Origin of the sequence: Streptomyces sp. NPDC053750, assembly GCF_044544295.1 — a bacterium.
Lineage (GTDB): Bacteria > Actinomycetota > Actinomycetes > Streptomycetales > Streptomycetaceae > Streptomyces.
Map to the genome: position 1 here is coordinate 392,119 of NZ_JBITXB010000006.1, position 112,635 is coordinate 504,753.

Sequence of the window (112,635 nt, forward strand, 5' to 3'; positions counted from 1 at the left end):
GCGGCGAGACCCCGTGGACGGTCGCCCGGCACCTGCTGCTGGCCGACCGGCTGGCGCCGACCATCCTCCAGCACGTCGGCCACGAGGAGAACGTCCGCGCGATCATGCGGCACCGCGTGCACACCGGCGGCTCGGACGGCATTCTCCAGGGCGCCAAGCCGCACCCGCGCGCCTACGGCACCTTCCCGCACTACCTGGGCCGCTACGTCCGCGAGCTGGGCGTGCTGTCGCTTCAGGAGTGCGTCGCGCACCTGACCTCGCGCCCGGCGGCCCGGCTGCGGCTGCCGGACCGGGGGCTGGTCCGCGAGGGGTTCAAGGCGGACCTGGTGCTCTTCGACCCGGCGACGGTGGCGGCGGGCAGCACGTACGAGAACCCGCGCGTGCTGCCGACGGGGATCCCGTACGTGCTGGTCGACGGGCGGTTCGTGATGGACGACGGGCGGCGCACGGACGTGCTGGCGGGGCGGTCGGTACGGCGCACTCCGCGGTGACCCGGCCGGGGGTGATTGACGAAATCAACCCAAACCGCACGTCTCAAGTGGCGGATAACACGACCCATGGGACGTAACCGAGCCGTAAGCTCACGGACATGCAGGTGATCCAGTCGACCAAGCTCGCCAACGTCTGTTACGAGATCCGGGGCCCGGTGCTCGAGGAGGCGATGCGGCTGGAAGCGGCCGGGCACCGCATCCTGAAGCTGAACACCGGCAACCCGGCCGCCTTCGGCTTCGAGTGCCCGCCCGAGATCCTGGAGGACATCCTCCGCAACGTCTCGTCGGCCCACGGCTACGGCGACGCGAAGGGGCTGCTGGCGGCGCGCCGGGCGGTCGTCATGCACAACCAGACCCTCGGCATCGAGACGGACGTCGAGCACGTCTACATCGGCAACGGCGTCTCCGAGCTGATCGTGATGGCGATGCAGGGGCTGCTGGACGACGGGGACGAGGTCCTCGTACCGGCGCCCGACTACCCCCTGTGGACGGCCGCCGTCTCGCTCTCCGGCGGTACGGCGGTGCACTACCGCTGCGACGAGCAGTCCGACTGGATGCCGGACCTCGCAGACGTGGAGCGGAAGATCACCGACCGCACCAAGGCGCTCGTCATCATCAACCCGAACAACCCGACGGGCGCGGTGTACGACGAGGCCGTGCTGCGCGGTCTGACCGACATCGCGCGCCGGCACAACCTGCTGGTCTGCTCCGACGAGATCTACGACAAGATCCTGTACGACGACGCGGTGCACACCCCGACCGCCGCGATCGCCCCGGATCTGCTCACCCTCACGTTCAACGGCATGTCGAAGGCGTACCGGGTGGCCGGCTACCGGGTGGGCTGGATGTCGATCTCGGGGCCGCGCGCGCACGCCGAGTCCTACATCGAGGGCCTGACGATCCTGGCGAACATGCGGCTGTGCGCCAACATGCCGGGCCAGCACGGTGTGGTCGCGGCACTGAGCGGCCGGCAGACGATCAACGAGCTGGTGCTGCCGGGCGGGCGGCTGCGGGAGCAGCGGGACGCCGCGCACGAGGCGCTGACCAGCATTCCGGGCGTGACCTGTGTGAAGCCGAAGGGGGCGCTGTATCTCTTCCCACGGCTCGACCCCAAGGTCTTCAAGATCAAGGACGACCGGCGGATGGTCCTGGACCTGCTCCGCCGGGAGAAGATCATGGTCGTCCAGGGCACCGGCTTCAACTGGCCCGAGCCCGACCACTTCCGGGTGGTGACCCTGCCGACGGCCAGTGACCTGCGCGAGGCGGTGGGCCGGATCGGCAACTTCCTGGACGGCTACGGCCAGCCCTGACCTCACGGTCCGTGTACACGGGGTCCGGATTTGTGAACGACTCAACTTTAGACGAAATCTAAGCTAGGATGGCTTCCTGAAGAACACAGGAGGCCATCCCATGTACGAGCCGATCCGCGACAAGTCGGTCCACAGCACGATGGCCGGCACCACCTCGGACTTCCCCCACCGCTCCCGGGAGGAAGAGCTGGACATCCAGCTCGCGGGCCATCTCGCGGCCCTGCTCGCCGTCACGGACGAGCTGCGCGCGCTGGCCCCCGCCGACTCCGACGACCTGGACACCGCGGCCGACCGGCTCGCCGGGCAGGTGGCCCGGCTGCGCGGAGGTCAGGCGCCGGTCCGTGTGCCGGTGACCGCCGCCCGCCCCGAGCCGCATCTGGCGGCCCTGCACCGGCGGGCGCACACCCTGGCCGGGCGCGCCCTGGTGGTGGCGGCCTCCCGCGCCGACACGGCGGTCGCGATCCTGACCGCCGAGCGCATGGACGCCCACGCCGCGGCCCTGGAGCCGCGCGAACTCGCGTCCCACTGAGCCCTCCGGGCTCCCCCGACGGCCCCGGCCCGCGCGCACCCGCAGCGACGCGCGGGCCGGGCGCCCTTCACCCCACACCGCCGCGGGCGGGGCACTGGGGGCAGCGCGCCCCGAGTGCCCCGCCCGCGTCCGCGTGTGGTCAGCGAGTGACCCGGACCGTCGCCGACGCGGTGGCCCCCGTGTGCAGGTCGTCGCCGGGCCAGCTGACCGTGTAGGTCGTGTCCCGGCGGGTGCGCGGCAGGTCGTCGATGGTGAAGGTGCCGTCGGCGGCGACCGTCACCGACGACAGCGTGCCGGTGCCGAGCCGGTCGGTGCGCTCCACCTTCAGCACGGCCCGCTCGGGCAGCGCCTTCCCCTGCGCGGTGAACGTACCGGTGAGGTGGACGCCGGTGCTCATCGACGCCTCCGCCGGAGCGGTGAGCGCGATCGAGCTGCCCGCCCTGCCGACGGACACCGTGTGGGTGACGTCGGTGGCCGGGCGGTGGGTGAGGTCGCCGAGGAACGACACGGTGTACGTGGCGTCGCCGACCAGGTCCGGCTCGTCGAGCACGGTGAAGGTGCCGTCCGCCTTGACGGTCGTGGTGCCGAGCTCGTGCGTACCGGCCGCGTCGGTGCGGGTCGCCGTGACCTTCAGCGGCTCGGTGGGCGCCGGGCCGTCCAGCTCCAGCCTGCCACGCACCGCCAGTGCCTCGCCCGCGACCGCCTGGGCGGGGCTGTGGGTCAGCCCGCCGGTGAAGCGGGTGTCGTACTGGACGGCCGGCGGCTGGACGATGTGCAGCCAGTACTGGTTGCCGACGGTGTTCGTGGTGACCGCGAACAGCCGTGAGCCGTCGGCGGACCACTCCATCCCGCGCGGCGCCACCCGGTCACCGTCGAGGCTGCCCTCGAAGACGAACTCCAGCGGAGCCGTCGCGTCGCCCGGGTCGGCGGGCGACAGCAGCAGGTCGGGCGTCGCGCCGGTGGCCGAGGCGCCGCGCGCCAGGTACTTCCCGTCACCGCTGAAGGCGACGGCGGAGGCGGACGCGCCGGACGGCAGCGCCGGGTAGCCGGTCGCGGCGTCGGACAGGTCGGCGCTGTCGAGCAGCCGGGTGCCGGCGGCCGCGTCGGCGACGGCGACCTTGCTGCCGTCCGCGGAGAACGCCATGTCCTTCAGGTTCTGGGCGCCCTTGCCGTCGGCGTCGGCGAAGCGGCGGCCGGCGGTGCGCACCAGGGTCTGGCCGCTCGCGTCGTAGACCGCGAGGAAGGGGTTGGGCGCCTTCGAGCCCAGCGGCTGGCCCATCAGCAGCCGGTCCCCGGGGCCGGCCTCCAGCTGCAGCCTGCCGTAGTCCTGCCAGCCGGTGACCTGGGCGGTGTTGTCGGCGTGGTACGAGTTCAGGTAGGTGAGCGACCCTTCGCACTCGGACACGTAGTTCGTGTACGACGAGGTGTAGTACACCGTGCCGCCCGCGAGGGCCACGCTGCGCCCGCAGGTGTCCGTGGACAGGGACAGTCCGCCCTGCGGCTGGTGGGTCGCGGTGTCGTACTTCAGCATGCCCTCGCGTCCGCCGACGTAGAGCGTGGTGGCGTCCGCGTTCAGCGCCAGGCCGGAGACGTGGCGCTGGGTGGTGAGCGTGGTGACGCGCTCGCCGGAGAAGTCGTAGACGGCGACGAGCCCCTTGTTGTCGTAGCTGCCCAGGTTGCTGTCGGCGACGTACACGCGCTGGTGCACGGAGTCGACCGCCAGCGCCGAGAACGAGGAGATCGGCAGCTTGGCCACGACGTCGGACGCCGCCGCGTGCGCGGCGGGTGCGGCCGCGACGGTCAGCCCGCCGGCGGCGAGCGCGGCGGTGAGCAGCGTGGCCGCGAGACGTCCGGTGCGACGACCGGTACGCCCGGCGCCCGTGGCGCGTCTGGTGTCTCGAACTGTATTCAACTGTGCCCCCCACAGGTCTCGTTGGCGACCCTTGCGGAACGGCACCCCCTCCCCGCGGGACGGGGAACAGCCGTTCGGGTCGGACAAGATCGGGAGCGTACACCGCCGCACCCGGCGGAGGGGATCGTTCCCGTTGCATACCGGTATGGCGCGGACACCTTTCGTTCACCCGGAGCGTCGGGGAACGTAGGGTTCCGGAGAGATGCTCCGCGAGTGAGACGAATCGTGGGAATAGTCCTCGCGGTCCTGCTGATCGGCGGAGTGGTGGCAGCCGTCGTCGCGGGCCGGGAATCGGCTGACGCAGAGGACAAGGGCACGGCAACGAAGACCGTGCGCGCGGTGATCGGGTCGGAGAAGGCCGAGTTCTTCGCCGACCCCGACGTGGTGAAGGCCCTCGCCGCCGAGGGCTACACCGTACGGGCCGAGACCTCCGGGTCCTGGGCCATGGAGGAGCTGGACCTCAAGGGGTACGACCTCGCCTTCCCGTCCAGCCAGGCCCCGGCCGACGAACTCGCCGACAAGTACGGCGTCCGCAAGCCGCTGCCCCGGCCCTTCTACTCGCCGCTCGTCGTGGTGGCCCGCCGCGCCACCGCCGAGGTGCTCGCGGCGGGCGGGCTCGCCACGCTCGACCGCAGCCGGGGCGGCACCCTGAAGATGGGCGCCTACCTCGACGCGGCCCGCGCCGACCGCACCTGGCAGCAGCTCAAGGGCGCCGAGAAGCACACCGAGCTGACCGGGACGCTGTACGTCGCGACCACCGACCCGGGGACCTCCAACTCCGGTGCCCTGTACCTGGCCGCCGCCTCCTACGTGGCGAACGGCAACAAGGTGGCCGCGAGCCGCGACGACGTCGACCGGACCGCGCCCCTGCTGCGCAGGCTGGTCCAGGTGCAGGGCGCCCAGAAGTCCAGCTCGGACGCGACGTTCCGGGACTTCACCAGCGGCGTCGGCGAACCGCTGGTGCTGGTGTACGAGTCGCAGGTCGCCGCGCTGCTCGGGGAGGGCGGCGACGCCGTCGGCGACCTGACCGTCCTGTACCCGGACACCACCGCCACCAGCGACCACACCGTCGTACCGCTCACCGAGGAGGGCCGCGCGCTCGGCGAACTCCTCGCCACCGACCCGCGGCTGCGGCAGCTGGCCGTGCGGCACGGGTTCCGCCCGCAGGGCTCCGCCACCGAGTTCACCGCGGCCACCGAGGCCCACACCGCGTATCTCAACCAGCAGCTGACCGGCGTCCGGCAGGCGCCCGTGCCCACCTCCGAGGTGCTGCGCGAGATGTCCCGCCGGGCGCGCGGATGACTGCGGACGACAGGGGGACCGTCCACATGACCGGCACCGACAACGACTTCACGCTCACCCTCACCCCGCCCGAGCCCGTCGCCCCCGTGCCCCGGGAGCGGGCCGGCGGCCTCGTGCCCGTGGACGACGCGGTCCGCGACGACATGGCACGCAGGGCCGCCGCCTACGTCGAGGACCTCGCCGCGCTCGACGCCCGCTCGCCGGAGTTCGCCGGCAAGGTCGGCGAGATCACCGGACTCGGCACCGCCGAGATGCGCACCGCCGCCGCGCAGTCCAACCGCATGCTGGACCGCAGCGTGCGCAGCCTGCCCGACAAGGGCGACGACGCCCAGGCCCGGGTCGCCGGCTCCCTGGTGGAGCTGCGGCGCGTGGTGGAGGACCTCGACCCGCGCGACCTGCCCGCGAACAAGGGCCGCACGTTCCTGTCCCGGCTGCCCGGCGGCAAAAGGCTCCGCGACCACGTCGCCAAGTACGCCTCCTCCCAGTCCACCCTGAACCGGATCGTGGGCTCGCTGCGCGGCGGCCAGGACGAACTGCGCCGCGACAACGCGGCGTTGCAGACCGAGCGGGTGCGGCTGTGGGAGACCATGGGCAAGCTCCAGGAGTACGTCGTGCTCACCGAGGCCCTGGACACGGCCGTCGAACGGCACGTCGCCGGCGTGGAGCCCGCCGATCCGCAGGCCGCCGACGCCCTGCGCGCGGACGTCCTCTTCCCGGTCCGGCAGAAGCACCAGGACCTGCTCACCCAGCTCGCGGTGTGCGCGCAGGGCTACCTCGCCATGGACGTCGTACGCCGCAACAACGAGGAGCTGATCAAGGGCGTCGACCGGGCGGCCACGACCACGGTGTCGGCGCTGCGGATCTCCGTGATGCTGGCCTCCGCGCTGGACCACCAGAAGAAGGTCGTCGAGCAGGTCAACGCGTTGCGCGGGACGACGGAGGACCTGATCCGGGGCAACGCGGAGATGCTCGCCACCCAGAGCGGGGAGATCCAGCGCATCGCCGCCGACCCGGCGGTGGGCGCGGAGACCCTGCGCACCGCCTTCCAGCAGATCTACCGCACCCTCGACGCCATCGACACCTACAAGGTGCAGGCCACGGAGGCGATGGCGGCGACCGTGGAGTCCCTGACGGGGGAACTCCGGCACGCGAGCGCGTACCTGGAGCGCAGCCGTGCGCAGGGGGCGTTGGAAACCCGCGAAGGGGGTCTCGTATGAGACGCGCCCTCGCCGTCTGCGTCGCCGCGCTCGCCCTCCTCACCTCCTGCACGTCGCAGGGCGACGGGGACGGGACGGCCGGACCCCCGCCCTCCGAGGCACCCGGCACCGCCGAGCCCGGCACCCTGCGCGTCCTCGCCTCCAGCGAGCTGAGCGACATGAAGCCCGTCCTGGAACGGGTCCGCGAGGACACCGGCCTCACCGTCCGGCTCACCCCCATCGGCACCCTCGACGCCGTGGAGCTGCTGGCGAAGGGCGGGACGGACGGCACGTACGACGCCGTGTGGCTGTCCTCCAACGACTCGCTGCGGCTGCGCCCCGAGGCGGCGAAGCGGATCGTCTCCGAGACGCCCGTGATGGCCAGCCCCGTCGCCATCGGCGTCAAGGACGCCACCGTCCGCAAGCTGGGCTGGAAGCCCGCACAGGTCACCTGGTCCCAGGTCGAGCAGGCCGTCGCCGACGGAAGGCTCACCTACGGCATGACCGACCCGGCCCGCTCCAACTCCGGCTCCGCCACCCTCGTCTCGGTCGCCTCCGCGCTCTCCGGCGCCCAGTCCGCGCTCACCGACGCGGACGTGGCGAAGGCGGCACCGCGGCTGAAGAAGTTCTTCACCGGGCAGAAGCTGACCTCGGGCTCGTCGGGCTGGCTGGCCGCGGCGTACGAGCGGCGCGGCAACGTCGACGCGCTGCTGAACTACGAGTCCGTCCTCCTGGGCATCCCGGGCCTCACCGTGATCCGCCCCACCGACGGCGTGCTCACCGCCGACTACCCGCTCTCCACGCTCGCGTCCAGCGACGACACGACCCGCGAGGACGTCCGCCGCCTCACCGAGGCGCTGCGCACCCCTCGGATCCAGCGGGAGATCACCCGCGCCACCCACCGCCGCCCGGTCCTCACCTCCGTGCCGCCCGCACCCGGCCTGGACACGAGCCTGCGGCGCGAACTGCCCTCCCCCGGCAGCAGGTCCGTCGCCGACGGTCTGCTCGACGCGTACGAGAACGACCTGCGCCGCCCGTCCCGGACGGTGTACGTCCTCGACACCTCCGGCTCGATGGAGGGCGAGCGGCTGAGCCGCCTGAAGACGGCGCTCACCGCGCTCACCGGCGACTTCCGCGACCGCGAGGAGGTGACGCTGATGCCCTTCGGATCGGAGGTGAAGCGGGTGTCGACCCACGTCGTGGACCCCGCCGACCCGCGGTCCGGCCTGGACGGCATCCGGCGGGACAGCAAGAGCCTGACCGCCCAGGGCGACACCGCGATCTACACCTCGCTGGAGAAGGCGTACGACCATCTCGGCGGCGGGCGGGACGCGTTCACGTCGATCGTGCTGATGACGGACGGCGAGAACACCGCCGGCGCCGAGGCGGCCGACTTCGACCGCTTCTACGGCTCGCTGAGCACGGCACGGCAGGAGATCCCGGTCTTCCCCGTCCTCTTCGGCGACTCCGACCGCGCGGAGCTGACGCACATCGCCGAGCTCACCGGCGGCCGCCTCTTCGACGCCCGGAAGGGCTCGCTGGACGGCGCCTTCGAGGAGATCCGTGGCTACCAATAGGCTCGTCGGCTACCTGGAGTCCCGGAAGAACCTGACCGGCGGCGCGTGCGGGCTGGCCGGGCTGGTGCTGACCTTCACGGGCGTGGCGGGACCGTACTGGCCCGTGGTCGTCGCCGGACTGTACGGCGCCGGCGCGCTGCTCGCCCCTCCGGAGCGGCCCGCGCCGCCCGACTTCCCGGATCCGTCGGCCCAGCTGGAGGAGGTGCGGGGCGACTTCGGCCGGCTGCGCGCCTATCTGGCGGACGTGGAGCTGCCGCCGGCCGTCGGGGAACGGCTGACGGGGCTGACCGGTCTGCTGGCCGCGCTGCTGGAGCCGGGCTGGGTCGCCGAGGTGCTTTCGGCCGATCCCGACGGACTGCACGCGGTGTCGCGGGCGGTGCGGCAGGACGTGCCGGAGGCCGTCGACGCGTATGTGCGCACCCGGTGGTGGACGCGGATGACGCCGGGGCAGGAGCCGCCGGAACGGCATCTGGAACGGCAGTTGGCGCTGCTGCACGAGGAGGCGGAGCGGCTGACGGACCGGCTGCGGGACGCCGAGGTCCGCCGGCAGGAGTCGCACACGCGCTATCTGGAGGACCGCTCGGAGCGGTGAACGGGCATGTTAATGGGCCGGGTCCGTCGCACGCCGTTGTGCGGGGACCCGGCCCGATCGGGGCTTCCCCGCGCTCCGGATATTGAGAGCTACTGGAGCGCGGGGAGACCCCCTCACGGCCGGCCTTCGTGACGACTTCGCGGGTCAGGGCTAGTCGGACCGGCCGCGGAGCTTGCGGTGCGGGTGCTCAGCCCAGGCGCTGCACCAGCGCCCGGTACTGGTCCCACAGCTCGGCGGGCGTGTGGTCGCCGAAGGTGTTCAGGTGCTCGGGGACGAGCGCCGCCTCCTCGCGCCAGACCTCCTTGTCGACGCTGAGCAGGAAGTCCAGGTCGGCGTCGGCGAGGTCGAGGCCGTCGGTGTCGAGGGACTCCTTGGTCGGCAGCACGCCGATCGGGGTCTCGACGCCGTCCGCCCTGCCCTCCAGGCGCTCCACGATCCACTTCAGGACGCGGCCGTTCTCACCGAAGCCGGGCCAGACGAACTTGCCCTCGTCGTCCTTGCGGAACCAGTTGACGTAGTAGATCTTCGGCAGCTTGGACTGGTCCTTGTCCTTGGCCACGTCGACCCAGTGACCCATGTAGTCGCCCATGTTGTAGCCGCAGAACGGCAGCATGGCGAACGGGTCGCGGCGCAGCTCGCCGACCTTGCCCTCGGCGGCGGCGGTCTTCTCGGAGGCCACGTTGGCGCCGAGGAAGACGCCGTGGTTCCAGTCGAAGGACTCGGTGACCAGCGGTACGGCGGTGGCGCGACGGCCGCCGAAGAGGATCGCCGAGATCGGCACGCCCTTGGGGTCCTCCCACTCCGGCGCGATGATCGGGCACTGCGCGGCGGGGGTGGTGAAGCGGGCGTTGGGGTGGGCGGCCGGGGTGCCGGACTCGGGCGTCCAGGCGTTGCCCTTCCAGTCGGTGAGGTGGGCCGGGGTCTCCTCGGTCATGCCCTCCCACCACACGTCACCGTCGTCGGTGAGGGCGACGTTGGTGAAGACGGAGTTGCCCCACAGGGTCTTCATCGCGTTGGCGTTGGTGTGCTCACCGGTGCCGGGCGCGACGCCGAAGAAGCCGGCCTCGGGGTTGATGGCGTACAGGCGGCCGTCCTCGCCGAAGCGCATCCAGGCGATGTCGTCGCCGATGGTCTCCACGGTCCAGCCGGAGATCGTGGGCTCCAGCATGGCGAGGTTGGTCTTGCCGCAGGCCGACGGGAAGGCGGCGGCGACGTACTTGGGCTCACCGGTGGGCGGGGTCAGCTTCAGTACCAGCATGTGCTCGGCGAGCCAGCCCTCGTCGCGGGCCATGACGGAGGCGATGCGCAGGGCGTAGCACTTCTTGCCGAGCAGGGCGTTGCCGCCGTAGCCGGAGCCGTAGGACCAGATCTCGCGGTCCTCGGGGAAGTGCGAGATGTACTTGGTGCTGTTGCAGGGCCACGGGACGTCCTCCTGGCCCTCCTCCAGCGGGGCGCCCAGGGTGTGCACGGCCTTGACGAAGAAGCCCTCGTCGCCCAGCTCCTCCAGGACCGGCTGTCCCATGCGGGTCATGGTGCGCATGGAGACGGCGACGTACGCGGAGTCGGTGATCTCGACGCCCAGCGCGGACAGCGGGGAGCCGAGGGGGCCCATGCAGAAGGGCACGACGTACATGGTCCGGCCGCGCATGGAGCCGCGGAACAGACCGCCCTCGCCGCCCGTGCCACGGAAGATCTCCCGCATCTCGGCGGGGTCCTTCCAGTGGTTGGTCGGGCCGGCGTCCTCCTCCTTCGCGGAGCAGATGAAGGTCCGGTCCTCGACGCGCGCGACGTCGGAGGGGTCGGAGGCCGCGTAGTAGGAGTTGGGGCGCTTGATCGGGTCGAGCTTGCGGAAGGTGCCCTTCTCGACGAGCTCCCCGCACAGGCGCTCGTACTCGGCCTCGGATCCGTCACACCAGACCACTTCGTCCGGCTGGGTCAGTTCGGCGATCTCGTTCACCCACGAGATCAGCTCCTGGTGGTTGGTGGGGACGGGGGGAGCAGCGATGTCGCGCGCCACGATTGCTCCTAAATGAGGGGTTTTTTGTTGGGAGGCCCCGTGGGGGCTGCGACCCGGATGCGTGACGTCGTCCTCGTGGGCGCTCATCCGGTGTCGACCGCACTCATTTGATCATCCGACGAGAGCGCCCATCTGTCCAGAGGGCGTCACACCTGAGCGGCGTGAGGATCGCCACGTCCCCGCATCGGGGCTGCGCCGGCGGGTACCCCGTGAGACGATGGCCACTCGACAGTCGGCGATATCCGTACTGATACGTAACTTACGGTTCCGTAGGTACGATGCGCGCATGACTGCGTCCGCCTCCGACGCGCCCAGGGACACGCCGGCCGCCGGCCGCGGTCCCGTGGCGCTCTCCCTGCCGCATCCGGTCAAGCCCAAGTTGCGCGGGTGGCTGCATCTGGGCATGTTCCCGGCCGTACTCATCGCGGGTCTGGCGCTCACCGCCCTCGCCGAGACGCCCGAGGGGCGCATCGCCTGCGGGATCTACGTCCTCACGGCCTGTCTGCTGTTCGGCGTCAGCGCGCTCTACCACCGGGGCAACTGGAGCCCGCGCATGGACGGCGTCCTGCGCCGTCTCGACCACGCCAACATCTTCCTGATCATCGCGGGCACCTACACCCCGCTCACGATGCTCCTCCTGCCGGGAGCCCAGGGCCAGTGGCTGCTGTGGGGCGTCTGGGCCGCGGCGGCGGCGGGCATCGTCTTCCGCGTCTTCTGGGTCGGCGCCCCACGCTGGCTCTACACCCCCTGCTACCTCGCCATGGGCTGGGCGGCCGTCTTCTACCTCCCCGACTTCATGCGGGAGGGCGGCATCGCCGTCCTCGTCCTGGTGATCGTGGGCGGTGTGCTCTACAGCGCGGGCGGCGTGATCTACGGCATCAAGCGACCGAACCCGTCACCGCGCTGGTTCGGCTTCCACGAGGTCTTCCACTCCTTCACCCTGGCCGCCTTCATCGCCCACTACGTGGGGATCTCGCTGGTCGCCTACTAGGGGCCGGCTCGCCGCACTGGGCGTGCGGGGGCGGGACCCACTGCGCGGCCGGGGTCCCGTGCTGCCGCGAGTCCGCCTCGGGACTTCTCGTCCCTTCCGGTCCTGCGGGCCATGAGCAGCCCGGCCGCCGCCGCGGCCATCTGGATCAGCCCGGTGGCCGCCAGCACGCGGCCCGAGCCCGCCCACCCGATGACCGCGCCGCCGACCAGCAGCCCGAGGGAGGCGCCGCCGGAGTGCAGGACCGTCTCGGCGGCGAACGCCGCCCGCCGCTCACCCCCGGTCGTCTGCTCGCTGATCACGGCGTTCAGGGCGGCGATGCCCCACGGCGTGGCCGCTCCGCCGACGCCGGCCACCAGGGCGATGGCCGCCAGGTTCGGAGCGGCGACGGGCAGGGCGAGGAACGCGGCGCCGAGGACGGCCCAGGAGAGGGCCATGGTGGTGCTGCGGGGGAGCCGGTCGATCAACAGGGGCACCAGCAGCGAGGCACTGACGGAGGCGATTCCGTAGCCGCTGACACCCGCCGCGACCAGCGCCCCGGGGCGGCCGGACTCGACGCCCAGGATGGCCAGTCCGAGAGTGAAGCCGAACCAGCAGACCCCGCCGACACCGGCCATGAGAACACCGGCGGCGATCTGCGGATGGCGTCGCAGGACGGCCATCGCCGACGCGGGTCGCGTCACCGCGGCCGGCTCGTCCCCGCCCTTGGGACGGCCGGCCTGCGCTGCGGGAACGGCCAGGACCGCGAGGGCCGCCACGGCGAAGACGGAGGTCTCGCACCACAGCAGGGGCTGCGCTCCCCAGACCGTCACCAGCCAAGCCCCGAGGGGCGGCGCGAAGACCATCGAGACCCGGTGGGCGAGGTCCTGCCAGGCCAGCCACCGGGCGGCGCCCGCCGCCCCGCCAGGCCGCGCCCGGGCAGCGCCCGGCCGTCCGTCGAAGTCGGCCAGATCGGCGACGAGGGCCCGCTGCGCCGGCCCCGACAGCGCGCCTGCCGTCCCGGTGACCAGGCCGGAGGCACACAGTGCCGCAGCGCCGACCTGCCCGGTCAGGGCCGCCACCGGTACGACGGCGAGTCCGGCGGCGTGGACGGCCGTCACCACGGACAGGGCCCGTCCGGAGGTCAGCCGGTCACGCAGCCCCCGGCCCCACCAGCCCACGGTCAGCAGGGGCAGGCCGGCCATGCCGCCGACCAGCCCGGTGACCCATGCCTGACCGGTCTCGGCCAGGGCGACCAGCGGCAGGGCCACGGCGGTCATACGACTTCCGGTCCAGGTCAGGAAGGTGAGAACGGTCAGCAGAAGCAGTGGTTTGCGCATGGCCCCGATCCTGGGCCGGACATCGCGCGGCAGGTAGGGACCGTGTCGACCACGCCACTCATACGCTGGAGGCATGACCTCACGCCTCACTGTCGAGGACCTGACCCTCACCGAGACCGTCGCCCGGCACGGCTCGGTGGGGGCGGCCGCCAAGGAGCTGCTGACCACCCAGCCTTCGGCGTCGCGCCGCCTGGCCGCCCTCGAACGCCGCCTCGGGGTCCGGCTGTTCGAGCGGGACACCACGGGCGCCCGACCCACCCCCGCCGGACGCGAACTGGCCCGTCAAGCCGCCCGGTTGCTCGCGGACATCGACGCCCTGCCCGACCAGGTCCTCGCCGCCACCAGCGCCGCGTCGCTGAGCGTCGGCACCATCCAGGCCCTCGCCCCGATGGTCTTCACCGCCCTGTCCGTCGAGCTGGACCACGTCACCGTGCATCCCGAGATCGACCACGGGCCGGTACTGCTCCAGCAGGTCCACGACGGCCTGCTGGACGCCGCGATCGTCACGATCGCCGACCAGACCACCGTTCCCCGAGGGCTGCACCGGACCGCCATGGGGGTCTCCCCGCTCGTCCTCGTCCTGCCCGACGGCGCCCCGGCCCTCGGGAAAGGGGCTCGCCCGCTCGCCGGCCGTCCCGTCCTGTACTCGACGTTCGACCGCACCGGGGAGACTGTCCGGCAGCGGCTGTCCGCCCTCGGGGCCCGCCCACTGCCCGCCCCCACGATCGAGGCGGGCCTGCGCATCGCCCGGCACCGGCGCAGCTGCGCCCTGGTCCCCGAGCTGGCCGCCCGCTGGTACCCGGCGCCGGGAGACCGGATCCAGTCCTCGCCGGTGCCCGGACAGGTTGCTCTCTCCCTGGTGACCCGCCCGCCGGGGTCCCCCGTACCGGCCGATGCCCTGGAGCGGATCACGGCCCGTGTCCTGGGCGCCGGTCAGGCCGAGCAGTCCGCCCGGGTGGCGGGGCCGTCCCCACGGAGCGTCAGGTGACCGGAGCCCCCGATCCCGGACACGGCGCAGCAGGAGTGCGGGCAGGAGGGCATCGCCGGGACGCGGTCGCATCGCCCCTGACGCCCTCGTGACCGAGTTCCCGGTCCGTTCCGGGGACGTCGCGCATGCCGTTGGCGCGGCGGAGGTACGGAAACGCCCGAGCCCGCGGCCCGCGCCCCGTGGCATCCTGACCGGGTGAACGGACCCGAGATCCACGTGGAATTCGCCCCCGAACTGCACCTGTTCGTCCCGCGGGCCCGCCCCACCGGCGCCACCCGCGCCGCCACCGACGGCGTCTCCACCCTCGGCCACGTCGTCGAGTCCCTCGGCGTCCCCCTGACCGAGGTCGGCACGCTCCTCGTCGACGGCCGCGAGGTGGCGCCCGGACACGTGCCGGCCGGCGGCGAGTCGGTGAGCGTCCGTGCCGTCGAGCGCCCGCAGCGGGTCCCGGGCGCTCCCCTGCGCTTCCTGCTCGACGTGCATCTCGGCACCCTCGCCCGCCGGCTGCGGCTGCTCGGCGTGGACACGGCGTACGAGTCGACGGACCTCGGCGACCCGGCGCTCGCCGCGCTGTCGGCGGCCGAGAAGCGGGTCATGCTCAGCCGCGACCGCGGCCTCCTGCGCCGCCGCGAACTGTGGGCCGGCGCCTACGTCTACCCCACCCGCCCCGACGACCAACTCCAGGAGGTCCTGGACCGGTTCCGCCCCGAGCTGCACCCCTGGACGAGGTGCACCGCCTGCAACGGACTGCTCAAGGAGGCCACCAAGGACGAGGTGGCGGACCAGCTCAAGGGCGGAACCGAGCGGTCGTACGACGTGTTCGCACAGTGCCGCGCCTGCGGACGCGCGTACTGGAAGGGCGCACACCACGAGCAGTTGGAGGCCATCGTGGACGCGGCGGTGCGCCGGAGCACTCGGGGCGGGTGAGCGCGTTGATCGTCAGCGGCGCCCGATGTCCCCCTTGCCGCAGGCGATGCCGTCCCCGTCCGGGTCCAGGCGCAGCGGGTCGTCCTGGCCGTTGACCTCCAGGCGGCCGTAGTCGTTCCGCTTCAGCCAGTCGCAGCGGGCGGACGTCGTCTTCTTCACCTCGGCCGGGAAGGCGGTCGGCACGCAGACGTTGGCGGATCCGTAGTGCCGGTCGCAGCCGGAGACGGTGGGGCTGACCGGCTGCGAGGCGCGCTTCCTGCCGGGCCCGGTCACCTTGCCGGACGGCGCGTCGGCGAAGGAGTGCACGTGCGCGGAGGCGTCCTTGGCGGCGAGGGCCGCCGGGCCCTGGAGGTGCACCCACTCGGCGACCGAGGGCACGCCGCCCGCGTCGACCGCGAAGAGCATGTACCAGCCGGGCGGGGCCAGGTTGGGGTTGCTGGTGACGTTGAGGTCGACGTTGTTGCCGTCCACGGAGAGCGGCAGGTCCACGAAGCGCTGGTTCGGGTCGGAGGAGTGGGTGACGGCGGCGGGGCGGATCAGCTCGGCCTTCGCGATGGGCCGGTCGACGGTGATCCGCTGGGTGTCGCCGTAGGTCCACTCGGTGTCGATCACCGAGGTGATCGTCGGACGCTCGCCCTTGAGCAGGTAGGGCGGGGTGTAGATCGACACGTCGTGGTTCCAGGAGCCGTTGCCCGGGTTGTCGCCGGTCGTCATCACGCGCCCGTCGGGCAGCAGGAACGCCGAGGAGTGGTAGCCGCGGGCCTCCGGGTCGACGGCGACCGGGTCGAAGGTCTCCGTCTCCGGGTCGAAGATCGACGTCTCGAAGACCGGGTTGGCCCGGTTGTGCAGGGCGCCGCCGGTCTCCAGCACCTTGCCGTCGGGCAGCAGGACGGTGGAGACGTACATCTTGCCCTGGTCGCCGGTCTGCGGCACCGGGCCGTTGCCGAGGTCGACCGTGCCCTGCGGGAGCGGCGGGCCGGCCACGTGAGCCGGGTTGGGCTGCTTGAGGTCGATGATGTCGGTCAGGCGGTTGGCCTCGGGGTTGGAGTCGATGTTGCCGCCGCCGACCGTGAGCACCTTCTGGTCCTGCGCCGGGGGCAGCAGCACGCTGGCGGACTGGTCGCGTACGTCCTTGTCCTGGAGGCCCGGCACCTGCGTGATGGTGTTGGCGTCGTAGTCGTAGATCGCCGAGCCGGTGCCCGGGATGTTGTTGCCGAAGACGTGGCTGCCCGAGTAGAAGAGCCGGCCGTCCTGCATGAGGATCATCGAGGGGTACAGGCCCCAGTAGGACCAGGTCTGGTTGACCTGCCAGGTCGGCAGCCACTTCTGCTGCTCGTCCGACCACCGCTCGGCCGTCACCGACCCGGTGGAGTCCTCGCGCAGCCCGCCGAAGGAGACGACGTCGCCGTTGCCCATGATCGTGGCCGACGGGTACCAGTGGCCGTCGTTCATGTCGTTGGTCTTGGTGTAGGTCTCGGTCTCCGGGTCGAAGATGTACGAGTCCTTGTACCCCTGGTAGCCGATCGTGCCGTCCGCCGACGGGTAGCCGGCGTTGCCGCTCATGACGAGGACGCGGCCGTCCTTGAGCTGCACGTGCCCGGCGCAGAACATGTCCTTGGGCGTCGGGATCGTCCTGTAGTCGCCGGTCTCCGGGTCGTAGACGGCCGAGGTGAAGGTGCCCGCCTCGAACATCTCCGGGTCGTTGCCGGAGCCCGCGATCAGCAGCACCTTGCCGTTGTGGAGGACGACGGAGTGCATGGAGCGGACCGGGTTCTGCGTGGGCAGCACGTCCCAGCGACCGTTCGCGCACTCCTCGGCGGTGCCCGTGCACTCCGGGTCCGGAATCGGGTCGGCGACCTGCTCCATCGTGTAGTCGTCGGTGGTCGCGGAGCCGGTGCCGTAGACGGAGACACCCCAGCTGATGCGGTCGGTGCCGGCCGGGACCTCGGGGGTGCGGACGCTCGCCTGCGTCCAGTCGGCCGCCATGTCCAGCGTCTTGAGGTCGGTCCAGTACTGCCAGCCCGCGGTGGCGTCGTGCCGGAAGAGGGTGAGCGACGCGTCCGGGGTCGTGGTCTTGTACCAGAGGGACAGGTCGTACTGCTTGCCCTCCGTCACCACCGGCGCGCACGCGGCGGACTCGGTGATCAGGGCCTTGCGGTCGCCGTCGACCCGGCGGGTCAGCTCGACCTTCATGGCCTTGGTGCCGGTGTGCGCGTCGGCTGTGGTGGTGAAGGTGAAGTCGTTGTCGCCCCAGCCGGACTTCTCCCAGCAGTACGGCATGTCACCGGTGCCGGCGGTCTCGAAGCCGGGGTTGGTGATCAGGTTGGCGGCCGAGGCGGGCTGGGGTGCGGTGAGGAGGAGGCCGCCGGTGAGGGCGGACACCGCCAGCAGGGCGGAGGTTCTGCGTCCGGGTCTTCTACTCATGCGTGTTCTCATGCGTCGCTCCTTGCGGTGCGGGCGGCCGTACGGCGTCGGCGCGGGAGGTACACGAGCGCCTCCGTCCCGACGAAGCGCAGGACGAAGGTGATGACGAGGGCGAGGGCGGTCGCGGGCAGCACGGTCAGCCCGAACTGCCCGACGAGCAGGGCGATCAGCGGGATGCGCAGCACCAGGTCGGCGTTGGCGATCAGCGCGAACCGCAGGGTCCGGTCGGCCCAGTGCCGGTGCCGGCGCCGGTCGCGGAAGAGCAGCCGCTCCAGGAGCAGGAAGTTCCAGGCCACGCCGAACTGGTTGGCGAGGATCTCGGCGGGCAGGTAGTGCAGCCCGGCCTCGGTCAGCGCCCACAGGGCGGCCAGGTTGGGCACGAAGCCGCTCAGCCCGATCAGCCCGAACGCGATCATGCGGGCCAGCGGCGAGGTGGTGCGCAGCCCGGCCAGGTGGCGCAGGAAGCGCAGCCCCTCCTGCGCGGTCGACTTGGACTCGCCGGCGAACCGCTCCTCGAAGACGAACGGCACCTCGGCGACCGTCTGGGGGCGGCTGCGCACGGCCAGTTCGAGGAGGATCTTGTAGCCGAGGGGCCTGAGCACCTCGGCGGTGACCTCGCTGCGGCGGATGGCGAAGAAGCCGCTCATCGGGTCGCTGATGCCGCGCAGCCGGCGTGGGAAGAGCGCCTTGGTCAGCCAGGTCGCCGCGCGCGAGACGGCCACCCGGTAGCTGCCCGCGAGGCCGGCGCGGCTGCCGCCCTTGAGGTAGCGGGAGGCGACGACGAGTCCGGCGCCCGCCCGCTCACCGGTGGCGACCAGTTCGGGGACCAGGGAGGGCGGGTGCTGGCAGTCGCCGTCCATGACGACGATCCAGTCCGACCCGGCCGCCTTCATGCCCTCGACGACCGCGCCGCCGAGCCCGCCGGCCGGTTCGTCCCGGTGCAGGACGGTGACCGGGAAGGGGCAGTCGAGCGCCGCCGCGCGGATCACGTCCGGGGTGTCGTCCGTGGAGTCGTCCACGAAGACGACCTCGCAGGGCAGCCGGGCCGGGACGGACTCGGTGATCAGGTGCAGCAACCGCCGTACGTTCCCGGACTCGTTGAAGGTCGGTACGACGATGGTGACGGCGCCCGGCTCGGGCACCTCCGAGGCGCCTACGGCCGGGTCGCCCAGCTCGCCGGGGACGGTGGACTCGTGGCTCATCGGGCGGCTCCGGAGGGCTGGATACGGCGGATCTCGATGCGGTCCGCACCGGTGCCGAAGACGGCGACCGGGGTCGAATGGTTCATGGCGGCCTTGACGTTGGGCAGGTCGACCGCGTCGCGCCGCACCGTCGGGGAGGCGACCACGTAGTCGATGTCGCGCCAGCCGCCCGGCATCGTCTCGGTCACCGCCGGGTCCAGATCCGCCTTGTAGAACCAGATGACCCCGAGACCGGGTTCGTACCCGGCGTGCACGAGGTCCAGCCAGAGCGCGTCGTCGACGAGGACCCGGGTGTCCTCGGGGTCCGGCACCTCGCTCGCCAGCCAGTCGGCGGCGGCCTCGTAGGGGGCGTTGGCGTCCGCGGTGACGGCGGTGCGGTCGCCGTCGTACCAGCGGGGTACGACGTAGGCCCCGGCCGCGAGCACCAGGACGCCGGCGAGCGCGTACCGGCCGAGGGTCACCCCTCGTTTCTCGGCCTCCGTGCGCCATCGGCGCAGCACGGCGTGGGCGACGCTCGCCGCGCCGCCGGCCAGCACCAGCGCGAGGAAGGGCAGGGCCTGGATGACGTACATCGCGGGCAGGTAGCCGCTGGGGCGCAGGGCGAGGGCGGCGAGGATCGCCACCGTCAGGGCGGGTCCGGCCAGGGCCCGTGCGGTGACCGACCAGCGCCAGGTGGCCAGCAGGAGCAGCGCCCCGGCGAGGCCGCCGAGCGGCAGGACACGGTCGTAGTACAGCCAGGACCGCAGGACGCCGTGGGAGCCGGAGCCCTCGTCGAGGATGAAGCCGGAGCCGGGGCGGGTCAGCTGGTACTCGATGCCCTCCCACAGCGAGACGTGGCCGCCGCCCGGCAGCAACTCGCCCTTGAGCAGCGCGAACAGCGGATAGGAGAACCCGATGAGCGCGCAGGCCGTGACGGCGCCGGTCAGCGCGAACTTGCGGGTGTCCCTGTGGCTGTGCCGCCACATGGTGACCAGCAGGGCGGGCAGGACGACGAGCATCGTCTCCTTGGTGAGCACCGCCGTGGCGGCGGCGATGCCCGCGCCGAAGTGGTGCCACAGATGGCGGCTCGGCGAGGCGGCCAGCGCGAACGCCAGCAGGGTCCACATCACGGCGAGGTTGTCGAGGAAGATCTCCCGCTGGAGGATCACCGACAGCGGGGAGAGCCCGAAGAGGGCCATGGCGAGCCCGGCCGCCCAGCGGGGCAGGGAGAGCCGGCGGGCGATGACGTAGACGAGGACGGCGGAGACGGCGCTGATGATCAGCATCGCGCCGCGCATGGTGCCGACGGTCATCGACTCGGGGCTGATCAGTGCGGGTATCCAGGTCAGCAGGGCGATCTGGATCCAGCCGAGCGGCGGGTGGTCGTACCAGTAGGTGTAGTGGGCGAGGCCCTCGCCCTGCTGGACGGACCAGGCCTGGGCCAGGTAGGTGCCCTCGTCGTCGCTGAGGGCCGGGTAGGCGGAGATGTTCCAGCCCTGTACGAGCATGATCGCCACGAGGAGCGTGCCGCACAGCAGCAGGTCGGGGCGGGAGGAGCGCAGGCGGCCCGGTGGTGTCGTTCTCCGGGCGGGCGGGTCGGTGTCGTGGGCAGGCCGGCGCTGCGCGGGGACCTCGGTGCCGGTCGCCGCGGGAAGGGTGGAGGTCACGCGGGTACGTCCTCTCGGTCCGCGGGTGCGAGATGGGCGCCCACGTGGCTGGTCAGCTCCCAGTCGTTGCGGCCGCGTTGCTCACGCCATACGGCGCGGACGGCGGCCCCGGCGAGGAGGACCTGGTAGAAGGGGCCGCCGACGATCAGCTTCAGGTAGTGCGGGAAGCGGACCCGCAGGCCGTACTGCTTGCCGAAGTCGTGCAGGCCGACGACCTCGAAGACGAAGGTGACCAGGGCGGTCACGGCCGGCAGGAAGGTGACGAAGGCGATGCCGACGGGCACGTCCAGGAAGAGCGCGATCGCCGCGTTGAGCGGAATGATCACACCGGTGAAGGCCTGGAGGAACGGCGTCATCAGGGTGTAGCGGGCCAGCAGCCGCTGGGTGAAGGTGGGCAGCTGCTTCCAGTCCTTCTTCCGGTACACCTGGAGGAAGCCCTGGTTCCAGCGGGTGCGCTGCTTGAGCAGGGAGACCAGCGTGCCCGGGGTCTCCTCCCGGGTCACCATGTCGGAGTCGTAGGCGACGACGACCTTCTTGCCGGTGCTGGAGAGCCGGACGCCGAGATCGCAGTCCTCGGCCAGGCAGTTCGGGTCCCAGCCGTCGGCCGCCCGCAGCACGTCGGTGCGGACGAAGACCGTGTTGCCGCCGAGCGGGATGAAGCCCTTCTGCGCGTGCAGGTGCAGCCGGGAGCGGAACCAGAAGAAGTACTCCAGGCAGTTGCGCAGGCTGTACCAGCTGGAGTGGAAGTTGATCAGCTGGACCCCGCCCTGCACGACGTCGGCGCCGGTGGTGCGGAAGGCGTGGTCGACGTGGGCGAGCAGCTCCGGGTGGACCTGGTCCTCGGCGTCGAACACCCCGACGACGTCGCCGCGGCAGTGCGGCAGCGCCGTGTTCATGGCCTTCGGCTTGTTCTTCTTCTCGTGGGTGTCGACGACGACCCGCACCCGCGGGTCACGGTCGGCGGCCCGCTCGGCGACCGCGGTGGTCTCCGGATCGTCGTGTCCGACGATCACGATGATCTCGAAGTCGGTGTGGGACGAGGTCAGCAGCCGCTGGATGGTGTGGTCGAGCACGGCCTGCTCGTGCCGTGCGGGCAGGAGCAGCGAGAACGACACGTGCTCGTCCCCGTCCGGACTGCTGAACCGGGTGGAGGCGAGAACCTCCGGCGTACGCCAGGCGTGCATCTGCCACCACAGCGTGAACGCCGCCATCCAGAAGAGCGCCAGGGAAACGGCAGCAATGAAGACGGACGTGAGCAAAGATCCCCCCAGATCTTGAAATCCCCCCGCCGCGGGGCGGCGCACCCGAACCCGGGCGTCCGCTCCGCACGGCAACGGTGAAGAGACTAGGGGTAACCTGTGAAACACATAAGGTGTTTAAGTGAAGAGCGTGTTTCCTCACAATGAGGACCGGGTCTGAACAGTTTGCCCGCCGGTCGCGTTCCGGATGCTTCCGTATATGTCGTTTCAGCTGTTCAGTGCGGCCCGCAGACGCTCCGGATCGGTCGTCGGCGCGTCACAGGTGAAGTTGCGGCAGACGTACGCGGCCGGCGCCCCGCCCACCAGCGGACGGTCGGCGAGCAGCGGGAACTCGTCGCTCCCCTCGACCCCGAAGGCGACGACCGCTCCGGGCGCCGTCCCCAGAAGTGCCGTACGGTGCAGCCCCCTTGCCGCACTGTCCGCCGGCCCCGGTCCGACGACGGCCACTTCACGCGGGCCGTCGAGCAGCGCCTCGGCGGCGGCGAGCCCCCAGCCGACGAAGCGCGGAACCCTCGGACCGAGCGCCTTCACCACACCCAGGGCGTGCTCGGCGGCGGTGCGGTGGGGCTCGGAGCCGGTGTGGGCGGCATACGACAGCAGGGCGCCCGCGGCGGCCGTCCAGCCGGACGGGGTGGCGTTGTCGGTGGGGTCCTGCGGGCGCCGGATCAGCTGCTCGGCGTCGGCCGCGGTGTCGTACAAGGAGCCCGAGTCGTCGGTGAAGCGGGTGAGGACGTGGTCGAGCAGCAGCCCGGCGAAGTCCAGCCAGACCCCCTCCCCGGTGACCGACGCGAGCGCGAGGAAGCCCTCCGCCACATCGGCGTAGTCCTCCAGCACCCCGGCGTTGCCACCCGCACGGCCGTCCTTGCTGGTGCGGGTGAGCCGGACCTGCTCGTCGAGGTGCAGCCGCACCAGCAGGTCGGCGGCGGCGACGGCGGCCTCCACCAGATCCGGACGCTCGAAGTACGCGCCCGTCTCGGCGAGCGCGGCGATCGCGAGGCCGTTCCAGGCGGCGACCACCTTGTCGTCCCGGCCCGGGGCGGGGCGCCCGGCCCGCGCGGCCAGCAGCCGTTCCCTGACCGAGGCGATCCGCTCCGCGTCGAAGACCCCCTCCTGCTGCGGCAGTTGCAGCACGGAGGAACCGTGCTCGAACGTGCCCTCCTGGGTCACCCCGAAGTACCGCGCGGCGAGCTCGGCGTCCTCGGCGCCGAGCACCTCGGTGAGCTGCGCGGGCGTCCACACGTAGTACGCGCCCTCGACGTGCTTCCCCGTGCCGTCGTCACTGTCGGCGTCCAGCGCGGAGGCGAAACCGCCCTCGGCGGTGCGCAGTTCACGCACCATGAAGTCGGCGGTCTCCAGCGCGACGCGGCGGGCGAGGTCCGAGCCGGTGGACCGCCAGAGGTGGGCGTAGACCCGGCACAGCAGGGCGTTGTCGTAGAGCATCTTCTCGAAGTGGGGCACGACCCACTCCCGGTCCACGGAGTACCGCGCGAAACCCCCGCCGAGCTGGTCGTAGATCCCGCCGCGCGCCATCCGCTCGCAGGTGTCGGCCGCCATCTGGAGCGCGCCGTCGGCGCCGGTGCGGGCGTGGTGACGCAGCAGGAACTCGACCACCATCGACGGCGGGAACTTCGGCGCCCCGCCGAACCCGCCCCGCTGCGCGTCGTACTCCCGGGTCAGCCCGAGCAGCGCCTGCCCGAGCTCCGCCTCACCCGGCGGCTGCGCGTCGCCGTAGGAGATCTCCCGCCCGGCGAGGTCCCGCACGATCTTCCCCGCGACCTCGGTGACCTCGTCCCGCCGCTCGGCCCACGCCTGGTGCACGCCCTGCAGCACCTGCCGGAAGGAGGGCATGCCGTGCCGGGGCTCGGGCGGGTAGTACGTGCCGAAGTAGAACGGCTCGGCGTCCGGCGTGAGGAACACGGTCATGGGCCAGCCGCCCTGCCCGGTCGCCGCCTGCACGGCCTCCATGTAGACGGCGTCGACGTCGGGGCGCTCCTCGCGGTCGACCTTGACGCTCACGAAGTGGGAGTTGAGGAACTCGGCCGTCGGCCCGTCCTCGAACGACTCGTGCGCCATCACGTGGCACCAGTGGCAGCTGCTGTAACCGACGCTGAGCAGCACCGGTACGTCCCGCCGCCGCGCCTCCTCGAACGCCTCGTCCGACCAGGGCCACCAGTCGACGGGGTTGTCGGCGTGCTGCAGGAGGTAGGGGGACGTCTCGTGCGCCAGTCGGTTCGACATGGGGTCCATCCTGCCCCAGTACCCGCGCGTCGCCGGACGGCACACCGTTCGGACGGCGGACCTGCCCCTCAGCGCCGTCGATCTGCGTTGCCATGGAAACAGGCCGCACGGGCCCAGGTAAGCCTCACAACTCACCCAACCCGTGCGGCCCTTCTCACGTCACGGGCCGATCACGACCACCACTGCTCCCAAGGCCGCTACCGCAGTGTCGGCTCGTCCGGACCGGTCAGGACTCTGTGCACAGGCAATCCGTCTGGTGGTGTGCTCACGAGGAGAAGAATCTCGGACTCCCCCGTCAACCAGGCCGGCGAGCCGGCCGTGAGGCCGAGTGCGGCGCCGTCCGTCACGCGAAGGCGGCGGCGTTGCGCTTGGCCCAGTCGGCAAAAGTGGTGGCGGGGCGGCCGAGGATCTTCTCGACGTCGCGGCTGACGGCCTGCTCGCGCGGGGTGGGGGTGCCGATGATGTCAAGGGTGGTGTCGGCGACCGGGGCGGGCATGAAGGTGAGCATCTGTGCGCGGGCCTCCTCCCGGCTCTGTTCGATGAAGGTGACCTGCTCGCCGATGGCGGCGGCGAGGGCGGCGACGCGCTGGAGCGGGGTGGTCGACGCGGGGCCGGTGAGTTCGTAGCCGGCCCTGGCGTGGCCGGGCTGTGTCAGGACGGCGGCGGCCACGGCGGCGATGTCGTCGGGGTCGATGGCCGGGAGGCCGACGTCACCGAAGGGCGCGGCGACGGTCCGGCTCGCCTTGACCGATGACGCCCAGGCGTAGGCGTTGGAGGCGAAACCGCCCGGGCGCAGGATGGTCCAGTCGGTGCCGGAGTCCATGACGGCCTGCTCGTAGGCGGCGAAGGCCTGTCCGTGGGACAGGGAGTCCGGGCGAGTGGCCACCCCCTGGGAGGACAGCAGGACGATCCTGCCGTAGTTCGCGAACGGAGCGACAACGGCGGTGGGGTCGCCGGTCATCATGAGGTCTCCCCCGACGAGCAGGAAGACCGCATCCGCCGTGGCGGGCAGGTCGGCGACCGGCTGGGCCAGGTCGGCGGCGACGGCATGCACGCCGGGCGGGACATCGGCCTGGGTGATGCGGCGCGAAACTGCGGTCACCTCGTGTCCCTGTTCGGTCAGCAGACGGACGAGCGTGCGGCCGACGTTTCCGGTGGCACCCGTGACAACGATCATGCGAGGTTCCTCGAATCAGAGCGCGTGAGTTAGTTGGCTGACTGACTCGGAGGCTAGCACGAGTCCTCGCCGTATAGTTAGTCAGGTGACTTACTCAAAGGAGCCTGCCCGTGCCCGGGTCGCCGGCGCGAAGCGGCGGCGACTCATGGAAGCCGCGGCCGACGTCGTCCACCGGCAGGGCGCCGAGCGCACCACCATCGCCGACATCGCGCGCGCGGCCGAGGTACCGGTGGGCAACGTGTACTACTACTTCAAGACCAAGGACGAACTCGTCGCCGCCGCACTGTCCGAGCACGAGCGACACCTGAACCAGCTCGTCAGCCACCTGGGCCGGCTCCCCGATCCCCGTGAGCGCCTCAAAGGCCTGATCGACGGCTGGGTGAGTCAGCGTGACCTCGCCGTCCGCTACGGCTGCCCGACCGGCACTCTCGCCGCGGAGCTGGGAAAACGCGACCAGGGTGGCCTGGACGTCGAAGCGGGCAGGGTCGTCCGGTCCCTGCTGACCTGGGTGGAGGATCAGTTCCGCGAGCTTGGCCAGCTGGATCCCGAGGGCCTGGCCCTTACCTTGGTGGGCGCCTATCAGGGCATGTCCTTGCTGGCCAACGCCCTGCGAGACCCGGGGGTCATGGACCGTGAGGGCGCCCGCCTGATCGCCTGGATCGACTCCCTTGAGGCCGCCTGAGCCCGCCGTGCCGTACCAGGAGGCGAGGGGCCGCCGCCGTGCCGAGCGTCCTGCGCGGGCAGGATGTCCTGGCGGGGCCTTCCCCGAGTCGGCTCAGCAGTCGACGAGCCCGCGAAGGAGTTCCAGGCCCGCCTGCCAGTCACCGAGGCCGCTGGCGGAATTGATGTGGCCGTGGCCTTCGACGAGGTGGCCTTGCGCCCGCCACTCGCGCGCGAAGGATGCGGACGTCTTCGGGTCGCAGTAGGGGTCGTCGTCGCCGGCCACCATCAGGCTCGGGCACGGCAAGGGCCGAGCGGACAGGCCCAGGAACGTCGGTGCGGCCTCACGTGGGAACGCCGGCCCCCGGGGATCGGGAGGCGCGACCAGGAGCGCCGCCACCGCGTCGGGTCGCGCCCGCTCCAGCCAGTGCGCGGCTGCCCAGCAGCCAAGGCTGTGAGCCACCAGTGCCACCTGGTCGTCACGCCGGGAAGCGATCTCGTAGGAAGCCTGGATTGCGGCGACCCAGTCCGGCAGGTCCGGCCTGCTCCACGACGCCGGCGCGATCCGGACCGCCGAGGGCCCCCATCGCTTCTCCCACAAGCTCTGCCAGTGCCGCTCATCCGAACCGTCGATCCCGGGGATGATGACGTACGCGACCATCGTCCACCGCCGTTCCCATCGTGGCCCCCGCACTTCGCCGGGACGCCCTGGGGCGATTCTCGATGGATCAGCGCCCATGACCGGGCTCAGCAAGTGATCTCAAAGAAAGTGGGGGCGACAACGATGGAATCACTCGACGAGATCGACCGAGCCATCCTGGACCTGCTCCAGGCCGACGGCCGGCTCACCGGAGCCGAGGTCGGACGCCGGGTCGGGCTGTCCCAGCCGGCAGCCGGGGCCCGCATCCAACGCCTGGAGAAGAACGGGACCATCATCGGCTACCGCGCCGTCGTCGCCCCGGCCGCAGTCGGGTTGAACATCCATGCCGTCGTCCGGCTACGCACCACCCACGCACAGCTGGCCCAAGCGCTCACCCTTGCCGCCCGGACTCCCGAGGTCGTGTCGACCCTCCGTGTGACCGGCGAGGACTGCCTGGTGCTCGACGTGCACTGTTCCCACGCCGAACGCCTGGAGCAGATCGTGGACTCCCTCGCCCGCTACGGACCGGTCACCACCTCCCTCGTCCTGCGCAGCTACCCACCCAAGTCGCTGCCGACGGCACCGTAGACAACGCCCACCGTCAACGCCTGTTTGACGAGCCGGGCCAGGTGTGGCAGGCGAGAGCGCGGGCGGCGATGGCCTTCGCCGGGTCGGCCTCTTCGGACAGTGACGCCGACAACAGGTCGGCGAACTCCCGGTCGACAGCCCTCGACCCTCTGTCCTGCTCGGCCGGAAGGTGCGTCGCCGAGCTCGGCGAGGCCCGGTGCGGTCGGACCCGTCGCGCTGACGGCGCCCGCGACGCCCCCAAGGTCTCCCCCTCGCTGGACACTTGACCGATGCATAACAGGGGAAGGACCCGGGGATGGGCCGGGAGAGCCCCGGCGAGGTCGGGGGACACCCGGGTGATACCGATGCCGCCGGAGGGGGCGCGACATGCGGGACAGTCATCGGGCGGACGCCGAGCGGTTGCTGACGCGGGCCGTGGAGGAGGAGGTACGGCGCTCCGGCGGGCGTACCGAAGGGAACGTACTGCTGTCCAGGGCACGCGGCGCGCTGGACGCGATGGCGGGGACGGCCGCCGAGGAGTACGACGCCTACACCCGCGCCCTCGACGAGGCGGCGGCCGGTCAGCTCACCTTCCGCCAGCGGTACGCCCGGGAGGGTGCCGGCACTCCCCTGCTGGTGGCCGCGGTGGCGGCGGTCGCCGCGGTGGTGGCCGACCTGGCGCTCGGCACGGGCACGGGCACGGCGGTGGGCGCGGGGGTGGCCGTCGGGGTCGTCGGCGCCGCGGCGACCGTGGTGAAGGTGGTCGGGTCCCATGTGCCGGCCGCCCATCACCGCGCCGGCGCCGTGAGCCAGCCCGGCGGGCCCGAGCAGTTGCGGCTGCAGTGGCTGACGGCGCTGGAGGTGCGCGGCATCCGGCCGTTCCTGGACCAGCAGCGGATGCTCGCCGCGTCCACCGGGCCGAAGACGGCGGGCCCGAAGCTGCGGGGTGCCGACAAGAGCGCGGCGGCCCGGGGGCGCAGCGCGCTGGAGCAGTCGTTCGGGCAGCTGCCGGAGCCGGTGGGCGCGTTCGCGGGCCGCCGGCAGGAGATGGCGCAGCTGCGGCAGTGGGTGCAGGCGGCCCGCGCGAGCACGGAGACGAAGCCGACGGTGGTGGTGCTGCACGGGGTGCCCGGCAGCGGCCGTACGGCACTCGCCGTGCGCGCCACCCACGAGCTGCGGGACTACTTCCGCGGGGCGTGCCTGGTCGATCTGCGCGGCGACAGCGCCTCGTCGACGGGCGAGTCGCCGCTGAGCACCCGGGACGCCCTGCTGCATCTGCTGAACCGGCTCGGGGCCCCGCGCGAGCAGCTGCTGTTCCGCGAGCGCTCCTCGGCGGACCAGCAGGTCAAGCGGCTCAGCGAGCTCTACCACCAGCATCTGACGGGCGTGCCGGTCACGGTGGTCCTGGACGACGCCTCGGACGCCGAGCAGGTACGCACGCTGGTGCCGGAGCGGTCGGACAGCCTGGTGCTGGTCACCGCGCACAAGGCGCTGCAGCTGCCGCCCGACCTGCCCGCGCGGGTGTACCACCTGCCCGTCGAGGCGCTGGACGAGCCGGGCGCGGAGGAGTTGCTGGGGGCCACCGCGCAGGACGCGTCGGGACCGTACGACGCGGAGTCCGCCGACCGGATCCGGCATCTGTGCGGCGGGCTGCCGCTGGCGCTGCGCATCGCGGGCTCGTCTCTGGGTCCGCGTTCGCCACGCGCCCTGGCGACCGACCTGGACGCCTACGGGCCGGTGGAGCCGGTCGAGCGGGCGCTGTGGCTGCGCTACACCGACCAGCCGGAGCCGGCCCGGCGGCTGTTGCGCCGGCTGGCGCTGGCGGGGCGCACCTCGCTGGGTCCGCCCGCCGCCGCCGCGCTGCTGGCCACGGACGAGTCGGAGGCGGTCCGGCAGCTGGCGGCGCTGTCGCGGGCGGGTCTGATCGACCACGTCCGCGGCAGCCGCTACCGGCTGCACGACGTGGTGCGCGCCTTCGCCCGGGCCCGGCTCGCCGACGAGGAGGAGCCGGGCGAGCGTACGGCGGCGCAGGAACGGCTGATCGCGAACTACGCCGAGCTGGCCGACTCGGTGCTGCGCCTGGTCGACGGCAACATGTCGACCCGCTCGGACCGGTTCGGGCAGCACGGCTTCGCCTCGCTGGACGAGGCGCTGCGCTGGCTGGACGACGAGTCGAGCTTCATCACGGCGGCGCTGCGGCACGCGGAGGGCGTCGACCAGGGCGCGGTGCTGAACCTGCTGGGCGCGCTGTGCGACTACTGCCTGCTGCGCGGCGACCTGTACCGGCTGGGGGAGATCAGCGAGCTGGCGCAGTCCGTGGACCAGGGGCTGCTGGTGCGCTCGGTCCAGTGGCGCACCGGTATCGCCGCCCGGCAGCTCGGCGAGCTGGACAAGGCGCGTACGACGCTCACCTCCGTGGTCGACCTGTACATGGAGGCTCACCACGACGCGGGGGCGGCCCGCGCCCTGTGCTCGCTCGGCATCACGCTGCACCACCAGGGCAACCTGACGGAGGCGGCGGCCAAGCTGCGGGAGGCGCTGGACCTCCAGGCCCCGCCCGAGCTGGCCACGGACCGGGCGTGGACGCTGCACGCGCTGGCGGCGGTGCAGCGGGACCGGGCCCGGCTCGCGGAGGCCCTGGACCTGCTCACCGAGTCACTGGTGCTGCACCGCGCGGGCGAGTCGGTGCACGGCCAGGCGTGGGCCCACTTCCAGCTCGGCCAGCTGCGCCTGCGCATGGGGGACGTCCCGCGGGCCGAGGCCGACCTGCGCGAGGCCCTGGAGCTGTACGGCCGTACCCAGGACGCCCGTGGCGAGGCCTGGGCGCTGACCCAGCTGGCCCGGGCCCGGCTGATGGACGGGGACGTGTCCGTGGCGGTGGAGGAGCTGCGGCGGGCGGCGGCCCGGCACCGGGAGAACGGGGACACGCGCGGCAAGGCGTGGAGCATCTACTACCTGGGGCAGGCGCTGGAGGAGACGGGCGCCCTGGACCAGTCGGTGCGTGCGCTGGAACGCTCCCGCACGATGTTCTCCCGGATGCGGGACGTGTACGGCCTGGCCTGCGCCCGGCACCACTCGGCGCGGGTGACGCGTGACCAGCGCGCCGCTCAGACGGGCTCCCTGCGCAACTCGGGCTTCGCCCGGCAGCTCCTGGTGGACGCCCGCGCCGACTTCCAGCGCATCGGCGTCGGCCACGGGGAGGCGTGGACCTGCCTGGAGCTGGCGGTCGTGGACGCGGGCAACGCCCGTACGCCGCAGGCGCTGGCCCTGTGCGACGAGGCGGCGGCGCTCTTCGCGGCCTACGGCGACCTGCGGGGCGAGGACTGGGCCCGCTTCCTGCGCTGCACGCTGCTGCCGTATGCCGCCCCCGGTGGCGTGGAGGTCGGTACGGCGGTGGCGCAGGAGGAGCTGGCCCAGCTGGCCCGGGCCCGCCATCCGGCACGGGACGCGAAGCTGGACGACTACGTGGAGGCCTACCAGCTGCTCCTGGCACGCGGCGTCCAACTGGAGTCCGGCTGGCAGGCCTGGCGCCTGGGCATGACCCCGGACCGCCAGGCCCGGGAGGTGATGGGGGTGACGGTCACCTAGCCGCGGGCAGTCGTGCCCGCTGGGGCGGCACGGGTGGGCGGTGGGGGCCCCGCTCGAGCGAAGCCGAGAGTGGGGGAGGCACCCGGCCGGCGCCGGGCCGCGTCACCTACCCCCGCCCCGGCTCCCCCGCCTCACCGCCGGAGGCCTCCGGCGCTTCCTTGAAGTCGACCTTCCCCATGTGCCGGTTCATGGACTTCATCAGCCCCCACACCGCCAGAGCCATCACCGCGAAGACGATGAACCCGAGGACACCGGGGGTGACCTTGTCCTCGTCGAGTTCGGCGAGAGTGACGAGGTGCGTCATTGCCAGACTTGCGCTTGCACTCATGTCAGGCATTGTCGCGGATGCCCGCGAAGAGGTCGTCCTCGGGGAGGGATGTGTCCACGAGGGACTTGGCGAGCTCGTACTCCTCCGTGGGCCAGACCTCCTTCTGGATCTCCATCGGCACCCGGAACCAGCCCCCGTCGGGGTCGATCTGCGTGGCGTGCGCGATCAGCGCCTTGTCGCGGATCTCGAAGAAGTCTGCGCAGGGCACGTGCGTGGTGAGCGTGCGCTCCTTGCGCTCGAACTCCGACCAGCGCTTGAGCCAGTCCCCGTAGGGCGACTCCAGGCCGCGCTCCAGCAGCGCGTTGTGCAGCGCCTCGGTGCGGGGGCGGTTGAAGCCCTGGTTGTAGTACACCTTCAGCGGCTGGTAGGCCTCCCCGTACTCGGCCTCCGGGTACTTCTCGGTGTCGGCCGCGCCCTCGAAGGCCACCATCGTGATCTTGTGGGTCATGATGTGGTCGGGGTGCGGGTAGCCGCCGTTCTCGTCGTAGGTGGTGATCACCTGGGGACGGAAGGCGCGGATCTTGCGCACCAGCTCGCCGGCCGCCTTGTCGACGTCCTCCAGGGCGAAGCAGCCCTCCGGCAGCGGCGGCAGCGGGTCGCCCTCGGGCAGGCCGGAGTCGACGAATCCGAGCCACTCCTGCCCCACGCCCAGGATCTCCCGGGCCTCGTCCATCTCCTTCTTGCGCACCTCGTGGATGTGCTCCTCGATGTACGCGTCGCCCTGCAGCTTGGGGTTGAGGATGGAGCCGCGTTCCCCGCCCGTGCAGGTCACGACCAGCACGTCCACCCCCTCGGACACGTACTTCGCCATGGTGGCCGCGCCCTTGCTCGACTCGTCGTCGGGGTGGGCGTGGACGGCCATCAGTCGCAGCTGGTCAGTCAAGACTCAATCCTCGGTCAGTCGGCGCCCTGTGTGCATCGGCGCAATTTATAGGGGCCGCCCCGCAGGGGCGTCGTTGAGGGGCGGCGGTCGGGTGGCGGGTGGGAGGCTTCTATAGTGACCGAATCGGGAGCGGAATAATTCCGGAGCCCGGTGGGACCGGCTTCTGCCGAGAGGACGATCATGAGTACGGCGACCACGCGAACGCCCGAGAGCCGGTACGGCCGCTCCTCGGACGAACAGGCGGACCGCACGCTCAAGGTCGTCGGCGCCGTGCTCGGTGCCGTCCTGCTCGTGGTGATCGGCTGGTTCGGCTACCACTACGTGGGCCAGAACAAGATCAGCGGCGAGGTGATCGGCTTCGAGCTCGCCGAGGACTCGGTGCAGGTGCACCTGGAGGTCCGCAAGGACGCCGGGACCTCCGGTTACTGCACGGTGCGCTCCCAGGCGGAGGACGGCGACGAGGTCGGCCGGGCCGACTTCCGCTTCACCGGGGACGACACGCGCGTCGACAAGGTCGTCACCCTGCGGACGAAGGCCCCCGGGACGACCGCCGAGTTGCTCGGCTGTCACGCCGAGTGACGTCGCCGGGGTCGGTGACGGAGGCCGTCGCGGAGGTCCGGCGGTACGAATCCGTCACCTCTGACCTGGGGTGACATGAATCTGGTGGCTTATGTCCTCCCCCTTTGGCCACTCAATTGTTAGGCTCGTGGTTTCGCCCTTCCGTGAAGGAACATCCTTCTGGGTAGGGCGTTGATTTGTATTCCCAGTACCGACGAGGAGCACCCGTGACCCAGACCAGCGAGAACGTCACCTGGCTGACCCAGGAGGCGTACAACAAGCTCAAGGAGGAGCTTGCATACCTTACTGGTCCCGCGCGTACCGAGATCTCTGCCAAGATCGCCGCGGCGCGCGAGGAGGGGGACCTGCGCGAGAACGGCGGGTACCACGCCGCGAAGGAGGAGCAGGGCAAGCAGGAGCTCCGCGTGCGCCAGCTGACCCAGCTGCTCGAGAGCGCCAAGGTGGGTGAGGCTCCGGCCGCGGACGGCGCGGTGGCGCCCGGCATGGTCGTCACGATCGCCTTCGACGGTGACGAGGACGACACGCTGACCTTCCTGCTCGCCTCGCGCGAGTACGCGAGCTCGGACATCGAGACCTACTCGCCGCAGTCCCCGCTGGGCTCGGGCGTCATCGGCCACAAGGTCGGCGAGGACGCGCAGTACGAGCTGCCCAACGGCAAGCCCGCCTCCGTGAAGATCCTCAAGGCCGAGCCGTACAACGGCTGACCAGCAGGTCTCCCGGCCGGTGCACCCGGCCCCCATTCCTTCCCGACCGGCCCCGGCGTCCTGGTGACGCCGGGGCTTCGTCATGCCCGGCCGAGCGGTACTTGCGCACGGCCACGGTCCGGAAGACCACGAACGAGTGACACGAGTGCCGGAAAGCGAGTGCCGAGAACGGCGTCGGCCGGTCAGCCGATGACGGGGTAGCCCGCCTCCCGCAGCGCCCGGCCGACCTCGGCGCAGTGCTCCGGGCCCTTCGTCTCCAGGTGCAGCTCGACCTCCGCCTCCGTCAGGCCGAGCCGCGGATCGGTACGGACGTGGCTCACGTCGAGGACGTTGGCGTCCACCACCGACAGCACCCCGAGCAGGGTGGCGAGGGCCCCGGGCCGGTCCGTCAGACGCAGCCGGACCGCCAGGTAACGGCCCTGCGCGGCCATGCCGTGCCGCAGCACGCCCTGCATCAGCACCGGGTCCACATTGCCGCCGGACAGCACCGCCACCACCGGCCCCTCGAAGGCGCCCGGATCGCTCAGCAGCGCCGCCACCGGACTCGCCCCGGCCGGCTCCACGACCAGCTTGGCCCGCTCCAGGCACAGCAGCAGCGCGGTGGACAACTCGTCCTCGGAGACCGTGCGGACCTCGTCCACCAGCTCGCCGACGATCCCGAACGGCACGTCACCGGGCCGCCCCACCTTGATGCCGTCGGCCATCGTCGCCGGGTTCTCGACGGCCACCGGGCGTCCCGCGGCCAACGACGGCGGATACGCCGCCGCACCCTCCGCCTGTACACCCACGATCCGCACGTCCGGCCGCAGCGCCTTGACCGCGACCGCGATCCCGGCCACCAGCCCTCCCCCGCCGATGCCGACCACGATGGTCCGCACCTCGGGGCACTGCTCCAGGATCTCCAGCCCGACCGTGCCCTGGCCCGCGATGATGTCGGGGTGGTCGAAGGGGTGGATGAACACCGCGCCCGTCCGCTCCGCGTACTCCTGCGCGGCGGCCAGCGTCTCGTCGACCACCTGACCGTGCAGCCGCACCTCCGCGCCGTAGTCCCGGGTCGCGCTGATCTTCGGCAGTGGGGCGCCCTTCGGCATGAACACGGTGGAGCGCACGCCGAGCAGCGACGACGCCAGCGCCACCCCCTGCGCGTGGTTGCCCGCGCTCGCCGCGACCACACCGGCGGCCCGCTGCTCGGGCAGCAGCCCGGCGATCCGGACGTAGGCGCCGCGCAGCTTGAACGAACCCGTCCGCTGGAGGTTCTCGCACTTGAAGTGGACCGGCGCGCCGACCAGCTGGGACAGGTGCCTGCTGCCCTCCATCGCCGTCACCCGTGCCACACCCGAGAGCATCTTCCGGGCCCCGCGCACATCGTCGAGGGTGACGGGTCCGATCAGGGCGGCCGTGCTGTAGCTCATGCCTCCAGCATCGCAGTTCACGGGCGCTCGGGGCTGTTGTGACCAACCTCCGAGACCGGCTTTGCCCAGCCCCGGTACGCCTCGGCGCCCGGCCGCGTACCCTGTCCCCCAATTAGCAGCCCTCCACGAAGTGAGCCCCCGGCCATGCCCACAACACCTGAAATGTCGATGGACATGACGACCGCCGGTGACACCGGTCTTCTCGAGACGCTCCAGCACGAGGTGGCGCTCTTCGCCCGTCGCGCCGAACAGACCCGGCTCGGCGGGGTGGGGCAGGTGCGCAATTCCATGGACCGCGCCGCCTACCTGCTGCTCAACCGCCTCGACAAAGAGGGCCCGATGGGTGTCAAGGCGCTCGCCGCCAGCATGGGAATCGACTCGTCGACGGTGACCCGTCAAGTGGCGCCGCTCGTCGACACCGGACTCGTCAAGCGGACCTCGCACCCCGAGGACGGCCGCGCGGTGGTGCTCCAGCTGTCCCCGCGCGGCGTGTCGCGGCTGGAGGAGGTCCGGTCCTCCCGGCGTCAGCTCATGGCCGAGCTGACCCACGACTGGGCACCGGAGGAGCGCGAGGCGTTCTGCACGCTCCTCGCGCGCTTCAACGGCGCCCTGTCCGCCCGTATGGCCCCCCAGGGCGCGGCGGGTCCGCAGTCGCCGTCGGCCTCCTGAACGACCGTCCGCGCCTTCCCCGGCTTTCCGCGCCGGATCGCACCGGACTCTTGACCGGCGGCCCGCCCCTGGCCTGATATGAGACCTCAAGGGTCGTCGTACGGGACTCAGGGGCCGTCGCCCCTCTGGGCGGGAGGCGCGATGCGAGAACGGCATGCGTCCCGCAGTGCCCGCCGGGCCCGGGAATTCGAGGCGTTCGTCGCGGGCGCGGGAGGGCGGCTGCTGCACGCCGCCACCCTGCTCACCGCCGAGCCGCCGGACGACAACCCGCGCGCGCGGCGTCTGCTGGCCCTGTCCCTCGCCCACACCTACGCGTGCTGGGACCGCCTGCGCGGCGAGGACCCGTACGACCTGGCCCGCCAGTACCTGGCCACCCGTTTCGCCCGCGAGGCCTGGCACCGGTACGGCGGCGGCCTCGGCCGGTCCCGTCGGCCCCCCGTCGGCCCCCTGGGCGGGCTGGTCCCGCAGGAACGCCTGATCCTGGTGCTCAGGCTGTACGAAGGCGTCGCCGAGGAGCAGGCGGCCGCTCTGCTGGGCCTTCCCGTCGAACGCGTCCGGGCGCTCTGCGACCGGGCGACGGTCGCCGTGCTGCGCCCGTCCACCGGGTCGGCCCGGCCGGTGGCGAAGGCGGCGGCGTCATGACGGGCACGCCGGCCGGCACGCGCGCGTGGAGGGCGGGCAGGCGAGGGACGGGGAGGCTGCGAACGGGGAGGCGGCCATGGTGAACCGCCTCCAGCGCGAGGCCGCCGCGCGGCGGCTCATGGAGCAGTCACCGCCGCGGGTGCCGCCCGAGCTCTACGCGGACGCCGTACGCCGGGGCGGCCGCATGCTGCGGCGCCGGATCGCCGCCCGTCGGCTGCTGTGGCTGCTGCTGTGCGCCGCGGCCGTGGCCTTCACCGTCTGGGCGGTCACCGTCCAGCCCTGGGTGGAGCCGCCGTCGGAGACGACCCCACCCGTGACGGGCTGGGAGCGCTGGTGAGGCCCTCCGGCTCCCCCGGTTCAGCCCAGGGCCTGCTGAAGGTCCGCGAGCAGGTCGTCGACGTTCTCGATACCGACCGACAGCCGCACCAGGTCGCCGGGCACCTCCAGGGCCGAGCCCGCCGCGGAGGCGTGCGTCATGCGGCCCGGGTGCTCGATCAGCGACTCGACGCCGCCCAGGGACTCGCCGAGCGTGAACACCTTCGCGCGGTTGCAGACCTCGACGGCCGCCTCCTCGCCGCCCTCGACGCGGAACGACACCATGCCGCCGAACGCCTTCATCTGCTTGGCCGCGACCTCGTGCCCGGGGTGCTCCGGCAGCCCCGGGTACAGCACGCTCGTCACGCGCGCGTGCCGGGTGAGCATCTCGGCGACCTTGGTGGCGTTCTCGCTGTGCCGGTCCATGCGCACCGCGAGCGTCTTGGTGCCGCGCAGCACCAGCCAGGAGTCGAAGGGCCCGGCGACCGCGCCCATCGCGTTCTGGTGGAAGGCCAGCTCCTCCCCCAGCTCCTGGTCGTCCACGATCAGCGCGCCGCCGACGACGTCCGAGTGGCCGCCCATGTACTTGGTCAGCGAGTGCACGACGACGTCCGCGCCGAGCGCCAGCGGCTGCTGCAGATACGGCGTGGCGAAGGTGTTGTCGACGACGAGCCGGGCCCCGGCGTCGCGGGCGACCTGGGCCACGGCGGCGATGTCGGTGATGCCGAGCAGCGGGTTGGACGGCGTCTCCACCCACACGGCCCTGGTCTGCGGGGTCAGGGCGGCCCGCACCGCGGCGGGGTCGCTCGTGTCGGCCACGGACCACTCCACGCCCCACCGGGTGGCGACCTTGGCGAAGAGCCGGAAGGTACCGCCGTACGCGTCGTTGGGGATCACCACGTGATCACCGGGGCGCAGCAGCGTACGCAACAGGCAGTCCTCGGCCGCCAGTCCGGACGCGAACGCGAGGCCGCGACGGCCGCCCTCCAGGGCGGCGAGGTTCTCCTCCAGGGCCGTACGGGTCGGGTTCGCGCTGCGGCTGTACTCGTAGCCGCCGCGCAGTCCGCCGACGCCGTCCTGCTTGTAGGTCGACACCTGGTAGATCGGCGGGACGACCGCGCCCGTCTGCGGGTCGGCGGTGTTGCCCGCGTGAATCGCGAGCGTCTCGAAGTGCTGACTGATGTGCCTGTCGCTCATGGGCACCGAGGGTAGCGGCGCGGGGCGCTTCCCGCGTTTTCCACAGGCTCACGGCACAGGTTGGCCAATTGTCGGCGCCGTCTGGTTCGCTTGAGACATGGAGATTCTCTGGGTGCTGATAGCACTGGTCATGCTGGCCTTCGTGCTGCTCCCCGTTCTGCGGCGCCGGCGGAGCGCGGTCGGTCTGGTTCCCCCCGGCCACCCGGACGCGGCGGACCCCGCCCATTACGGCTTCGCCCGGGAGGAGGAGCTGGACATCCGTATGCCCGGCCCCGACCAGGACCTGCTGGACGTCCTGGACCTGGTGCAGCGTACGCAGGACTACCGGGGCGCACAGCAGCTCCTCGCGGGCACGGAGGCGCAGGGCGAGCGGCGCTGGCAGCGCGTGCAGGCCTTCGCGGGCGCCGCGTCGCTGGAGCTGGCGCAGCGGCCCGGCGGCGTGGGCGACACGCCGGGCGGGCAGTGGCTGCGGGTGTGGCGGGCCGAGGCCCCCAAGGACGCGGGCGGTGCCGCGGTGCACGCCGAGTTCCTGGTGCAGCAGGCGTGGCGGACGGCGACGCGAGGCACGGACGAGTTCCGGATCATCATGGAGGAGGCGAAGGCGGCCTGCGGCGAGGCGGCGCTGCTCGCCCCCGGCGACCCGGTCCCGTACATCACCGAGCTGTCGGTGGCGCGCGGCCTCGGCTATCCGCGCGAGGACTTCGAACAGCTCTGGCTGAAGATCCTCGACCGCGCCCCGAACCACATGGGCGCGCATCTGGCCGCCCTGCACTACTGGTGCGAGAAGTGGCACGGCTCCCGCGAGCTGGCGTACTCCTTCGCGGAGGCCGCCGCCGCCCGCGCCCCGCAGGGCTCGCTCCTCGCGGCGATGCCCCTCTTCGCGGTCTTCGAGCACCTGCCGGAGGTCAATCTGGTCAGCGGCTTCTACCAGAGCGAGGTCGTCACCAAGGCGGTCCACGGCGCGCTGCACGCCGTCCACTCGGCCCGTCCCGACGACCCGATGCAGGCGCACGTGCGCCATCTGCTGGTCTTCTTCCTGGTCCGCGGCGAGCGCTGGGCCGAGGCCATGAACCAGCTGATACTCATCGACGGCCACGTCGGTGCCCTGCCGTGGACCCTGTCCGCCGATCCGGCGGCGGAGTTCGCGGTGTACCGCGCCCTGGCGGTGGCCGGCTACGAGGCGAACGGCGGCAGCCCTGCGACGCTGCCCCACTGAGCGGCCCGACCCGCACGCGGCGGCCGGCGGAATCCCGCCGACCGCCTGCCGGTGGCGCGGTCAGCCCTCGGCGCGGGCGGGCAGCCGCCATCCCGGGCGCGGGAAGTGGCAGGTGTAGCCGTCGGGGTAACGCTGGAGGTAGTCCTGGTGCTCGGGCTCGGCCTCCCAGAAGGGGCCGACCGGCTCCACCTCGGTGACGACCTTGCCGGGCCACAGTCCGGAGGCGTCCACGTCCGCGATCGTGTCCTCGGCGATCCGCTTCTGCTCGTCGTCCACGTAGTAGATCGCCGAGCGGTAGCTGAGGCCGATGTCGTTGCCCTGGCGGTTCTTGGTGCTCGGGTCGTGGATCTGGAAGAAGAACTCCAGGAGTGTGCGGAAGTCGGTCTTCTCCGGGTCGAAGAGGATCTCGATGGCCTCCGCGTGCGTGCCGTGGTTGCGGTACGTCGCGTTCGGCACGTCTCCCCCGGTGTAACCGACCCGGGTCGCCGTGACGCCCGGAAGCCGGCGGATCAGCTCCTCCATCCCCCAGAAGCATCCCCCCGCAAGCACGGCCCTCTGCGTCTGCGCAGCCATCGTTCGCCCTCCAACATCTGTCACCACGGTCACACGGGCCACCCGGCTCACACACCGGCATCTCACGCCCACCCTGGTCAACACGCGAGACTTCCCGCCGATTCCACCTCCGCCCAACGGGTCCTACGCCCCCCGCCCGCCGCCCCCCGCCCGTCGGCCGACGGCCGACGGCCGACGGCTGACGGCTGACGGCTGACGGCTGACGGGGCCGTGATGAAGCGGAGAGGGGCGCGGCCTGCAAGGGAAGAGTCCACCCGCTGACTCGGTGCTCAGTCGGTGCCGTCGCCGCACCCCGGCTCGGCGGACCTGTTCTGTCGAGCCGTGTGGGCCGGCGGGGACGGCTGGAAGTAGTGGTCCAGGGCCCAGGTGGCCACCTGGGTGCCGGTCCGGCAGCCGACGGTGTCCGCCGTGCGGGAGTGGACGCCGCCCCACACACGGGCGTCGACGACGTCCCGGTTGAGGGCGTCGGCGGTTCCGTAGTACCGCGTGGTGCCGGTGACCTGGGAGGGGACGTAGAGGTCGATGCGCGAGGTGCCGAGGACGCCGGTCAGGGCGCGTACCACGGCAGCGGTGACGGTCGTGTGGCCGGCGATGTGGTCCGGGTGAGGCGGAGTGAGGAGAAGCGGCTCCCAGGCCGGGTCCGGCGTCGTCGCGGGGTTGCCGTCGGTGTCGGCCAGGCGGATGGCCGTGATCGGCCGCCAGGAGGCGTAGCGGAGCTTGGCGTCCCATGCCGTGACGACGGCGTCGGTCGCCGACGCGTTCACCGCGGCGAACAGCCGGGCCGTCTCGGCGATGCCGAGCCGGTGCCGGGCGGCGTGGTCCCGTACGGCCGTCTGGACCTGTTCGACGAGGTTGCCGCTGAAGAAGAGGGCGGTCTCGGTCTGCCGCGCGCTCCTGCCCGAGCCGGTCTTCGCGCCCATGACCTTCAGCTCCTGGACATCCCGGGCGTAAGCGGCCGAGGAGAGGGCGTGGGGTCCGGCGGGGCGGAACTGCCGTGGGGAGGAGAGCAGGAGGGGACGGAGCCGGGCGAGCCAGGTGTCGATGAAGGGCTGGAACGCGGGCGGTGTGGGCCGCCACACCCCTGGCGCCGGGGGAGCGGTGAACGGAACGTCCGCGAACCTTCCGTCCCCTTCCCGAAGTTCGACGATGCGGGCGGCGGCGCGCTGCCCGTAGTCGACGCCCCGGTCCCTGGCCCGGCCGGCCGGAAGCGCGGCGAGCGAGTCCGCGTAGGCGGTGTCGAGCCGCTCCTTGAAGGAAGGGAAGTAGGCGAGCAGCACGTCGTGGGCCGCTGTGGCGGCGGCTGCCTCGGAGGATGCCTCGGCCGGACCGCGCTGGCGCCACTTGTACAGGGCGTAGCCGCCTTCGATCCCCACCACGGCGTTGTACACGGCGACGGAGACGAACCCTTGCCAGATCGCCACCTGCCCGGAGGGGCGTGGGCCGAGGCTGGTCGTGATCGTGTCGGTGGCGATGGCGTTCCACTCGCGCACCACGGCCGCCGGGTCCGCCGCGGTCCGGGCGTCCCCGTCGGGAGGACGTGTCGCGGCGGTGAGCGTCACGAGCGCGAGTGCCACTGCGGCGCAGACGAGTCCGCGGACGCGTGAACGCGGAGGGACGGGAAGAGGGGGCTGTCGATCCACGGCGTACTCCCTGGAGTCGGGTGCCCAAGGCTTAGCAACGGCCCACTGCGCGAGCAAGACAACTCGCCGCGAATCGGGCAGAGTCAGGGCGCCCTTGAACACCGCGCGCACGCGACCCGCCCCCAGGGCGCGCCCGACGCGCGGTCACTCGGGCCGACGCAACCCCGCGACCAGGTGCGCGACCACGCGGCGGGCGTCGTAGCGTGGGTCGGTCTCCGCGCCGACGCAGAGGTTGCCCACGCCGCGCATGAGTTCGTAGGCCGACAGGTCGGAGTGGATCTCGCCGGAGGCGCCCGCGGCGGCGAGGAGATCGGTGCACACGGGCACGAGGCGGTCGAGGAAGTACGCGTGGAGCGTCTCGAAGCCGGCGTTGTCGGACTGCAGTACGGCGGCGAGTCCGTGCTTGGTGACCAGGAAGTCGACGAAGAGGTCGATCCATCGGGCGAGTGCGGCGTGCGGGCTCGGACTGCTCGCCAGCAGGGCCGGGCCGGCTTCCGCGCAGGCCTCCACCTGGTGCCGGTAGACGGCGATGATCAGGTCCGCGCGCGTCGGGAAGTGCCGGTAGATCGTGGCCGTACCGACGCCGGCCTGCGCCGCGATGTCGCGCACCGGCGCCTCCACGCCCGAGGCGACGAAGACCTTGGCTGCCGCGTCGAGCAGGGTCTGCTGGTTGCGCCGGGCGTCCGCCCGCCGGGGCCGGGCGGCGCGCCCCGCGCCCTCACCACCACTCCCGCCGCCACCCTCTCCGCTGCCCTCTCCGCTGCTCTTCACCGTGTCGTTCCCTTCGTGCCTCCGTCACCGGCATTGCTAAACGGGACACTGTTCCGTATCGTCAAACGGGACGGCGTTCCGCTTATTCATGATGCCAGAGCGGATGTCCGTCACCAAGCCATGCGTCACCAGGTCAATGGAGGAACACGGTCATGCAGTACCGCACCTTGGGCCGCACCGGAGTGCAGGTCAGCGCTCTCGCACTCGGCGCCATGAACTTCGGCAGCATCGGGCGCACCACCCAGGACGAGGCGACCGCCGTCGTGGACGCCGCCCTGGAGGGCGGGGTCAACGTCATCGACACCGCCGACATGTACGGCAACGGCGAGTCGGAGGAGATGGTCGGCAAGGCCATCGCCGGCCGCCGCGACGACATCGTGCTGGCCACGAAGGCGTGCATGCCGATGAGCGAGGAGCGCAACCACCGGGGCGCCTCCCGCCGTTGGCTGGTCACGGAGCTGGACAACAGCCTGCGCCGGCTCGGCGTCGACCACGTCGACCTCTACCAGATCCACCGGTGGGACCCGGCCACGAGCGACGAGGAGACGCTGTCGGCGCTGACCGACCTCCAGCGCGCGGGGAAGATCCGTTACTTCGGCTCCTCGACCTACCCCGCGTACCGCATCGTGCAGGCCCAGTGGGCCGCGCGCGAGCACCGCCTGGGCCGCTACGTCACCGAGCAGCCCAGCTACTCCGTCCTGCAGCGCGGCATCGAGAGCCACGTCCTGCCGGTGGCCGAGGAGTACGGCCTCGGTGTGCTGGCGTGGAGCCCGCTGGCCTCGGGCTGGCTGTCGGGCGCGGTCCGCGCGGGGCGGGAGATCGCCACCCACCGTTCGGCGGTACTGCCGGACCGGTTCGACATGTCCCTGCCCGTCAACCGGGCCAGGCTCGACGCCGTCGAGCAGCTGGCCCGGGTCGCCGACGAGGCCGGCCTGACCATGATCCAGCTGGCCCTCGGTTTCGTGACCGCGCACCCCGCCGTGACCAGCGCGCTCATCGGCCCCCGCACCCTGGACCACCTGCACGCGCAGCTCGCCGCCGCCGACACCGTGCTGAGCGCCGATGTCCTCGACGCGATCGACGCCATCGTGGCCCCGGGCACCGATCTCGCCGCGCACGAGAAGTTCGACACCCCGCCCGCGCTGCTCGACCCGTCGCTCCGGCGCCGCTGACCGTCGAAGCGGGGCTGGTCACGAGCGGCGCGTGGCAGCCGGTGCCGGCATCCCCCGACCGGCCCGCTCCGTCAGGAACTCCTCCCACGTCCGCCGGCCCACCAGCGCCCCCTCCAGCGTGAGGTTCGCGCCCGCGCGGTAGGCGCGGCCCGCCTTGCCGGGGATGCGGACCGGCAGCGTCGGGCGGCGGCGCCTGGCGTGCAGGGCGAGGTACGGGCGGGCCAGGGCGGCCAGGTCGTGGACCTCGGGGCCGGTCATGTCGGGGACCCGGCCGGACGGGGCCGCGAGGGTCAGTTCGGCCAGGCGGGCGGCGACCTCGCGGGAGTCGACCGGCTGGAGCCGCAGTCCGCCCGGGACGGGGAGGACCGGCAGCCCGGTCATCTTCTCGATCATCGTCAGGGTCAGCTCGTGGAACTGGGCCGCCCGCAGCACCGTCCACCCGATCCCCGAGTCGGCGATCGCCCGCTCCGACTCCAGCTTGGTCCGCAGCCACGCCAGCGGCACGCTGTCCGCGCCGACGACCGAGATGTACACGAGGTGCCGTACGTCCGCACGGGCCGCGGCGTCCACCAGGGTGCGGGTCGCCCGGTCGTCGCCCTTCGGGCCGCCCGCCAGGTGCAGGACGGTGTGCACGCCGTCGACGGCGGCCTCGACGCCCTCACCGGTGAGGAGGTCGCCGGTGACGTACGTGACGCCGTCGGCGGCGGGACGGGCCCGCCGGGTGAGGATGCGCACCTCGTGACCGGCCGCCCGCAGCAGCGGGACGACGTGGCTGCCGAGGGTGCCCGTGCCGCCGGTGACCAGGAGGGGGGTGGTGGGGGTCGAGGGGTACGTCATGTCTGCTCCCGGGGTCCTGGCGTCCGGGGGGAGCGGGTATGAGGCCGCCCCGCCCGGACGTCCGCCGTTGTGTGTCCGTGGCGGTATGACCCGGGGCGGGGCAGCCGTGTGACAGGGAGGGAGAAAAAAATCTCCCCGCCGGTCAGATCGTCGCCGTGTCGATCACGAAGCGGTACCGCACGTCGCTCGCCAGCACCCGCTCGTACGCCTCGTTGATCTCCGACGCGGCGATCAGCTCGATCTCGGCGCCGATGCCGTGCTCGGCACAGAAGTCCAGCATCTCCTGCGTCTCGGCGATGCCGCCGATCATGGAGCCGGCGAGGGTCTTGTTGCCGCCGATGAGCGAGAACAGGTTCAGGGCGATCGGCTCCTCGGGGGCACCGACGTTCACCAGGGCGCCGCCGGTCCTGAGCAGGCCGAGGTAGGAGCCGAAGTCGAGCGGCGCGGAGACCGTGGAGAGGATCAGGTCGAAGCTGCCCGCCAGCTCCTCGAAGGTCTGCTCGTCGCTGGTCGCGTAGTAGTGGTCGGCGCCCAGCTTCAGGCCGTCGTCCTTCTTGCGCAGCGACTGCGACAGGACGGTGACCTCGGCGCCCATCGCGTGCGCGATCTTGACGCCCATGTGGCCGAGGCCGCCCAGGCCGATCACGGCGACCTTCTTGCCGGGGGCGGCGCCCCAGTGCTTGAGCGGGGAGTACGTGGTGATGCCCGCGCACAGCAGCGGCGCGGCCACGTCCAGCGCCAGTCCGTCGGGGATGCGGACGGTGAACGCCTCGGCGACGACGACCTTCTGCGCGTAGCCGCCGTAGGTGGGCTCACCGTCGTAGCCGACGGCGTTGTACGTGCCGACGCTGCCCTTGAGGCAGTGCTGCTCCATGCCGGCCTCGCAGTTCTCGCACTCACGGCAGGAGTCGACGAGGCAGCCGACGCCGACGCGGTCGCCGACCTTGAACTTGGTGACGCCGGGACCGACGGCCTCGACGACACCGGCGATCTCGTGTCCGGGGACCATCGGGAAGATGGCCTCGCCCCAGCCCTCGCGGGCCTGGTGGATGTCGGAGTGGCAGATGCCGGCGAACTTGATGTCGATCAGGACGTCGTGCTCGCCCACCTCGCGCCGCTCGATGGTGGTGCGCTCCAGCGGAGCCTTGGCGGCGGGTGCTGCGTACGCGGCGACAGTGGTCATGCCGGGTTCTCCGGAATTCTCTTGGCATTGACTGGTGATGTCTCCAGCGTGCCTGCGACCTGCGGATTCACCCAGACCACGCCTTTGCGTACGTCCAGCGTGCGTACCACTGACAGGGACAGGCTCCTGTGCGTACGACCGGGAATACGTCCGGCGATACTGGAAGCATGGATGGACAGCTGGACCGGCGTGCCGAACTGAGCGAGTTCCTGCGCACCCGGCGGGCGCGGCTGAAGCCCGAGGACGTGGGGCTGGAGTCGTTCGGGCGGCAGCGCCGGGTGCCCGGCCTGCGCCGCGAGGAGCTGGCGCAGCTGGCCGGGGTGTCGGTGGCGTACTACACGCGCCTCGAGCAGGGCAACGGGCAGAACGTGTCGGCGGAGGTCCTGGACGCGATCGCCCGCGCGCTCAGGCTGACCGATGCGGAGCAGGCCCACCTGATGCACCTGGCGAAGCCGAAGCAGCAGCGCAGGCGGTCGTCGTCGGCGGGACGGACGCAGCAGCAGCCGGTGCGGGTGGGGCTGCTCCAGCTGCTGGAGTCGATCGAGACGGTGCCGGCGTACGTGACCGGCCGGCGCTCGGAGATCCTCGCCTGGAACCGGATGGCCGCGGCCCTCTTCGGCGACTGGGGCAAGCTGCCGACCGCCGAGCGCAACTGGGCGCGGCTGGTCTTCCTGAACCCGGACTACCGCGAGCTGTTCGTCGACTGGGACCAGAAGGCGTACGACATGGTCAGCTTCCTGCGCATGGACGCGGGCCGGCACCCGGACGACCCGCGGCTGTCCGCGCTGGTGGGCGAACTGTCCGTGAAGAGCGAGGAGTTCCGGCGGCTGTGGGCCACCCACGACGTCAAGGAGAAGAGCCACGGCGTCAAGCGGATGCGGCACCCGCTGGTCGGTGACCTGACCCTGTCCTTCGAGACGTTCCGCCTGGTCGACGACGAGGAGCAGTGCTTCGTGACGTACCACGCCGAGCCGGGCTCGCCGTCGGCGGAGGGGCTGCGGCTGCTGGCCAGCTGGGGGTCGGACGCGACGGCCACCACCACGGTCACGCCGTGAGCGTGCCCTGACTCAGCGCCGCGACTGAGGCACGTCTCCCGCAAGAACGGGCTCGGCCGCCGTGCCCCGGGCGACGATGTCGGCGAAGGCACGGGCCGGCGGCGACAGCGCGTCCCAGCGGCGTACCGCCCAGCCGACCGACAGCGGCGGCAACGACGGAATCGGGACCAGGCGCAGCGGCCCGTTCTCCGTGGCGGCGGGCAGACCCGGTACGGCGGGCACGACGGCGTGTCCCAGGCCGAGTTCGGCGAGCAGCAGGGCGGTGTCCCAGTCGGCGACGCTCGTGTTCGATCCGGCCCCGACGCCCAGTTCTCTGAAGGCTTCCTCCAGCAGGCCACCCGAGGTCGAGTTCGGAGGGAGGCGGACGAGGTGGCTGTCCGCGAGGTCGGACACCTCGATGTGCGCGCGGGCCGCGAGCGGGTCGTCCGCCCGGGCCGCGAGCACCCAGGGCAGGTCGAAGACGGGCCGCTGCTCTATCCCGCGCACCGAACCGGCGACGGTGATCCAAGCCAGGTCCAGATCGCTGGAGAGCAGTGCGTCGAAACAGTCCCGGCTGGAGGTCTCGGTCCGGAACTCCAGGCTCACCTTGGGGTACCGGTGACGGAAGGAGACGATCGCCTCGGCCATGAAGTGTTGCACGGTCGTGCCGCCGGTGGTGACCCGTACCGAGCCGCCGTCTCCGTCGACGAGGTCGCCGAGGCGGCGCAGCGCGAGATCGAGACCGGCGATCCCGTCGGCGGCGGCTTCACACAGGATCCGCCCCGCGGCCGTGGGTACGACCCCGCGTGGCTGACGTTCCAGCAGGCTCGCGCCGCTCTCGCGCTCCAGCCGCTTCACGTGCTGGCTCACCGCCGACTGAGTACAGCCCAGGTCCCGGGCCACGGCGCTGAGGCTCCCGGCCCGGCACACGGCAACGAACACGCGCAGATCGTCCAAGGTCACATACCCAAGGTACAGCTTGGAGGAAGAGAGCAATCCCCAGGATTGACTGGGGTGTTGCCGGCCACCAGGATCGTGTTGCGGTCCAGGCGGCAACCCGTCCGGTGCCCTCGCGCGGATCCGGAGCGGGCGACGGCACCGTCCGGGTGCCGACCTGGCGACCGCTGTGCCGCCCCGTCTGCCGCGCAGCCGGAGGCCCCAACCGCCGGAAGGACCTCGCCCATGACCGCCTCCCCCACTCGTCCGGACACGGCCGCCTCCACAACCCCGTGGACCGTGGCCGTACTCGGCCCCGGTGGGGTCGGCGGGCTGCTGGCCGCGCTGCTCGCCCACGCGGGGCACCGGGTGATCTGCCTGGCGGGCCCGGCCACGGCGGCTGCCCTGTGCAAGGACGGGATTCGCGTGCGCAGCGCGCAGTTCGACGACTTCTCCGCTCCGGTGGAGGCGGCCACTGAGCTACGGGAGCCGGTCGACCTGTGCCTGGTGACGGTCAAGAGCACCCACCTGGAGACGGCCCTGGAGAGGGTCCCGCGCCAGATGCTCGATGGAGGGCTCGTGCTGCCGCTCCTGAACGGCGTCGAGCATCTCGCGGGGCTGCGCCGGCACTTCGGGGAGCGTCGGGTGGTGGCGGGTGTCATCCGGGTGGAGTCGACTCGCGTCGCACCGGGAGCCGTCGAACACGGCAGCCCGTTCACCGAGATCGATGTGGCGGGGCCCGCCGAACGGCTCGGGGAGTTGCGTGACGTCCTCCGGGCCGCGGGCGTGATGGTCCAGGTGGCCGGTGACGAGTCCGCGCTGCTCTGGACCAAGCTGGCGTTTCTCGCGCCGTTCGCGCTGCTCACGACGTGGTACGGGACGACGATCGGCGAGGTCCGCACCGAGCGCCGCGCGGAGCTGTCCGCTCTGGTCCGGGAGGCGGCCGCGGTCGGCGAAGCCTGTGGGGCGTCCATCGACGTCACACGGTTCCTGGCACTGTACGAGGCGTTCCCGCGCGATGCCCGGTCATCGATGCAGCGGGACGCCGAAGCCGGGCGTCCCCTGGAGCTCGACGCTGTTGGAGGCGCGCTTCTGCGCGCCGCTCGTCGGCACGGCGTCTCCGTCCCTCTCGCGACACGGCTGGTGGCGGACCTGGGGCGGCGCCACCGTGGCTGATACGCGCGGTCGAGTACGTCGTGGAGGGCGCATGGCCTTCCGAAAAGCGCGGACAATCCGCGGAGAGTGCCATTTGGCCGCTCAGGTGAGCGGGGCGAGGACAAAGGACGTCGGAGTGTTCACGCTTTTCGGCAGCACCCTCACACCGTGAAGGTGCCCCGCCTCAGCGCAGCGACAAAGGGCGCCCAGGCGCGGGCGGTGAGGAGGAGGACGGGACCGTCACCAGAGGCCTTGGAGTCCCGGACGGGGACGAGCCCGGGGATGCCGTCGGCGACCTCGACGCAGTTGCCGCCGTCACCGTTGCTGTAGCTGCTCTTCGCCCAGAGCGCGTCACTCAAGTCGATCCGGTTGCTCGCCATTTCGGTAATCCCCTGCCGCTGCCTCGATCCGGGCCAGGGACGCCTTCGGTGACAGTGCGACGGCCCTGAGCCGATCGTATGCCTTGCGGTACTGCTTCACGAGGGCCGGATCGTCGATGGTGTCCCCGCTGTACGACGCCTCGGTGTAGACGAGCGGCGGCGCGTCCGGGAAGGTCATGACCATGATGGAGGCGGCCATCAGGGGATACGCCCCGCACTTCCGCGGCACGATCTGCGGAGTGATCCGGCGCCGCCCGGCCAGCTCCACGATTCGGTCGAGCTGCGCGGCCATCTCCCCCGGCGGCACGATCGGGTCGAGCAGCAGCGACTCGTGCAGGATCGCCCAGTACTCCGGGGTGGCGTGGTCGTCCTCGAAGAGACGGGCACGGGCCAGCCGGGCCTGCACCTTCTCCTCCACCCACTCGTCGACGGCCTGCGGGTGGGCGGCGCGCACGAGAGCCCGCGCGTACGGAGCGGTCTGGAGCAGGCCGGGGAACGTGCTGGGGCACCACTCCTCGATGGACTCGGCGTGCCGCTCCGCCTCCAGGACCTTCTCGAAGTACGCGGCGTGCGGCCCCCGCCGCGCCTTCCGCACATCCTCACACCGCCGCTCGAAGAACCCGTCCGTCCCCAGCACCTGATCCGCGTGCCGGGCCAGGTCCAACGGCATGCGCCGTTCCCCGCGTTCGATGTCGCTCAGATGCGACTTGCCGTAGAAGCTGCCCTCGACCAGCGCTTCCAGCGACAGCCCGGCCCGCTCCCGCTGGTACCTCAACTCCTTGCCGTAGAAGGTCGGGACGCTGGTCGAACCGTCGATGTCCTTGCGCTGCGCCATGGCACAACCCCTTCCGCACTCCGGGCTGCCGACGCGAGATCCCTTTCACGGTAGGGCACCGGACGCCACTGCGTGAGCAGTTCGTCACAGAGTGCACACGGAAAGGTGCCCGTCCATGCCGCCCGCCCAGCAAGACGACCTGACCCGCTGCGTGGAGGAACTCCGCGCCGCCCTCACCCTGCACGGCATCACGCTCCCCTCCCTCCGGGTGGACCTGCCGACCTTCGCCGGAACCTACGCGCCGCCCGGGGGGCTGGTCGCCCTCGGGAACTGCAACGCCGTCACGGCTCGCGCGCTCACGGCCGTCCTCCGCAAGGCGGCCCCGTGACAGCCTTCGAACTCAGCCTGCTCGCCACACCGAAGGCCGTACCCGAACTCCGCCACCTGCTCCGCCACCACGACTACGACGTCCGCCTCTGCGCGAGCGAGTTGCTGACGAACGTCGTCGACCACCTCGGCGAGGGCACACCCGTAACGGTCCGCGTGACCGGCATCGGCGCGGGCCGCACCCGTGTGGAGGTCACCGACCCCGATCCGCGCGCCCTGCCCGTACTCGTCCGGCCGACCACGGCCACCGACGAGTCCGGGCGAGGCCTCGCCCTCCTCGACGCGCTGGCGCTGCGGTGGGGCGTGGAGCAGTGCGCGGACCGCAAGACGGTCTGGTGCGAGGTCGCCGGAGAGCCACCAATCGGCGGCGTTCAGGAACCCGCCGTCCCGGTGGTCCGGGGCGGTCGGTGACGGTCAGGACTGGTCCAGGCCCGTTCGATCGCACGGCGGGCCCGGTCCGCGGCCGTCCGGTCGTGCTGGAGTCGCATGGCCGCGTTGAGCGCCGGTCCGGCCACGACGATCTCGAACAACGCCTGGTCGACGTCGAACCCGGCGGGCAACTCGCCGCCGTCGGATCCGCCCGCACACGGCTACTGGTGGCTCGTCGCGCGCCGGTTCAGCCCGTTCGACGCGGTGTTCCTGCCCGCCAACGGCGCGGTGGTCGACACACCGCACCTGCGGCCGCCGCGGCCACGGAGATCCTCGACACCCGGTACGCGGTGCCGATCCACTACGAGCCGGAGCAGCCGGACAAGAACGCGGGCTACGTCGAGGTCTCCGACCCTGAGGCCGAGGCGAAGGTCTCCGCGCCGCCCGCCCACGCCGTACAGGGTGGGGACGGCCGCGCCCGGGCCGCGCACCGGGGTCGGCCGGTAGAGGCGCATCTCCTCGACGGCACCGACGTACGGGCGGATCTCGGCGAAGCACGCCCGCTACGGCTCCGACGAGCGGAAGCCCTCCGTGGGGTCGCGCGTGCACGTCCAGGTGATGGGCAGGACGTGATACTCGGGGTCCTCCCCGCAGCGCGCCCGCTCGTACTCGACGCACTGGGGCGGCGGCCGCCAGGTGGACGGCGGCTCGGGTGCAGGCGGACCGGAGCTCCGCCGGACGCGCTGCTTCCGGCGGGCCGCCCGCTCGGCCCTGGTGAACCGGCGGCCCACCCGCCCGGTGTCAGGCCGACGCGTTCTCCTTCACGGTGATGCGGCCCTTGCGGATGGTGGCCACGCGGGGGGCCTTCCTGGCGATGGCCGAGTCGTGGGTGACCATGACGAAGGTGAGGCCCAACTCCTTCCACATGCGGTCGAGTACCTCCATGATCTCGTCGCGGGTCGACTCGTCGAGGTTGCCCGTCGGTTCGTCGGCGAGGAGTACCTTCGGCTGCTTCACCAGGGCGCGGGCGATGGCGACGCGCTGCTGCTGGCCGCCGGACATCTCGCCGGGGAGGTGACCGAGGCGTTCGCCGAGGCCGACGGAGGCCAGGGCCTCGGCGGCCTTCTCGCGCCGCTCCTTCGCCTTGACGCCGAGCGGGACCAGGGCGGTCTCGACGTTCTCCTGGGCGGTCAGGGTCGGGATGAGGTTGAAGGACTGGAAGACGAAGCCGATGCTCTCGCTGCGCACCCTGGTCAGCCGGGCCTCGGGAAGCCTGGCCAGGTCGGTGCCGTCGAGGACGACCGCGCCGGAGGTGGGGCGGTCCAGCGCGCCGAGCATCTGGAGCAGCGTGGACTTGCCGCCGCCGGTGGGGCCCTGGATGACCAGCCGGTCGCCGTCCGGGATGGTCAGGTCGACGCCGTCGAGGGCGTGCACGGTGTCCTTGCCGCGGGTGTAGCGCTTGGTGACGCCGCTGAGTTCGTACATGGGGCAACTCCTGGAGTACGGGGGGGGAGGGTGGCGTTACTCGACGCGGCGCAGGGCGTCCGCCGGGCGCAGTCGCGAGGCGCGCCAGCCGCCGAAGCCTCCGGCGACGAGGCCGCCGGCCACGGCGAGGGCGACCGCGAGGGCGATGGTGGTGAGGCTGACGGGGGCGGTCAGCGCGATGTCGAGGGTCTTCGCGGCGGTCTGCCGGCCGGGACCGCCCATGCCGCCGCCACCGAAGCCCCCGGGGCCGCCCGCACCCCCGCCACCGCCCGTGCCGCCACCCAGCTGGGCCTGCAGCGTGGGGCTGACGGCCGTGACGACGTACGCGCCCGCGAGCCCCAGCGCGATGCCGAGGGCGCCGCCGACCAGGCCGTTGACGACGGCCTCGCCGATCACCTGGCGGGTGACCCGGCCCGAGCGCCAGCCGAGCGCCTTGAGCGTGCCGAACTCGCGCACCCGGCGGGAGACGGCGGAGGAGGTGAGCAGACCGGCGACGAGGAAGGCGGCCGCCAGGACGACGATCGACAGCCACTTGCCGACGCCCGCGGCAAGGGAGGAAGCGGTGGACAGCGACCCGGAGACGGTGTCGGCGAGATCGGCGGAGGTGGTGACCGTCGTACCCGAGATGTTCTTCTGGATCGCGGACTTGACGCCGTCGATCCGCTGCGAGTCGGTCGCCTTGACATAGATCGTGGTGACCTTGTCCTTCGCGTCACCAAGCGTCTGGGCCTGCTTGAGCGGCACGTAGAGGTTGGCCGCGGCGTCGCCGCTGTCGGCCGTGGCGATGCCGACGACCTCGAACTCGGTGCCCTTGACGGTGACCGTGCTGCCGGTCTTGAGCTTCTTCTCCTTGGCGTACGCCGCGTCGGCGACGGCGACCTTGGCATCGGCCTCCGTCTCCTTGAAGGTGCGGCCGCTGGTGATGGTGGACGTGGTCAGCGGGCCGAGGGCGGGCTCGGTGACGTCGGTGCCGTAGACGGAGTAGCTGTTGACGTCGAAGTCGGCGCCGCCGCCCTGCACGCGGCCCTGCGGGGCCTGTCCGCCGCCGCCCGGTCCGCCGCCCTGACCCTGGCTCTGCCCGCCCGAGCCGCCCTCCTGCTGGAACTGACCCCGTGTGAACTCACCGCTGACCTTGACTACTTGGAGGCTCAGTCCGCCCACCGCGTCGGCGACACCGCTCTGGTCGGCGACCTTGCCGACGGTCGAACCCGCCAGCGTCTGCAGGCCCTGCACCATGACGCGGTCGGTGCTCTGCTCCTCCTCGGAGCCGTCCTCCTGCGCGTCGAAGCGGAAGCGCGGCCGTTCGGAGGTGGAGCCGGAGGGGGCCTCCGCGGCCTTGGTGACCGTCATGTCCGTGCCGAGCCCGTACAGGGACTGCAGCACCTTGTCCTGCGCCCGGCTCATGCCGGAGGAGACGGAGTCGACGACGATGACCAGCGCGATGCCCAGCGCCAGGCCGGAGGCGACGACGAGGGCCGCCTTTCTGCGGCGGCGCAGCTCGCGCCTCAGATAGGTGAAGAACATGGCCGCAAGGTAGGGACGGCCTGTGATGAAGGGATAAGGGTCGCGTAAGAGGAGGATGAGAAGCCGGGGAAACGGCGGGCGCCCGCCGCCCCGGTCGAGGGGTGGCGGGCGCCCGTGCGAAGTGGCGTCGGCCCGGCGGGAGTTCGGCGTCAGACCGCCGAACCCGCCTTCCACTGGGCCCAGTCCATGTTCCAGCCGTTGAGGCCGTTGTCCGGGGCGATGGTCTTGTCGCCGGTGTTCTGGACGACGACCACGTCACCGATGATCGAGTTGTCGTAGAACCAGGCGCCCGGCATGTTCGGGTCGTTCGCGCCCTTGGCGTCCTCCAGGCCCACGCAGCCGTGGCTGGTGTTGGCGCTGCCGAAGATGCCCTTGCCCCAGTAGTTGCCGTGGATGAAGGTGCCGGAGGTGCTCAGGCGCATGGCGTGCGGCACGTCCTTGATGTCGTACTCGCCCTTGCCGTCGTCGTCGGTGAAGCCGACCGTCGAGCCGTCCATCCGGGTCTCCTTGAACTTCTCGGAGATCACCATCTGACCCTCGTAGGTCTTGTTCTCGGGGGAGCCGGCGGAGATCGGGATCGTCTTGATCGTCTTGCCGTCCTGCGTGACCGTCATCTGCTTGGTCTTCGCGTCGACGTAGGAGACCTGGTTGCGGCCGATCTTGAAGGTGACCGTCTTCTGCTGGACGCCGTAGACACCGTCGGCGCCCTCGACTCCGTCGAGCGCCAGCTTGAGGGTGACGGTCGAGTTCTCCTGCCAGTACTTCTCCGGGCGGCAGTCCATGCGCTGGGTGCTGAACCAGTGGCAGGCGACCTCCTGGCCGCTGCTGGTGTTGACCGTGATGCCCTTCTGGACGGCGGCCTTGTTGGTGATCTCCTTGTCGAAGTTGATCGACACGGGCATCCCGACGCCGACGGTCTTGCCGTCGTCCGGGGTGAAGGTGCCGATGAAGCTGTTCTGCGGGGAGACCGTGGTGAACGACGCGTTCTCGTGGGCGGCGCGGCCCTCGGAGTCCTGCGCGGTCGCCGTCAGCTTGTAGGTGGTGGCCCGCTCCAGCTGCCCGCTGGGCTTCCAGCTGGTCTTGTCGGCGGATATCTCGCCGCTGACCGCGGTGCCGTCGGAGGCGGTCATCTTCACCTCGGTGAGCGTGCCCTTGCTCACCGTGACGCCGGCGGAGTTGTTGATGGAGGCGTTGTCCGAGCCGTCCTCGGGCGTGATCTTGATCTGGGCCTCGGACGTCTTCTTGGCCGCCGCCTCGTCGACCTCGGCCTGTGACGTCTTGCCGTCCCCACCCCCGGAGGTGTCGGCGTCGCTACTGGAACATGCCGAGAGCACCAGCACACCGCCGAGCAGTGCGGACGCGGCCATCAGGCCCTTGCGCCGCTTACCGTCCGTCATCACACGCTTCTCCATCGTTGCCGATTCCCGAAACCCCGAGATACCCCGTCAATAACTTTCAACGCTACGACCGGTTCGTCCCGTTCCACATCGCCCTCAGGTGTGGGACATACCACGTTCACGCGCAGCCGGAAGGTGGTGCGAGCGGTGCGGGGGGGGTCGGTCAGTGCGCACCGTGAGACGACGAAACCCCGGACGGTGGTTGCCGCCCGGGGTCACGTTTTTCCCCACACGGCGTCAGCCGACCCTCATTTCATCGTCTTCCGGGTCGTTCTCGTCGTCATCATCCTCGTCGAGGTCCCATTCGGGCGAGTCGGGGTCGTAGTCGATCCGCTCACTGCTCCAGGACGCCTGCTGGAGTTCGATCCCGGGCACCGCACTGACCAGGTCGAACGGGTCCACGAGGTGGGCCAGGGCCTCGGCGGTGTCCTCCGTCACAGCCTGCTCGGCGTGCGCCCGTTCCGCGTCGGGCAGGTCGGTGTCGTCGGCCAGCGACTGGAGCGCGAACCCGGTGACGGCCTCCTCGTCGTCGACCGCGAGGACCAGCTCGACGCGAATCCGTACATAACGTGATGTCTCTGGAGTGCTCATGCCCGGAGCGTAAGGCCGACCGCTCCCGTGACTTTCCTGTGACCCGCGATTTTCACTAACATCAGCCCACACGGCCAATTCGCCAGCGCCACAAGGGGATCGATATTCCGTGTCATCCGCTCGCCGTCCGTTGCTGACCGCCGCCGCCGCGGGCGGCCTGCTGTGCGCCCTGTGGTTCGTCCCGTCCGCCAACGCGACGCCCGACGCACCGGCGCTCAGGACCGCCGCCGCGACCTCGTCCCCGCAGGTCACCGAGCAGGCCAGAGCCGTGTCCACGGGCACAGGGGACACCGCCGACGGCACGACCCGGCTGGCCGACACCGGAAGCTTCGACAGCACGCCGTACGTCGTCGGCGGCGCCCTCTGCCTCGGACTCGGCGTCGGCTTCGTCGGGTACTCGGTGCGCCGGGAACGCCTCGATTTTTGAGCGCGCTTGACGTTCTTTTGGCTTTTTTGACCGTCCCGAGGCAGCACAGAGGGGCCCCGTCCTTCCGACGGGACCCCTCGGGTTACGGCAGCGGACCGGTGACCGTCACCGCAGCGGCCCGGTGACCGTCTCCGCCGCCGCGACCAGGTGCCCGGCGCGCACGAACGCGTCCGCCGCGGCGAGGTCGGGCGCCAGGAAGCGGTCCGGCCCGGGGCCCTCGACGCCGGCCGCCCGTACGGCGTCGATGACGGCCTGCGAGGCCGGGGCCGGGGTGAGGCCCTCGCGGAGCTGGATGGCGCGGGTGGCGGCGTACAGCTCGACGGCGATCACGCGGGTGAGGTTGTCGACGGCCGTGCGCAGCTTGCGCGCCGCCGACCAGCCCATCGACACGTGGTCCTCCTGCATCGCGGAGGACGGGATCGAGTCCGCCGAGGCCGGTACGGCGAGCCGCTTGAGCTCGCTCACCAGCGCGGCCTGCGTGTACTGCGCGATCATCAGCCCGGAGTCGACGCCGGCGTCGTCGGCGAGGAACGGCGGCAGACCGTGGCTGCGGTTCTTGTCCAGCAGCCGGTCGGTGCGGCGCTCGGCGATGGAGCCGAGGTCGGCCACGGCCACGGCGAGGAAGTCCAGGACGTAGGCGACCGGAGCGCCGTGGAAGTTGCCGTTGGACTCGACGCGTCCGTCGGGCAGCACGACCGGGTTGTCCACGGCCGCGGCCAGCTCGCGCTCTGCGACGAGACCCGCGTGGGCCATGGTGTCGCGACCGGCGCCGGCGACCTGCGGGGCGCAGCGCACCGAGTAGGCGTCCTGGACGCGGGGGGCGTCGTCCTGGTGGTGCCCGGTCAGACCCGATCCCTTGAGCACGGCGAGCATGTTGGCTGCGCTGGCGGCCTGCCCCGGGTGCGGGCGGATGGCGTGCAGTTCGGGGGCGAGCACCTTGTCGGTGCCGAGCAGGGCCTCCATGGTCAGCGCGGCGGTGACGTCGGCGGACTTGTAGAGGGTGTCGAGGTCGGCGAGGGCCATGATCAGCATGCCCAGCATGCCGTCGGTGCCGTTGAGGAGGGCGAGGCCCTCCTTCTCGCGCAGCTCGACGGGGGCGATCCCGTGGGCGGTGAGCAGCTCGCCGGCCGGCCGTACGGTGCCGTCGGGGCCCTCGGCCTCCCCTTCGCCCATGAGGGTGAGCGCGCAGTGGGAGAGCGGCGCGAGGTCGCCGGAGCAGCCGAGGGAGCCGTACTCGTGCACGACCGGGGTGATCCCGGCGTTGAGCACGTCGGCCATGGTCTGCGCGACCTCGGGCCGGACGCCGGTGTGCCCGGAACAGACGGTCTTCAGCCGCAGGAACATCAGCGCGCGCACCACCTCGCGCTCGACGCGCGGTCCCATCCCGGCGGCGTGCGAACGGACGATGTTCCGCTGCAGCCGGCCCCGCAGGTCGGGGCTGATGTGCCGGGTCGCCAGGGCGCCGAAGCCGGTGCTCACGCCGTACACGGGGTCCGGCTTGGCGGCCAGCGCGTCCACGATCCCGCGCGCCGCGGCCAGGGCGGCGACCGCGTCGTCGGAGAGTTCGATCCGGGCGCCGTCCCGCGCCACGGCGAGAACGTCGGACGCGGTGACCCCGGACGTCCCCACCACCACAGTGTGCATATTCATATTCAGGAGCGTACGCAGTGAATTCGATGATGTCACGAGGGAGTACGTCACAGATGCGCGCCGGTGGCGCCCCTTACCGAGCGACGTCAAGGGGAATGCCGCCCGCGGAACCGCCTGCGCTCCCCGTCCCCCTCCCGGGCGGGCTCGTCCGCCAGCCGTACGACGGGGTCGTCCGGCCCCTCACGGCCGGCGACGACCGGCCGGGCCGCCCGTTCGGCCTTGGCGCGGTACTGCGCAGCGTCGGCGAGCCGGAACAGCCGGCGGGCCGAGCGCACCGGCCCGACCGGATCCTGCGTGGACGCGACCCCGCAGGCCACACCGTCGCCGAGCTCCAGCACGGCCGCCCGGCGGCACAGCTCCTCGGCCGCCCCGACCACCTCGTCGGCGGGCGGCCCGACCGCGAGCAGGCAGAACTCGTCCCCGCCGAGCCGCGCCGCCAGCGCCCCCGGCACCATCGCCCCGCACAGCGACAGCACCGACCCGAACCGCTCCAGGAGCCGGTCCCCCACCGCATGCCCGTGCGTGTCGTTCACCCGCTTGAGACCGTTCAGATCGCACACGACGAGACTGACGACGACCTCCTCCTTGCGGTGCCGCTCGACGGCCTCGTCCAGCGCCGCGTCGACGGCACGGCGGTTGGCCAGCCCGGTCAGCGCGTCGGTGTACGCGAGGCGCCGGACCTCCTCCAGCCGCTCGGTCTGCGCGATCCCGGCGGCGACGACCGCGGCCAGTACGGTGGCGAAGTCGGCGTCGGCCCGCTCGAAGACCCGCTCCCCCACCGGGCGGGCCACGTACAGCTCGCCCCAGGCGCGGCCGTGCAGCACGATCGGCGCGACCACGCAGCAGCCGCGGCCCCGGCGGCGCAGGGCGGCGACGCGCTGATGCACGTACCCGGGACGCCCCGTCGCGGGCCCCTGGGCCGTCTCGACCCAGGCGTCGGGCTCACCGCCACCGGCCCAGCGCTCGTGCAGGAACTCGGTGATCTCCGCGAACTGGTGCACCGGGTAGGACTCGTCCTCGGGGAACTCCTCCTCGTCCTCGGCGCGCCGGCCGACGTTCACCAGGACCCGGAGCCGGCCCAGCTCGCGCTCCCACACGGACAGCGCGGCGAAGCTGCCGCCCAGCGCGAGGCACGCGCCGACGGCCGCCGCACGCCACGCCTCACGCGAGCTGTGCGCGGCGGCCATGCCCTGCGCCAACGCCACGACGGCCGTGAGCCGTGCGTCCTCACCCATCACTCCAGGCTAGGGAGATTTATGAAGAAGGTGGACACGAGCCTCCGGCGGTTGGGCCGTTTGCGCGGAGGCGGGCGGGCGGCCCGCCGGGGACTGCGCGCCCTGCTGAACCCTCTGTGAGCTGCGGCCCCCTACTCCCCCGGCCACCGCGGCGCCCGCTTCTCGTTGAACGCCGCCACCCCCTCCGCCCGGTCCCCGGAGAACGCCACCGAACGCCACGCCGCGTCCTCGACCTCCAGACCGGCCCGCAGATCCAGCCCGTGCCCGAGCCGCAGCGCCCGCTTGGCCGCGCGCAGCCCCACGGGCGAGTTCGCGGCCATCCGGGCGGCGAGGTCCAGCGCCTCCTCCCGGTCGCGTCCCTCCTCCACCAGCTGGTCCACGAGCCCGATCTCGCGCGCCTCCCCGGCCTCCACCCGCCGCGCCGTGAACACCAGCTCGGCGGCGCGCGCCGCGCCCACCCGCCGCGGCAGCAGCTGCGTACCGCCACCGCCCGGAATCACCCCGACGGACACCTCGGGCAGCCCCACCACGGCCGTACGGTCGGCCACGATCACGTCGCAGGACAGCGCCAGCTCGAAGCCGCCGCCCAGCGCGAACCCGTGCACGGCCGCGACCGTCGGCACGGGCAGTTCCAGCACCGCGGTGTACGCGCCCCGGGTCACCGGCCGCTGGCGCAGCAGATCGGCGTCGGAGAAGGAGTTGCGTTCCTTCAGGTCGGCCCCGACGCAGAACGCCCGCTCGTGGGTCGAGGTCAGCACCACCACCCGTACGTCACGGTCCTCGCCCAGCGCCGCGCACGCCGCGCCGATGGACCGGGCCATCGCGGTCGAGACGGCGTTCATCGCCTTCGGCCGGTCGAGGGCGAGCTCCGCGACATGCCCGTCCCCGTGCCGTCGCACCAGGACGAACTCTCCGAACCGCTCCTCGCTCATGACGCCCTCCGGTTAACGCGGGTTAACAACTCGACCGCCCGATCATCGCAGGTGGACCGACGCGGCGAAAGGCCGGACGCGCTCGCCCCCCACTTCGCCCCGCTTACCCGTTCGAGTGACATCCCGCCAACCACCGCACACCGGCCGACGGCAGCGCGTAGCGTCGCCCCGCCATGGCGCAGCGGGGGGCGCGTGCGCACCGGGGAGGGATCATGACGACGACCGGCACGAGCGACGCGACCGGCACGAGTGACACCAGCGGCACGAGTGACACGAGCGGCACACCGTCGAAGCCGCGGCACCCGTGGAGTCACCGCGGCCGACACCGCCGGCCCCGCCCCCGCAAGGTGCTGCTCGCCGCGGGTGGCCTCGCCCTGGCGGCCGGCGCCCTGGGCCTCGTACGTCTGGCGCCCGGCCCCGGTGGCGGCGACGCGGACGGCTTCGGCACCGAGGCAGGGCCACGCGTGGAGACGGGCGGGAAGCGGGAGACCGCGACGGACCGGGCGACACCCGCCGCCGCGAGCACCGCGGGCCGGCCCGAGGTGAGCCCGTCGGCCACTTCCGCCATGGGCGGGCTGAGCGGATCTCCGGGGACGGACGGGCGGAACCTCATACCGGGGCTCTCCCCGGGCGGTTCCCCAGCCGCGCATTCCGCCACTGCCTCGACGACGCCCCTCCCCGACGCCCCGGACCCCCGCGAGGGGGCGCCGGGCCCCCGCACTCCACAGTCGACACCGCCGTCACCGCAGCCGCCGCACTCACCCGACGCGCCACGCCCACCGCGGTCCGACACCCCCGCCCCGGACCCCGCCCCCACCCCGCCACCACGACGCGGTACGCCGTCGGCGCCCGCCCCGGACACCCCGGACCCGGACCGCCCCGGACTGTGCGTGCCGGTGGTCGGCCTGTGCGTGGACCTGCTCGCCGACGAGGGCTGACCCGCTACGACTCCTCGCCGCCGCCCCGTCGCGTCAGCAGCCAGGGCTCGACCACGCCGAGACCACGCACCGGCCGCTGCCACATCGGCTGAAGCGCGAAGCGGTACGTGGGCGGCTCCTCGCCCTCCTTCTCCGCGGTGGCGGCCTCCTCGGCCGCGGCGGCCTCCGAGGCCGGGGCGTCCCGCGTGCGGATCAGCTCCTCCGCGAGGGCGGCGTCGACCAGGACGGCGTCGCGGGGGGCTATGGAGGTGAGCCGGGAGGCCAGGTTGACGGTCGTGCCGAAGACGTCGCCCATCCGGGTGGTCACCGTGCCGAAGGCTATGCCGACGCGCAGTTCCGGCATGGTCTCGTCGTTCGCCATGGTCTCGACGAGGAGCAACGCGATCTCGGCGGCCGTACCGGCGTCGTCGGCGGCGTACAGCACCTCGTCGCCGAGGGTCTTGATCAGGCGTCCGCCGCGCGCGGCCACCAGGTCGGCGGCGGTGGTCTCGAAGGCCTCGACCAGCTCGCCGAGCTCCTCCTCCTCCATCCGGCGGGTCAGCCGGGTGAAGCCGACCAGGTCGGCGAAGCCGACGGCGAGACGCCGGTCCACCATCTCCTCGTCGTCACCGGCCTGGACGACCCGGCCGGCCGAGGCGGCGAGCTGGCGCCGCCAGACGTAGACCAGGAACTCCTGCAGCTCGGGCAGGAGCAGCTCGACGATCGGGTACGTCACCTCGGTGCGCGTCATGCCGGGCTCGGGCGGCTCGGTCAGCCCCTCCAGGAAGGAGTCGATCTGCCACTCCGCCAACCGGGCGGTGGTCTGCCCGGTGGACCGCGCCACCTGCACGGCCATCGCCTCGCTGAGCAGCCCCGCCTCCACCAGACCGGCCAGCCGCCGCAGGGCGAGGACGTCCGCCTCGGTGAGCGCCTTGGCCTGGCCGATGTCGGCGAAGCCCATCGCCCGCCAGAAACGGGAGGCCAGCTCCATGGAGACGCCCGCGCTGCGGGCGGCCTGGAAGGGGGTGTACCGGCGCTCGGCGCCCAGGATGAGCCCTTCCAGGCGCAGTGCGAGCGGGTCCTCGCCGGAGTCGGCGGCGTCCGGGGCGGGCTCGGGGTCCACCCGGCCGTCCCCGTCCGCGCCGGAGCCCGTGTCGTCGACGGTCACGCCTGCTGCCCTTCCGATCTGCCGCGGTCAGGTTCGACCGGCCCCAACTTTACGTCAGGTGTGCCCCAGCTCACTCCCGCGAGCCTGCGGCAGCCTGCGGGCAGTCGTGCCTCCCCCAGTGCCTGAACGGCCTGGGAGGTACCCCCGGGGGCGGCACGGGTGGGCGGTGGGGGTCCCTTCACTCGAGCGAAGCCGAGAGTGGGGGAGGCACCCCGCACCGCCTGGCTGCGACACCCCCAGCCGCACCCCAACGCCCCGGCACAGGTCACGCCAACCGCAAGTGCACGATGTCCCCCGCCCCCACCGGCTCCTGCACCCCCGCCTCCGTGGCCAGCACCAGCCGCCCGTCCCCGTCCACGGCCACCGCCTCCCCCACCAGCGACCGCTCCCCCGGCAGCTCCGCCCGCACCATCCGCCCGAGCGTCGCGCACCCCGCCGCGTACGTCTCCTGCAGCCCGCTCACCGCCGGGTCGCCCCCGGCCTCCCGCCACTTCCCGTACCAGTCCTCCAGCGACCGCAGCACCTGCCGCAGCAGCGGATCGCGGTCCGTGCGCACGGCGCCGGCCAGCGCCAGCGACCCGGCCCGGGGCACCGGCAGTTCGTCGGCCCGCAGGGTGACGTTGATGCCGACGCCGATGACCACCCCGTCGTCGCCCGCCCGCTCGGCGAGGATGCCGCCGGCCTTGCGTTCCTCGTCGCCGACGGTCACCAGCAGGTCGTTGGGCCACTTCAGGGCCGTATCGACACCCGCGGCCCGGGACAGCCCCGTGGCCACCGCGACGCCGGTGAGCAGCGGCAGCCAGCCCCAGCGGGCCACGGGCACCTCGGCGGGCCGCAGCAGTACGGAGAAGAAGAGGCCGGAGCGGGCCGGCGCCGTCCACTGCCGGTCCAGGCGGCCCCGCGCGGCGGTCTGCTCCTCGGCGACGAGGACGGTCCCCTCGTCCGCCTTCCCCGCGGCGGCACGGGCCACGAGGTCGGAGTTGGTGGAGCCGGTGCTCTGCACCACCTCCACCTGCCGCCACAGCCCTCCCTCCCGTACCAGCCCCCGGCGCAGCGCGGTGGTGTTGAGGGGCGGCCGGTCCAGGTCGGACCAGCGGCTGTGGGAGGGTTCGGAGGCATCTCGGGGCGTCATGCAACCCACACTAGGTGTGGGAAACACCGCACTGCCGATCGCAAGGCCCCCTATTACTCTACGGATGAGTAACCGTCCCCCCTTTTGAGCAGGCAGGGAGCCGCATCCCGATGTCCGAGCCGGAAGAGCAGCAGCCCGACATCCACACGACCGCGGGCAAGCTCGCGGACCTGAGGCGCCGTATCGAGGAAGCGACGCACGCCGGTTCGGAACGCGCCGTCGAGAAGCAGCACGCCAAGGGCAAGCTGACGGCCCGGGAGCGCATCGACCTCCTTCTCGACGAGGGTTCCTTCGTCGAGCTGGACGAGTTCGCCCGGCACCGCTCCACCAACTTCGGCCTGGACGCCAACCGCCCCTACGGCGACGGCGTGGTCACCGGCTACGGCACGGTCGACGGCCGCCCGGTCGCCGTCTTCTCCCAGGACTTCACCGTCTTCGGCGGGGCCCTCGGCGAGGTCTACGGCCAGAAGATCGTCAAGGTCATGGACTTCGCGCTGAAGACCGGCTGCCCGGTCATCGGCATCAACGACTCGGGCGGCGCCCGCATCCAGGAGGGCGTGGCCTCGCTCGGCGCGTACGGCGAGATCTTCCGCCGCAACACCCACGCCTCGGGCGTGATCCCGCAGATCAGCCTGGTCGTCGGCCCGTGCGCGGGCGGCGCGGTCTACTCCCCGGCGATCACCGACTTCACGGTGATGGTCGACCAGACCAGCCACATGTTCATCACCGGCCCCGACGTCATCAAGACGGTCACCGGCGAGGACGTCGGCTTCGAGGAGCTGGGCGGCGCCCGCACCCACAACTCCACCTCGGGCGTGGCCCACCACATGGCGGGCGACGAGAAGGACGCCATCGAGTACGTCAAGCAGCTGCTGTCGTACCTGCCGTCCAACAACCTCTCCGAGCCCCCGGCCTTCCCGGAGGAGGCCGACCTCGCCGTCACGGACGAGGACCGCGAGCTGGACGTGATCGTCCCGGACTCGGCGAACCAGCCGTACGACATGCACACCGTCATCGAGCACGTCCTCGACGACGCCGAGTTCTTCGAGACCCAGCCGCTGTTCGCGCCGAACATCCTCACCGGTTTCGGCCGGGTCGAGGGCCGTCCGGTCGGCATCGTCGCCAACCAGCCGATGCAGTTCGCCGGCTGCCTGGACATCACCGCCTCCGAGAAGGCGGCCCGCTTCGTGCGCACCTGCGACGCCTTCAACGTGCCCGTCCTCACCTTCGTGGACGTCCCCGGCTTCCTCCCGGGCGTCGACCAGGAGCACGACGGCATCATCCGCCGCGGCGCCAAGCTCATCTACGCCTACGCCGAGGCCACGGTCCCGCTCATCACGGTCATCACCCGCAAGGCCTTCGGCGGCGCCTACGACGTCATGGGCTCCAAGCACCTGGGCGCCGACCTCAACCTGGCCTGGCCCACCGCCCAGATCGCCGTCATGGGCGCGCAGGGCGCGGTCAACATCCTGCACCGCCGCACCATCGCCGAGGCGGGTGACGACGTCGAGGCCACCCGCGCCCGCCTGATCCAGGAGTACGAGGACGCCCTCCTCAACCCCTACGTCGCGGCCGAACGCGGCTACGTCGACGCGGTGATCATGCCGTCCGACACCCGCCGCCACATCGTCCGCGGCCTGCGTCAGCTGCGCACCAAGCGGGAATCCCTCCCTCCGAAGAAGCACGGCAACATCCCCCTCTAAGGAGCCCGGCGTGATCAAGGTCGTACGGGGCAACCCCACCCCGGAGGAGCTGGCCGCCGCCCTGGCGGTGGTCCGAGCCCGCGCCGCGACGGCAGAAACAGGGCCGCCCGGCGCACAGGGCCCACGCGACGCATGGTCCGACCCGTCTCGGATCGCAGGCCACCACCTGCCCCAGCCAGGCCCGGCGTCGTGGGGCCGGACCTACTGGCCGAGCTAGGAACAGCCCACCCAGGGGCGCGGGGCTGTGTCGATATGCGGCTCCGCCGCGTGGGCGCACAGCACTGAAACCCCGCGCCCCGATTTGAGTACCCGTACTCAAGCGCCGCCCCTCCGCCAAGCCCCACGCTTAGGGGCATGCTGTGGTCCGACCCCAAGAACGAGCCGCCCAAGGAACTGCGCGACATGCAGGCCATGCTGCGGCGGCTGAGCGTCTTCCTGGCGGCGGCCATGATTCTCGCGATGATCGTGATCGGTCCGAGGTGAGCCCGCGCCACCCGGGTGGCTAACCTGACCCCATGACTCCTCAGCGTCGCAGGCGCCTCGTCCTCGCCTCCCAGTCCCCGGCCCGGCTCGGGCTGCTGCGCCAGGCCGGACTCGACCCCGAGGTCCTCGTCAGCGGCGTCGACGAGGACGCCGTCAGCGCGCCCACCCCGGCCGAGCTCGCCCTCGCGCTCGCCGAGGCCAAGGCCTCCGTCGTGGCCGCCAAGCCCGAGGTGCACGGCGCCCTGGTGATCGGCTGCGACTCGGTGCTCGACCTGGACGGACAGGCCCTCGGAAAGCCGGCGGACGCCGAGGAGGCCACCGCCCGCTGGAAGGCGATGCGCGGCCGGGCGGGCACGCTGCAGACCGGCCACTGCGTCTGGGACACCGCCTCCGGCCGCCACGTCTCGGCCACCGCCTCCACCGTCGTCCGCTTCGGCGAGCCGACCGACGAGGAGATCGCGGCCTACGTGGCCTCCGGCGAGCCCCTGTACGTCGCCGGGGCCTTCACCCTGGACGGCCGCTCGGCCCCGTTCATCGACGGCATCGACGGCGACCACGGGAACGTGATCGGCATCAGCCTGCCCCTCGTACGCCGACTGCTCTCCGAACTCGGGGTCGGCATCACGGAGTTGTGGGCGCCGGCGGAGGGCTGACCGGGGAGCCGTCGCCGTCGCCCTTGCCGTCCCCGGGCTGCCCGGGCGCGGGCTCCTCGCGGACGTCGTAGGTCATCAGCAGCAGGACGACGAGGCCGAGCACGACGATCACGAACAGGAAGGCCTCCGGGCCCACCAGCCCCCAGGTGACGGCGCCGAGCAGCCCGTGCACCACGGCCACGCTGATCAGCAGGACCCGGCCGAGCCCGGCGGGCGGGCGGTTGCGCAGCGCCACGAGCAGCGCGACCAGCCCGCACAGCGCGAAGTAGAGCCCGAAGACGACTCCACCGATCTTCGAGGACAGGGACATCATGTCCGGGTCGAGACCGGCCAGGGACATGTCCTGCCGGTCGACGACGATTCCCAGGAACCAGTTCAGCGCCGCGACGCCGAGTGCCTCCACGAAGAGCACGAGCGCCACGATCCACGCCACCGGCCTGCGCACTGCCACCGGTCCCCACCCACTTTCGACCGCTGCCGCATCCGACAGCTGTTACCCCAAGTACGTTCGAGACATCGCGAACGCTACTAACGGGTAAACCTCGCGACAAGAGGTCTGCCACGGGCAAAGAATCATTGGGCCATTCGTAGGGACTCCACAAAGAAACGGAGTGGCGCGCGGCACGCTCTCACAGAGACCTTGACCACATAGGAGGGCTAGGGTTTCCCGGAGGAGTCCTGTGTATCAAGGACAGACAAGGGATTTCGCGGGTCGAGCGAGCCTCGAATCACGCTCCGTGTGGGCAAGCTCACCATTGGGGACGGGTCGAAGTGCCGTGTCGGCAGTCCCTAAACTCGGCTTGTTTCAAGGAGGGAGCCTCAATCGTGCGCAAGGTGCTCATCGCCAACCGTGGCGAAATCGCTGTCCGCGTGGCCCGGGCCTGCCGGGACGCCGGGATCGCGAGCGTGGCCGTCTACGCGGACCCGGACCGGGACGCTCTGCATGTCCGCGCCGCTGATGAGGCGTTCGCCCTGGGTGGTGACACCCCCGCCGGCAGCTACCTGGACATCGCCAAGGTACTGAAGGCAGCGAGCGAGTCGGGCGCGGACGCCATCCACCCCGGCTACGGCTTTCTCTCCGAGAACGCCGAGTTCGCGCAGGCGGTCCTGGACGCGGGTCTGATCTGGATCGGCCCGCCCCCGCAGGCCATCCGCGACCTGGGTGACAAGGTCGCCGCCCGCCACATCGCCCAGCGGGCCGGCGCGCCGCTGGTCGCGGGCACCCCGGACCCGGTCTCGGGCGCGGAGGAGGTCGTGGCCTTCGCCAAGGAGCACGGCCTGCCGATCGCGATCAAGGCCGCCTTCGGCGGTGGCGGACGCGGCCTCAAGGTCGCCCGCACCCTCGAAGAGGTGCCCGAGCTGTACGACTCCGCCGTGCGGGAGGCGGTGGCCGCGTTCGGCCGCGGCGAGTGCTTCGTCGAGCGCTACCTCGACAAGCCCCGCCACGTGGAGACGCAGTGCCTGGCCGACCAGCACGGCAACGTGGTCGTGGTCTCCACCCGCGACTGCTCCCTCCAGCGCCGCCACCAGAAGCTCGTCGAGGAGGCCCCCGCGCCGTTCCTCTCCGACGCCCAGATGGCCGAGCTGTACTCCGCCTCCAAGGCGATCCTGAAGGAGGCCGGCTACGTCGGCGCCGGCACCGTCGAGTTCCTGGTCGGCCTCGACGGCACGATCTCCTTCCTCGAGGTCAACACCCGCCTCCAGGTGGAGCACCCGGTCACCGAGGAGGTCGCGGGCATCGACCTGGTCCGCGAGATGTTCCGCATCGCCGACGGCGAGGAGCTCGGCTACGGCGACCCGGAGCTGCGCGGCCACTCCTTCGAGTTCCGCATCAACGGCGAGGACCCGGGCCGGGGCTTCCTCCCCGCCCCCGGCACCGTGACCAGCTTCGCCCCGCCGACCGGCCCCGGCGTCCGCCTGGACGCGGGCGTCGAGTCCGGCTCGGTGATCGGCCCGGCGTGGGACTCCCTGCTGGCCAAGCTGATCGTCACCGGCCGCACCCGCAAGGAGGCCCTCCAGCGGGCCGCGCGCGCCCTGGAGGAGTTCCAGGTCGAGGGCATGGCCACCGCCATCCCGTTCCACCGCGCGGTCGTGAAGGACCCGGCCTTCGCACCGGAACTGACCGGCTCGGCCGACCCGTTCACGGTCCACACCCGCTGGATCGAGACCGAGTTCGTCAACGAGATCAAGCCCTTCACCGCCCCCGCCGACGCGGAGGCGGACGAGGACGCGGGCCGTGAGACGGTCGTCGTCGAGGTCGGCGGCAAGCGCCTGGAGGTCTCCCTCCCGTCCTCGCTGGGCATGTCCCTGGCCCGCACCGGCCTGGCGGCCGGCGCAAAGCCGAAGCGCCGGGCTGCCAAGAAGTCGGGCCCGGCGGCCTCCGGCGACACCCTCGCCTCGCCGATGCAGGGCACCATCGTCAAGATCGCCGTGGAGGAGGGCCAGGAAGTCAAGGAAGGCGACCTGATCGTCGTCCTGGAGGCCATGAAGATGGAGCAGCCCCTCAACGCCCACAAGTCCGGCACCATCAAGGGCCTGGGCGCGGAGGTCGGCGCGTCCGTCACGTCGGGCGCCGCGATCTGCGAGATCAAGGACTGACACCCGCACGACCGCGAGACCACCGGGGCGCCCGGCGGACCAGGGCAACCGGTCCGCCGGGCGCCCCGTCGTCGGTGCCGGGGACGCGACGGACCGTACGGCGGCTCAGCGGCGGCGCAGATCCGCGACGCGCGTCCGCTCCGCCCCGGCGCCCTGCTCACCCAGCGCCGTGGCCGACCGCAGCCCCGCCGCCGCACCCGGGACCTGACGGCGTGGCCCCGGAAGCGGCACGTCCCGACGCTGCTGACGCGCCGGGACGGAATCACCCCCCGGGGCCCCCGCGGTCCCCGAGGCCCCGGAGTCGCCCGTAGCACCCCCCGACGCCCCGGCCACGGCGATCTGCACGCCCTGGTCGGCCAGGGCCTGGAGCTCGGTGCCGGCCCGGTCGTCGTGGGCGGGCGGCTCGTCCGTGACCAGGCGGGTGATGACATCCGTGGGCACGGTCTGGAACATGGTGTCCGTGCCCAGCTTGGAGTGGTCGGCCAGGACGACGACCTCGGCGGCGGCCTGCACCAGCGCGCGGTCGACGGAGGCCGACAGCATGTTGGACGTGGACAGGCCCCGCTCCGCCGTCAGCCCGCTCCCGGACAGGAAGGCCTTGGACACCCGCAGCCCCTGCAGGGACTGCTCGGCCCCCGACCCGACGAGGGCGTAGTTGGACCCCCGGAGCGTGCCACCGGTCATCACGACCTCGACCCGGTTGGCATGGGCCAGGGCCTGGGCCACCAGCAGCGAGTTGGTGACGACGGTCAGCCCGGGCACCCGCGCGAGCCGGCGGGCCAGCTCCTGCGTCGTGGTCCCCGCCCCGACCACGATGGCCTCGCCCTCTTCGACGAAGCTCGCGGCGAGATCGGCGATGGCCGTCTTCTCGGCGGTCGCGAGATGGGACTTCTGCGGGAAGCCGGACTCTCGCGTGAACCCGCCCGGCAGTACCGCACCGCCGTGCCGGCGGTCGAGGAGTCCTTCTGCCTCCAGTGCGCGCACGTCCCGCCGTACGGTCACTTCGGAGGTCTGGACGACGCGGGCGAGCTCACGGAGCGACACGGCCCCGTTCGCTCGCACCATTTCGAGGATCAATTGGCGACGTTCTGCAGCGAACACGAAACTGACAGTAACCCCAACGACCGTCTGCTTTCAGCAGTATGCGCCGAATAACAGAAGTTGTTCGCACGGCAGACCGGGAAGTGGTATACACGCCTACTCCGGCCGCCTATGCCGCCCGCAAGCGACGCAACTCCCCGTAACCACCGGGGAGTCGATTCCGGCCGCCCACCCGCACGCGGACCGGGAGCCTAGGCGATCCCCTCCGCCTTCCGCGTGTGCAGCTGCCGCGCCACCTCCGCGATCGACCCCGAAAGAGACGGGTACACGGTGAAGGCGTTCGCGATCTGTTCGACCGTCAGGTTGTTGTCGACGGCGATCGAGATGGGATGGATGAGCTCCGAGGCACGCGGCGCCACGACGACTCCACCCACCACGATCTCGGTGCCGGGCCGGCAGAAGATCTTGACGAAGCCGTCCCGGATGCCCTGCATCTTGGCGCGCGGGTTGCGCAGCAGCGGCAGCTTCACCGCGCGGGCGTCGATCTTGCCGGCGTCGACGTCGGCCTGGGAGTACCCGACCGTGGCGATCTCGGGGTCGGTGAAGACGTTGGCGGAGACGGTCTTCAGGTTCAGCGGGGTGACCGCGTCGCCCAGGAAGTGGTACATGGCGATCCGCCCCTGCATGGCGGCCACCGACGCGAGGGCGAACACACCGGTGACGTCACCGGCGGCGTAGACACCGGGAGCCGAGGTCCGCGACACGCGGTCGGTGCGGATGTGCCCGGAGTCCTTGAGCTTGACCCCGGCCTCCTCGAGCCCCATCCCCTCGGTGTTGGGGATGGCACCGACGGCCATCAGACAGTGCGACCCGGTGATGACCCGCCCGTCCGACAGCGTCACCTCGACCCTGTCCCCCACCCGCTTGGCGGACTGCGCCCGGGACCGCGACATGACGTTCATACCGCGCCGCCGGAAGACGTCCTCGAGCACGGCGGCAGCATCGGGGTCCTCACCGGGCAGCACCCGGTCCCGTGACGACACGAGCGTGACCCGCGACCCCAGCGCCTGATAGGCACCGGCGAACTCGGCACCGGTCACACCGGACCCGACGACGATGAGCTCCTCGGGCAGCTCGTCCAGGTCGTACACCTGGGTCCAGTTCAGGATCCGCTCACCGTCGGGCCGCGCGTCGGGCAGCTCCCGCGGATGCCCACCGGTCGCGATCAGCACCGCGTCCGCGGTGAGCGTCTCCTCGCTCCCGTCGGCGGCCCGCACCACGACCTTCCGGGACCCGTCGAGGGCCTGCATGCCCTCCAGCCGCCCGCGCCCGCGCACGACCCGCGCGCCGGCGCGCGTCACGGAGGCGGCGATGTCGTGCGACTGCGCGAGGGCCAGACGCTTGACACGCCGGTTGACCTTGCCCAGATCCACGCCGACCACCCGGGCGGCCTGCTCGATGTGCGGGGTGTCGTCGGCGACGATGATCCCCAGCTCTTCGTAGGACGAGTCGAAGGTGGTCATCACCTCGGCCGTGGCGATCAGGGTCTTGGACGGCACGCAGTCGGTCAGCACCGACGCCCCGCCCAGACCGTCGCAGTCGACGACGGTCACCTCCGCGCCGAGCTGCGCGGCCACCAGCGCCGCTTCGTATCCGCCGGGTCCGCCGCCAATGATCACGATCCGAGTCACGTACTCCATTGTCCCGCACCGTTCAACGCGGGGCCGCCCGGGGGCTCACTCGTTACCAGAGTGACGCCCGGTGGCTGCCGTACCCTCTCCCCATGTCGCTCTACGCCGCTTACGCCGGCAACCTCGACGCGCGGCTGATGACCCGCCGCGCCCCGCACTCGCCGCTGCGCGCCACCGGCTGGCTGAACGGGTGGCGGCTGACCTTCGGGGGCGAGCACATGGGCTGGGAGGGCGCCCTCGTAACACTCGTCGAGGACCCCTTCTCCCAGGTCTTCGTGTCGCTGTACGACATCGCCCCGATGGACGAGGACTCGCTCGACCGCTGGGAGGGCGTGGGGCTGGACATATACCGCCGCACGCGCGTACGGGTCCACACCCTGGACGGCGAGGAAGGAGCCTGGACGTACGTCCTGAACGCCTACGAGGGCGGCCTGCCCTCCGCCCGCTACCTGGGCGAGGTGGCGGACGCGGCGGAGTCGGCCGGCGCACCGCACGACTACGTCATGGAACTCCGCAAGCGCCCCTGCTGAGTCGCGCCCTCGTCGGAAACACCAAAGCAACAAACACAATCCCGTGACCTCTGTCATCTACGCGCGTAGGCGTAAACCGGCTACCCTCTTCGGCGTGAACGCATCTCTTCTTCCGGACGACATCCAGGGCGACCCCCACGCCGCCGCCGACGCCGCCGCGGCCCGCCTGCGCGAACTCACCGGCGCCGAGACCCACGACGTCGCCCTCGTGATGGGCTCCGGCTGGGCACCGGCCGTGGACGCCCTGGGCGCCCCCGAGGCCGATCTCCAGGTCACCGAGCTGCCCGGCTTCCCGAAGCCCGCGGTGGAGGGCCACGGCGGCAAGGTCCGCTCGTACTCCATCGGTGACAAGCGTGCGCTGGTCTTCCTGGGCCGCACCCACTACTACGAGGGCCACGGGGTGGCCGCCGTCGCCCACGGCGTCCGCACGGCCGTGGCCGCCGGTGCCAAGACGGTGATCCTGACCAACGGCTGCGGCGGCCTGCGCGAGGGCATGCGCCCCGGCCAGCCGGTCCTGATCAGCGACCACATCAACCTCACCGCCACCTCCCCCATCGTCGGCGCCAACTTCGTCGACCTCACCGACCTCTACTCCCCCCGCCTGCGCGCCCTGTGCAAGGAGGTCGACCCCACGCTGGAGGAGGGCGTCTACGCCCAGTTCCCCGGCCCGCACTACGAGACCCCGGCCGAGATCCGCATGTCCCGCGTCATCGGCGCCGACCTGGTGGGCATGTCGACGGTCCTGGAGGCGATCGCGGCGCGCGAGGCCGGCGCGGAGGTGCTGGGCATCTCGCTGGTGACCAACCTGGCGGCGGGCATGACGGGCGAGCCTCTGAACCACGAGGAGGTCCTGCAGGCAGGCCGCGACTCCGCCACGCGGATGGGTGCGCTGCTGACGCAGGTGCTGGGTCGGCTGTAGGCGTTGCTTCCCCTTTACGGCCGGCGTCGGTGACGTCGCCCGGTGTCCCCGTCGCACCGGCGTGGGTGCGGGCGTCGGGGGTGGGTCGCGCAGCCCGGCGCCACGGGGTGCCGCTGCGCCCACCCGTGCCGCCCCAGCGGCACGACTGCCCGCAGCTGCGCGGGACGGCGGCCCGCAACCTGGCGGCGTAGCGGGGACGGCCCGCAGGCCGGCGGGATGGCGCGGTCGGGTACCCGGGTGCTCGCCCCGCGTGGACGGGTAGCCGCGTACGGCGGGAAGGGGCCGTGTTGGGGGGTGTCCGCCCGCAGCGGTTGGCGCGTCAACGGAGGTCACTTCTGTGGCCGACCGATTCCGCGCCGTTCCGAGGACGGACACCCCCCGGCGCGGCCCCGCCCCACAGGACCACGCACCGCGCAACGCGCACCCCCACCGACCCAGCACAGGCCGCCGCAGGCACCACCCCCCGCTCAACCACCGACACACGAGAGGCTGACCGACGTGCACGACGACGACCTCCTCGCCCGGGCCAAGGCATGGCTGGCCGAGGACCCCGACGCGGACACCCGCGCGGAACTCGCCCGGCTCATCGACGCCGAGGACCACGCCGAACTCACCGCACGCTTCGCCGGCACCCTCCAGTTCGGCACCGCCGGCCTCCGGGGCGAACTCGGCGCCGGCCCGATGCGCATGAACCGCGCCGTCGTCATCCGAGCCGCCGCCGGCCTCGCCGCGTACCTCAAGAAGCAGGGCCACACCAACGGCCTGGTCGTCGTCGGCTACGACGCCCGCCACAAGTCCGAGGACTTCGCCCGCGACACCGCCGCGGTCATGACCGGCGCAGGCCTCAGGGCGGCCGTCCTCCCCCGCCCCCTCCCCACCCCCGTCCTCGCCTTCGCCATCCGCCACCTCGGCGCCGTCGCCGGCGTGGAGGTCACCGCCAGCCACAACCCGCCCCGCGACAACGGCTACAAGGTGTACCTCGGCGACGGCTCCCAGATCGTGCCCCCCGCCGACGCCGAGATCGCCGCGGAGATCGACGCCGTACGCTCCCTGCACGACGTCCCCCGCCCCGGCACCGGCTGGCAGACCCTCGACGACGCCGTCCTCGACGCCTACCTCGCCCGCACGGACGCCGTCCTCGCCCCCGACTCCCCCCGCACCGCCCGCACGGTCTACACGGCGATGCACGGCGTCGGCAAGGACACCCTCCTCGCCGCCTTCGCACGGGCCGGCTTCCCGCAGCCCACCCTCGTCACCGAGCAGGCCGACCCCGACCCGGACTTCCCCACCGTCGCCTTCCCCAACCCGGAAGAGCCCGGCGCGATGGACCTGGCCTTCGCGAAGGCCCGCGAAACGGCCCCCGACCTGGTCATCGCCAACGACCCGGACGCCGACCGCTGCGCCGTCGCGGTCCACGACGGCACCGACTGGCGCATGCTCCGCGGCGACGAGGTCGGTGCCCTCCTCGCCGCCCACCTGGTCACCCGCGGAGCGCACGGCACGTTCGCGGAGTCGATCGTCTCGTCCTCCCTCCTCGCCCGCATCGCGGCGAAGGCGAACCTCCCGCACGTCGAGACCCTCACCGGCTTCAAGTGGATCGCCCGCGTCGACGGCATCCGCTACGGCTACGAGGAGGCCCTCGGCTACTGCGTCGACCCGGAGGGCGTACGCGACAAGGACGGCATCACCGCGGCCCTCCTGGTCACGGAACTGGCGTCCACCCTCAAGGAGGCCGGCCGCACCCTCCTCGACCTCCTGGACGACCTCGCCGTCGAGCACGGCCTGCACGCCACCGACCAGCTCTCGGTACGCGTCGAGGACCTCTCCCTCATCGCCGCCGCGATGCACCGCCTGCGCGCACAGCCGCCCGCCCACCTCGCGGGCCTGCCCGTCACGAACGCCGAGGACCTCACCCGGGGCACGGACACGCTGCCGCCCACCGACGGCCTGCGCTACACCCTCGACGGCGCCCGCGTCATCGTCCGCCCGAGCGGTACGGAGCCCAAGCTGAAGTGCTACCTGGAGGTGGTCGTCCCGGTCGCCGGGCACGCCGGTCTCCCCGAGGCCCGCGCGAAGGCGACGGACCTGCTCACGGCACTCAAGCGGGACCTGTCGACGGCGGCAGGCATCTGACCGCACGGGGCCGGTAGAACACCCGATGGGGCGCCCCAGGGTGGGGCGCCCCATCGGGTGTTCTGCAGGCCCCCGCCCCCGGACCGTCAGCCCGTCGCCAGCAACACCGCCAGCAACACGACACCGACCACCACCGGCGCGACGACCTCGTAGGCCCAGCGCACCGTCACCTCACCCTGCGAGGCCTCGGCGGACTTCCGTGTCTCCAGCAGCTCACGCAGGTCGTCCACGGCCTTGTCGGTCTCCGCCCGCACCGGCCCGTCGGCCGCGGCGGCGGCCGCCACCGCGTCACCGGACGCACCCCCGCGCCGGCCGCCCCCGGCCGCCCGCCGCGCCTCCTGCCGCGCGGCCTTCTTCCGGGCCCGCAGCGAGACGGGAATGGCCCACAGCTGGTACTTGGCGCCGGACTCGGTGAAGACCTCGTTGGAGTAACCGGACCGCAGCGAGTCGACCTGCCCCCAGGGCAGCACGACGACCCGGAAGGGATTGCGCACGCGCAGCCGGTCCTCGTTCGCGAAGACGGCGGGCCGCACGGTGTAGGCGGCGATGAGCGGCACGAGGAACAGCAGCACCGCGAGCGCCTTCCAGGGGGTGCTCCCCTCCCCCGCGACCACGGCGTCGATGCCGAGCCACAGGGCGAGCGCGAGCACCAGGACCCCGCCGGCGATGCCCGCGGGCGAGCGGTAGACCCGGTCCCGGGACGCGGGTACCGGCGGCTGCGGCGGAGGTGACTGGGACTCGGGGCTCGTCATGGTGCCGATTGTGCCCGACGCGCCGGACGGCGCTCGTCCGCGGTGCCGGTGAACGAGAAGAGCGCCGGGACTGTACAGCCGCTACGCGCGTAGATATGCTCGCCTGGTGACCATGCCCACCACTGCATCCGCTGCACCCGCCGCGTCGGCCGCCCCCGCCAGGTCCGCCGCACCCGCACCCGGACTCGCCGACGTCACCGCGTCCGACAGCACGCTGCGCCGCTTCCTGCACGGGCTGCCCGGCGTCGACACGGTCGGCCTGGAGGCGCGCGCCGCCTCGCTCGGCACCCGTTCCATCAAGACCACCGCGAAGGCGTACGCGCTCGACCTCGCCATCTCGATGGTCGACCTGACGACGCTGGAAGGCGCGGACACCCCGGGCAAGGTCCGGGCGCTCGGCGCGAAGGCGGTCCACCCCGACCCGACCGACCGCACGGCTCCGACGACGGCGGCCGTCTGCGTCTACCCCGACATGGTGCCCGCCGCCAAGGAGGCCGTAGCCGGCTCCGGCGTGAAGGTCGCCTCGGTCGCCACCGCCTTCCCGGCGGGCCGCGCCTCGCTCGCGGTCAAGCTGGCCGACGTGCGCGAGGCCGTGGCCGCGGGCGCCGACGAGGTCGACATGGTCATCGACCGCGGCGCGTTCCTCGCGGGGAACTACATGAAGGTGTACGACGAGATCGTCGCCGTACGGGAGGCCTGCGGCACGTCCGCCCGCCTGAAGGTCATCTTCGAGACCGGCGAGCTGTCGACGTACGACAACATCCGCCGCGCCTCCTGGCTCGGCATGCTGGCGGGCGCCGACTTCATCAAGACCTCCACCGGCAAGGTCGCGGTCAACGCCACGCCCGCCAACACGCTCCTCATGCTGGAGGCGGTCCGCGACTTCCGCGCCCAGACCGGCGTCCAGGTCGGCGTGAAGCCGGCCGGCGGCATCCGCACGGCGAAGGACGCGATCAAGTTCCTGGTCCTGGTCAACGAGACCGCGGGCGAGGACTGGCTGGACAACCACTGGTTCCGCTTCGGCGCGTCCTCCCTCCTGAACGACCTGCTGATGCAGCGACAGAAGCTGGCCACCGGCCGTTACTCCGGCCCCGACTACGTGACGGTGGACTGATCACCATGGCACCCGCATCCGCATCCGCATTCGAGTACGCCCCGGCACCCGAGTCCCGCGCGGTCGTCGACATCGCGCCCTCGTACGGCCTGTTCATCGACGGCGAGTTCGCCGAGGCCGCCGACGGCAAGGTCTTCAAGACCGTCTCCCCCGCCACCGAGGAGGTCCTCTCCGAGGTCGCCGAGGCCGGCGAGGCGGACGTCGACCGCGCCGTCAGGGCCGCCCGCAAGGCGTTCGAGAAGTGGTCGGCGCTTCCGGGCTCCGAGCGCGCGAAGTACCTCTTCCGCATCGCTCGCATCATCCAGGAACGCAGCCGCGAGCTCGCCGTCCTGGAAACCCTCGACAACGGCAAGCCGATCAAGGAGACCCGCGACGCGGACCTCCCCCTGGTCGCCGCGCACTTCTTCTACTACGCGGGCTGGGCCGACAAGCTCGACCACGCGGGCTACGGCGCGAACCCGCGCCCGCTCGGCGTCGCGGGCCAGGTCATCCCCTGGAACTTCCCGCTCCTGATGCTGGCGTGGAAGATCGCCCCGGCCCTCGCGACCGGCAACACGGTCGTCCTGAAGCCCGCCGAGACGACCCCCCTCTCCGCCCTGTTCTTCGCGGACATCTGCCGTCAGGCCGGCCTCCCCAAGGGCGTCGTCAACATCGTCACCGGCGACGGCCGCACCGGCGCCGCGCTGATCGCCCACCCGGACGTGAACAAGGTCGCCTTCACCGGCTCCACCGCCGTCGGCAAGCAGATCGCCCGCACGGTCGCGGGCACCCGCAAGAAGCTGACGCTCGAACTGGGCGGCAAGGGCGCCAACATCGTCTTCGACGACGCCCCGATCGACCAGGCCGTCGAGGGCATCGTCAACGGTATCTTCTTCAACCAGGGCCAGGTCTGCTGCGCGGGCAGCCGCCTCCTGGTCCAGGAGTCGATCCACGACGAGCTGCTCGACTCCCTCAAGCGCCGCCTGACCACCCTCCGCCTGGGCGACCCGCTGGACAAGAACACGGACATCGGCGCGATCAACTCGGCCGAGCAGCTGGCCCGTATCACCGCCCTCGCCGACCAGGGCGAGGCGGAGGGCGCCGAACGCTGGTCCCCAGCGTGCGAACTCCCCTCGTCCGGCTACTGGTTCGCCCCGACGCTCTTCACGAACGTCACGCAGGCGCACACGGTCGCCCGCGACGAGATCTTCGGCCCGGTCCTGTCCGTCCTCACCTTCCGCACACCGGACGAGGCCGTCGCCAAGGCCAACAACACCCCGTACGGCCTGTCGGCGGGCATCTGGACGGAGAAGGGTTCGCGCATCCTGGCGGTCGCGAACAAGCTCCGTGCGGGCGTGATCTGGTCCAACACGTTCAACAAGTTCGACCCGACCTCGCCGTTCGGCGGCTACAAGGAGTCGGGCTTCGGCCGCGAGGGCGGCCGCCACGGCCTGGAGGCATACCTCGATGTCTGACCGACTCTCCGTACTGAAGACCTACAAGCTGTACGTCGGCGGGAAGTTCCCGCGTTCCGAGAGCGGCCGGGTGTACGAGGTGACCACGAGGACATCAGCCGCTGACGCGGCGGGAAAGGGCAAGTGGCTGGCGAACGCCCCGCTCTCCTCCCGCAAGGACGCCCGTGACGCGGTGGTCGCCGCGCGCAAGGCGTTCGGCGGCTGGTCCGGCGCTACGGCGTACAACCGCGGCCAGATCCTGTACCGCATCGCCGAGATGCTGGAGGGCCGCCGCGACCAGTACGTCGCGGAGGTCGCCGACGCCGAGGGCCTGTCGAAGTCCAAGGCGGCGGCGCAGGTCGACGCCGCGATCGACCGCTGGGTCTGGTACGCGGGCTGGACCGACAAGATCGCCCAGGTGGTCGGCGGCGGCAACCCGGTCGCGGGCCCCTTCTTCAACCTCTCCTCCCCGGAGCCGACCGGCGTGGTCGCCGTCCTCGCCCCGCAGGAGTCGTCCTTCCTGGGCCTGGTCTCGGTCGTCGCCCCGGTCATCGCGACCGGCAACACGGCGGTCGTGGTGGCGTCGGAGAAGTCCCCGCTGCCCGCCCTCTCCCTCGGCGAGGTCCTGGCCACCTCCGACCTCCCCGGCGGCGTGGTCAACATCCTCTCCGGGCGTACGGCGGAGATCGCGGCCCCCCTCGCCGCCCACCAGGACGTCAACGCGATCGACCTCGCGGGCGCCGACGAGGAACTGGCGAAGGAGCTGGAGATCGCGGCGGCGGACAACCTCAAGCGCGTCCTGCGTCCACAGCCTGTGGACGACTGGTCGGCTACGCCGGGCACCGACCGCATGACGGCATTCCTGGAGACCAAGACGGTCTGGCACCCGACGGGCGCCCTGGGCACGTCCGGCTCGTCGTACTGACCCGACCCGACCTGACCGCGCTTCCACGCCGAGAGCCGCGCCTCCCCTCCGTCCGGGGGAGGCGCGGTTCTCTGCGCACCGACCGGAAGCAGCACGATAAGGTGCCCCGTGAGCTCCCAACCGCCCATACCGACACGAGTCGTGCTGCTCTGCGGCCCCTCCGGCTCCGGCAAGTCCCTCCTCGCCGCCCGCTCCGGTCTTCCGGTGCTGCGGCTCGACGACTTCTACAAGGAGGGCACCGACGCGACGCTGCCCCTGGTGCCCGGGAGCTCCGACATCGACTGGGACCACCCGGACTCGTGGGACGCGGACGCGGCCGTCGCCGCCATCACCGAGCTGTGCCGCGGGGGCCGTACGCCCGTGCCCGTCTACGACCTCGCGCTCAGCGCCCGCACCGGCGAGGAGACCGTCGACATCGGGCGGACCCCGCTGTTCCTCGCGGAGGGCATCTTCGCCGCCGAACTCGTGACGCGCTGCCGGGACCTGGGTGTCCTGGCCGACGCGCTGTGCCTGAGCCGGGGCCCGCTGACGACCTTCCGCCGCCGCTTCCTGCGGGACCTGAGGGAGGGCCGCAAGTCGGTGCCGTTCCTGCTGCGCCGCGGCTGGCGGCTGATGCGGCAGGAGCGGTCGGTCATCGCGCGGCAGACAGCACTGGGCGCCCACGCCTGCGACCGGGACGAGGCGATGGGCCGCCTGGCCGCGGCCGCGGCGGGGCGGTGCGTCACGGCGCGTACGCCCGCCTAGCGCGGCCCCGCGCACACACCCCCACACACAGAAGAGCGGGACTGGACGGACCCCCCGGCCCTCCAGTCCCGCTTTTCCTTGTGCTCCCCCGTGCTCCCCCGTGTTACCCGTTCCCCCGTGTTTCCCCCGTCCCCCCGGTCCCCCCCGGGTCGTTCCCCCGTGGTGCTTCCCCGTGAGTAAGAGCCCGGCACCCTCCCCCTGATACACCCCGGCTCGAACTTTTTTTCACGGGCCCCCCGACCCCCCGTACCTTCAGGCGACCAGTTCGCCGAAGGCGTCCTCCTGGTCACGGCCGAAGCTGAGGACCTCGTCCTCGCGCAGCCGGCGGAGCGACCGCCAGATGCTGGACTTCACCGTGCCGACACTGATGCCGAGGATGTCCGCGATCTCCGGGTCCGTGCGGCCCTCGTAGTAGCGCAGGACCAGCATGGTGCGCTGGAGCTCGGGCAGCCGGGCCAGCGCCTGCCACAGGACCGCGCGCAGCTCGGTGCCGCGCATCGCGTCCGTGTCGCCGGGCGTCTCCGGCAGTTCCTCGGTCGGGTACTCGTTGAGCTTGCGGCGCCGCCAGGCGCTGATGTGCAGGTTGGTCATGGTGCGGCGGAGGTATCCGCCGACCGCCGCCTTGTCACTGATCCGGTCCCACGCCCGGTAGGTCGAGAACAGCGCGCTCTGCAGCAGGTCCTCGGCCTCGAAGCGGTCGCCGGTCAGGTGGTAGGCGGTTGCGTACAGAGAGGCGCGGCGCTCCTGGACGTAGGCGGTGAACTCCACCTCCGACAGTGAGCGACGCTCCCCCTCTGCCTCCCCGTACGCGTCCCCCCCGTGCGTCTCCCCCTGACGCGTGTCGACCACCGACATGTAGGCGGTGTGCTGCCGCCCGGTGCCGCGAGCGCACCCCCGCCCGCTCACGGCACCGGACTTCTCGGAACCCCGGTGCGTGTGCACGTCGTGCAGACGCGTGACCACTGCGCTGGTGCTGGTGCCGTGCAGCGTGTTCATCTCGCGCCCCCCGTCGTGGACTTCCGGTGTTCTGCTTCGGTACTGCGTCGTGCTGTGTTGCCTGTGCCGAAAAGCTTGCCGGGGCGACTTCATGGCCGTGTCCGTCGACTGTCACAGACCTGTCACAGGGGTCCGTCACGGCTGCAGCACCGTTCCTTCACAGGGTCCGGCGGCAGGCTGGGGCCGCATCCGGACCCACAGGTCGAACCGCACCCCCTCCATGGGCCAGAATGAGCCCGTGCCTTCCCTGTTGCTGATCGAGGACGACGACGCCATCCGCACGGCCCTGGAGCTCTCCCTGACCCGCCAGGGCCACCGGGTGGCCACCGCTGCCAGCGGTGAGGACGGTCTGAAGCTGCTGCGCGAGCAGCGGCCGGACCTGATCGTGCTGGACGTGATGCTGCCCGGCATCGACGGTTTCGAGGTGTGCCGTCGCATCCGGCGCACCGACCAGCTGCCGATCATCCTGCTGACCGCGCGCAACGACGACATCGACGTGGTCGTCGGTCTCGAGTCGGGCGCCGACGACTACGTCGTCAAACCCGTGCAGGGCCGGGTGCTGGACGCCCGGATCCGGGCCGTGCTGCGGCGCGGGGAGCGGGAGTCCAGCGACTCGGCGAGCTTCGGCAGCCTGGTCATCGACCGTTCGGCGATGACCGTGACGAAGAACGGCGAGGACCTCCAGCTCACGCCGACCGAGCTGCGCCTGCTGCTCGAACTGAGCCGGCGGCCGGGGCAGGCGCTGTCCCGGCAGCAGTTGCTGCGGCTGGTGTGGGAGCACGACTACCTCGGTGACTCCCGGCTGGTGGACGCCTGTGTGCAGCGGCTGCGCGCCAAGGTCGAGGACGTGCCGTCGTCCCCGACCCTGATCCGTACCGTGCGGGGTGTCGGCTACCGGCTGGATCCGCCTCAGTGACACAGGAACACCAAGGGGGTTCACGCGGCTGGACCGCGGCTCGCAAGGGAGTCTGGTCCTGGCTGCGCTTCACCAGCCTGCGCCTCAGGCTGGTCCTCGTCTTCGGTCTGGTCGCGCTCACCGCCGCCGTGTCCGCGTCCGGCATCGCGTACTGGCTGAACCGCGAGGCGGTGCTCACCCGTACCCAGGACGCCGTGCTGCGCGACTTCGAGCAGGAGATGCAGAACCGGGCGGGCGCGCTGCCCGAGCACCCCACGCAGGACGAGTTGCAGCACACCGCGGGGCAGATGGCCAACAGCAGCCAGCGGTTCAGCGTGCTGCTGGTCGCCGAGACCGCCGACGGGCAGGCCGTCTACGGCAGTTCCGGCGGGCTGGGCGGCTTCTCGCTGACCGAGGTGCCCGAGTCCCTGCGCACGGCGGTGAACAAGGAACAGAAGGTCACCTCGGCCAACAAGCACCCGTACCACCTGTATTGGCAGCGGATAACCGAGGACGGCACCCCCTACCTCGTGGCCGGCACGAAGGTGATCGGCGGCGGGCCGACCGGCTACATGCGCAAGTCGCTGGAACCGGAGGCGAAGGACCTGAACTCGCTCGCCTGGTCGCTGGGGATCGCCACCGCACTCGCCCTGCTGGGCTCGGCGCTGCTCGCGCAGGCCCTGGCGACGACCGTGCTGAAGCCCGTGCACCGGCTCGGGGTCGCGGCGCGGCGGCTCGGCGAGGGCAAGCTGGACACCCGGCTGCGCGTGTCCGGCACCGACGAGCTCGCCGATCTGTCCCGGACGTTCAACAGCGCCGCCGAGGCACTGGAGAAGCGGGTCGCGGACATGGCCGGCCGGGAGCAGGCCTCGCGGCGTTTCGTGGCGGACATGAGCCATGAACTGCGTACGCCGCTGACGGCGATCACCGCCGTCACGGAAGTGCTGGAGGAGGAGCTGGAGTTCGAGGGCGGCGGCATCGACCCGATGATCGAGCCGGCCGTGCGGCTGGTGGTGAGCGAGACCCGGCGACTGAACGACCTGGTGGAGAACCTGATGGAGGTCACCCGCTTCGACGCGGGCACCGCCCGGCTGGTCCTGGACGACGTCGACGTCGCCGACCAGATCACCGCCTGCATAGACGCCCGCGCCTGGCTGGACGCCGTCGAGCTGGACGCCGAGCGCGGTATCCACGCCCGCCTCGACCCGCGCCGCCTGGACGTCATCCTGGCCAACCTGATCGGCAACGCGCTCAAGCACGGCGGATCGCCGGTGCGGGTCTCGGTGACGCGGGCGGACCACGAGGTCGTCATCAGCGTGCGGGACCAGGGCCCCGGCATCCCGGAGGACGTCCTGCCGCACGTCTTCGACCGCTTCTACAAGGCGAGCGCCTCGCGGCCGCGCTCCGAGGGAAGCGGGCTCGGCCTGTCCATCGCCCTGGAGAACGCGCACATCCACGGCGGCGAGATCACCGCCGAGAACGCTCCTGGCGGGGGCGCGGTGTTCACACTGCGGCTGCCGCAGGACCCGTCGCCGCCGGCCGAGGAGGACACCGACGCCGCCGCGGGGGACGAGAGCAACCGCACGGGCCGGGACACGGGCAAGGACACGGACGGGAAGGGACAGCCCTGATGACCGTACGCCGGACCGTACGCCGTCTGCCGGGACTCCCGCAGCTGGCCGGGTTGGCGGCGCTCGCCGCGCTGCTCGCCGGGTGCGGCATCCGCGCCACGGAGGTGCCGACGGACTACGGTCCCGCACCTTCGCGGGTGCGCTGCTCGCTCGCCGAGCCGGACGTGTCGAGCCGGGCCGAACCCGGCGTGCCGGTGCGGGTGTTCCTGCTGTGCGGCTCGTCGCTGGTGGCCGTGGACCGGACGGTACGGGTCCAGGACGGCGCGGCGGACTCCGCGCGGCGGGTGCTGGTGGCCCAGGGGCTGCTGGACCAGCTCGCGTCGGAGCCGTCGGGCGCGGAGAAGGAGTCCGGCTACACGACGGACGTACGCCGTGGCATCGAGGTGACCGGCCCGCGCTCCGGCGACCCCGAGGACACGCTCCGCCTCAGCACCGACCCGGACGACCTCACCTCGTACGCCCTCGCCCAGGTCGTGTGCACCTTCTCCGACTCGGCCGCGGCCGAGGGCGACGGCTCCGTCGTCCTGGCCGGTCCCACCGACCGGTCCGTGCGCCGCTACACCTGCACGGACGAGGTCCGCGCCCGGCCGGGCAGCAACGAACCGCCGTCCAGCGAGGTCACCGACGACTGACGGCCGGTTGGCCCGTGTGGCGCAAGCCTCACCCTTGCGTGGGACAGGCCGGAACCGCGTGTGGCGGCGGGCGCGTCTAGGGGGACGTGCAGCGTCATGGGTTCCTCGGCGGCAGCGCCGCGCTCCGCATCCGTGTGACAGGAAGCGTCCTCCTGGTCGCACATCTCGCGTTCGTCGCCTGGTACACGCTGCGTCCCCTGGACGTCCCGTGGGTGCTGCCGCCCAATGTCCAGCCGCTCGCCGGGATCCGCGCCGACCTGGCGCTCGGCTGGCCCGCGGCGGCTCGCGCCCTCGGCGGCTCGCTGGCCCTGCTGGCGCCGCTGGGTGTGCTGCTCCCGATGGCGGGCGGCAGGCTGGCCGTCTCGCCGCTGGCGTCCCTGCTGCGCACGACGGCCGCGGGCGCGCTGCTGTCGTCGGGCATCGAGCTGCTGCAGACCGGGGTGCCCGGTCAGGTCGTGGACATCGACTCGCTGCTCCTGAACACGGTGGGCGTGGCCCTCGCGCACCTCGCCCTCGTCCCCGCGGGCCGGGCCCGGCTCCGCCGCAGGTTCGGGCGGGAGCCGCGGGAGGACGTCCTTCAGGGGGAGCTCGCTCAGGGTCGGACCCCGACGATTCCCAGGGTCGGGATCGCCCCGTAGAGCGACGCTTTGTTCCGTTCGTCTCCGTAGCGTGGAGGGCAGATGAAGGGGAAGCCGTCCGGCAGCCCCGACCACACGCTCACGAAGGAGCCGCGATGTCCCGCCTCGCCCGCCCCACCAACGGCCGCATGATCGGCGGAGTGTGCGCCGCGCTGGCCCGGCGCTTCGGCACCTCGACCACCACGATGCGGGTGATATTCCTGGTCTCCTGCCTGCTGCCCGGCCCGCAGTTCCTGCTCTACCTCGCCCTGTGGCTCCTGCTGCCGTCCGAGGCGAAGGCCGCGCGGACGGCCTGGTAGCGGCGTACGCCGATGGGGCGCACCCGGTGATCGGGTGCGCCCCATCGGCGCGTCGTGACGGGTGCGGCTCAGCCGAGCGGCACGCCGTTGACCTCCGCGACGTTCGCGGGCAGGCCCTTCGCCGGCACTCCGCCGAGCAGACCGGTGACCTGGTCGGTCGGGGCCTGCTCCAGCGTGTCGCCCGCGGTCGGCACCACCTGGGAGACGTTCCCCGTGGGGAGCGTCCGGGTGACCTGGTCCAGGGCCTTGACGGAGCCCTGAGCGGTCGGGGCGGCGTTGGCGGCACCCGCACCGGCGACGGCGAAGGCGGCACCGAGGGCGGCGACACCGAGGGTCTTGACAGCAGACTGCTTCATGAAATGCGTCCTCGAAATGGAATGTCGGGGATGTGAGCGGTTCTCGACCGTAAACATGCGAGCCCGCCCGCGGCAAACCCAGAAATGCGGACGAATTGTGAAAGCCCGTCCGCATTTCCACATTCCGCCGAGTCCCTCCTCAGCCCTCATCTTCGGAAGAACCGCTGGTGGAGGCGGTCTGCTGAAACAGCCATTCGGATTTCAGCTCCGCGTATCCGGGCTTGATCACGTCATTGATCATGGCCAGCCGTTCATCGAAAGGAATGAACGCCGATTTCATTGCATTGACGGAGAACCACTGCATGTCGTCGAGCGTGTAACCGAATGCGTCGACCAGGTGCTCGAATTCCCGGCTCATGCCGGTGTGGGACATCAGCCGGTTGTCGGTGTTGACGGTGGCACGGAAGTGCAGTCGGCGCAGCAGCCCGATGGGGTGCTCGGCGTAGGAGCCGGCCGCCCCGGTCTGGAGGTTGGAGCTGGGGCACAGCTCCAACGGGATGCGCTTGTCCCGCACGTACGAGGCGAGGCGTCCGAGCTTGACCGTGCCGTCCTCGTGGACCTGGATGTCGTCGATGATGCGCACCCCGTGCCCGAGCCGGTCGGCGCCGCACCACTGGAGGGCCTGCCAGATGGACGGCAGCCCGAAGGCCTCGCCGGCGTGGATGGTGAAGTGGTTGTTCTCCCGCTTCAGGTACTCGAAGGCGTCCAGGTGCCGGGTGGGCGGGTAGCCGGCCTCGGCGCCCGCGATGTCGAAGCCGACGACGCCGAGGTCGCGGTAGCGGTTGGCGAGCTCGGCGATCTCCAGGGAGCGGGCGGCGTGCCGCATCGCGGTGAGCAGGGCACCGACGCGGATGCGGTGACCGCCCGCCCGGGCCCGGCGCTCGCCCTCCCGGAACCCCTCGTTGACGGCCTCGACGACCTCTTCGAGGGTCAGCCCCTGTTCGAGGTGCTGCTCGGGGGCGTAGCGCACCTCGGCGTAGACGACACCGTCCTCGGCGAGGTCCTCGGCGCACTCGGCGGCGACCCGGACGAGGGCGTCGCGGGTCTGCATGACGCCGACGGTGTGGGAGAAGGTCTCCAGGTACCGCTCCAGCGATCCGGAGTCGGCGGCCTGGCGGAACCAGGCGCCGAGCCGGTCGGGGTCGGTCTCGGGCAGGTTCGCGTAGCCGGTCTGCCGGGCGAGGTCGACGACCGTGCCGGGGCGCAGTCCGCCGTCGAGGTGGTCGTGCAGCAGAACCTTCGGCGCCCGGCGGATCTGGTCCGGCGTCGGGGTCTTCGGGGTGCTCTGGCTCGTCATTTCCGCACTGTAGCCCCTACGCGCGTAGAAAGCCGGGGTTTGTGCGGGTGGGGAGAAGAGGGGTGGGGTGCCCGTGTACGGAGCCGTCGATATGTAACGGTGACTGCGAGGACGGGTGGCGTACACCTGGTCTTCTGAGAATGTTCTGTCATGGCACAGCAAGCGACGCCGGTCCGTCAGGCCCGGCTGGGGCGGACGCTCGGTCCCGAGGGGGCGGCGGTGAGCGGTGTGGTGCTGCTGCTCCCCGGTGGTGACGAGGTCTCCAGCCGCAGGCCGTCTCCGCTGCTGGCGGCGGCCTCCGTACGCGCGTTGGGGCGCCGGCTGGCGCGGTCGGGGCGGGACGAGGGCCTGGCCACGCATGTCGTGCACTACCGCTGGCGCGGCTGGAACGGGCCGGAGGCCCACCTCGCCCGGGACGCCGACTGGGCCGCCGCGGAGGCCGTACGGCGCTACGGTGACGTCCCGGTCTGCCTCGTCGGCGTCGGCATGGGCGGGCGGGCCGCGCTGCGGGCGGCCGGGCACGAGGCCGTCAACTCGGTGCTGGCGATAGCCCCTTGGCTGCCCGACGAGGACGTGGCCGCGCCACCCGAACCGGTGAAGCAGCTCGCCGGGCGGCAGGTGCTGATCGTGCACGGCACGAACGACGAACGCTGCGATCCCGAGCTGTCGTTCCGGCTGGCCTCGCGGGCGAAGAAGGCGAACCGTGACGTGTGCCGGTTCGAAGTGCACTCCGACGGGCACGCGTTGCGGCAGTACCGCGACGAAGTCGCCGCGCTGGCCGCCGACTTCGTCCTGGGCGCGCTGTTCGGACAGCCCTTCTCGCGTCCCGTGGAGGACGCGCTGGCCGCTCCCCCGCCGCTCGGGCTGCGGATGCCGCTGGCGGTGGGGTTCGGGCAGTCGTTACGGCGTTAGGCGCCGGAGGACGGGTGCCGGGGGGGGTGTGGTCAGGTGGGGAGCAGGTGGCCCCGCCGCGAGAGCAGGAACTTCTTGAAGGCCGCCACCGGGGGTGTGTCCGTGCGGCCCGCCAGCCAGGCCACGCCGATCTCGCGAGCCGCGCGCGGGGCGGTCACCGCCAGTTCGACCACGCCGGGGCGGGGGACGGCGGGCGGCGGCAGCAGGGCGACGCCCAGGCCCGCCGCGACCAGACCGCGGAGCGTCTCCGCCTCCTCCCCCTCGAAGGCCACCCGCGGCCGGAAACCGGCCTCCTTGCACAGGGCGTCGGTGATGCGGCGCAGGCCGTAGCCGGGCTCCAGGGTCACGAAGGTCTCGTCGGCGGCCTCGGCGAGGCGGATGCGCCGGCGGCCGGCCAGGGGGTGGTCGGCCGGCACGACCAGGCGCAGCTTCTGCTCGTCGAGGCGGCGGGCGACCAGGTCGGGGGCGTCCGGGACCGGGGAGGTCAGGCAGAGGTCGAGTTCACCGGCGCGCAGGCGCTCCAGCATGGCCTCGCCGTAGTTCTGGACGAGACTGAAGCGGACGCGGGGGTGGTCGGCGCGGAAGGCGTGCAGCAGGCCGGGGACGGTCTCGGCGCCCATGGTGTGCAGGAAGCCGAAGGCGACCTTGCCGGTGGCCGGGTCGGCGTCCGCGCGGACCTCGTCGGCGGCGCGCTCCACCTCGGCGAGGGCGCGTTCGACGGAGCCGAGGAAGGTGCGTCCGGCGACGGTCAGCGCGAGCGTGCGGCCGCGGCGTACGAACAGGTCGACGCCCAGGTCCTCTTCGAGGCGGACCAGCGCGCGGGAGAGGGTCGACTGGGGGACGTTCATCTCCTGGGCGGCCCGGGTGACGTGCTCGGTACGGGCCACGCCGGCGAAGTGCGCGAGGCGCGGCGCGAGCAGCGCGACGATGTCTTCTGTGTCACCGGACGGTGACAGGCGGGCCCGTGAGCTCTGCTGATGCACCATGGGAACGATTATGGCCGTTCCGTGCATTGGACGGATGAGTCGCGGGCTCCGTACGGTCACGGTATGACTCCCGCCGATACCGGGGCGTCCACGACCGTGGGCGCCGCCGTTTCCGTCTCCGTTCCCGGCGCCCCGGGCGCCTCCGACTCGCGTATGGCCCCCGGCGGGCCCGGCTACCGCCGGATGAGCCTCGCCCTGTTCCTCGCGGGCGTCGCGACCTTCGCGCTGCTGTACTCCACCCAGGCCCTGCTGCCGCTGATCTCCGGCGACATGGGGGTCACGGCGAGCGACGCGAGCTGGACGGTGGCCGCCGCGACGGGTGGCCTCGCGGTGTTCGTGCTGCCGATGAGCGCACTGTCGGAGCGCTTCGGACGGCGTACGGTCATGACGGCGTCGTTGGCGGTCGCGGTGACCGTCGGGCTGCTGGTCCCCTTCGCCCCCTCGCTGCCGGCGCTCGTCGCGCTGCGGGCGGTGCAGGGCGCGGCGCTGGCCGGGCTGCCGGCGTCGGCGACGGCGTACCTCGCGGAGGAGGTCACGCCGAAGGCGCTGGTCACCGCGATCGGCCTGTTCGTGGCGGGCAACAGCGTCGGCGGGATGAGCGGCCGGGTCATCACCGGCTGGGTCGCCCAGGAGTGGGGCTGGCGGATCGCGGTCGGCGTGATCGGTGCCGTGGCGGTGGCGTGCGCGGTGGCCTTCCGGATGCTGCTGCCGGCGCCGAAGCACTTCACGCCGGGCTCGCTGCGGCCGGGCGTCCTGGCCCGCACGGTCCGCGACCACCTCGCCGACCCGCTGCTGCGCCGTCTGTACGCGATCGGCGCGCTGTTCATGACGGTGTTCGGCGGCGTCTACACGGTGATCGGCTACCGCCTGACGGAGGCGCCGTTCTCGCTGCCGCAGGGCGTCATCGGCTCGATCTTCCTGGTGTACCTGGTCGGCACGGTCTCGGCGTCGACGGCGGGCCGGCTGGTGGGCCGGCTCGGCCGCCGCGGGGCGCTGTACCTGGGCGGCGGCACGACGGCGGCGGGGCTGCTGCTGTCCCTCGCCCCCTCCCTCCCACTGGTCCTGCTGGGGCTGGTGCTGATCACGGCGGGCTTCTTCGCCGGGCACGCGGTGGCGTCCTCGGCGGTCAGCAGGACGGCCACGCACGGCCGGGCGCAGGCCTCGGCCCTGTACCAGTCCGCCTACTACATCGGCTCCAGCGCGGGCAGCACGGTCGGCGCGGTGGCCTTCCACTCCGGCGGCTGGGCCGGGACGGTCGGGGTCGGCCTGCTGGCGGTGCTGGGCGTCGTGACGATCACGGTCTCCGGATCCCTGGCCGCACGCCGCACCGCCCGGAGCCTGCCGGCCGGGGCCTGAGGGCGGCCGAGCGGGCCAACACGGGGCCGGGGGCGGGCGTGCGGCTGAGCGGGCCGGCGCGGGCGCGGCTGGGCCGGCCGGCGCCGGCCCGGGTGTGTGGCTGAGCAGGCCGGCACGGGCCCGAGGGCGACCGCGCGGGCCAACACGGGGCCCGGGTGCGGCCGAGCGGGCCCCGGGTCCGGGTGTGTGGCTGAGCAGGCCGGCGCGGGTGCGGGCGCGGCTGGGGGCGGCGGGAGCAGGACCGAGGGCGGCCGTGCGGGCCGGGACGGGGTCCGCCGAGCTGCGCTTTTTCCGACTGCACGGGCCATTGTCAGTCCCCTGCGGTAGCTTCCGAAGTGCGAGGCGCGAAGACGCGCACGACGGGACGCCACAGGGGTGGGTGGACGATGACCAACGGCACCGTGACGACGGAGCTGGATGCCGCGCTGGAGAAGCACCGGGTCGAGCTGACGGGGTACTGCTACCGGATGCTCGGTTCCTCCTTCGAGGCCGAGGACGCGGTCCAGGACACCCTGGTCCGCGCCTGGCGGAGCTACGACAAGTTCGAGGGCCGTTCCAGCCTCCGCTCCTGGCTCTACCGAATCGCGACCAACGTCTGTCTGGACATGCTGACCGCGGGCAACAAGCGGGCCCGCCCGATGGATCTGACCGCCTCGACGCCGCTGGCCCAGGCCGCGCTGTCCCCCCGCCCGGACAACACCTGGCTGGAGCCCATGCCGGACGCCCGTGTGCTGCCCACGACCGCGGACCCGGCCGAGGCCGCGGTCGCCAAGGAGTCGGTGCGGCTCGCCTTCATGGCCGCGCTGCAGCAGCTGCCGCCCAAGCAGCGGGCGGTGCTGATCCTGCGCGAGGTGCTGGCCTGGAAGGCGAGCGAGGTCGCCGAGCTGCTCGGCACCACGGTCGCATCGGTCAACAGCGCCCTGCAGCGCGCCCGCGCGACCCTCGCCGAGCGGGAGGAGCGCGGCGAGGGCGCGGCGGTGTCCGACCCGCTGGACGAGGAGCAGCAGAAGCTCCTGGAGCGCTACGTCGCGGCCTTCGAGGGCTACGACATGACGGCGCTGACGGCGCTGCTGCACGAGGACGCCGTCATGACGATGCCGCCGTTCGACCTCTGGCTGGCCGGTCCGGCGGACATCACCGGTTTCATGACGACGCTCGGCGCCGCGTGCGCCAACTCGCGGCTGGTGCCGGTCGAGGCCAACGGGCTGCCGGCCTTCGCGCACTACAAGCCGGACCCGGAGGCGGGCGGGTACGCGCCGTGGGCGGTCCAGGTGCTGGAGATCTCAGACGGCCGCATCACCGGGTTCCACTGCTTCCTCGACACCAAGCGGTGGTTCCCGCTGTTCGACCTGCCGCTCCGACTCGAAGCGGAGACCGACGAGGTCGAGGAGGGCCTGTAGGGCGGGATCGGGATCGCGCAGCCGGATCCGGCCCCCGGCCCGCTTGGCGGTGAGCTGCAGACGGGCCAGCAGGTCGACGACGGCGAGCCCCGGCGGTCCCAGCCCGCCGACGTCACAGACGACCACCCCGGCCCGGGTGCTTTCCATCAGCGCGCGCACCTCGTCGCAGAGCCGGGGTGTCTCCCCTCGGGAGACGGGCCCCGGCAGCACGAGTACGGCGGGTGTCACGGCGTCCACGTGCGGTAGACCGGGCGGGTCGGCGGAACTCATCGGTGCGGGGGCCGTCAGGGATCACATTGACCTTGGTGCGGCCCAGCACGGAGGGTTGGCTGCATGCCCCATGCACCTGGTCCCGACGCGCTGCCCGACGCCCCTCGCCTGCCGGCCGAGGAGGCGTCGTCGTGCAGGGGGTGCTGACCGGCTTCGCGGTCATCGCGGTCGTCATCGGCGTCGGCTATGTGCTGGGCCTGCGCGGCCACCTCGGGCCCCAGGGGCGCGAGGTCCTGACGAAGCTCGCCTTCCACGTGGCCTCTCCCGCCCTGCTGTTCACCACGCTGGCGGGGGCCGACCTGTCGGTGGTCTTCTCCAGCCGGCTTCTGGTGACGGCGCTGAGCACGGTCGCGGTGGCCGGGGTCTTCGTCGCGGTGGGTGCCGTACGGGGCTGGGGCGTAGGCCGGACGACGATCGGCGCGCTGTGCTCCGGGTACGTCAACTCCGGCAACCTGGGGATCCCGATCGCCGTCTACGTCCTGGGTGACGCGTCGCTGGTCGCGCCGGTGCTTCTCTTCCAGCTGGTGCTGGTGACGCCGGTGGCGGTGACGATCCTCGACCTGTCGGGCGGGGAGGAGAAGGGCCCGCTGTGGCGACGGCTGCTGACGCCGCTGCGCAATCCGATAGCCGTCGGCTCACTCGCCGGTGTCGCGGTGGCCGCGAGCGGGCTGCGGGTGCCGGACCCGGTCATGGACCCGCTGACCCTGATCGGCAACATGTCCGTCCCCGCGGTGCTGCTCGCCTTCGGCATCTCCCTGTGCGGCTCCACGATGCCCCTGCGGGGCTCGGAGCGTCAGCCGGTGCTGCTGGCGGTGGCGTTGAAGGCGGTGGGCCAGCCGGCGGTGGCCTGGGCGCTGGCGTCCGGGGTGTTCGGACTGCGGGGCGCGCAACTTCTGGACGTGGTGGTGACGTCGGCACTGCCCGCGGCACAGAACCTGTACACGTACGCGTCGACGTACGGGGTGGGCGAACGGCTGGCGCGGGACGCGATCCTGGTGTCGACGGTGGTGTCGGTACCGGTGCTGGTGGGGGTGGCGGCGGTGTTGGGGTGACAGCCCTGGGCGGCCACGGACGCCGGAAGGGACCGGTGGAGGCCACCGGTCCCTTCCGCTCGGGAGGCAGGCCTCCCGTCAGCCGATCCGCTCCAGCACCACCGGCGAGGCGGTGAAGTCCGTGCCGGCCGGGGCGACGTCGTAGGAGCCCTCCACCGCATCGAGGGCGTACGCGAAGCGGTCCGGGGTGTCCGTGTGGAGGGTCAGGAGGGGCTGGCCCTCGGTGACCGTGTCGCCGGGCTTGGCGTGGAGTTCGACGCCCGCGGCGGACTGCACCGGGTCCTCCTTGCGGGCGCGGCCCGCGCCGAGGCGCCAGGCGGCGACGCCGATGTCGTAGGCGTCGAGGCGGGTCAGGACGCCGGAGGCGCCCGCCTTCACCACGTGCTGCTCCTTCGACGTGGGCAGGGGCGCGTCCGGGTCGCCGCCCTGGGCCGCGATCATGCGGCGCCACACGTCCATGGCGGAGCCGTCGGCGAGGGCCTTCGCCGGGTCGGCGTCCTTCAGCCCCGCCGCGTCGAGCATCTCGCGGGCCAGGGCCAGCGTCAGCTCGACCACGTCCGCCGGGCCGCCGCCCGCCAGTACCTCGACCGACTCGCGGACCTCCAGGGCGTTCCCGGCGGTGAGGCCGAGGGGGGTCGCCATGTCCGTGAGGAGCGCGACCGTCTTCACGCCGTGGTCCGTGCCGAGGCCGACCATCGTGGAGGCCAGCTCGCGGGCGTCCTCGATCGTCTTCATGAAGGCGCCGCTGCCGACCTTCACGTCCAGCACCAGGGAGCCGGTGCCCTCGGCGATCTTCTTGGACATGATGGAGGACGCGATCAGCGGGATCGCCTCGACCGTGCCGGTCACGTCCCGGAGGGCGTAGAGCTTCTTGTCGGCGGGGGCGAGGCCGTCGCCGGCCGCGCAGATCACCGCGCCGACCCCGTCCAGGACGTTCAGCATCTCCTCGTTGGAGAGCAGCGCGCGCCAGCCCGGGATCGACTCCAGCTTGTCCAGGGTGCCGCCGGTGTGGCCGAGGCCGCGGCCGGAGAGCTGCGGGACGGCAGCGCCGCAGGCCGCGACCAGCGGGGCGAGCGGCAGGGTGATCTTGTCGCCGACGCCGCCCGTGGAGTGCTTGTCGGCGGTCGGGCGGGACAGGGACGAGAAGTCCATGCGCTCGCCGGAGGCGATCATCGCGGCGGTCCAGCGGGCGATCTCGCCGCGGTTCATGCCGTTGAGCAGGATCGCCATCGCGAGCGACGACATCTGCTCGTCGGCCACCTCGCCGCGCGTGTAGGCGTCGATGACCCAGTCGATCTGCGCGCCGCTGAGCTCGCCGCGGTCCCGCTTGGTGCGGATGACGGAGATGACGTCCATGGCCATACCTGGCTTTCCTTACTTGGTGAGGTGGTCGGGGCCGAAGGCCTGCGGGAGCATCTCCGAGAGGGGGACGATCCCCGCCGGGGTCTCCAGCAGCAGCTCCGGGCCGCCGAACTCGTACAGCAGTTGCCGGCAGCGGCCGCACGGGACGAGGACCTCGCCGTGACCGTCGACGCAGACGAAGTGCGTCAGCCGGCCGCCGCCGGTCAGCTGGAGCTGGGAGACCAGCCCGCACTCGGCGCACAGGCCGATGCCGTAGCTGGCGTTCTCCACGTTGCAGCCGGTGACGGTGCGGCCGTCGTCGACCAGGGCGGCGGCGCCGACGGCGTACCCGGAGTAGGGGGCGTAGGCCTGGGCCATCGCCTCCCGGGCCGCCGTGCGCAGCGCGCCCCAGTCGACGTCGGTCACTTGCCCTGTCCCTTCCGGTACGGCATGCCGTCCGCCTTCGGCATGCGCAGGCGCTGTGCGGACAGCGCGAGGACGACGAGGGTGACGACGTACGGCGTGGCGGAGACGACCTGGTTGGGGACGTCGTCGGTGCCGGCGTACCAGGCGAAGACCAGGGCGCCGACGACCAGCGTGACCGCGGCCTTGACGTACTGCTTGCGGATCGCCAGCCAGATGGCGCCGGCGACCAGCAGCAGCGCGCCGAGCAGCAGCAGGGCGTGCACGTTGGCGGAGCCGCCGCGCAGGTTGAGGCTGTCGGTGTAGCCGAAGAGGCCGGCGCCGACGGCGAGGCCGCCCGGCATCCAGTTGCCGAAGATCATCGCCGCGAGGCCGATGTAGCCGCGGCCGCTGGTCTGGCCCTCCAGGTAGAAGGGGTTGGCCACGATGGAGAGGAAGACGCCGCCGAGGCCGGCCAGACCGCCGGAGATGATCACGGCCAGGTACTTGTACTTGTAGACGTTGACGCCGAGGGACTCGGCGGCGACCGGGTTCTCGCCGCAGGAGCGCAGCCGCAGGCCGAACGGGGTGCGCCACAGGATGTACCAGGTGGCCGGGATCAGGGCGACGGCGATCAGGGTCAGCCAGGACACGTTGGTGACCAGGCCGCCGAGCAGGCCGGCGATGTCCGAGATCAGGAACCAGCCCTTGTCGTTGAGGCTGACCAGGCCGTCGGAGAGTCCCGGTACCGTGAAGTGGCCGAGGGAGTCGACCGGCGGGGACTGCTTGGCCGAGCCGCCCTGGTGGCCCTCGAAGGCGAGCGGGGCGAGGTAGCGGGTGGCGCCCAGGGCGAGGATGTTGAGGGCCACACCGGAGACGATGTGGTTGACGTTGAAGGTGATCGTCACGATCGCGTGCAGCAGGCCGCCGATCGCGCCGCCGATGATGCCGACCAGGACACCGGTCCAGGGGCCCCACTGGAAGCCGGCCCAGGCACCGAACCAGGTGCCGAGGATCATCATGCCCTCGAGGCCGATGTTGACGACGCCCGCGCGCTCGGCCCACAGACCGCCGAGGCCGGCGAGGCCGATCGGCACGGCGAGCTGGAGGGCGGTGGACATCTGGCTGACGTTGGTGATGCCGTCGGCGCCGGTGATCAGGCGGACGAGGGAGGTCAGTGCCAGGGCTCCGGCGATGACCAGCATCAGGACGGGCAGCGACATGCGGCGGCCGGTCGGTGCCCCGGGCTGGAGCGAGGGCTGGTTGACGTCGGTCGCTGTGGTCGGAGCGGTCATCGGCCGGCCACCTCCTTCTTCGAGTTGTCGGTGGCGCCCAGGACGTGACCGGCGGCCAGCTCCGCGCCGACCCGGCGCTGCTGGCGGCGCAGGCCCCACTCACGGACGGCCTCGTAGGAGACGACGACCGAGAGGACGATCAGGCCCTGCATGATGACCGCGATCTCCTTGTCGTAGCCGTGGAAGTCCAGCTCGGGCGAGGCCTTGTCGAGCCAGGCCCACAGCAGGGCGGCGAAGGCGATGCCGACGGGGCTGTTGCGGCCGAGCAGGGCGATGCCGATGCCGAGGAAGCCGATGCCGGTGGGGAAGTTGAGGCTGTAGGTGTGGGTGTCGCCGAGCAGGATCGGCAGGCCCGCGAGACCGGCGAGGCCGCCGGAGAGCAGCATCGCGGTGAGCACCATGCGCTTGGGGTCGACACCGCTGGCCGCGGCGGCGGACTCGGAGGCACCGGAGGCGCGCAGGTCGAAGCCGAAGCGGGTGCGGTTGAGTGTGACCCAGTAGCCGATGCCGAGCAGTACGGCCAGGACGACCAGGCCGTAGATCTCGCCGGCCGCGCCCATGTCGATGCCGGGGATCCAGCCGGACTCGTGCATCTCGCCGGTGGTGTTGTTGTTGCCGATCTTGACGCCGAAGACGTCCGGCAGCCACAGGTAGCCGATGACGGAGGTGGCGATGGCGTTGAGCATGATCGTCGCGACGACCTCGCTGACGCCGCGGGTCACCTTGAGGACACCGGCGATGCCGGACCAGAAGGCGCCGGTGCACACGGCGGTCAGGAGCAGCAGCGGGATCTGGAGGAACGCCGGGAGGTCGGCGTGGGCGCCGACGATCGCGGCCATCATGGCGGCGAGCTGGTACTGGCCGTCGACGCCGATGTTGAACAGGTTCATCCGGAAGCCGATGGCCACCGCGAGGGCCGCGATGTAGTACATCGACGCCTGGTTGATGATCAGGACCTGGATGTCGGAGAAACCGGCCTGCTCGAACATCAGGGCGAACGGTTCGACCGGGTTCTTGCCCGAGGCGATCAGGACGATCGCGCTGAGCACGAAGGCCACGGCGAGCGCGATGACCGGTCCGGCCACCGCGAGGAGCACGCGCTCCTTGTCGAACTTCTTCATCAGCGGGCCTCGTCTTCCGCACCCTGGCCGCCGTCGGCCCGGGTCTCTTCGTGTTCGAGGTGTCCGGAGGCGGCGCCGGTCATCGCCGAGCCCAGTTCCTCGGGGGTGATGGTGGCCGGGTCGGCGTCCGCGACCAGCTTGCCGTCGTAGATCACCCGCAGGGTGTCGGACAGGCCGATCAGCTCGTCCAGGTCGGCGGAGATCAGCAGCACGGCCAGGCCCTCGCGGCGGGCCTCGCGGATGTGGTCCCAGATCGCGGCCTGCGCGCCGACGTCCACACCGCGGGTGGGGTGGGCGGCGATGAGGAAGCGCGGCTGGTGGCTCATCTCGCGGCCGACGATCAGCTTCTGCTGGTTGCCGCCGGAGAGGGAGGCGGCGGTGACGTCGATGCCGGGGGTGCGGACGTCGTACGTCTCGACGATGCGGCGGGTGTCCTCCTGGGAGCCCTTCGGGTCCAGCCAGACGCCCTTGCTGTTGGGCTTCTCGGTGACGTGGCCGAGGATGCGGTTCTCCCAGAGGGGGGCCTCCAGGAGCAGGCCGTGGCGGTGGCGGTCCTCGGGGATGTAGCCGACGCCCTGCTCGCGGCGCTTGCGGGTGGGCAGCGCGGTGATGTCCTGGTCGAGGAAGTGGATGGTGCCGGAGTCGGCGTGCTTGAGGCCGATGAGCGCGTCGACCAGTTCGGTCTGGCCGTTGCCCTCGACGCCGGCGATGCCGAGGACCTCGCCGGCGTGGATGGTGAAGGAGACGTCGTCGAGCAGGGCCTTGCCGCCCGGCGCCACCAGGCGCAGGGTGTCGACGGTGAGGACCGGGCGGTCGGTGACCGTGGACTCGGCGGTCTCCGGCGTCGGCAGCTCGCTGCCCACCATCAGCTCGGCGAGCTGACGCGGCGTCGTCTCGGCGGGGACGGCCGTGCCGACCGTCGTGCCGCGCCGTATGACGGTGATGTCGTCGGCGACGGAGAGGACCTCACCGAGCTTGTGGGAGATGAAGATGACCGACAGGCCCTCGGCCTTCAGCTCGCGCAGGTTGTCGAAGAGGGCGTCCACCTCCTGCGGCACCAGGACGGCCGTCGGCTCGTCGAGGATCAGCGTGCGGGCGCCGCGGTAGAGGACCTTGAGGATCTCCACGCGCTGGCGGGCGGCGACGCCGAGCTCCTCGACCAGGCGGTCGGGCTCCACGCCGAGGCCGTAGCGCTCGGAGATCTCCTTGATCTTGCGTCGGGCCTTGGCGCCGATGCCGTACAGCTTCTCGCTGCCGAGGACCACGTTCTCGAGGACCGTGAGGTTGTCGGCGAGCATGAAGTGCTGGTGGACCATGCCGATGCCGCGGACGATGGCGTCGGCGGGCGAGGAGAAGCTCACCTGCTCGCCGTCGATCGTGATGGTGCCCTCGTCCGGCTTCTGCATGCCGTAGAGGATCTTCATCAGGGTCGACTTGCCGGCCCCGTTCTCGCCGACGAGGGCGTGGACGGTGCCCTTGCGGACGGTCAGGTGGATGTCGTGGTTGGCCACGACGCCCGGGAAACGCTTGGTGATCCCGGCGAGTTCGACGGCGGTCACCGATTCGTTGACCGCCGCTCCGGCCGGAGGGCTGCTGGACGCGTTGATGACGCACTCTCCTGGGGACGGGGGCCGTCTACGCGCGTAGCGCCCCTACGGCATCTAAAAGCGGCGGCACATCGACACGACGGGGTACGAAGGGAACCTGCGGGGCGTTCCCCTCGTACCCCGCCGAGCGGCCGGGCCGGCGCGGTTACACGCTGTTCGAGGTGTTGCTGCTCAGCTGATCAGCTGCTCTTGACCTTGATCTCGCCGCTGACGATCTTCTCCTTGGCCGTCTTGATGGCTGCCTGGAGCTCGGCGTTGTCCGCGAACTTCGGGTTGGAGACCGAGAGGCCGACCTCGCCGGACTTCAGATCGCCCCGAACGATACCGGTCTCGGGCTTGCCGTCCTCGACCGACTTCGCAAGGTTGTACACGGCCTTCGCGACGTCCTTCGTGGCCGAAGTCAGGATGGAGTCCTTGTACTTCGCGAGGGCTTCCTGCTTGTACTGGTCGGAGTCGACGCCGATCGCCCAGACCTTGTTGGCGGCGGCGGCCTCGATGACGCCCTGACCGGAGAGACCGGCTGCCGCGTAGACGACGTCGGCCTTCTTCTCGATCTGGCCCTCGGCGGCGGTCTTGCCCTTGTCGGGGCTGGAGAAGCCGCCCTCCTCCGCGGTCTGCGTGAGGTACTGCGAGATGACCTTGACCTTCGGGTCGGTGTCCTTGACGCCCTGCTCGAAGCCGGCCTGGAACTTGTGGATCAGCGGGATGTCCACGCCGCCCACGAAGCCGACCGTCTTGGTCTTGGTGCTCTTGGCGGCGGCGACGCCGGCGAGGTAGGAGGCCTGCTCCTCGTTGAAGACCAGGTCCGCGACGTTCTTCGCCTCGATCGTGGCGTCGTCCACGATGCCGAAGGTGGTGTCCGGGTACTTCTCGGCGGCGCTCTTCAGCGCGGCGGCGTACGCGTAGCCGACACCGACGACCGGGTTGTAGCCCTGCTTGGCCAGGGAGACCAGGCGCTGCTCCTTGTCGGCGTCGGTCTCGCCGTCGGTGGGCTCGACGTCGGCCGTCTCGTACTTGAACTCCTTCTTCGCCTGCTCCAGGCCCGCGTACGCCGCGTCGTTGAAGGACTGGTCGCCCTTGCCGCCGACGTCGTACGCGATGGCGAGACCCTTGTCGCCCTTGGACTCCGACCCGGAGGAGGTCGAGGTGCCGCCGCAGGCGGAGAGGGCGAGGGCCAGGGAGGCGGTCGCTGCGCCTGCGACCGTGATCCGGGAAATCCGGCGCATGTCTGGTGCTCCTGTCGTACAAAGCGCCGGACGGTTCGGCTTCGGCGCTGGCTTCGCCGCAGATTAACGCGCGTAGACCTGCCTGAAAACCCCTTCTGTCCTTCTTGTTATCCGGCCGTGAGCAAGGGGGCGCGGACGGGGGCGCGGGGCTTGCCGGACGCAAACGGAGGGTGGCGGAGGGTGACGCCGGGGCGCCGGATCGGGGCATGCCGAAGCGGGCGGGCGCTTCGGGGCGCCCGCCCGCTTCGTGTGGTTCTGCGCCTACTCGGTCTTGACCTTGATGGAGCCGGAGGTGATGCCCTCCTTGGCCTTGGCCACGGCATCCGTGAGGCCGGCGATCCCGGCGTACTTCGGGTTGGCCTCGGACAGGCCCACACCGTTGGACTTGAGGTCGAAGGTCTGGGTGCCGGTCAGCGGCTTCCCGTCCTCGACCGACTTGGCCAGCGCGTACACCGCGCCGTTGATGTCCTTGAGGGCGGAGGTGAGGATGAAGTCCTTGTACTTCGCGAGGGCTTCCTGCTGGTACTGGTCGGAGTCGACACCGATCGCCCAGACCTTCGCCTTCGCGGCGGCCTCGATCACGCCCTGGCCGGACAGCCCGGCCGCCTGGTAGACGACGTCGGCCTTCTTCTCGATCTGGCCCTCGGCGGCGGCGCGGCCCTTGTCCGGGCTGGAGAAGCCGCCCTCCTCCGCGGTCTGCGTCAGGTACTGCGGGATCACCTTGACCTTGGGGTTGGTGTCCTGCACGCCTTGCTTGTAGCCGGCCTCGAACTTGTGGATCAGGGGTACGTCGACGCCGCCGACGAAGCCGACGACGTTGGTCTTGGTGGCCTTGGCCGCGGCGACGCCCGCGAGGTAGGAGGCCTCGTTCTCGGCGAAGACGAGGGAGGCGACGTTCTTGCCCTCGACCACGGAGTCCACGATGCCGAAGGTGGTGTCCGGGTACTTCTCGGCGACGGCCTTCATCGCCGTGCCGTAGGCGTAGCCGACGCCGATGACAGGGTTGTAGCCCTGCTTCGCGAGCGAGGTGAGGCGCTGCTCCTTGTCGGCGTCGGTCTCGCCGTCGGTGGGCTCGATGTCGGCGGTCTCGTAGCCGAACTCCTTCTTCGCCCTCTCAAGACCGGCGTACGCGGCGTCGTTGAAGGACTGGTCGCCCTTGCCGCCGATGTCGTACGCGATGGCGAGTCCCTTGTCGTCCTTCTTGCCGTCGCCGCCGCTTTCGCCGCTGGTGCTGCCGCAGGCCGTGGCGGCGAGCGCGAGCGACGCGACCCCCACCGCGGCACGGGTCAGTCTCGATATCCGACGCATCTGAAGTTCCCCATTCTCCAAAGCCCCGCAGCGGGCGCTCGGTTCGGCGCAGATTAACGCGCGTAGAAACTCCTGGGAACGGGGTTCCGCGGTGCCGTTACCCATTCGTGCCGCAGGCCGGTTACGGCCCTGTGAACCACCCGACCGAACGGGAGCGAATGGGGTGCCCGGGGGGTGCCGCGCAGCCTGGTGCGCCTGGGCATCAGGCTGCCTCCGGCCCGCCGCGGCCGCAACCCCGGCGAGACCCGCTTCTACACGGCGTCGATGAGCGCCGCCGCGGTGAACATCTCCACGCCGACGGTGATGGCGTGCTCGTCCACGTCGAAGTCGCCCTGGTGCAGGTCGCGGATGGTGCGCTCGCCGGGCGGGCGGACGCCGAGGCGGGCCATGGCGCCCGGCACCTGCTCCAGGTACCAGGAGAAGTCCTCGCCGCCGAGGCTCTGCTCGGTGGTCTCCACGGCGTCGGTGCCGCGCCGGGCGACCATGGCGGCCTGGAGCAGTTCGGTGCTGGTGACCTCGTTGACGACCGGGGGCACGCCGCGGACGTAGGTGATCTCGGACTTGGCCCGGTACAGGTTGGCGATCTCGTCGATGGCGGCGACCACCAGGTCGGGCGCCTGCCGCCAGGCGTCGAGGTCGAGGCAGCGCACGGTCCCGGCGAGTTCGGCGTGCTGCGGGATGACGTTCGGGGCGTGGCCGGACTCGATCCGCCCCCAGGTCAGGGCGAGGCCGCTGCGGCTGTCCACGCGCCGGGCGACGAGCGAGGGCACGTCGGTGACCACGCGGGCGGTGGCGGTGACCAGGTCGGTGGTGAGGTGCGGGCGGGCGGTGTGTCCGCCGGGCCCGTTCAGGGCGATCTCCAGCCGGTCGCAGGCGGAGGTGATGGGACCGACCCTGAGGCCGATCCGCCCGGCGTCCACCCGGGGGTCGCAGTGCACGGCCAGGATGCGGCGCACCCCGTCGAGCGCGCCGCCCTCGATGGCGTCGGCGGCGCCGCCGGGCAGCACCTCCTCCGCCGGCTGGAAGATCAGCCGCACGGGGCGGGGCAGCAGGCCCTGCTCGTGCAGGGCGGCGAGCACGAGTCCGGTGCCGAGGACGACGGTGGTGTGCACGTCGTGCCCGCAGGCGTGGGCGCGGTCCGGCACGCGCGAGTGGTACGCGCACTCGCTCTTGGTGTCCGGGATGGGCAGGGCGTCGATGTCGGCCCGCAGGGCGAGCATGCGCGGCCCGCCGGTCCACTGCCCCGACTCGGTGTTGGTGCCGATGTCGCAGATGAGCCCGGTCCCCACGGGGAGCACCCGCGGCCTGAGGCCGGCCTTCTCGAGCCGTTCCTTGATCGCGGCGGTGGTGCGGAACTCCTGGTTGCCCAGCTCGGGGTGCATGTGCAGGTCGCGACGGAAGGCGACGAGCTCGGCGCGCAGCGCCTCCGGCAATGCGCCGGGCAGCGCGGTCTCACCGGGAGTGTCGGCCTCGGACTCTGGGGACATCAACGCTTTCACCCTCTGAAGAGTAGGGCGCCCGACCGGCCGGTTGACCCACGATCAACAAAAATTCAGCCCGTTAGGGGAAGAAAACTAGGCCGCCCTACGCATAGCTGTCGACTCGCTTGGGTAAACTCGCCCGCCTTTCCGACCGAGCCGATCATGAGAGATCCACCGCAAGCGGTCCCACCACTCGACGGCACCCGTCCTTGAACCTACGGGTACCACGCAACGACCGCCCCACGCGCACCGTGGCAGTAACGGTCGCGTCCCTTGATCAGTGGGCGGCGTCAGCAGAGGTAACCCTCGTAGGCTCGCCGGGTACCGCCTGACGAGGTCACACTGGGATTCCGGGCGGGCACGCCCACATCAGCGTCACCGCAGCCGCCTATGCCCACGTCCGACTCGACCTCCAGCGAAGCGCCCACGGCACTCGCAGCCCCACACTCAGCAGTGGTGGGATCACCGAGACGGCCAGCTCCAAGGGCGTCGAACCACCACCTTGCACCGTCCTCGTCCGCTGACGTTGCAACTGCGTCAACTACTGCCGTCAGACGCCGTTGAGGCCTCCTCGACACAAGCCGAGGAGGCCGCAGATCACAGAAGGGAACATTGAGCGGCAGCTCTGTTCACCAATAACGCCATCTATCGGTGATGGTATAGCGACTCACACCGTGACGGGCTGCTAGCTCACCAACATCAACCCCGCCCTCTCTCCAGCGCACCCGCACCGGCGGCCTGACCACCTTGCACACCAAGACGCGAGCCTCCGAACGCCGCATCGCCCTCCCGACCGAGTGCGTCCATTCCCTCAAGAGTCACCGGGAACGCCAGCAGGAAGAACGCCAGGACGCCGGAACCAACTGGACGGACAGCGGGCTGGTCTTCCACACCTTGACGGGCACCGCCCTCGACCCCACCAATCTCACCCGCCGCTTCGGCCGACTCCTCAGCCGGGCAGGGCTCCGCCGCATCCGCTTTCACGATCTCCGGCACTCGACCGCGACCCTGCTCCTGGAACAGGGCGTCGACCTCGTCGTGATCAAGGAACTCCTCGGCCACGCCCACATCGGCGTCACCGCCGGCGTCTACGCCCACGTCCGACTCCGCCTCCAGCGCCAAGCCATCGACACCCTCGGCCAGGACGACGACGAACCCGAAGACCCATCCGCCGCAGCCGTCGTCCGCTGACGTTGCCGTCAGCGTTGCCGTCAAGAACCGCAGAAGCCTCGCCAGGAACACCTGGCGAGGCTTCTCGCTTTTCTCCTGATTTTCAGCTTCAGTCGGACTCTCGCCAGCGCGTTACAGCGCGCTGGCACAGCGCGAATGCGAAGGACCCGAAATCATCCCCGAGCCTCTCCATGCTCTCGCGGTCCACAATTCCGGGGTTCCAGACGAGGACGGGATACTCGCCTTCCTGATTCACTTGAGAAGAATCGAGGACAACCAGTCCACCCATTCCATCAAACATCGCAACAATCAGATCGGATGGCATTCCGTACTGACTGCGAGCATCCAGGGTTTCCGCTACGGAGCCCAATAGTTTCTGCCCCATGGCGGGCGTCTGATATACGCCAAGAAATTCTTCACCAGCGATATCCCAGGTTCCGAACTCTACGATCAGACGGCGGTACGAGGGAGGGAAAGCCACACTCAGATCATTCTCGGCGGCGGCCATCCTACCTGCGTCACAGCCGTCGGCGTGGTTCGCGATGTCATCGTTCCCGCGAACCAGCTCGATCAGTCGCTCACTCGCCTCGACAGCGTTCATCATCCACCAAATCCTGCCGCTCGGTCCTTCCAGTACTGGGATTTCCAGGCGTTGAAGGCATCTCGATCGATTCCGCTGGGGATCTTGGTGCCCGCCTTCCAGTGCAGCTGATTGTAGTTCCCGAAGTGCATCGAGTGTGTCACCTCGGCAATCGGCCCGTCCTGCGTCTGGAGCATGTGATGGAGGTTCATCGGCTTGCCGTCCGGGCCCATCGGGGCGAGGCCCTGCTTCATTCTCTTGAGATTGCTTCGACCGTACTTGTCCGCAGGCGAAACAAAGCTCGGATTCACCAGATCGTCCCGCTGATAAATACGCTGGCCGTTGTAGTCGGTCCGCGACCAGAACTGGCAGTTTGAGTTGTGAACGAGGACCGGAGTCTCGCCCGCCAGCACATAGTACGTGTGGAGGTCATCGACGGTGAGGTTGTACGTGGTGGCGTGGCTGGTGTAGGCGTGGTTGCGCGTGACGATGACGGTGTCGCCGTCGTCGGTGAGGAGAGTCATGCCGGGGATGAGGTCGCCGGCTTCGATCCAGGAGCCTTCGGACGGAGACCAGAACGGGTGTTCGTGGGTGGCTGTGAGTTTTTCGACGCCGTCCTCGGTTGTGATGGACAGGACGTTGAAGTGCTTGTCGTCCTCGGTCCTGATGAGGCGAGTGACCTTCCTCGGCCCTTCCTCACCTGTCTCCGGGTCCTTGGCCATGACCTCGTCGCCGAGCCGAATGTCTTCGATGTCCTTCGTCTCGCCGTCGGCCATAAGAACGTCGGTTCCGGCCAAGAAGCACTTGCATCCAAGCGACTTTGCTACCCGGTTGCTCTTGCCGCCGCCGATCGCCATGTAGATGAGACTTTCGAGGACCTTTCCCCGGCCGTATGCCTCGGCGTCGTCAACACACGCCTGGGCGTTGTCCAGGCAGTAGGTCGCGGCGATGTGCTTGGCCTTGGCAAGGTCTTCGCCGCCCCGAGTCAGGTACAGCCACGCCTGGCGGCAGCCTTCCCGCCCGAAGCACGCCTGGCCCGGTCCGTTGTTCTGGATGATCGGAGTGGACCAGTAGTCGCCGTCCGGAGCACGCCCATTGGGGCTGTACTCGGAGAACCAAGTCATGAGTTGGTTGGCGTCGTTCGACGTCGGCGCATGGGATGCAGTCCATCCGCTGTCGCAGTTGCTGTTGCAGGGGTGCTGGGTCTTGGGCGGACCAGATACGGCTTCATTGGGGCGTCCGTTGCCCTTCGAGCCATCAGGTCGCTTCGGGCAGCCCTCCGAAGCTCCGCCTGCTCCGCCGCAGGCGAGGCCCATCCCGGTGGGGTCGGAGAAGACGAGGGGGTTCTGTGCCCCGTAGCTGTAGCCGTTGAGGGTCTGGGGTCTGTCAGCCTCCAACAGTGGGTCAACGCTGATGAACTGGCCGGTGCTTGGGTCGTATTCGCGGGCACCGATGTGGGTGAGCCCCGTGGTGGCGTCCCGGGTTTTGCCGAGGAAGCCCTTGTCGTCGGGCCAGGGGCCGTACTGGGGTTTGCCGCGGTCTTCGCCGAAGGGGGTGGTGTAGCGCTTGGTGAAGGTGAGGGTGCTGTCTCGGTTGATGGCCAGGTGGGAGGTGCCGTGGTGGTCGCTGACGAGGTAAGTGACCTTGGGGGCGCCGCCGGTCTGGTTGGAGCGCATTGCGGCGGTGATGCCGCCTGCGGCGTAGTAGCGCTGGGCCCAGGTGGTGCCGTCGGCGCGGAGGTGGAGTTCGGTGGCGCCGGCGTAGAGGACCCGTTCGCCGTTCTCGGTGGTGCGGATGAGGAGGGTGCCGTCGGCGCCGTAGAGGTAGTCGGCGGACTGGTCGCCCTCGGTGAGGCGGGTGAGCTTGCCTTCTTCCGACCAGGTCAGGTTCTGGGTGGCGTTGTCAGCGACGCCGGGGCGTTGGGTGGTGTTGCCGGTGGTGTCGTAGGTGTAGGTGCGTTCGGGGTTGGTGCAGTCGGTGTCGGTGGTGGTGCCGGTGAGGGTGTGGGGTTGATTGGTGTTGGTGTAGCAGTAGGTGGTTTTGGTGGTGGCGGTGCTGGTGTGCTGGGTTTCGGTGGTGCGCTGGCCTGCGGTGTTGTAGGTGTAGCTGGTCCAGTACGGGGCCGGGCCCGACAGTGCGGTGGCGCTGGGGGTTCCGGTGCAGTCGGTGGTGGGGGTCCAGGCTTCGGTCAGGCGCTGGTGTGCGTCGTAGGTGAAGCACTGGGTGTCGGCGCTGGTGGTGCCGCCGAGGGTGGTGTTGTCGCGGATCTGGGTGACGTTGCCGGTCTGGTCGTAGGTGTAGGTGAGGTCCTGCGGCCGGTAGGGGTGGATCTGATCCTGGACGTAGCTCTGGGTCAGGCGGCCGGTGCCGGCTTCGAATGTGTTGGCGATGTAGACGCTGGTGTCGCCTGTGCCGAGGGTCAGCGTCTGCGGTTCGGCCAGGGCGGAGTAGTCGATGTCGGTGAGGTAGCTGCCGATCGCCGTCAGGTTGCCCAGGCCGTCGTACTTGTACGAGGTTTGCTCGTCGTCCAGGCCGCCGAGCGCGGGTTCCCTGGTGCTCTGCACCGCGCCGGGGATGTTGTAGCCCGTCTCGAACTTGAGCGTGGCCGGCTGGCCCGCCTTGACGAACGCATCGTCGGCCGGCAGGCGCAGTTCGGTGTTGATGGCGCGGCCCATGGTGTCGTAGGCGGTGACGGCCTGGGTGTAGGCGGTCCCGGTTGTGCCGCCGACGTAGCGGGTGGAGGTGGTGGGCTGGCCCTTGAGGAGGGTGTCGTAGGTGTAGCCGGTGAGCTGGTTCGCGTCTGTCTTCGAGCCGGCCCAGGTGCCGGTGGGGCGGCCGAGTTCGTCGTAGGCGCTCAGGATGGACTTGCCGCGGGAGTCGGTGGTCTTGATGACCTGGTCGAGCGCGTTGTACTCGGTGGTCGCCTTGCCCTTGTCGGGGTCGTCGGTGCTGGTCTGGCGGCCGAACAGGTCGTAGCCGTAGGACCAGGTGGCGCCGTCGGGGCCGGTGATGGTCTTCTGTCGGCCGTCGAGGCCGTAGGCGAACGTGGTGGAGGTGTAGCCGGTGCCGGGCCCGGTGCCGAAGTCGGCGTCGGCGGGGCTCTCACCGGCGTAGGTGCGGGTTTCGGTGGTGCGGCCGCGGATGTCGGTGATGGTGCGCTGGCCGGAGCCGCCGTCGAGGGCGGTGGTGGCGGTGGAGTCGCCGGTGTAGCTGGTGGTCGTGGCCCACTTCTTGACGCCGAGCACATACAGCGTGCTGGTGGTGGCACGGCCGACGCCGTCGAAGACGGTTTCGGTCTGCTGGGGTGCGCGACCGTATTCAGCGCGGGTGTAGGTGCCGTTGGGTGTGCGGGTGCTGTCGAAGATGTCGGCGTACGTCTCGTAGGCCAGGCCGCGGGTGTCGTAGCGGGTGTCGGTCAGCAACCGCCCGCCCTCTGGGGTCGGCGTCTGGGTCTGCAGCGGCCGCAGGAGAGAGTCGTAGAGCGCGTAGCTCGTGTTGTAGGTGTCGGCGGCGTTGGTCAGTGTCGAGGTCGACACCCAGGACGGCTCGCCGTTGTCGAGGTGGTAGGCGAACTTGGCGCTCGGGCTCTGACTGCTGCTGGACCGGTTGGGCAGCCATACATCGGTGAGCCGGCCGAGCGCGTCGTACTTCTGCTCGGTCTTCTTGGAGTTGATGTCGTAGCTGCGCAAGGCCTGGCCGCGGCGCGGGTCGAGGTAGATGACCGAGCGATAGCCCTTGGGATCGGTCGACAGCGTTCTGGTCAGTGGGCCGGCGTCGGCGGGCGTGTAGGCGGTGGAGGTGGTGCGGCCGGCGGTGTCGGTGACGGCGAGGGGGCGCCCGAGAGCGTCGTAGGTGGTGGTCGCGACGGTCTGCCAGCCGGACGGCGGGCGCTGTCCATCGCTCGCGGCGCTGGCTGAGTAACCGGTGGCGCGGCCGGTCCAGGTGACCTGCCCCTTGGTGGGCTTCTGGGTGGCCAGCCAGGTCGTGGTGTCCGCCTTGTCATAGACGGCTGCCGTGTCGGCGAGGACGTCACCGGAGGCGGTGCTGTTGGCGGGCAGGTTCAGACTGGCGTCGGTGACCGAGCATTGCTTGGCGACAGTGCGGGTGCGGGACACCAGACTGGTGATGCCTACGTCGGGGTTGCGGGCGTACCAGGTGTGGGTGCAGGTTTCGTCGCCGCCCAGGCCGGCCTGCCCCCAGTCGTCCGCGGCGTACACCATGCCAAGGTCGTCGTAAGCCTGGCCGGTGGTGTGGGTGCGCCAGGTCTTGGAGCCGGTGAGGTAGGTGCTGGCGTACGTCGAGGAGTTGCGGACCCACAGGGCGGTGTGGTCGGCGGCGTCCGGGACGGTCTGGGTGGCGGTGTTCTTGTAGGTGTAGTTGTGGAAGACGCTGCTGATGGGCTGGCTGCCGTCGTAGGTGACCTGCTGGCGCAGGCTTCCCTTCCAGCGGTCGCTGTCGACCGCGTTCGTCAAGTCGACGTCCGTGTCCAGCAGCGGGGACACGGTGACGGACTTGGTGGTGCCGTCCTTGTTCTTGTCGCCGTCCATGCCCTGCAGATAGAGCGAGACGGTCTTGGAGCGGGTGCCGCCGGTCGCGCCGGTGTAGGCGGTGACCTGGCGGTAGCCACGCCAGTCGGACCAGGTCCGCTCGTCCTTCGGGATGAACGGGTCGTCGTTGTGGTGCCAGGCCGCGCCGCTGTAGGAGTAGGCGTATTCCACGGCCGGGTTCGCGGCGGCGGCGTCGTGCACACCGACAGCGGTGACGCGGTACTTGTGGAACCAGTCGATCCCCGCGTCCTCGGAACCGTTGATGTGCCAGTACTGCGGATAGCAGGAACGAGTGTTGGTGTCCGGTGCCGCGCCCAGGACCTCGCTGCGCTTGCACTCCGTCAGCGTCAGGGTCACTTCGGTGATCGCGCCCGTCTCGGAGGTGACGGTGGAGATGCGCGGGCGGGTCAGGGGAAGGATGTCGTCAGTGGCGTCGACCCGGTTGGGTCGCAACTGGTAGGTGAACGTGACCGGGTCGACCTTGATGGTCGTGTCGCCGGCCTTCGCAGTCCGCTGCAGCGAGGTCAGCGCCAGGACCTGGTCGGAGCTGTCGCCGATGTCACCGCCGTCCAGGTACTCCTCGGTCAGGACCCAGGAGTCCACCGGGTCGTAGGCGGTGCTGGTGGCGGTGTAGGAGAAGGTGTCGATGCCGGTCAGCCGCTTGCGCGTGAAGAGGGACGGGCCGGCCGCGTTGCATTCGTCGTCGTCCTTGGAGCAGATCGCGTCGAACGGAACGTCCGGCCAGTTCTCCGCGGTGTCCTTGGTCAGGCTGCCGCAGTCGGCGACGGTGCAGCGTTCCTTGTAGGTGAAGGTGACCTTGGCGTCGGCCTTGTCGGTGAACAGGGCGTCCTTGCGTAGGCCGTATTCGATGCGGTCGAGGTAGCCGCCACGGGTGTAGGGGGTGTCGGCCTTGGTCGCCTTGTTCTTCTTGTAGTAATTCGACTCTGCGGTGTACCAGTACGTGGACGCGTTGCCGCGGGTGTCCTCGACGTAGTCGAGGTTCCAGCGCCAGGCCTGGGTCAACGCCCGGTCGGCGAAGGCGTCGCCCCTGCTGTAGCCGGGTTCGCCGGAGTCGTCACCGAAAACCGGGACGGTCCACGTGGAGTTGGTGCGCTGGTCCGCGGCACCGTCGAGCTTGTTCTTGCCAAAGACGTACTTGGTGCCGTCGCCCGTGGTGACGGTCCAGTACTCGCCGTTGTCGTCGCCGTTGTCCGCTCCGGTGGAGCGGGTCACCGTGGAGGCGTCGTCGTTCTCCAGGTGCCAGGCGCCGGTGCTGTTGTCCCTGACCAGGCGGGTCGACTTGCCGTTCAGAACCAGGCTCGCGTTGTCGTACTTCCAGCACTGGTCGTAGACATCGTCGTGACCGTCGTCGTCGCAGGAGCCGTAGGTGCGGGTGATGTACGACTCGGTGAGGGTGAAACCCTCACCGACGCTCGTGGTCTGGTTGTTGGTCGTGGCGGTACGGCCGTCAACGCTACCCGAGTCGTAGGACAGGGACAGCGGCGGCACCGGGCCTGCCGCGGCCGGCGGCATGGTGAAGTCGTGGGACCAGGTGAAAGAGCCGGAACTGCCCCCCGCCTGCCAGGACGAGGACTCCGACAGCTTCGTCGCCGAATAGTCACCCGTTCCCGTGGGTGACTGACCCGAACCCGCCGAGGCGGCGGTCACTGCCAGCACCGTGGCGCTGGTCGTGGCACTGTCCGGCTGGCTCAGGAGCTGCGTGGACTGGGCGCCCGGTGCCGCCTGGGTAAGGGGGACCTGAGCCGAAATAGTCTGGTTCTTGAGATCGTTGTCCGACTGCAGGGGCGTCTGCTTACGGCACTCCGCCTTGTTCGGAGTCGTCAGTGCGCAGGCCGGCAGTTGCACGATCCGCAGGCGCTGGGACCAGCCACCGCCGATGGCCGACGCGAACGTGGAGTAGTCGATGCTCAGGCCTGCCGTGCCCGGACTTTGCGCCGCCGCCGTCAGGAGAACGCCGGTGATACCTGCTCGGCGGGCTGCCTTCTGGTCCAGAACGTTGATCTGCGCATCACCGGATGCCGCAGCAGAGGCAGCCGTAGAACGCTGCTTGGCGAGCGTTTCCGGCTTCAGGGTGACGGGGACACCGGCCGGTGCGGCAGTGCGTTGTGCGCCGGGCGTGAGCGTGAGGGAAGCGGCGCCGCGCTCTGGCCAGTCGGCTTTCCGTTCTCCTGTGGCCTGCTTGGCCTGTGCGGCGTTGGCCTTGCGTTCCCTGGTGACCTTGGCGCGTGCCTTTTTCGCGCCGGGCCCGTCGAACGCCTCTACCTTGGTCGACGGTGTCCTGGGCGTGTCGGGACGCCCCAGACCCTCTGTCTCCACGGCCTGTGCCACCTGGGCCAGACCCGTGGGCACGACGAGCGCCAGAGCCAGCGACTGCGCCAGCAGCCGGCCCGTGCGGCGTGGTGCATCGCCACGCCATCTTGAGGTGCCTATGCCAAAGACCATCGATCTCGCCCCACCCAGTTCCTGGATCTCGAAAAGTTCCGCACGCCGTTCGCAGCCCGCCACTGGGTCTGCCGCGTCTGCGTCTGGTGGGGACAACCGCGTCGGCGGCTGTCCCCACCGCCCGGCTTGTCAGTCGCCCACGGTCTCGCCGACCTGCTCCTCAGTGGCCATCGCACCCGCCCATACGCGCGCCTCGGCAACGCTGGCGGGCAGGAAGTGCTGCCAGCTGTCCTTGCTGAAGCCCTTGCCGAGAGTGAAGTCCCCCGAGCCCACCTTCGCCGTGAAGGCCTGCGGATCTCCGTTGAGGCTGCGGCTCAGATAGAGGCTGATCGTCCCGGCCTGGGCGTCGAAGACACCGGTCAGGCGGACCATGCCGTCCATCACCGCTGCCTCGCTGGAGGCGACCGCGCTAAACGTGCCATCGGCGTTCAGCCGGCCGAAACGCCAGAAGCCCTCAGGAACGGTCTTCTCCTCGAGCGTCCCCTCGTCGACCACGGTCGTGCTGCCGGTCCGCTCGTACCAGATGCCCCAGGCCGAGCTGTCCGTGGTGCGCTGCCCGAGGACCTGCCCGGTGTAACCGACGGGCTTGGAGGCGAGTGCGGCCGAGTCGAGCGCCGCCAGAGTGGTGACCGTGAAGGATCCCGTGTCATCGACCACCGGGCCTGAGGCGACAGCTGCGTCGTCCGTGCCGTCGAACACGATCGCCGCACCGTCCAGTGCCGCACCGCCGGACAGGGACAGCGACCGGCCGTAGCCGGAGGTGGTGTCCTGGACAAGGGTGCCGCTGCCGCGGTCGGCCGACCAGTCGGCGACCAGCTCCACCGCCGCGCGGTCCGGAGAGTTCACCAGCCGGGCGTCATCGGCGATGAGGTCGTCGGTCAGCGCCTGCTGATAGACCTTGACCTCGTCGATGGAGCCGGCGAAGTAGTCGGTGTAGGCATCGCGCCACAGCACCCGGCCAATCTGCAGCGGGCCCTCTGCTGCCCAGGCCGCGGACACCGTGTCACTGCCCTGCAGACGGCCGTTCACATACAGGCTGATCTGCTTGTTTCCGGCGTCGTACTTGGCTGCGAGATGCGTCCACACACCCTGTGCCGCGGGCTGGGTGGCCGTCACCTTCTGCTCGGTGATGTTGCCGTTGGTGTCGTCGCGGGGTGACGTGCTCAGCGACCACGTCTTGTCCGCTTCGCGGTAGGTGAGGTAGAAGCCGCTGTAGAAGCCGCCGTCCTGGCCCAGGACCGTCTGGTTGTGCGCCACGCCGGGGGTGAGCATGGCCCAGGCAGAGACCGTGTACGAGGCCCGGGTATCCACTACTGCCGCGCTGGTGGCCGCATGGTCGGTGGTTCCGTTCAGGATCAGGCCCTTGTCCGTGACCGGCGTCTCAAGCGCGTTGCCCGCGGTGTCATGGGTGATCACACCGCGGCGGCCACGGTCGTCCCGTGCCGCCTGCCCGTAGAGGGCCGCGTCGTCGCGCCCGTCCACGGTGGCGGAGTCGACTCCGGCTCCTGACGCCTCGTCGAAGTGGTACTGGCCGACCGGGGCGTCACCCGAGTCCACGAGAAAGTCGGTCACGGACTGACCGCCCCAGCCGAGGCTGTCCTTGGCCCGCACGTACACGCGGTACAACTCCCCGCGGCCGGGCGTGACCTTGGCCGTGGCCGTGCTGCCCGTCAGCTCGGCCGACCATGCCGCATCGGAGGACAGCTTGTACTGGTAGGCGCTGTTGGTGTCCCCCGTGGCCGGCTTGAACGTGAGCGACGCAGCCACACCCGGCCCACCACCGGCCACGCAGGCATCACTGGTGCACTCGGTGTACGGGGCGGCGATGGTGACCTGCGGCTCCTTGGGCGGCAGGGAGTCGATGCGGAAGTAGCAGTAGCCGTCGGAGGGGGCACTGCTCAGGTAGCTGGAGCCGTAGTACGACCAAGTCCACGCGTGATACCGATACAGCTTGCCGTCCGCGAGCTTCGACCACGTGAACGACAAGGCACGTCCGTCGCCGACATATCCGGTGGAGGGGCTCAGGGAACCGCTGGCCGGAGGGGTGACATCCGTCCAGGTGTTGTCGGCGTTCTGTACATCGACGTCGAAGTAGACCCGCAGTTGGGCGTCGTCCCCTCCGCCCGACTTCGTACGTGCGGTCGCCTTCAGCAAAGGTGTGGGGTCGGACATGATCGCCGGATCACTCGCGTTGGGCTCGCAAACCGGGGCCTTACTGGTTCCGCCGCCCTGCAGGCCGACCTCGGTCGGCTTGTCCGGCAGGCCCACGAAGTCCACCGACAGGACCGCGTCGTTCTTGAACCGCTTCCATGCCGAGGTGTCCGACTCGTCGTGCGCCCGGATCTCCAGGGTCAGACGGGAGAACTTGCCCGCTGCGAAGTTCCGCACGGTCGAGGTCAGGTTCTCATTGGACTCCTCGGGATTGTCGTTGAACTCGATCGGTGCGTCCGGTGAGTCCGGATCACACAGCGAGCCGCGGCCGGCCGACACC

Annotated in this window: 98 protein-coding genes and 2 pseudogenes (2 of these 100 cut by a window edge); 48 read left to right on the forward strand and 52 right to left on the reverse strand. The window is 71.4% G+C overall.

Going from position 1 to position 112,635, the window contains the following annotated elements; genetic code table 11:
• The 3 genes from ACIGO6_RS20080 to ACIGO6_RS20090 form a co-directional block, all read left to right on the forward strand.
• Window positions 1-491, forward strand: the final stretch of a protein-coding gene (locus tag ACIGO6_RS20080) for an amidohydrolase family protein (protein WP_399877868.1). Its footprint begins 1,120 nt before the window's first position; only the last 491 of its 1,611 coding nucleotides appear in the window; its start codon lies off the left edge, out of view; it ends in the stop codon at window positions 489-491.
• Window positions 492-589: 98 nt separating this feature from the next.
• Entirely contained in the window at window positions 590-1,801 is a 1,212-nt protein-coding gene (locus ACIGO6_RS20085) for a pyridoxal phosphate-dependent aminotransferase (RefSeq protein WP_399877871.1), read from the forward strand.
• Between the two features lie 100 nt (window positions 1,802-1,901).
• Window positions 1,902-2,330, forward strand: a complete 429-nt coding sequence (locus ACIGO6_RS20090) for a hypothetical protein (protein WP_399877873.1) — start codon at window positions 1,902-1,904, stop codon at window positions 2,328-2,330.
• A 139-nt stretch (window positions 2,331-2,469) separates the two neighbouring features.
• Here ACIGO6_RS20090 and ACIGO6_RS20095 read toward each other — a convergent pair whose 3' ends face one another.
• The gene (locus ACIGO6_RS20095) at window positions 2,470-4,242 is read right to left on the reverse strand and encodes an Ig-like domain repeat protein (RefSeq protein ID WP_399877876.1); all 1,773 of its coding nucleotides are present in this window, start codon (window positions 4,240-4,242) and stop codon (window positions 2,470-2,472) included.
• 213 nt (window positions 4,243-4,455) lie between these two features.
• On the opposite strand from ACIGO6_RS20095, the gene ACIGO6_RS20100 reads away from it, so the two are divergent.
• From ACIGO6_RS20100 to ACIGO6_RS20115, 4 genes are read left to right on the forward strand one after another with little or no spacing between them, the layout of a single operon-like run.
• Entirely contained in the window at window positions 4,456-5,544 is a 1,089-nt protein-coding gene (locus ACIGO6_RS20100) for a hypothetical protein (RefSeq protein WP_399877879.1), read from the forward strand.
• A 26-nt stretch (window positions 5,545-5,570) separates the two neighbouring features.
• The gene (locus tag ACIGO6_RS20105) at window positions 5,571-6,761 is read left to right on the forward strand and encodes a toxic anion resistance protein (protein WP_399877882.1); all 1,191 of its coding nucleotides are present in this window, start codon (window positions 5,571-5,573) and stop codon (window positions 6,759-6,761) included.
• Window positions 6,758-8,317, forward strand: coding sequence for a VWA domain-containing protein (locus tag ACIGO6_RS20110; RefSeq protein WP_399877885.1), 1,560 nt, complete (start codon window positions 6,758-6,760; stop codon window positions 8,315-8,317). Before ACIGO6_RS20105 ends, ACIGO6_RS20110 begins: the two co-directional genes overlap by 4 nt.
• The gene (locus tag ACIGO6_RS20115; RefSeq protein WP_399877888.1) at window positions 8,304-8,909 is read left to right on the forward strand and encodes a hypothetical protein; all 606 of its coding nucleotides are present in this window, start codon (window positions 8,304-8,306) and stop codon (window positions 8,907-8,909) included. Before ACIGO6_RS20110 ends, ACIGO6_RS20115 begins: the two co-directional genes overlap by 14 nt.
• Window positions 8,910-9,096: 187 nt before the next feature.
• Here ACIGO6_RS20115 and ACIGO6_RS20120 read toward each other — a convergent pair whose 3' ends face one another.
• Window positions 9,097-10,926 carry a phosphoenolpyruvate carboxykinase (GTP) gene (locus tag ACIGO6_RS20120; RefSeq protein WP_399877890.1) on the reverse strand — a complete coding sequence of 610 codons (1,830 nt, stop codon included), beginning with the start codon at window positions 10,924-10,926 and terminating at the stop codon, window positions 9,097-9,099.
• A 286-nt stretch (window positions 10,927-11,212) separates the two neighbouring features.
• Here ACIGO6_RS20120 and ACIGO6_RS20125 point away from each other — a divergent pair, with 286 nt between their 5' ends.
• Window positions 11,213-11,917, forward strand: coding sequence for a hemolysin III family protein (locus ACIGO6_RS20125; RefSeq protein ID WP_399877892.1), 705 nt, complete (start codon window positions 11,213-11,215; stop codon window positions 11,915-11,917).
• Here the strand turns inward: ACIGO6_RS20125 and ACIGO6_RS20130 are convergent.
• Window positions 11,914-13,233: an MFS transporter gene (locus ACIGO6_RS20130; protein WP_399877895.1), complete on the reverse strand. Its 1,320-nt coding sequence runs from the start codon at window positions 13,231-13,233 to the stop codon at window positions 11,914-11,916. The genes ACIGO6_RS20125 and ACIGO6_RS20130 overlap by 4 nt on opposite strands.
• A 73-nt stretch (window positions 13,234-13,306) precedes the next feature.
• Here ACIGO6_RS20130 and ACIGO6_RS20135 point away from each other — a divergent pair, with 73 nt between their 5' ends.
• Window positions 13,307-14,221, forward strand: a complete 915-nt coding sequence (locus ACIGO6_RS20135; RefSeq protein WP_399877898.1) for a LysR family transcriptional regulator — start codon at window positions 13,307-13,309, stop codon at window positions 14,219-14,221.
• 195 nt (window positions 14,222-14,416) lie between these two features.
• Window positions 14,417-15,148, forward strand: a complete 732-nt coding sequence (locus tag ACIGO6_RS20140; RefSeq protein ID WP_399877901.1) for a Mut7-C RNAse domain-containing protein — start codon at window positions 14,417-14,419, stop codon at window positions 15,146-15,148.
• Window positions 15,149-15,160: 12 nt separating this feature from the next.
• Here ACIGO6_RS20140 and ACIGO6_RS20145 read toward each other — a convergent pair whose 3' ends face one another.
• The 6 genes from ACIGO6_RS20145 to ACIGO6_RS20170 form a co-directional block, all read right to left on the reverse strand.
• Entirely contained in the window at window positions 15,161-17,584 is a 2,424-nt protein-coding gene (locus ACIGO6_RS20145) for a galactose oxidase-like domain-containing protein (RefSeq protein ID WP_399877903.1), read from the reverse strand.
• Window positions 17,581-18,774, reverse strand: a complete 1,194-nt coding sequence (locus ACIGO6_RS20150) for a glycosyltransferase (protein ID WP_399877906.1) — start codon at window positions 18,772-18,774, stop codon at window positions 17,581-17,583. The genes ACIGO6_RS20145 and ACIGO6_RS20150 overlap by 4 nt, the downstream gene beginning before the upstream one ends.
• The gene (locus ACIGO6_RS20155; protein WP_399877909.1) at window positions 18,771-20,420 is read right to left on the reverse strand and encodes an ArnT family glycosyltransferase; all 1,650 of its coding nucleotides are present in this window, start codon (window positions 20,418-20,420) and stop codon (window positions 18,771-18,773) included. The genes ACIGO6_RS20150 and ACIGO6_RS20155 overlap by 4 nt, the downstream gene beginning before the upstream one ends.
• Complete coding sequence (locus ACIGO6_RS20160) at window positions 20,417-21,679, reverse strand: glycosyltransferase (RefSeq protein ID WP_399877912.1); 1,263 nt, start codon at window positions 21,677-21,679, stop codon at window positions 20,417-20,419. Before ACIGO6_RS20160 ends, ACIGO6_RS20155 begins: the two co-directional genes overlap by 4 nt.
• A gap of 207 nt (window positions 21,680-21,886) precedes the next feature.
• Window positions 21,887-23,917, reverse strand: a complete 2,031-nt coding sequence (locus ACIGO6_RS20165) for a thioredoxin domain-containing protein (RefSeq protein ID WP_399877914.1) — start codon at window positions 23,915-23,917, stop codon at window positions 21,887-21,889.
• 343 nt (window positions 23,918-24,260) lie between these two features.
• Window positions 24,261-25,094, reverse strand: coding sequence for an NAD(P)H-binding protein (locus ACIGO6_RS20170; protein ID WP_399877916.1), 834 nt, complete (start codon window positions 25,092-25,094; stop codon window positions 24,261-24,263).
• 85 nt (window positions 25,095-25,179) lie between these two features.
• Between ACIGO6_RS20170 and ACIGO6_RS20175 the strand changes: the two genes are divergently transcribed.
• Window positions 25,180-25,776, forward strand: coding sequence for a TetR/AcrR family transcriptional regulator (locus ACIGO6_RS20175; RefSeq protein ID WP_399877919.1), 597 nt, complete (start codon window positions 25,180-25,182; stop codon window positions 25,774-25,776).
• A 93-nt stretch (window positions 25,777-25,869) separates the two neighbouring features.
• Here the strand turns inward: ACIGO6_RS20175 and ACIGO6_RS20180 are convergent, their stop codons facing one another.
• Window positions 25,870-26,415, reverse strand: a complete 546-nt coding sequence (locus ACIGO6_RS20180) for an RBBP9/YdeN family alpha/beta hydrolase (protein ID WP_399877922.1) — start codon at window positions 26,413-26,415, stop codon at window positions 25,870-25,872.
• Between the two features lie 123 nt (window positions 26,416-26,538).
• Between ACIGO6_RS20180 and ACIGO6_RS20185 the strand changes: the two genes are divergently transcribed.
• Window positions 26,539-26,982 (forward strand): Lrp/AsnC family transcriptional regulator, encoded by a 444-nt coding sequence (locus ACIGO6_RS20185; protein WP_399877925.1) that lies wholly within the window; start codon window positions 26,539-26,541, stop codon window positions 26,980-26,982.
• Between the two features lie 366 nt (window positions 26,983-27,348).
• Window positions 27,349-30,549, forward strand: a complete 3,201-nt coding sequence (locus ACIGO6_RS20190; protein WP_399877927.1) for a tetratricopeptide repeat protein — start codon at window positions 27,349-27,351, stop codon at window positions 30,547-30,549.
• A 106-nt stretch (window positions 30,550-30,655) separates the two neighbouring features.
• On the opposite strand, the gene ACIGO6_RS20195 is transcribed toward ACIGO6_RS20190, so the two are convergent.
• A complete protein-coding gene (locus tag ACIGO6_RS20195) occupies window positions 30,656-30,886 on the reverse strand; it encodes a hypothetical protein (protein WP_399877930.1) in 231 nt (76 codons plus the stop codon).
• Window positions 30,879-31,760, reverse strand: coding sequence for a mycothiol conjugate amidase Mca (gene mca, locus ACIGO6_RS20200; RefSeq protein ID WP_399877933.1), 882 nt, complete (start codon window positions 31,758-31,760; stop codon window positions 30,879-30,881). The genes ACIGO6_RS20195 and mca overlap by 8 nt, the downstream gene beginning before the upstream one ends.
• Window positions 31,761-31,940: 180 nt before the next feature.
• Here mca and ACIGO6_RS20205 point away from each other — a divergent pair, with 180 nt between their 5' ends.
• Together ACIGO6_RS20205 and greA are read left to right on the forward strand one after the other, a co-directional pair.
• Complete coding sequence (locus tag ACIGO6_RS20205) at window positions 31,941-32,339, forward strand: DUF4307 domain-containing protein (protein ID WP_399877936.1); 399 nt, start codon at window positions 31,941-31,943, stop codon at window positions 32,337-32,339.
• A 206-nt stretch (window positions 32,340-32,545) separates the two neighbouring features.
• Window positions 32,546-33,043, forward strand: a complete 498-nt coding sequence (greA, locus tag ACIGO6_RS20210; protein ID WP_399877938.1) for a transcription elongation factor GreA — start codon at window positions 32,546-32,548, stop codon at window positions 33,041-33,043.
• Between the two features lie 182 nt (window positions 33,044-33,225).
• Here greA and ilvA read toward each other — a convergent pair whose 3' ends face one another.
• Window positions 33,226-34,455: a threonine ammonia-lyase gene (gene ilvA / locus ACIGO6_RS20215; RefSeq protein ID WP_399877941.1), complete on the reverse strand. Its 1,230-nt coding sequence runs from the start codon at window positions 34,453-34,455 to the stop codon at window positions 33,226-33,228.
• A 162-nt stretch (window positions 34,456-34,617) separates the two neighbouring features.
• On the opposite strand from ilvA, the gene ACIGO6_RS20220 reads away from it, so the two are divergent.
• The 3 genes from ACIGO6_RS20220 (at window position 34,618) to ACIGO6_RS20230 (ending at window position 36,103) form a co-directional block, all read left to right on the forward strand.
• A complete protein-coding gene (locus ACIGO6_RS20220) occupies window positions 34,618-35,124 on the forward strand; it encodes a MarR family winged helix-turn-helix transcriptional regulator (RefSeq protein WP_399877943.1) in 507 nt (168 codons plus the stop codon).
• 141 nt (window positions 35,125-35,265) lie between these two features.
• Window positions 35,266-35,766, forward strand: coding sequence for a sigma factor-like helix-turn-helix DNA-binding protein (locus ACIGO6_RS20225; protein ID WP_399877947.1), 501 nt, complete (start codon window positions 35,266-35,268; stop codon window positions 35,764-35,766).
• A gap of 79 nt (window positions 35,767-35,845) precedes the next feature.
• Entirely contained in the window at window positions 35,846-36,103 is a 258-nt protein-coding gene (locus ACIGO6_RS20230) for a hypothetical protein (protein ID WP_399878198.1), read from the forward strand.
• A 20-nt stretch (window positions 36,104-36,123) separates the two neighbouring features.
• On the opposite strand, the gene ACIGO6_RS20235 is transcribed toward ACIGO6_RS20230, so the two are convergent.
• On the reverse strand, window positions 36,124-37,278 hold the full coding sequence (locus ACIGO6_RS20235; protein ID WP_399877950.1) for a cystathionine gamma-synthase: 1,155 nt from the start codon (window positions 37,276-37,278) through the stop codon (window positions 36,124-36,126).
• 97 nt (window positions 37,279-37,375) lie between these two features.
• Between ACIGO6_RS20235 and ACIGO6_RS20240 the strand changes: the two genes are divergently transcribed.
• Window positions 37,376-38,494 carry a hypothetical protein gene (locus ACIGO6_RS20240; protein ID WP_399877952.1) on the forward strand — a complete coding sequence of 373 codons (1,119 nt, stop codon included), beginning with the start codon at window positions 37,376-37,378 and terminating at the stop codon, window positions 38,492-38,494.
• A gap of 60 nt (window positions 38,495-38,554) precedes the next feature.
• On the opposite strand, the gene msrA is transcribed toward ACIGO6_RS20240, so the two are convergent.
• From msrA to ACIGO6_RS20255, 3 genes are all read right to left on the reverse strand, one after another.
• Window positions 38,555-39,067: a peptide-methionine (S)-S-oxide reductase MsrA gene (msrA, locus tag ACIGO6_RS20245; protein ID WP_266560245.1), complete on the reverse strand. Its 513-nt coding sequence runs from the start codon at window positions 39,065-39,067 to the stop codon at window positions 38,555-38,557.
• A 269-nt stretch (window positions 39,068-39,336) separates the two neighbouring features.
• Complete coding sequence (locus ACIGO6_RS20250; RefSeq protein WP_399877956.1) at window positions 39,337-40,626, reverse strand: vanadium-dependent haloperoxidase; 1,290 nt, start codon at window positions 40,624-40,626, stop codon at window positions 39,337-39,339.
• A 225-nt stretch (window positions 40,627-40,851) separates the two neighbouring features.
• Entirely contained in the window at window positions 40,852-41,478 is a 627-nt protein-coding gene (locus ACIGO6_RS20255) for a TetR/AcrR family transcriptional regulator (RefSeq protein WP_399877959.1), read from the reverse strand.
• Between the two features lie 152 nt (window positions 41,479-41,630).
• Here ACIGO6_RS20255 and ACIGO6_RS20260 point away from each other — a divergent pair, with 152 nt between their 5' ends.
• Window positions 41,631-42,650 carry an aldo/keto reductase gene (locus ACIGO6_RS20260; RefSeq protein ID WP_399877962.1) on the forward strand — a complete coding sequence of 340 codons (1,020 nt, stop codon included), beginning with the start codon at window positions 41,631-41,633 and terminating at the stop codon, window positions 42,648-42,650.
• An 18-nt stretch (window positions 42,651-42,668) separates the two neighbouring features.
• Here the strand turns inward: ACIGO6_RS20260 and ACIGO6_RS20265 are convergent, their stop codons facing one another.
• On the reverse strand, window positions 42,669-43,487 hold the full coding sequence (locus tag ACIGO6_RS20265) for an SDR family oxidoreductase (RefSeq protein WP_399877964.1): 819 nt from the start codon (window positions 43,485-43,487) through the stop codon (window positions 42,669-42,671).
• 142 nt (window positions 43,488-43,629) lie between these two features.
• Window positions 43,630-44,670 (reverse strand): NAD(P)-dependent alcohol dehydrogenase, encoded by a 1,041-nt coding sequence (locus ACIGO6_RS20270; protein WP_399877967.1) that lies wholly within the window; start codon window positions 44,668-44,670, stop codon window positions 43,630-43,632.
• 167 nt (window positions 44,671-44,837) lie between these two features.
• On the opposite strand from ACIGO6_RS20270, the gene ACIGO6_RS20275 reads away from it, so the two are divergent.
• Window positions 44,838-45,725, forward strand: a complete 888-nt coding sequence (locus ACIGO6_RS20275) for a helix-turn-helix transcriptional regulator (RefSeq protein WP_399877970.1) — start codon at window positions 44,838-44,840, stop codon at window positions 45,723-45,725.
• A 12-nt stretch (window positions 45,726-45,737) separates the two neighbouring features.
• Here the strand turns inward: ACIGO6_RS20275 and ACIGO6_RS20280 are convergent, their stop codons facing one another.
• On the reverse strand, window positions 45,738-46,667 hold the full coding sequence (locus ACIGO6_RS20280; protein WP_399877974.1) for a LysR family transcriptional regulator: 930 nt from the start codon (window positions 46,665-46,667) through the stop codon (window positions 45,738-45,740).
• 219 nt (window positions 46,668-46,886) lie between these two features.
• On the opposite strand from ACIGO6_RS20280, the gene ACIGO6_RS20285 reads away from it, so the two are divergent.
• A complete protein-coding gene (locus ACIGO6_RS20285; RefSeq protein ID WP_399877976.1) occupies window positions 46,887-47,816 on the forward strand; it encodes a ketopantoate reductase family protein in 930 nt (309 codons plus the stop codon).
• Between the two features lie 140 nt (window positions 47,817-47,956).
• Here the strand turns inward: ACIGO6_RS20285 and ACIGO6_RS20290 are convergent, their stop codons facing one another.
• Together ACIGO6_RS20290 and ACIGO6_RS20295 are read right to left on the reverse strand one after the other, a co-directional pair.
• Entirely contained in the window at window positions 47,957-48,175 is a 219-nt protein-coding gene (locus tag ACIGO6_RS20290) for a DUF397 domain-containing protein (RefSeq protein ID WP_399877979.1), read from the reverse strand.
• The gene (locus ACIGO6_RS20295; RefSeq protein ID WP_399877982.1) at window positions 48,147-49,010 is read right to left on the reverse strand and encodes a helix-turn-helix domain-containing protein; all 864 of its coding nucleotides are present in this window, start codon (window positions 49,008-49,010) and stop codon (window positions 48,147-48,149) included. The genes ACIGO6_RS20290 and ACIGO6_RS20295 overlap by 29 nt, the downstream gene beginning before the upstream one ends.
• Before the next feature lie 115 nt (window positions 49,011-49,125).
• Between ACIGO6_RS20295 and ACIGO6_RS20300 the strand changes: the two genes are divergently transcribed.
• Complete coding sequence (locus tag ACIGO6_RS20300) at window positions 49,126-49,338, forward strand: hypothetical protein (RefSeq protein ID WP_399877985.1); 213 nt, start codon at window positions 49,126-49,128, stop codon at window positions 49,336-49,338.
• Window positions 49,335-49,748 (forward strand): ATP-binding protein, encoded by a 414-nt coding sequence (locus tag ACIGO6_RS20305; RefSeq protein ID WP_399877988.1) that lies wholly within the window; start codon window positions 49,335-49,337, stop codon window positions 49,746-49,748. The genes ACIGO6_RS20300 and ACIGO6_RS20305 overlap by 4 nt, the downstream gene beginning before the upstream one ends.
• Here ACIGO6_RS20305 and ACIGO6_RS20310 read toward each other — a convergent pair.
• The 5 genes from ACIGO6_RS20310 to ACIGO6_RS20330 form a co-directional block, all read right to left on the reverse strand.
• Window positions 49,709-49,897 carry a hypothetical protein gene (locus ACIGO6_RS20310; protein ID WP_399877990.1) on the reverse strand — a complete coding sequence of 63 codons (189 nt, stop codon included), beginning with the start codon at window positions 49,895-49,897 and terminating at the stop codon, window positions 49,709-49,711. The two genes, ACIGO6_RS20305 and ACIGO6_RS20310, sit on opposite strands and share 40 nt — an antisense overlap.
• A 610-nt stretch (window positions 49,898-50,507) precedes the next feature.
• Window positions 50,508-51,191, reverse strand: a complete 684-nt coding sequence (locus ACIGO6_RS20315; RefSeq protein ID WP_399877992.1) for an ABC transporter ATP-binding protein — start codon at window positions 51,189-51,191, stop codon at window positions 50,508-50,510.
• A 36-nt stretch (window positions 51,192-51,227) separates the two neighbouring features.
• Window positions 51,228-52,715, reverse strand: a complete 1,488-nt coding sequence (locus ACIGO6_RS20320; RefSeq protein WP_399877995.1) for an ABC transporter permease — start codon at window positions 52,713-52,715, stop codon at window positions 51,228-51,230.
• Window positions 52,716-52,864: 149 nt separating this feature from the next.
• Window positions 52,865-54,112, reverse strand: a complete 1,248-nt coding sequence (locus tag ACIGO6_RS20325) for an Ig-like domain-containing protein (RefSeq protein ID WP_399877998.1) — start codon at window positions 54,110-54,112, stop codon at window positions 52,865-52,867.
• Window positions 54,113-54,349: 237 nt separating this feature from the next.
• Window positions 54,350-54,703: a hypothetical protein gene (locus ACIGO6_RS20330; protein WP_399878001.1), complete on the reverse strand. Its 354-nt coding sequence runs from the start codon at window positions 54,701-54,703 to the stop codon at window positions 54,350-54,352.
• 109 nt (window positions 54,704-54,812) lie between these two features.
• Here ACIGO6_RS20330 and ACIGO6_RS20335 point away from each other — a divergent pair, with 109 nt between their 5' ends.
• Entirely contained in the window at window positions 54,813-55,130 is a 318-nt protein-coding gene (locus ACIGO6_RS20335; protein ID WP_399878003.1) for a hypothetical protein, read from the forward strand.
• 105 nt (window positions 55,131-55,235) lie between these two features.
• On the opposite strand, the gene hutH is transcribed toward ACIGO6_RS20335, so the two are convergent.
• The 3 genes from hutH to ACIGO6_RS20350 form a co-directional block, all read right to left on the reverse strand.
• Window positions 55,236-56,774 (reverse strand): histidine ammonia-lyase, encoded by a 1,539-nt coding sequence (gene hutH / locus ACIGO6_RS20340; protein WP_399878201.1) that lies wholly within the window; start codon window positions 56,772-56,774, stop codon window positions 55,236-55,238.
• Window positions 56,775-56,866: 92 nt separating this feature from the next.
• On the reverse strand, window positions 56,867-58,015 hold the full coding sequence (locus ACIGO6_RS20345; protein WP_399878005.1) for a diguanylate cyclase domain-containing protein: 1,149 nt from the start codon (window positions 58,013-58,015) through the stop codon (window positions 56,867-56,869).
• Between the two features lie 131 nt (window positions 58,016-58,146).
• Complete coding sequence (locus ACIGO6_RS20350) at window positions 58,147-58,947, reverse strand: enoyl-CoA hydratase/isomerase family protein (RefSeq protein WP_399878008.1); 801 nt, start codon at window positions 58,945-58,947, stop codon at window positions 58,147-58,149.
• A 212-nt stretch (window positions 58,948-59,159) separates the two neighbouring features.
• Here ACIGO6_RS20350 and ACIGO6_RS20355 point away from each other — a divergent pair, with 212 nt between their 5' ends.
• Complete coding sequence (locus ACIGO6_RS20355) at window positions 59,160-59,885, forward strand: hypothetical protein (RefSeq protein WP_399878010.1); 726 nt, start codon at window positions 59,160-59,162, stop codon at window positions 59,883-59,885.
• 4 nt (window positions 59,886-59,889) lie between these two features.
• Here the strand turns inward: ACIGO6_RS20355 and ACIGO6_RS20360 are convergent, their stop codons facing one another.
• Window positions 59,890-61,032 carry an adenylate/guanylate cyclase domain-containing protein gene (locus tag ACIGO6_RS20360; protein WP_399878013.1) on the reverse strand — a complete coding sequence of 381 codons (1,143 nt, stop codon included), beginning with the start codon at window positions 61,030-61,032 and terminating at the stop codon, window positions 59,890-59,892.
• Between the two features lie 265 nt (window positions 61,033-61,297).
• On the reverse strand, window positions 61,298-62,164 hold the full coding sequence (locus ACIGO6_RS20365; protein WP_399878015.1) for a biotin--[acetyl-CoA-carboxylase] ligase: 867 nt from the start codon (window positions 62,162-62,164) through the stop codon (window positions 61,298-61,300).
• Between the two features lie 110 nt (window positions 62,165-62,274).
• On the opposite strand from ACIGO6_RS20365, the gene ACIGO6_RS20370 reads away from it, so the two are divergent.
• The 4 genes from ACIGO6_RS20370 to ACIGO6_RS20385 all read left to right on the forward strand — a co-directional run bounded on the left by ACIGO6_RS20370 (window position 62,275) and on the right by ACIGO6_RS20385 (window position 65,003).
• A complete protein-coding gene (locus tag ACIGO6_RS20370) occupies window positions 62,275-63,867 on the forward strand; it encodes an acyl-CoA carboxylase subunit beta (RefSeq protein WP_399878018.1) in 1,593 nt (530 codons plus the stop codon).
• A gap of 10 nt (window positions 63,868-63,877) precedes the next feature.
• Window positions 63,878-64,084 (forward strand): acyl-CoA carboxylase epsilon subunit, encoded by a 207-nt coding sequence (locus tag ACIGO6_RS20375; RefSeq protein WP_399878021.1) that lies wholly within the window; start codon window positions 63,878-63,880, stop codon window positions 64,082-64,084.
• Between the two features lie 137 nt (window positions 64,085-64,221).
• On the forward strand, window positions 64,222-64,350 hold the full coding sequence (gene mmpB / locus ACIGO6_RS20380) for a morphogenic membrane protein MmpB (protein WP_399878024.1): 129 nt from the start codon (window positions 64,222-64,224) through the stop codon (window positions 64,348-64,350).
• A gap of 32 nt (window positions 64,351-64,382) precedes the next feature.
• A complete protein-coding gene (locus ACIGO6_RS20385) occupies window positions 64,383-65,003 on the forward strand; it encodes a Maf family protein (protein WP_399878026.1) in 621 nt (206 codons plus the stop codon).
• Here the strand turns inward: ACIGO6_RS20385 and ACIGO6_RS20390 are convergent.
• Window positions 64,972-65,454: a hypothetical protein gene (locus ACIGO6_RS20390; protein WP_399878029.1), complete on the reverse strand. Its 483-nt coding sequence runs from the start codon at window positions 65,452-65,454 to the stop codon at window positions 64,972-64,974. The two genes, ACIGO6_RS20385 and ACIGO6_RS20390, sit on opposite strands and share 32 nt — an antisense overlap.
• Before the next feature lie 374 nt (window positions 65,455-65,828).
• Between ACIGO6_RS20390 and ACIGO6_RS20395 the strand changes: the two genes are divergently transcribed.
• Window positions 65,829-67,601 carry an acetyl/propionyl/methylcrotonyl-CoA carboxylase subunit alpha gene (locus ACIGO6_RS20395; RefSeq protein WP_399878031.1) on the forward strand — a complete coding sequence of 591 codons (1,773 nt, stop codon included), beginning with the start codon at window positions 65,829-65,831 and terminating at the stop codon, window positions 67,599-67,601.
• A 105-nt stretch (window positions 67,602-67,706) separates the two neighbouring features.
• On the opposite strand, the gene ACIGO6_RS20400 is transcribed toward ACIGO6_RS20395, so the two are convergent.
• Both ACIGO6_RS20400 and ACIGO6_RS20405 read right to left on the reverse strand, forming a co-directional pair.
• Entirely contained in the window at window positions 67,707-68,702 is a 996-nt protein-coding gene (locus tag ACIGO6_RS20400; protein WP_399878034.1) for a DeoR/GlpR family DNA-binding transcription regulator, read from the reverse strand.
• 191 nt (window positions 68,703-68,893) lie between these two features.
• The gene (locus ACIGO6_RS20405; protein ID WP_399878037.1) at window positions 68,894-70,342 is read right to left on the reverse strand and encodes an NAD(P)H-quinone dehydrogenase; all 1,449 of its coding nucleotides are present in this window, start codon (window positions 70,340-70,342) and stop codon (window positions 68,894-68,896) included.
• Window positions 70,343-70,425: 83 nt separating this feature from the next.
• On the opposite strand from ACIGO6_RS20405, the gene ACIGO6_RS20410 reads away from it, so the two are divergent.
• The 3 genes from ACIGO6_RS20410 (at window position 70,426) to ACIGO6_RS20420 (ending at window position 73,915) form a co-directional block, all read left to right on the forward strand.
• Window positions 70,426-70,863, forward strand: coding sequence for a gamma-glutamylcyclotransferase (locus ACIGO6_RS20410; protein WP_399878040.1), 438 nt, complete (start codon window positions 70,426-70,428; stop codon window positions 70,861-70,863).
• Window positions 70,864-70,957: 94 nt separating this feature from the next.
• Window positions 70,958-71,782 (forward strand): purine-nucleoside phosphorylase, encoded by an 825-nt coding sequence (locus tag ACIGO6_RS20415; RefSeq protein ID WP_399878042.1) that lies wholly within the window; start codon window positions 70,958-70,960, stop codon window positions 71,780-71,782.
• 489 nt (window positions 71,783-72,271) lie between these two features.
• Complete coding sequence (locus ACIGO6_RS20420; RefSeq protein ID WP_399878204.1) at window positions 72,272-73,915, forward strand: phospho-sugar mutase; 1,644 nt, start codon at window positions 72,272-72,274, stop codon at window positions 73,913-73,915.
• 86 nt (window positions 73,916-74,001) lie between these two features.
• On the opposite strand, the gene ACIGO6_RS20425 is transcribed toward ACIGO6_RS20420, so the two are convergent.
• Window positions 74,002-74,667, reverse strand: a complete 666-nt coding sequence (locus ACIGO6_RS20425; RefSeq protein ID WP_399878045.1) for a PH domain-containing protein — start codon at window positions 74,665-74,667, stop codon at window positions 74,002-74,004.
• A 112-nt stretch (window positions 74,668-74,779) separates the two neighbouring features.
• On the opposite strand from ACIGO6_RS20425, the gene deoC reads away from it, so the two are divergent.
• The 4 genes from deoC (at window position 74,780) to ACIGO6_RS20445 (ending at window position 78,883) form a co-directional block, all read left to right on the forward strand.
• Window positions 74,780-75,781 carry a deoxyribose-phosphate aldolase gene (gene deoC / locus ACIGO6_RS20430; RefSeq protein WP_399878048.1) on the forward strand — a complete coding sequence of 334 codons (1,002 nt, stop codon included), beginning with the start codon at window positions 74,780-74,782 and terminating at the stop codon, window positions 75,779-75,781.
• 5 nt (window positions 75,782-75,786) lie between these two features.
• On the forward strand, window positions 75,787-77,235 hold the full coding sequence (locus tag ACIGO6_RS20435; RefSeq protein WP_399878051.1) for an aldehyde dehydrogenase family protein: 1,449 nt from the start codon (window positions 75,787-75,789) through the stop codon (window positions 77,233-77,235).
• The gene (locus ACIGO6_RS20440; protein ID WP_399878054.1) at window positions 77,228-78,139 is read left to right on the forward strand and encodes an aldehyde dehydrogenase family protein; all 912 of its coding nucleotides are present in this window, start codon (window positions 77,228-77,230) and stop codon (window positions 78,137-78,139) included. Before ACIGO6_RS20435 ends, ACIGO6_RS20440 begins: the two co-directional genes overlap by 8 nt.
• A 96-nt stretch (window positions 78,140-78,235) precedes the next feature.
• Entirely contained in the window at window positions 78,236-78,883 is a 648-nt protein-coding gene (locus tag ACIGO6_RS20445; protein ID WP_399878207.1) for a uridine kinase, read from the forward strand.
• Between the two features lie 252 nt (window positions 78,884-79,135).
• On the opposite strand, the gene ACIGO6_RS20450 is transcribed toward ACIGO6_RS20445, so the two are convergent.
• The gene (locus ACIGO6_RS20450) at window positions 79,136-79,879 is read right to left on the reverse strand and encodes a SigE family RNA polymerase sigma factor (protein ID WP_399878057.1); all 744 of its coding nucleotides are present in this window, start codon (window positions 79,877-79,879) and stop codon (window positions 79,136-79,138) included.
• Window positions 79,880-80,117: 238 nt separating this feature from the next.
• On the opposite strand from ACIGO6_RS20450, the gene afsQ1 reads away from it, so the two are divergent.
• From afsQ1 to ACIGO6_RS20475, 5 genes are all read left to right on the forward strand, one after another.
• Complete coding sequence (gene afsQ1, locus ACIGO6_RS20455) at window positions 80,118-80,795, forward strand: two-component system response regulator AfsQ1 (protein WP_029394402.1); 678 nt, start codon at window positions 80,118-80,120, stop codon at window positions 80,793-80,795.
• Window positions 80,792-82,405, forward strand: coding sequence for an ATP-binding protein (locus ACIGO6_RS20460; RefSeq protein ID WP_399878061.1), 1,614 nt, complete (start codon window positions 80,792-80,794; stop codon window positions 82,403-82,405). Before afsQ1 ends, ACIGO6_RS20460 begins: the two co-directional genes overlap by 4 nt.
• A complete protein-coding gene (locus tag ACIGO6_RS20465; protein ID WP_399878064.1) occupies window positions 82,405-83,037 on the forward strand; it encodes a hypothetical protein in 633 nt (210 codons plus the stop codon). The genes ACIGO6_RS20460 and ACIGO6_RS20465 overlap by 1 nt, the downstream gene beginning before the upstream one ends.
• Before the next feature lie 86 nt (window positions 83,038-83,123).
• The gene (locus ACIGO6_RS20470) at window positions 83,124-83,675 is read left to right on the forward strand and encodes a VanZ family protein (RefSeq protein ID WP_399878066.1); all 552 of its coding nucleotides are present in this window, start codon (window positions 83,124-83,126) and stop codon (window positions 83,673-83,675) included.
• A gap of 95 nt (window positions 83,676-83,770) precedes the next feature.
• Window positions 83,771-83,974: a PspC domain-containing protein gene (locus tag ACIGO6_RS20475; protein ID WP_399878069.1), complete on the forward strand. Its 204-nt coding sequence runs from the start codon at window positions 83,771-83,773 to the stop codon at window positions 83,972-83,974.
• 68 nt (window positions 83,975-84,042) lie between these two features.
• Here ACIGO6_RS20475 and ACIGO6_RS20480 read toward each other — a convergent pair whose 3' ends face one another.
• Entirely contained in the window at window positions 84,043-84,330 is a 288-nt protein-coding gene (locus tag ACIGO6_RS20480) for an ATP-binding protein (RefSeq protein ID WP_399878072.1), read from the reverse strand.
• A gap of 139 nt (window positions 84,331-84,469) precedes the next feature.
• Window positions 84,470-85,627 (reverse strand): adenosine deaminase, encoded by a 1,158-nt coding sequence (locus tag ACIGO6_RS20485; protein WP_399878075.1) that lies wholly within the window; start codon window positions 85,625-85,627, stop codon window positions 84,470-84,472.
• Window positions 85,628-85,777: 150 nt separating this feature from the next.
• On the opposite strand from ACIGO6_RS20485, the gene ACIGO6_RS20490 reads away from it, so the two are divergent.
• Window positions 85,778-86,539 carry an alpha/beta hydrolase gene (locus tag ACIGO6_RS20490; protein WP_399878078.1) on the forward strand — a complete coding sequence of 254 codons (762 nt, stop codon included), beginning with the start codon at window positions 85,778-85,780 and terminating at the stop codon, window positions 86,537-86,539.
• Between the two features lie 32 nt (window positions 86,540-86,571).
• Here ACIGO6_RS20490 and ACIGO6_RS20495 read toward each other — a convergent pair whose 3' ends face one another.
• Entirely contained in the window at window positions 86,572-87,525 is a 954-nt protein-coding gene (locus ACIGO6_RS20495; protein WP_399878081.1) for a LysR family transcriptional regulator, read from the reverse strand.
• Between the two features lie 63 nt (window positions 87,526-87,588).
• On the opposite strand from ACIGO6_RS20495, the gene ACIGO6_RS20500 reads away from it, so the two are divergent.
• A complete protein-coding gene (locus tag ACIGO6_RS20500) occupies window positions 87,589-88,881 on the forward strand; it encodes an MFS transporter (protein ID WP_399878084.1) in 1,293 nt (430 codons plus the stop codon).
• Between the two features lie 386 nt (window positions 88,882-89,267).
• The gene (locus ACIGO6_RS20505; RefSeq protein WP_399878087.1) at window positions 89,268-90,281 is read left to right on the forward strand and encodes a sigma-70 family RNA polymerase sigma factor; all 1,014 of its coding nucleotides are present in this window, start codon (window positions 89,268-89,270) and stop codon (window positions 90,279-90,281) included.
• Here ACIGO6_RS20505 and ACIGO6_RS20510 read toward each other — a convergent pair.
• On the reverse strand, window positions 90,165-90,551 hold the full coding sequence (locus ACIGO6_RS20510) for an STAS domain-containing protein (RefSeq protein ID WP_399878090.1): 387 nt from the start codon (window positions 90,549-90,551) through the stop codon (window positions 90,165-90,167). The two genes, ACIGO6_RS20505 and ACIGO6_RS20510, sit on opposite strands and share 117 nt — an antisense overlap.
• 131 nt (window positions 90,552-90,682) lie before the next feature.
• Between ACIGO6_RS20510 and ACIGO6_RS20515 the strand changes: the two genes are divergently transcribed.
• Window positions 90,683-91,603 (forward strand): AEC family transporter, encoded by a 921-nt coding sequence (locus ACIGO6_RS20515; protein ID WP_399878093.1) that lies wholly within the window; start codon window positions 90,683-90,685, stop codon window positions 91,601-91,603.
• Window positions 91,604-91,681: 78 nt separating this feature from the next.
• Here ACIGO6_RS20515 and ACIGO6_RS20520 read toward each other — a convergent pair whose 3' ends face one another.
• From ACIGO6_RS20520 to ACIGO6_RS20555, 8 genes are all read right to left on the reverse strand, one after another.
• Entirely contained in the window at window positions 91,682-92,965 is a 1,284-nt protein-coding gene (locus tag ACIGO6_RS20520) for a thymidine phosphorylase (RefSeq protein WP_399878096.1), read from the reverse strand.
• A 12-nt stretch (window positions 92,966-92,977) separates the two neighbouring features.
• The gene (locus ACIGO6_RS20525) at window positions 92,978-93,370 is read right to left on the reverse strand and encodes a cytidine deaminase (RefSeq protein WP_399878099.1); all 393 of its coding nucleotides are present in this window, start codon (window positions 93,368-93,370) and stop codon (window positions 92,978-92,980) included.
• On the reverse strand, window positions 93,367-94,641 hold the full coding sequence (locus ACIGO6_RS20530) for an ABC transporter permease (protein ID WP_399878101.1): 1,275 nt from the start codon (window positions 94,639-94,641) through the stop codon (window positions 93,367-93,369). The genes ACIGO6_RS20525 and ACIGO6_RS20530 overlap by 4 nt, the downstream gene beginning before the upstream one ends.
• A complete protein-coding gene (locus tag ACIGO6_RS20535; RefSeq protein ID WP_399878104.1) occupies window positions 94,638-95,762 on the reverse strand; it encodes an ABC transporter permease in 1,125 nt (374 codons plus the stop codon). Before ACIGO6_RS20535 ends, ACIGO6_RS20530 begins: the two co-directional genes overlap by 4 nt.
• Entirely contained in the window at window positions 95,762-97,321 is a 1,560-nt protein-coding gene (locus ACIGO6_RS20540; protein ID WP_399878107.1) for an ABC transporter ATP-binding protein, read from the reverse strand. The genes ACIGO6_RS20535 and ACIGO6_RS20540 overlap by 1 nt, the downstream gene beginning before the upstream one ends.
• Window positions 97,322-97,548: 227 nt before the next feature.
• Entirely contained in the window at window positions 97,549-98,595 is a 1,047-nt protein-coding gene (locus ACIGO6_RS20545) for a BMP family protein (protein WP_399878110.1), read from the reverse strand.
• A 261-nt stretch (window positions 98,596-98,856) separates the two neighbouring features.
• A complete protein-coding gene (locus ACIGO6_RS20550; RefSeq protein WP_399878113.1) occupies window positions 98,857-99,903 on the reverse strand; it encodes a BMP family protein in 1,047 nt (348 codons plus the stop codon).
• Between the two features lie 251 nt (window positions 99,904-100,154).
• Window positions 100,155-101,390, reverse strand: a complete 1,236-nt coding sequence (locus ACIGO6_RS20555; RefSeq protein WP_399878116.1) for a M20 family metallopeptidase — start codon at window positions 101,388-101,390, stop codon at window positions 100,155-100,157.
• 705 nt (window positions 101,391-102,095) lie between these two features.
• Here ACIGO6_RS20555 and ACIGO6_RS20560 point away from each other — a divergent pair.
• Window positions 102,096-102,575: pseudogene (locus ACIGO6_RS20560) on the forward strand (tyrosine-type recombinase/integrase); the annotation flags it as partial.
• 88 nt (window positions 102,576-102,663) lie between these two features.
• Here ACIGO6_RS20560 and ACIGO6_RS20565 read toward each other — a convergent pair.
• From ACIGO6_RS20565 to ACIGO6_RS20575, 3 genes and pseudogenes are all read right to left on the reverse strand, one after another.
• On the reverse strand, window positions 102,664-103,158 hold the full coding sequence (locus tag ACIGO6_RS20565) for an SMI1/KNR4 family protein (RefSeq protein ID WP_399878119.1): 495 nt from the start codon (window positions 103,156-103,158) through the stop codon (window positions 102,664-102,666).
• Window positions 103,155-110,144, reverse strand: a complete 6,990-nt coding sequence (locus ACIGO6_RS20570) for an HNH/ENDO VII family nuclease (protein WP_399878122.1) — start codon at window positions 110,142-110,144, stop codon at window positions 103,155-103,157. The genes ACIGO6_RS20565 and ACIGO6_RS20570 overlap by 4 nt, the downstream gene beginning before the upstream one ends.
• Window positions 110,145-110,273: 129 nt before the next feature.
• Window positions 110,274-112,635: pseudogene (locus ACIGO6_RS20575) on the reverse strand (LamG domain-containing protein) (it continues 1,289 nt past the right edge of the window).

What these genes read in the sequence shown, in the direction of transcription:
- ACIGO6_RS20435 (WP_399878051.1), top strand. Translation starts at nt 75,787, where the DNA reads ATGGCACCCGCATCCGCATCCGCATTCGAGTACGCCCCGGCACCCGAG.
- ACIGO6_RS20405 (WP_399878037.1), bottom strand. Translation starts at nt 70,342, where the DNA reads ATGGAGTACGTGACTCGGATCGTGATCATTGGCGGCGGACCCGGCGGA.
- ACIGO6_RS20240 (WP_399877952.1), top strand. Translation starts at nt 37,376, where the DNA reads ATGGAGATTCTCTGGGTGCTGATAGCACTGGTCATGCTGGCCTTCGTG.
- ACIGO6_RS20510 (WP_399878090.1), bottom strand. Translation starts at nt 90,551, where the DNA reads ATGAGTTCCGCCGACCCGCCCGGTCTACCGCACGTGGACGCCGTGACA.
- ACIGO6_RS20370 (WP_399878018.1), top strand. Translation starts at nt 62,275, where the DNA reads ATGTCCGAGCCGGAAGAGCAGCAGCCCGACATCCACACGACCGCGGGC.
- ACIGO6_RS20180 (WP_399877922.1), bottom strand. Translation starts at nt 26,415, where the DNA reads ATGGTCGCGTACGTCATCATCCCCGGGATCGACGGTTCGGATGAGCGG.
- ACIGO6_RS20385 (WP_399878026.1), top strand. Translation starts at nt 64,383, where the DNA reads ATGACTCCTCAGCGTCGCAGGCGCCTCGTCCTCGCCTCCCAGTCCCCG.
- ACIGO6_RS20355 (WP_399878010.1), top strand. Translation starts at nt 59,160, where the DNA reads ATGACGACGACCGGCACGAGCGACGCGACCGGCACGAGTGACACCAGC.
- ACIGO6_RS20300 (WP_399877985.1), top strand. Translation starts at nt 49,126, where the DNA reads ATGCCGCCCGCCCAGCAAGACGACCTGACCCGCTGCGTGGAGGAACTC.
- ACIGO6_RS20520 (WP_399878096.1), bottom strand. Translation starts at nt 92,965, where the DNA reads ATGGCCATGGACGTCATCTCCGTCATCCGCACCAAGCGGGACCGCGGC.
- hutH (WP_399878201.1), bottom strand. Translation starts at nt 56,774, where the DNA reads ATGCACACTGTGGTGGTGGGGACGTCCGGGGTCACCGCGTCCGACGTT.
- ACIGO6_RS20150 (WP_399877906.1), bottom strand. Translation starts at nt 18,774, where the DNA reads ATGAGCCACGAGTCCACCGTCCCCGGCGAGCTGGGCGACCCGGCCGTA.
- ACIGO6_RS20235 (WP_399877950.1), bottom strand. Translation starts at nt 37,278, where the DNA reads ATGAGCGACAGGCACATCAGTCAGCACTTCGAGACGCTCGCGATTCAC.
- ACIGO6_RS20090 (WP_399877873.1), top strand. Translation starts at nt 1,902, where the DNA reads ATGTACGAGCCGATCCGCGACAAGTCGGTCCACAGCACGATGGCCGGC.
- ACIGO6_RS20125 (WP_399877892.1), top strand. Translation starts at nt 11,213, where the DNA reads ATGACTGCGTCCGCCTCCGACGCGCCCAGGGACACGCCGGCCGCCGGC.
- ACIGO6_RS20570 (WP_399878122.1), bottom strand. Translation starts at nt 110,144, where the DNA reads ATGGTCTTTGGCATAGGCACCTCAAGATGGCGTGGCGATGCACCACGC.
- ACIGO6_RS20410 (WP_399878040.1), top strand. Translation starts at nt 70,426, where the DNA reads ATGTCGCTCTACGCCGCTTACGCCGGCAACCTCGACGCGCGGCTGATG.
- ACIGO6_RS20270 (WP_399877967.1), bottom strand. Translation starts at nt 44,670, where the DNA reads ATGACCACTGTCGCCGCGTACGCAGCACCCGCCGCCAAGGCTCCGCTG.
- ACIGO6_RS20285 (WP_399877976.1), top strand. Translation starts at nt 46,887, where the DNA reads ATGACCGCCTCCCCCACTCGTCCGGACACGGCCGCCTCCACAACCCCG.
- msrA (WP_266560245.1), bottom strand. Translation starts at nt 39,067, where the DNA reads ATGGCTGCGCAGACGCAGAGGGCCGTGCTTGCGGGGGGATGCTTCTGG.
- deoC (WP_399878048.1), top strand. Translation starts at nt 74,780, where the DNA reads ATGCCCACCACTGCATCCGCTGCACCCGCCGCGTCGGCCGCCCCCGCC.
- ACIGO6_RS20350 (WP_399878008.1), bottom strand. Translation starts at nt 58,947, where the DNA reads ATGAGCGAGGAGCGGTTCGGAGAGTTCGTCCTGGTGCGACGGCACGGG.
- ACIGO6_RS20105 (WP_399877882.1), top strand. Translation starts at nt 5,571, where the DNA reads ATGACCGGCACCGACAACGACTTCACGCTCACCCTCACCCCGCCCGAG.
- ACIGO6_RS20500 (WP_399878084.1), top strand. Translation starts at nt 87,589, where the DNA reads ATGACTCCCGCCGATACCGGGGCGTCCACGACCGTGGGCGCCGCCGTT.
- ACIGO6_RS20485 (WP_399878075.1), bottom strand. Translation starts at nt 85,627, where the DNA reads ATGACGAGCCAGAGCACCCCGAAGACCCCGACGCCGGACCAGATCCGC.
- ACIGO6_RS20550 (WP_399878113.1), bottom strand. Translation starts at nt 99,903, where the DNA reads ATGCGTCGGATATCGAGACTGACCCGTGCCGCGGTGGGGGTCGCGTCG.
- ACIGO6_RS20220 (WP_399877943.1), top strand. Translation starts at nt 34,618, where the DNA reads ATGTCGATGGACATGACGACCGCCGGTGACACCGGTCTTCTCGAGACG.
- ACIGO6_RS20190 (WP_399877927.1), top strand. Translation starts at nt 27,349, where the DNA reads ATGCGGGACAGTCATCGGGCGGACGCCGAGCGGTTGCTGACGCGGGCC.
- ACIGO6_RS20530 (WP_399878101.1), bottom strand. Translation starts at nt 94,641, where the DNA reads ATGACCGCTCCGACCACAGCGACCGACGTCAACCAGCCCTCGCTCCAG.
- ACIGO6_RS20295 (WP_399877982.1), bottom strand. Translation starts at nt 49,010, where the DNA reads ATGGCGCAGCGCAAGGACATCGACGGTTCGACCAGCGTCCCGACCTTC.
- ACIGO6_RS20260 (WP_399877962.1), top strand. Translation starts at nt 41,631, where the DNA reads ATGCAGTACCGCACCTTGGGCCGCACCGGAGTGCAGGTCAGCGCTCTC.
- ACIGO6_RS20165 (WP_399877914.1), bottom strand. Translation starts at nt 23,917, where the DNA reads ATGTCGAACCGACTGGCGCACGAGACGTCCCCCTACCTCCTGCAGCAC.
- ACIGO6_RS20290 (WP_399877979.1), bottom strand. Translation starts at nt 48,175, where the DNA reads ATGGCGAGCAACCGGATCGACTTGAGTGACGCGCTCTGGGCGAAGAGC.
- ACIGO6_RS20425 (WP_399878045.1), bottom strand. Translation starts at nt 74,667, where the DNA reads ATGACGAGCCCCGAGTCCCAGTCACCTCCGCCGCAGCCGCCGGTACCC.
- ACIGO6_RS20185 (WP_399877925.1), top strand. Translation starts at nt 26,539, where the DNA reads ATGGAATCACTCGACGAGATCGACCGAGCCATCCTGGACCTGCTCCAG.
- ACIGO6_RS20495 (WP_399878081.1), bottom strand. Translation starts at nt 87,525, where the DNA reads ATGGTGCATCAGCAGAGCTCACGGGCCCGCCTGTCACCGTCCGGTGAC.
- ACIGO6_RS20320 (WP_399877995.1), bottom strand. Translation starts at nt 52,715, where the DNA reads ATGTTCTTCACCTATCTGAGGCGCGAGCTGCGCCGCCGCAGAAAGGCG.
- ACIGO6_RS20085 (WP_399877871.1), top strand. Translation starts at nt 590, where the DNA reads ATGCAGGTGATCCAGTCGACCAAGCTCGCCAACGTCTGTTACGAGATC.
- ACIGO6_RS20450 (WP_399878057.1), bottom strand. Translation starts at nt 79,879, where the DNA reads ATGAACACGCTGCACGGCACCAGCACCAGCGCAGTGGTCACGCGTCTG.
- ACIGO6_RS20170 (WP_399877916.1), bottom strand. Translation starts at nt 25,094, where the DNA reads ATGATCGTTGTCACGGGTGCCACCGGAAACGTCGGCCGCACGCTCGTC.
- mmpB (WP_399878024.1), top strand. Translation starts at nt 64,222, where the DNA reads ATGCTGTGGTCCGACCCCAAGAACGAGCCGCCCAAGGAACTGCGCGAC.
- ACIGO6_RS20365 (WP_399878015.1), bottom strand. Translation starts at nt 62,164, where the DNA reads ATGACGCCCCGAGATGCCTCCGAACCCTCCCACAGCCGCTGGTCCGAC.
- ACIGO6_RS20275 (WP_399877970.1), top strand. Translation starts at nt 44,838, where the DNA reads ATGGATGGACAGCTGGACCGGCGTGCCGAACTGAGCGAGTTCCTGCGC.
- ACIGO6_RS20475 (WP_399878069.1), top strand. Translation starts at nt 83,771, where the DNA reads ATGTCCCGCCTCGCCCGCCCCACCAACGGCCGCATGATCGGCGGAGTG.
- ACIGO6_RS20130 (WP_399877895.1), bottom strand. Translation starts at nt 13,233, where the DNA reads ATGCGCAAACCACTGCTTCTGCTGACCGTTCTCACCTTCCTGACCTGG.
- ACIGO6_RS20555 (WP_399878116.1), bottom strand. Translation starts at nt 101,390, where the DNA reads ATGTCCCCAGAGTCCGAGGCCGACACTCCCGGTGAGACCGCGCTGCCC.
- ACIGO6_RS20480 (WP_399878072.1), bottom strand. Translation starts at nt 84,330, where the DNA reads ATGAAGCAGTCTGCTGTCAAGACCCTCGGTGTCGCCGCCCTCGGTGCC.
- ACIGO6_RS20535 (WP_399878104.1), bottom strand. Translation starts at nt 95,762, where the DNA reads ATGAAGAAGTTCGACAAGGAGCGCGTGCTCCTCGCGGTGGCCGGACCG.
- ACIGO6_RS20330 (WP_399878001.1), bottom strand. Translation starts at nt 54,703, where the DNA reads ATGAGCACTCCAGAGACATCACGTTATGTACGGATTCGCGTCGAGCTG.
- ACIGO6_RS20145 (WP_399877903.1), bottom strand. Translation starts at nt 17,584, where the DNA reads ATGAGAACACGCATGAGTAGAAGACCCGGACGCAGAACCTCCGCCCTG.
- ACIGO6_RS20505 (WP_399878087.1), top strand. Translation starts at nt 89,268, where the DNA reads ATGACCAACGGCACCGTGACGACGGAGCTGGATGCCGCGCTGGAGAAG.
- ACIGO6_RS20325 (WP_399877998.1), bottom strand. Translation starts at nt 54,112, where the DNA reads ATGACGGACGGTAAGCGGCGCAAGGGCCTGATGGCCGCGTCCGCACTG.
- ilvA (WP_399877941.1), bottom strand. Translation starts at nt 34,455, where the DNA reads ATGAGCTACAGCACGGCCGCCCTGATCGGACCCGTCACCCTCGACGAT.
- ACIGO6_RS20195 (WP_399877930.1), bottom strand. Translation starts at nt 30,886, where the DNA reads ATGCCTGACATGAGTGCAAGCGCAAGTCTGGCAATGACGCACCTCGTC.
- ACIGO6_RS20205 (WP_399877936.1), top strand. Translation starts at nt 31,941, where the DNA reads ATGAGTACGGCGACCACGCGAACGCCCGAGAGCCGGTACGGCCGCTCC.
- ACIGO6_RS20465 (WP_399878064.1), top strand. Translation starts at nt 82,405, where the DNA reads ATGACCGTACGCCGGACCGTACGCCGTCTGCCGGGACTCCCGCAGCTG.
- ACIGO6_RS20490 (WP_399878078.1), top strand. Translation starts at nt 85,778, where the DNA reads ATGGCACAGCAAGCGACGCCGGTCCGTCAGGCCCGGCTGGGGCGGACG.
- ACIGO6_RS20545 (WP_399878110.1), bottom strand. Translation starts at nt 98,595, where the DNA reads ATGCGCCGGATTTCCCGGATCACGGTCGCAGGCGCAGCGACCGCCTCC.
- ACIGO6_RS20565 (WP_399878119.1), bottom strand. Translation starts at nt 103,158, where the DNA reads ATGATGAACGCTGTCGAGGCGAGTGAGCGACTGATCGAGCTGGTTCGC.
- ACIGO6_RS20440 (WP_399878054.1), top strand. Translation starts at nt 77,228, where the DNA reads ATGTCTGACCGACTCTCCGTACTGAAGACCTACAAGCTGTACGTCGGC.
- ACIGO6_RS20345 (WP_399878005.1), bottom strand. Translation starts at nt 58,015, where the DNA reads ATGGGTGAGGACGCACGGCTCACGGCCGTCGTGGCGTTGGCGCAGGGC.
- ACIGO6_RS20265 (WP_399877964.1), bottom strand. Translation starts at nt 43,487, where the DNA reads ATGACGTACCCCTCGACCCCCACCACCCCCCTCCTGGTCACCGGCGGC.
- ACIGO6_RS20225 (WP_399877947.1), top strand. Translation starts at nt 35,266, where the DNA reads ATGCGAGAACGGCATGCGTCCCGCAGTGCCCGCCGGGCCCGGGAATTC.
- ACIGO6_RS20315 (WP_399877992.1), bottom strand. Translation starts at nt 51,191, where the DNA reads ATGTACGAACTCAGCGGCGTCACCAAGCGCTACACCCGCGGCAAGGAC.
- ACIGO6_RS20135 (WP_399877898.1), top strand. Translation starts at nt 13,307, where the DNA reads ATGACCTCACGCCTCACTGTCGAGGACCTGACCCTCACCGAGACCGTC.
- ACIGO6_RS20110 (WP_399877885.1), top strand. Translation starts at nt 6,758, where the DNA reads ATGAGACGCGCCCTCGCCGTCTGCGTCGCCGCGCTCGCCCTCCTCACC.